Source organism: Pseudorhodoferax sp. Leaf267 (genome assembly GCF_001422405.1).
Classification (GTDB): Bacteria; Pseudomonadota; Gammaproteobacteria; order Burkholderiales; family Burkholderiaceae_C; genus Pseudorhodoferax.
Genome location: NZ_LMMV01000025.1, coordinates 280318 through 388725, shown reverse-complemented (window position 1 = coordinate 388725; position 108408 = coordinate 280318). Strand labels below are relative to the sequence as shown.

General features: G+C 69.6%; 109 protein-coding genes and 2 pseudogenes (2 of these 111 cut by a window edge). 49 read left to right on the top strand and 62 right to left on the bottom strand.

Annotation, left to right across the window (positions count from 1 at the left end):
- The 6 genes from ASF43_RS26980 to ASF43_RS26955 all read left to right on the top strand — a co-directional run.
- Positions 1-503, top strand: the final stretch of a protein-coding gene (locus tag ASF43_RS26980; RefSeq protein ID WP_056188388.1) for a TRAP transporter large permease subunit. 1387 nt of this gene lie to the left of the window's left edge; only the last 503 of its 1890 coding nucleotides appear in the window; its start codon lies beyond the left edge, outside the window; it ends in the stop codon at positions 501-503.
- A gap of 38 nt (positions 504-541) precedes the next feature.
- Positions 542-1369 (top strand): transketolase, encoded by an 828-nt coding sequence (locus tag ASF43_RS26975; protein ID WP_056188385.1) that lies wholly within the window; start codon positions 542-544, stop codon positions 1367-1369.
- A gap of 12 nt (positions 1370-1381) precedes the next feature.
- The gene (locus tag ASF43_RS26970) at positions 1382-2386 is read left to right on the top strand and encodes a transketolase family protein (protein ID WP_056188379.1); all 1005 of its coding nucleotides are present in this window, start codon (positions 1382-1384) and stop codon (positions 2384-2386) included.
- 12 nt (positions 2387-2398) lie between these two features.
- On the top strand, positions 2399-3244 hold the full coding sequence (locus ASF43_RS26965) for an NAD(P)-dependent oxidoreductase (protein WP_056188377.1): 846 nt from the start codon (positions 2399-2401) through the stop codon (positions 3242-3244).
- Positions 3245-3373: 129 nt separating this feature from the next.
- Complete coding sequence (locus ASF43_RS26960) at positions 3374-3661, top strand: transcriptional regulator (protein ID WP_235578381.1); 288 nt, start codon at positions 3374-3376, stop codon at positions 3659-3661.
- Between the two features lies 1 nt (position 3662).
- Complete coding sequence (locus ASF43_RS26955) at positions 3663-3932, top strand: helix-turn-helix domain-containing protein (protein ID WP_369803347.1); 270 nt, start codon at positions 3663-3665, stop codon at positions 3930-3932.
- A gap of 11 nt (positions 3933-3943) precedes the next feature.
- Here ASF43_RS26955 and ASF43_RS26950 read toward each other — a convergent pair whose 3' ends face one another.
- The 4 genes from ASF43_RS26950 to ASF43_RS26935 are packed head-to-tail and all read right to left on the bottom strand — an operon-like array spanning position 3944 to position 5791.
- Positions 3944-4516 carry a GNAT family N-acetyltransferase gene (locus ASF43_RS26950; RefSeq protein ID WP_056188368.1) on the bottom strand — a complete coding sequence of 191 codons (573 nt, stop codon included), beginning with the start codon at positions 4514-4516 and terminating at the stop codon, positions 3944-3946.
- Positions 4517-4521: 5 nt separating this feature from the next.
- Entirely contained in the window at positions 4522-4917 is a 396-nt protein-coding gene (locus tag ASF43_RS26945) for a tautomerase family protein (RefSeq protein WP_056188366.1), read from the bottom strand.
- 50 nt (positions 4918-4967) lie between these two features.
- Entirely contained in the window at positions 4968-5564 is a 597-nt protein-coding gene (locus tag ASF43_RS26940; RefSeq protein ID WP_056188363.1) for a Pr6Pr family membrane protein, read from the bottom strand.
- A gap of 5 nt (positions 5565-5569) precedes the next feature.
- Positions 5570-5791 carry a hypothetical protein gene (locus ASF43_RS26935; protein WP_056188360.1) on the bottom strand — a complete coding sequence of 74 codons (222 nt, stop codon included), beginning with the start codon at positions 5789-5791 and terminating at the stop codon, positions 5570-5572.
- Between the two features lie 173 nt (positions 5792-5964).
- Between ASF43_RS26935 and ASF43_RS26930 the strand changes: the two genes are divergently transcribed.
- Positions 5965-7005, top strand: coding sequence for a tripartite tricarboxylate transporter substrate binding protein (locus ASF43_RS26930; protein WP_235578380.1), 1041 nt, complete (start codon positions 5965-5967; stop codon positions 7003-7005).
- Positions 7006-7031: 26 nt separating this feature from the next.
- Complete coding sequence (locus ASF43_RS26925) at positions 7032-8009, top strand: TauD/TfdA family dioxygenase (RefSeq protein WP_056188358.1); 978 nt, start codon at positions 7032-7034, stop codon at positions 8007-8009.
- Positions 8010-8048: 39 nt separating this feature from the next.
- Here the strand turns inward: ASF43_RS26925 and ASF43_RS26920 are convergent.
- The 11 genes and pseudogenes from ASF43_RS26920 to ASF43_RS26870 form a co-directional block, all read right to left on the bottom strand.
- Positions 8049-8967: pseudogene (locus ASF43_RS26920) on the bottom strand (nucleotidyl transferase AbiEii/AbiGii toxin family protein).
- On the bottom strand, positions 8964-9677 hold the full coding sequence (locus ASF43_RS26915) for a type IV toxin-antitoxin system AbiEi family antitoxin domain-containing protein (protein ID WP_056188355.1): 714 nt from the start codon (positions 9675-9677) through the stop codon (positions 8964-8966). The pseudogene ASF43_RS26920 and the gene ASF43_RS26915 overlap by 4 nt, the downstream one beginning before the upstream one ends.
- Positions 9678-9850: 173 nt before the next feature.
- Entirely contained in the window at positions 9851-10582 is a 732-nt protein-coding gene (gene pyrF / locus ASF43_RS26910) for an orotidine-5'-phosphate decarboxylase (RefSeq protein WP_082498197.1), read from the bottom strand.
- 25 nt (positions 10583-10607) lie between these two features.
- On the bottom strand, positions 10608-11099 hold the full coding sequence (locus ASF43_RS26905) for a DUF4188 domain-containing protein (protein WP_056188353.1): 492 nt from the start codon (positions 11097-11099) through the stop codon (positions 10608-10610).
- Positions 11096-11713 (bottom strand): N-acetyltransferase, encoded by a 618-nt coding sequence (locus ASF43_RS26900; protein ID WP_056188351.1) that lies wholly within the window; start codon positions 11711-11713, stop codon positions 11096-11098. Before ASF43_RS26900 ends, ASF43_RS26905 begins: the two co-directional genes overlap by 4 nt.
- Positions 11714-11716: 3 nt before the next feature.
- Positions 11717-12112 (bottom strand): DUF1801 domain-containing protein, encoded by a 396-nt coding sequence (locus tag ASF43_RS26895; RefSeq protein ID WP_156373538.1) that lies wholly within the window; start codon positions 12110-12112, stop codon positions 11717-11719.
- Entirely contained in the window at positions 12112-12549 is a 438-nt protein-coding gene (locus ASF43_RS26890) for a YciI family protein (RefSeq protein WP_056188340.1), read from the bottom strand. The genes ASF43_RS26895 and ASF43_RS26890 overlap by 1 nt, the downstream gene beginning before the upstream one ends.
- A 271-nt stretch (positions 12550-12820) precedes the next feature.
- Positions 12821-13684: a hypothetical protein gene (locus tag ASF43_RS26885; protein WP_056188337.1), complete on the bottom strand. Its 864-nt coding sequence runs from the start codon at positions 13682-13684 to the stop codon at positions 12821-12823.
- An 83-nt stretch (positions 13685-13767) separates the two neighbouring features.
- The gene (locus ASF43_RS26880; RefSeq protein WP_235578378.1) at positions 13768-14403 is read right to left on the bottom strand and encodes a hypothetical protein; all 636 of its coding nucleotides are present in this window, start codon (positions 14401-14403) and stop codon (positions 13768-13770) included.
- Between the two features lie 214 nt (positions 14404-14617).
- Positions 14618-15580: an MlaD family protein gene (locus ASF43_RS26875; RefSeq protein ID WP_056188331.1), complete on the bottom strand. Its 963-nt coding sequence runs from the start codon at positions 15578-15580 to the stop codon at positions 14618-14620.
- Between the two features lie 4 nt (positions 15581-15584).
- On the bottom strand, positions 15585-16385 hold the full coding sequence (locus ASF43_RS26870; RefSeq protein WP_056188327.1) for an ABC transporter permease: 801 nt from the start codon (positions 16383-16385) through the stop codon (positions 15585-15587).
- Positions 16386-16477: 92 nt separating this feature from the next.
- On the opposite strand from ASF43_RS26870, the gene ASF43_RS26865 reads away from it, so the two are divergent.
- Together ASF43_RS26865 and ASF43_RS26860 are read left to right on the top strand one after the other, a co-directional pair.
- Positions 16478-17077: a YigZ family protein gene (locus ASF43_RS26865; protein WP_056188650.1), complete on the top strand. Its 600-nt coding sequence runs from the start codon at positions 16478-16480 to the stop codon at positions 17075-17077.
- Positions 17078-17116: 39 nt separating this feature from the next.
- Positions 17117-17740 carry a Crp/Fnr family transcriptional regulator gene (locus tag ASF43_RS26860; RefSeq protein ID WP_056188324.1) on the top strand — a complete coding sequence of 208 codons (624 nt, stop codon included), beginning with the start codon at positions 17117-17119 and terminating at the stop codon, positions 17738-17740.
- Positions 17741-17755: 15 nt separating this feature from the next.
- Here the strand turns inward: ASF43_RS26860 and ASF43_RS26855 are convergent, their stop codons facing one another.
- A complete protein-coding gene (locus ASF43_RS26855; RefSeq protein WP_056188321.1) occupies positions 17756-19318 on the bottom strand; it encodes an amidase family protein in 1563 nt (520 codons plus the stop codon).
- Positions 19319-19509: 191 nt separating this feature from the next.
- Here ASF43_RS26855 and ASF43_RS26850 point away from each other — a divergent pair, with 191 nt between their 5' ends.
- Positions 19510-19956: a GNAT family N-acetyltransferase gene (locus tag ASF43_RS26850; protein WP_056188319.1), complete on the top strand. Its 447-nt coding sequence runs from the start codon at positions 19510-19512 to the stop codon at positions 19954-19956.
- 101 nt (positions 19957-20057) lie between these two features.
- Here ASF43_RS26850 and ASF43_RS32085 read toward each other — a convergent pair whose 3' ends face one another.
- The 9 genes from ASF43_RS32085 to ASF43_RS26815 all read right to left on the bottom strand — a co-directional run bounded on the left by ASF43_RS32085 (position 20058) and on the right by ASF43_RS26815 (position 30889).
- A complete protein-coding gene (locus ASF43_RS32085; protein ID WP_162241860.1) occupies positions 20058-20843 on the bottom strand; it encodes a serine hydrolase in 786 nt (261 codons plus the stop codon).
- Positions 20767-21507 (bottom strand): serine hydrolase, encoded by a 741-nt coding sequence (locus tag ASF43_RS32080; RefSeq protein WP_162241859.1) that lies wholly within the window; start codon positions 21505-21507, stop codon positions 20767-20769. The genes ASF43_RS32085 and ASF43_RS32080 overlap by 77 nt, the downstream gene beginning before the upstream one ends.
- 274 nt (positions 21508-21781) lie before the next feature.
- Positions 21782-23935 (bottom strand): TonB-dependent siderophore receptor, encoded by a 2154-nt coding sequence (locus ASF43_RS26840; protein ID WP_056188647.1) that lies wholly within the window; start codon positions 23933-23935, stop codon positions 21782-21784.
- 41 nt (positions 23936-23976) lie between these two features.
- A complete protein-coding gene (locus tag ASF43_RS26835) occupies positions 23977-26208 on the bottom strand; it encodes a TonB-dependent siderophore receptor (protein WP_056188316.1) in 2232 nt (743 codons plus the stop codon).
- Between the two features lie 36 nt (positions 26209-26244).
- Positions 26245-26820 carry a hypothetical protein gene (locus tag ASF43_RS26830; RefSeq protein ID WP_156373535.1) on the bottom strand — a complete coding sequence of 192 codons (576 nt, stop codon included), beginning with the start codon at positions 26818-26820 and terminating at the stop codon, positions 26245-26247.
- Positions 26821-26895: 75 nt separating this feature from the next.
- A complete protein-coding gene (locus ASF43_RS31470) occupies positions 26896-27072 on the bottom strand; it encodes a hypothetical protein (protein WP_200932619.1) in 177 nt (58 codons plus the stop codon).
- Complete coding sequence (locus ASF43_RS26825) at positions 27072-28211, bottom strand: PepSY domain-containing protein (RefSeq protein WP_056188310.1); 1140 nt, start codon at positions 28209-28211, stop codon at positions 27072-27074. The genes ASF43_RS31470 and ASF43_RS26825 overlap by 1 nt, the downstream gene beginning before the upstream one ends.
- Positions 28212-28227: 16 nt before the next feature.
- The gene (locus ASF43_RS26820) at positions 28228-30276 is read right to left on the bottom strand and encodes a TonB-dependent siderophore receptor (RefSeq protein WP_082498195.1); all 2049 of its coding nucleotides are present in this window, start codon (positions 30274-30276) and stop codon (positions 28228-28230) included.
- Between the two features lie 193 nt (positions 30277-30469).
- Entirely contained in the window at positions 30470-30889 is a 420-nt protein-coding gene (locus ASF43_RS26815; RefSeq protein ID WP_056188641.1) for a universal stress protein, read from the bottom strand.
- Between the two features lie 113 nt (positions 30890-31002).
- On the opposite strand from ASF43_RS26815, the gene ASF43_RS26810 reads away from it, so the two are divergent.
- Positions 31003-31590, top strand: a complete 588-nt coding sequence (locus tag ASF43_RS26810) for a DNA-3-methyladenine glycosylase I (protein ID WP_056188638.1) — start codon at positions 31003-31005, stop codon at positions 31588-31590.
- 62 nt (positions 31591-31652) lie between these two features.
- Complete coding sequence (locus ASF43_RS26805; protein WP_056188308.1) at positions 31653-32120, top strand: TerB family tellurite resistance protein; 468 nt, start codon at positions 31653-31655, stop codon at positions 32118-32120.
- A gap of 21 nt (positions 32121-32141) precedes the next feature.
- On the opposite strand, the gene ASF43_RS26800 is transcribed toward ASF43_RS26805, so the two are convergent.
- Positions 32142-33383: a murein transglycosylase A gene (locus ASF43_RS26800; protein WP_082498208.1), complete on the bottom strand. Its 1242-nt coding sequence runs from the start codon at positions 33381-33383 to the stop codon at positions 32142-32144.
- Between ASF43_RS26800 and ASF43_RS31465 the strand changes: the two genes are divergently transcribed.
- Complete coding sequence (locus ASF43_RS31465) at positions 33316-33474, top strand: hypothetical protein (protein ID WP_200932618.1); 159 nt, start codon at positions 33316-33318, stop codon at positions 33472-33474. The two genes, ASF43_RS26800 and ASF43_RS31465, sit on opposite strands and share 68 nt — an antisense overlap.
- A gap of 16 nt (positions 33475-33490) precedes the next feature.
- Here the strand turns inward: ASF43_RS31465 and ASF43_RS31035 are convergent, their stop codons facing one another.
- The 5 genes from ASF43_RS31035 to ASF43_RS26780 are packed head-to-tail and all read right to left on the bottom strand — an operon-like array spanning position 33491 to position 41259.
- Positions 33491-33643 carry a hypothetical protein gene (locus tag ASF43_RS31035; RefSeq protein ID WP_156373534.1) on the bottom strand — a complete coding sequence of 51 codons (153 nt, stop codon included), beginning with the start codon at positions 33641-33643 and terminating at the stop codon, positions 33491-33493.
- Between the two features lie 27 nt (positions 33644-33670).
- A complete protein-coding gene (locus tag ASF43_RS26795; RefSeq protein ID WP_056188302.1) occupies positions 33671-34297 on the bottom strand; it encodes a response regulator transcription factor in 627 nt (208 codons plus the stop codon).
- A 16-nt stretch (positions 34298-34313) separates the two neighbouring features.
- Positions 34314-36323, bottom strand: coding sequence for a nitrogen regulation protein NR(II) (locus tag ASF43_RS26790; RefSeq protein WP_056188634.1), 2010 nt, complete (start codon positions 36321-36323; stop codon positions 34314-34316).
- A 41-nt stretch (positions 36324-36364) separates the two neighbouring features.
- Positions 36365-37180, bottom strand: coding sequence for a carbon-nitrogen hydrolase family protein (locus ASF43_RS26785; protein ID WP_056188299.1), 816 nt, complete (start codon positions 37178-37180; stop codon positions 36365-36367).
- Positions 37177-41259 (bottom strand): YhdP family protein, encoded by a 4083-nt coding sequence (locus tag ASF43_RS26780; RefSeq protein WP_056188296.1) that lies wholly within the window; start codon positions 41257-41259, stop codon positions 37177-37179. The genes ASF43_RS26785 and ASF43_RS26780 overlap by 4 nt, the downstream gene beginning before the upstream one ends.
- A gap of 95 nt (positions 41260-41354) precedes the next feature.
- On the opposite strand from ASF43_RS26780, the gene glnE reads away from it, so the two are divergent.
- A complete protein-coding gene (gene glnE, locus ASF43_RS26775) occupies positions 41355-44099 on the top strand; it encodes a bifunctional [glutamate--ammonia ligase]-adenylyl-L-tyrosine phosphorylase/[glutamate--ammonia-ligase] adenylyltransferase (protein WP_056188293.1) in 2745 nt (914 codons plus the stop codon).
- A 24-nt stretch (positions 44100-44123) separates the two neighbouring features.
- On the opposite strand, the gene ASF43_RS26770 is transcribed toward glnE, so the two are convergent.
- Positions 44124-44603, bottom strand: coding sequence for a DM13 domain-containing protein (locus ASF43_RS26770; protein WP_056188291.1), 480 nt, complete (start codon positions 44601-44603; stop codon positions 44124-44126).
- Positions 44604-44686: 83 nt separating this feature from the next.
- Positions 44687-45523, bottom strand: a complete 837-nt coding sequence (locus ASF43_RS26765) for a hypothetical protein (RefSeq protein ID WP_056188286.1) — start codon at positions 45521-45523, stop codon at positions 44687-44689.
- 105 nt (positions 45524-45628) lie between these two features.
- Between ASF43_RS26765 and ASF43_RS26760 the strand changes: the two genes are divergently transcribed.
- The 7 genes from ASF43_RS26760 to rrtA all read left to right on the top strand — a co-directional run bounded on the left by ASF43_RS26760 (position 45629) and on the right by rrtA (position 53943).
- Complete coding sequence (locus ASF43_RS26760) at positions 45629-46261, top strand: class I SAM-dependent methyltransferase (RefSeq protein ID WP_056188284.1); 633 nt, start codon at positions 45629-45631, stop codon at positions 46259-46261.
- 16 nt (positions 46262-46277) lie between these two features.
- Entirely contained in the window at positions 46278-46850 is a 573-nt protein-coding gene (locus tag ASF43_RS26755; RefSeq protein WP_056188281.1) for a putative glycolipid-binding domain-containing protein, read from the top strand.
- Between the two features lie 63 nt (positions 46851-46913).
- Positions 46914-47594, top strand: coding sequence for a CerR family C-terminal domain-containing protein (locus ASF43_RS26750; RefSeq protein WP_056188278.1), 681 nt, complete (start codon positions 46914-46916; stop codon positions 47592-47594).
- A gap of 5 nt (positions 47595-47599) precedes the next feature.
- Entirely contained in the window at positions 47600-49084 is a 1485-nt protein-coding gene (locus ASF43_RS26745) for an efflux transporter outer membrane subunit (RefSeq protein ID WP_056188632.1), read from the top strand.
- A gap of 19 nt (positions 49085-49103) precedes the next feature.
- Positions 49104-50249 (top strand): efflux RND transporter periplasmic adaptor subunit, encoded by a 1146-nt coding sequence (locus ASF43_RS26740; protein WP_056188275.1) that lies wholly within the window; start codon positions 49104-49106, stop codon positions 50247-50249.
- A gap of 12 nt (positions 50250-50261) precedes the next feature.
- Entirely contained in the window at positions 50262-53348 is a 3087-nt protein-coding gene (locus ASF43_RS26735; protein WP_056188272.1) for an efflux RND transporter permease subunit, read from the top strand.
- 4 nt (positions 53349-53352) lie between these two features.
- On the top strand, positions 53353-53943 hold the full coding sequence (gene rrtA, locus ASF43_RS26730) for a rhombosortase (protein WP_056188270.1): 591 nt from the start codon (positions 53353-53355) through the stop codon (positions 53941-53943).
- Here rrtA and rfaE2 read toward each other — a convergent pair.
- Positions 53898-54392 (bottom strand): D-glycero-beta-D-manno-heptose 1-phosphate adenylyltransferase, encoded by a 495-nt coding sequence (rfaE2, locus tag ASF43_RS26725; protein WP_056188269.1) that lies wholly within the window; start codon positions 54390-54392, stop codon positions 53898-53900. The two genes, rrtA and rfaE2, sit on opposite strands and share 46 nt — an antisense overlap.
- Before the next feature lie 50 nt (positions 54393-54442).
- Here rfaE2 and alkB point away from each other — a divergent pair, with 50 nt between their 5' ends.
- Together alkB and ASF43_RS26715 are read left to right on the top strand one after the other, a co-directional pair.
- The gene (gene alkB / locus ASF43_RS26720; RefSeq protein WP_056188267.1) at positions 54443-55081 is read left to right on the top strand and encodes a DNA oxidative demethylase AlkB; all 639 of its coding nucleotides are present in this window, start codon (positions 54443-54445) and stop codon (positions 55079-55081) included.
- An 81-nt stretch (positions 55082-55162) separates the two neighbouring features.
- Positions 55163-56368, top strand: coding sequence for an HD-GYP domain-containing protein (locus ASF43_RS26715; protein WP_056188263.1), 1206 nt, complete (start codon positions 55163-55165; stop codon positions 56366-56368).
- A 10-nt stretch (positions 56369-56378) separates the two neighbouring features.
- Here ASF43_RS26715 and ASF43_RS26710 read toward each other — a convergent pair whose 3' ends face one another.
- Positions 56379-57227 (bottom strand): hypothetical protein, encoded by an 849-nt coding sequence (locus ASF43_RS26710; RefSeq protein ID WP_056188260.1) that lies wholly within the window; start codon positions 57225-57227, stop codon positions 56379-56381.
- A gap of 325 nt (positions 57228-57552) precedes the next feature.
- Positions 57553-58170 carry a glutathione S-transferase N-terminal domain-containing protein gene (locus tag ASF43_RS26705; RefSeq protein ID WP_056188258.1) on the bottom strand — a complete coding sequence of 206 codons (618 nt, stop codon included), beginning with the start codon at positions 58168-58170 and terminating at the stop codon, positions 57553-57555.
- 108 nt (positions 58171-58278) lie between these two features.
- Between ASF43_RS26705 and purB the strand changes: the two genes are divergently transcribed.
- Positions 58279-59658 (top strand): adenylosuccinate lyase, encoded by a 1380-nt coding sequence (purB, locus tag ASF43_RS26700; protein WP_056188254.1) that lies wholly within the window; start codon positions 58279-58281, stop codon positions 59656-59658.
- Positions 59659-59668: 10 nt separating this feature from the next.
- Entirely contained in the window at positions 59669-60232 is a 564-nt protein-coding gene (locus tag ASF43_RS26695; RefSeq protein WP_056188250.1) for a YaeQ family protein, read from the top strand.
- Here the strand turns inward: ASF43_RS26695 and ASF43_RS26690 are convergent, their stop codons facing one another.
- Positions 60233-60670, bottom strand: a complete 438-nt coding sequence (locus ASF43_RS26690) for a DUF3717 domain-containing protein (RefSeq protein ID WP_056188248.1) — start codon at positions 60668-60670, stop codon at positions 60233-60235. It abuts the gene before it with no gap.
- A gap of 405 nt (positions 60671-61075) precedes the next feature.
- On the opposite strand from ASF43_RS26690, the gene ASF43_RS26685 reads away from it, so the two are divergent.
- From ASF43_RS26685 to ASF43_RS26675, 3 genes are all read left to right on the top strand, one after another.
- Positions 61076-61765 carry a TerC family protein gene (locus tag ASF43_RS26685; RefSeq protein ID WP_200932617.1) on the top strand — a complete coding sequence of 230 codons (690 nt, stop codon included), beginning with the start codon at positions 61076-61078 and terminating at the stop codon, positions 61763-61765.
- Positions 61766-61848: 83 nt separating this feature from the next.
- Positions 61849-62328 (top strand): hypothetical protein, encoded by a 480-nt coding sequence (locus tag ASF43_RS26680; protein WP_056188246.1) that lies wholly within the window; start codon positions 61849-61851, stop codon positions 62326-62328.
- A gap of 24 nt (positions 62329-62352) precedes the next feature.
- On the top strand, positions 62353-62706 hold the full coding sequence (locus ASF43_RS26675) for a phage holin family protein (protein WP_056188244.1): 354 nt from the start codon (positions 62353-62355) through the stop codon (positions 62704-62706).
- Here the strand turns inward: ASF43_RS26675 and ASF43_RS26670 are convergent.
- Positions 62665-64209 (bottom strand): M48 family metalloprotease, encoded by a 1545-nt coding sequence (locus tag ASF43_RS26670; RefSeq protein ID WP_056188240.1) that lies wholly within the window; start codon positions 64207-64209, stop codon positions 62665-62667. The two genes, ASF43_RS26675 and ASF43_RS26670, sit on opposite strands and share 42 nt — an antisense overlap.
- A gap of 58 nt (positions 64210-64267) precedes the next feature.
- On the opposite strand from ASF43_RS26670, the gene moaC reads away from it, so the two are divergent.
- Positions 64268-64753 (top strand): cyclic pyranopterin monophosphate synthase MoaC, encoded by a 486-nt coding sequence (moaC, locus tag ASF43_RS26665; RefSeq protein WP_056188235.1) that lies wholly within the window; start codon positions 64268-64270, stop codon positions 64751-64753.
- 1 nt (position 64754) lies between these two features.
- Here moaC and ASF43_RS26660 read toward each other — a convergent pair whose 3' ends face one another.
- From ASF43_RS26660 to ASF43_RS32075, 5 genes are all read right to left on the bottom strand, one after another.
- A complete protein-coding gene (locus tag ASF43_RS26660) occupies positions 64755-65981 on the bottom strand; it encodes a PglL family O-oligosaccharyltransferase (RefSeq protein WP_235578377.1) in 1227 nt (408 codons plus the stop codon).
- 479 nt (positions 65982-66460) lie between these two features.
- Positions 66461-68182 carry a PglL family O-oligosaccharyltransferase gene (locus tag ASF43_RS26655; protein ID WP_235578388.1) on the bottom strand — a complete coding sequence of 574 codons (1722 nt, stop codon included), beginning with the start codon at positions 68180-68182 and terminating at the stop codon, positions 66461-66463.
- Between the two features lie 5 nt (positions 68183-68187).
- Positions 68188-70575, bottom strand: a complete 2388-nt coding sequence (locus ASF43_RS30210) for a tetratricopeptide repeat protein (protein ID WP_082498190.1) — start codon at positions 70573-70575, stop codon at positions 68188-68190.
- 20 nt (positions 70576-70595) lie between these two features.
- Entirely contained in the window at positions 70596-70844 is a 249-nt protein-coding gene (locus ASF43_RS26645; RefSeq protein ID WP_056188228.1) for a hypothetical protein, read from the bottom strand.
- A gap of 119 nt (positions 70845-70963) precedes the next feature.
- Positions 70964-71371, bottom strand: a complete 408-nt coding sequence (locus ASF43_RS32075; RefSeq protein WP_056188225.1) for a pilin — start codon at positions 71369-71371, stop codon at positions 70964-70966.
- Between the two features lie 290 nt (positions 71372-71661).
- Here ASF43_RS32075 and ASF43_RS26635 point away from each other — a divergent pair, with 290 nt between their 5' ends.
- Positions 71662-72276 (top strand): methylamine utilization protein, encoded by a 615-nt coding sequence (locus tag ASF43_RS26635; protein WP_056188222.1) that lies wholly within the window; start codon positions 71662-71664, stop codon positions 72274-72276.
- Positions 72273-74663: a bifunctional diguanylate cyclase/phosphodiesterase gene (locus ASF43_RS26630; protein ID WP_082498189.1), complete on the top strand. Its 2391-nt coding sequence runs from the start codon at positions 72273-72275 to the stop codon at positions 74661-74663. Before ASF43_RS26635 ends, ASF43_RS26630 begins: the two co-directional genes overlap by 4 nt.
- A gap of 46 nt (positions 74664-74709) precedes the next feature.
- On the opposite strand, the pseudogene ASF43_RS26625 reads toward ASF43_RS26630, so the two are convergent.
- The 3 genes and pseudogenes from ASF43_RS26625 to ASF43_RS26615 form a co-directional block, all read right to left on the bottom strand.
- Positions 74710-75078 (bottom strand): annotated as a pseudogene (locus ASF43_RS26625) (RNA recognition motif domain-containing protein); the annotation flags it as partial.
- A gap of 90 nt (positions 75079-75168) precedes the next feature.
- Entirely contained in the window at positions 75169-75438 is a 270-nt protein-coding gene (infA, locus tag ASF43_RS26620) for a translation initiation factor IF-1 (RefSeq protein ID WP_056188213.1), read from the bottom strand.
- Positions 75439-75708, bottom strand: coding sequence for a hypothetical protein (locus tag ASF43_RS26615; RefSeq protein WP_056188210.1), 270 nt, complete (start codon positions 75706-75708; stop codon positions 75439-75441).
- Between the two features lie 483 nt (positions 75709-76191).
- Here ASF43_RS26615 and ASF43_RS26610 point away from each other — a divergent pair, with 483 nt between their 5' ends.
- Complete coding sequence (locus ASF43_RS26610; RefSeq protein WP_369803343.1) at positions 76192-77016, top strand: pseudouridine synthase; 825 nt, start codon at positions 76192-76194, stop codon at positions 77014-77016.
- 22 nt (positions 77017-77038) lie between these two features.
- On the opposite strand, the gene aqpZ is transcribed toward ASF43_RS26610, so the two are convergent.
- Positions 77039-77734 (bottom strand): aquaporin Z, encoded by a 696-nt coding sequence (aqpZ, locus tag ASF43_RS26605; protein ID WP_056188206.1) that lies wholly within the window; start codon positions 77732-77734, stop codon positions 77039-77041.
- A gap of 234 nt (positions 77735-77968) precedes the next feature.
- Between aqpZ and htpG the strand changes: the two genes are divergently transcribed.
- Together htpG and ASF43_RS26595 are read left to right on the top strand one after the other, a co-directional pair.
- The gene (htpG, locus tag ASF43_RS26600) at positions 77969-80011 is read left to right on the top strand and encodes a molecular chaperone HtpG (RefSeq protein WP_056188203.1); all 2043 of its coding nucleotides are present in this window, start codon (positions 77969-77971) and stop codon (positions 80009-80011) included.
- A 14-nt stretch (positions 80012-80025) separates the two neighbouring features.
- Positions 80026-80376, top strand: a complete 351-nt coding sequence (locus ASF43_RS26595) for a hypothetical protein (RefSeq protein ID WP_056188201.1) — start codon at positions 80026-80028, stop codon at positions 80374-80376.
- A gap of 9 nt (positions 80377-80385) precedes the next feature.
- On the opposite strand, the gene ASF43_RS26590 is transcribed toward ASF43_RS26595, so the two are convergent.
- The 5 genes from ASF43_RS26590 to ASF43_RS31025 form a co-directional block, all read right to left on the bottom strand.
- Positions 80386-81426, bottom strand: coding sequence for a serine/threonine protein kinase (locus tag ASF43_RS26590; protein WP_056188200.1), 1041 nt, complete (start codon positions 81424-81426; stop codon positions 80386-80388).
- A gap of 46 nt (positions 81427-81472) precedes the next feature.
- Positions 81473-81892, bottom strand: coding sequence for an organic hydroperoxide resistance protein (locus ASF43_RS26585; RefSeq protein WP_056188197.1), 420 nt, complete (start codon positions 81890-81892; stop codon positions 81473-81475).
- Positions 81893-81953: 61 nt separating this feature from the next.
- Positions 81954-82406 (bottom strand): MarR family winged helix-turn-helix transcriptional regulator, encoded by a 453-nt coding sequence (locus ASF43_RS26580; RefSeq protein ID WP_056188194.1) that lies wholly within the window; start codon positions 82404-82406, stop codon positions 81954-81956.
- Positions 82407-82476: 70 nt separating this feature from the next.
- Positions 82477-82962, bottom strand: coding sequence for a CinA family protein (locus ASF43_RS31030; RefSeq protein ID WP_369803341.1), 486 nt, complete (start codon positions 82960-82962; stop codon positions 82477-82479).
- Positions 82959-83507: a phosphatidylglycerophosphatase A gene (locus tag ASF43_RS31025; protein ID WP_056188191.1), complete on the bottom strand. Its 549-nt coding sequence runs from the start codon at positions 83505-83507 to the stop codon at positions 82959-82961. The genes ASF43_RS31030 and ASF43_RS31025 overlap by 4 nt, the downstream gene beginning before the upstream one ends.
- Before the next feature lie 68 nt (positions 83508-83575).
- Between ASF43_RS31025 and ASF43_RS26565 the strand changes: the two genes are divergently transcribed.
- The 4 genes from ASF43_RS26565 to ASF43_RS26550 are packed head-to-tail and all read left to right on the top strand — an operon-like array spanning position 83576 to position 86401.
- Complete coding sequence (locus tag ASF43_RS26565; RefSeq protein WP_056188619.1) at positions 83576-85123, top strand: class I adenylate-forming enzyme family protein; 1548 nt, start codon at positions 83576-83578, stop codon at positions 85121-85123.
- A complete protein-coding gene (locus ASF43_RS26560; RefSeq protein WP_056188188.1) occupies positions 85123-85680 on the top strand; it encodes a hypothetical protein in 558 nt (185 codons plus the stop codon). The genes ASF43_RS26565 and ASF43_RS26560 overlap by 1 nt, the downstream gene beginning before the upstream one ends.
- A 60-nt stretch (positions 85681-85740) precedes the next feature.
- Positions 85741-85977: a hypothetical protein gene (locus tag ASF43_RS26555; protein WP_056188185.1), complete on the top strand. Its 237-nt coding sequence runs from the start codon at positions 85741-85743 to the stop codon at positions 85975-85977.
- Positions 85967-86401, top strand: coding sequence for a TA system VapC family ribonuclease toxin (locus ASF43_RS26550; protein ID WP_056188182.1), 435 nt, complete (start codon positions 85967-85969; stop codon positions 86399-86401). Before ASF43_RS26555 ends, ASF43_RS26550 begins: the two co-directional genes overlap by 11 nt.
- Positions 86402-86418: 17 nt before the next feature.
- On the opposite strand, the gene ASF43_RS26545 is transcribed toward ASF43_RS26550, so the two are convergent.
- A complete protein-coding gene (locus ASF43_RS26545; protein WP_056188179.1) occupies positions 86419-87336 on the bottom strand; it encodes a pyridoxamine 5'-phosphate oxidase family protein in 918 nt (305 codons plus the stop codon).
- A gap of 106 nt (positions 87337-87442) precedes the next feature.
- Here ASF43_RS26545 and ASF43_RS26540 point away from each other — a divergent pair, with 106 nt between their 5' ends.
- On the top strand, positions 87443-88360 hold the full coding sequence (locus ASF43_RS26540; protein ID WP_235578376.1) for a LysR family transcriptional regulator: 918 nt from the start codon (positions 87443-87445) through the stop codon (positions 88358-88360).
- On the opposite strand, the gene ASF43_RS26535 is transcribed toward ASF43_RS26540, so the two are convergent.
- On the bottom strand, positions 88357-89082 hold the full coding sequence (locus tag ASF43_RS26535) for a sulfite exporter TauE/SafE family protein (protein ID WP_200932616.1): 726 nt from the start codon (positions 89080-89082) through the stop codon (positions 88357-88359). The two genes, ASF43_RS26540 and ASF43_RS26535, sit on opposite strands and share 4 nt — an antisense overlap.
- Positions 89083-89178: 96 nt before the next feature.
- Between ASF43_RS26535 and gorA the strand changes: the two genes are divergently transcribed.
- Complete coding sequence (gene gorA, locus ASF43_RS26530; RefSeq protein ID WP_056188176.1) at positions 89179-90546, top strand: glutathione-disulfide reductase; 1368 nt, start codon at positions 89179-89181, stop codon at positions 90544-90546.
- On the opposite strand, the gene ASF43_RS26525 is transcribed toward gorA, so the two are convergent.
- Positions 90543-91292 carry an enoyl-CoA hydratase/isomerase family protein gene (locus ASF43_RS26525; protein ID WP_056188173.1) on the bottom strand — a complete coding sequence of 250 codons (750 nt, stop codon included), beginning with the start codon at positions 91290-91292 and terminating at the stop codon, positions 90543-90545. The two genes, gorA and ASF43_RS26525, sit on opposite strands and share 4 nt — an antisense overlap.
- 93 nt (positions 91293-91385) lie before the next feature.
- Here ASF43_RS26525 and ASF43_RS26520 point away from each other — a divergent pair, with 93 nt between their 5' ends.
- From ASF43_RS26520 to ASF43_RS26510, 3 genes are read left to right on the top strand one after another with little or no spacing between them, the layout of a single operon-like run.
- On the top strand, positions 91386-92882 hold the full coding sequence (locus tag ASF43_RS26520; RefSeq protein WP_056188170.1) for an AMP nucleosidase: 1497 nt from the start codon (positions 91386-91388) through the stop codon (positions 92880-92882).
- Positions 92883-92893: 11 nt separating this feature from the next.
- The gene (locus ASF43_RS26515) at positions 92894-94057 is read left to right on the top strand and encodes a GGDEF domain-containing protein (protein ID WP_056188167.1); all 1164 of its coding nucleotides are present in this window, start codon (positions 92894-92896) and stop codon (positions 94055-94057) included.
- Positions 94058-94093: 36 nt separating this feature from the next.
- Complete coding sequence (locus ASF43_RS26510) at positions 94094-94495, top strand: phage holin family protein (protein WP_056188165.1); 402 nt, start codon at positions 94094-94096, stop codon at positions 94493-94495.
- 6 nt (positions 94496-94501) lie between these two features.
- On the opposite strand, the gene ASF43_RS26505 is transcribed toward ASF43_RS26510, so the two are convergent.
- Complete coding sequence (locus tag ASF43_RS26505) at positions 94502-95569, bottom strand: alpha/beta fold hydrolase (protein WP_056188162.1); 1068 nt, start codon at positions 95567-95569, stop codon at positions 94502-94504.
- 22 nt (positions 95570-95591) lie between these two features.
- Entirely contained in the window at positions 95592-96755 is a 1164-nt protein-coding gene (locus ASF43_RS26500) for a mandelate racemase/muconate lactonizing enzyme family protein (RefSeq protein WP_056188160.1), read from the bottom strand.
- Between the two features lie 97 nt (positions 96756-96852).
- Here ASF43_RS26500 and ASF43_RS26495 point away from each other — a divergent pair, with 97 nt between their 5' ends.
- Entirely contained in the window at positions 96853-97746 is an 894-nt protein-coding gene (locus ASF43_RS26495; RefSeq protein WP_056188156.1) for a LysR family transcriptional regulator, read from the top strand.
- 1 nt (position 97747) lies between these two features.
- On the opposite strand, the gene ASF43_RS26490 is transcribed toward ASF43_RS26495, so the two are convergent.
- The 4 genes from ASF43_RS26490 to ASF43_RS26475 are packed head-to-tail and all read right to left on the bottom strand — an operon-like array spanning position 97748 to position 102903.
- Positions 97748-99508, bottom strand: coding sequence for an FAD-binding protein (locus ASF43_RS26490; RefSeq protein ID WP_235578375.1), 1761 nt, complete (start codon positions 99506-99508; stop codon positions 97748-97750).
- A gap of 49 nt (positions 99509-99557) precedes the next feature.
- Positions 99558-100661, bottom strand: a complete 1104-nt coding sequence (locus ASF43_RS26485) for a mechanosensitive ion channel family protein (protein WP_056188152.1) — start codon at positions 100659-100661, stop codon at positions 99558-99560.
- A 48-nt stretch (positions 100662-100709) separates the two neighbouring features.
- Entirely contained in the window at positions 100710-101921 is a 1212-nt protein-coding gene (purT, locus tag ASF43_RS26480) for a formate-dependent phosphoribosylglycinamide formyltransferase (RefSeq protein ID WP_056188149.1), read from the bottom strand.
- 22 nt (positions 101922-101943) lie between these two features.
- Positions 101944-102903: a tripartite tricarboxylate transporter substrate binding protein gene (locus ASF43_RS26475; protein WP_056188146.1), complete on the bottom strand. Its 960-nt coding sequence runs from the start codon at positions 102901-102903 to the stop codon at positions 101944-101946.
- Positions 102904-102965: 62 nt separating this feature from the next.
- On the opposite strand from ASF43_RS26475, the gene ASF43_RS26470 reads away from it, so the two are divergent.
- The 4 genes from ASF43_RS26470 (at position 102966) to ASF43_RS26455 (ending at position 106955) form a co-directional block, all read left to right on the top strand.
- On the top strand, positions 102966-103922 hold the full coding sequence (locus ASF43_RS26470) for a hypothetical protein (RefSeq protein ID WP_056188607.1): 957 nt from the start codon (positions 102966-102968) through the stop codon (positions 103920-103922).
- 111 nt (positions 103923-104033) lie between these two features.
- Positions 104034-104909, top strand: a complete 876-nt coding sequence (nadC, locus tag ASF43_RS26465; RefSeq protein WP_056188144.1) for a carboxylating nicotinate-nucleotide diphosphorylase — start codon at positions 104034-104036, stop codon at positions 104907-104909.
- Entirely contained in the window at positions 104906-105886 is a 981-nt protein-coding gene (locus tag ASF43_RS26460) for a tripartite tricarboxylate transporter substrate-binding protein (protein WP_056188141.1), read from the top strand. Before nadC ends, ASF43_RS26460 begins: the two co-directional genes overlap by 4 nt.
- 259 nt (positions 105887-106145) lie before the next feature.
- The gene (locus ASF43_RS26455) at positions 106146-106955 is read left to right on the top strand and encodes a DUF72 domain-containing protein (RefSeq protein WP_056188139.1); all 810 of its coding nucleotides are present in this window, start codon (positions 106146-106148) and stop codon (positions 106953-106955) included.
- Between the two features lie 60 nt (positions 106956-107015).
- Here the strand turns inward: ASF43_RS26455 and ASF43_RS26450 are convergent, their stop codons facing one another.
- Positions 107016-108408, bottom strand: partial view of a RecQ family ATP-dependent DNA helicase gene (locus ASF43_RS26450; RefSeq protein ID WP_056188136.1) — the end only. It continues 3740 nt past the right edge of the window; only the last 1393 of its 5133 coding nucleotides appear in the window; its start codon lies beyond the right edge, outside the window — the gene reads right to left on this strand; the stop codon is at positions 107016-107018.

Sequence of the window (108408 nt, the reverse complement as noted above, 5' to 3'; positions counted from 1 at the left end):
TCTACCGGCAATTCGACTGGAAGCGGGTCTACCCGATGCTGGTCAGCACGGCCGCGCTGTCGGGCGCCATCCTGTTCATCATCGGCGCGGCCACCGGCATGGCCTGGGCGCTCACGCAGTCGGGGTTCTCGACGGCGCTCGCTCAGTTCATGCAGTCGCTGCCGGGCGGCGCCATCACCTTCATGGCGGTCTCGGTACTGGCCTTCATCGTGCTGGGCTCGGTGCTCGAAGGCATCCCGGCCATCGTGCTGCTCGGCCCGCTGCTGTTCCCGATCGCGCGCCAGGTCGGCATCCACGAAGTGCACTACGCCATGGTGGTCACGCTGGCCATGGGCATCGGCCTGTTCGCGCCGCCCTTCGGCGTGGGCTACTACGCGGCCTGCGCGATCAGCGGCATCCACCCGAACGAGGGCATGAAGCCCATCGTGGGCTACATGGTGGCGCTGTTCATCGGCACCGTTCTCGTCGCCGCGGTCCCGTGGATCTCGATCGGCTTCCTGTGATGCTGCATTCCTCTCCCATCCACTCCAAGGAAATCCTCATGTCCGAACTCTCGACGCTGCAACAGAGCGCCTACCGCGTGCGCCGCTACGCCCTGCGCATGGGCGAGGTCCAAGGCCAGGGCTACATCGGCCAGGCCCTGGGCTGGGCCGACGTGCTGGCCGTGGCCTACAAGCACGCCATGACCTACAGGCCCGAAGACCCCGCGTGGGAGGGCCGCGACCGCTTCCTGCTCTCGCACGGCCATTACGCCATCGCGTTCTACGCGGCACTGGTGGAGGCCGGCATCATTCCCGAGGAGGAACTGGAGAGCTACGGCAGCGACGACAGCCGGCTGCCGATGTCGGGCATGGCCACCTACACGCCGGGCATGGAGATCTCGGGCGGCTCGCTGGGCCAGGGCCTGCCGATCGCGGTCGGCATGGCGCTGGGCCTGCGGCTCAAGAAGAACCCGGCCTTCGTCTACAACTCCATGAGCGACGGCGAGCTGGACGAGGGATCGACCTGGGAGGCGGCGCTGGGCGCGGCGCACCACCGGCTGGCCAACCTGATCTGCCTGGTGGACATCAACAACCAGCAGGCCGACGGCCCGTCCGGCAAGGTCATGGGCTTCGAGCCGCTGGCCGACAAGTGGCTGGCCTTCGGCTGGCATGTGCAGCGCGTGAACGGCAACGACATGGCGGCCGTGATCGCAGCCTTCGACGCGGCGCGTGCGCTCCAGGACGACAAGCCCCGCGTGATCCTGTTCGACACGCTGATGGGCAAGGGCGTGCCCTTCCTGGAGACGCGCGACAAGAACCACTTCATCCGCGTGGACCCGCCGGAATGGCAGCAGGCCATCGCCCACATCGACAGCACGCAAGACTGAGGAGCCATCGCAATGAACACCGCCACCACGACAGACAAGAAGCCGCGGCTGACCACCTCGGCCATGATCGCATCCATCGCCAGCGAGGGCCAGCGCGTCAAGGCCGCCCCGTTCGGCAAGGCCCTGGTCGAGCTGGGCCGCGAGCGGCCCGAGATCGTCGGCATGACGGCGGACCTGGCCAAGTACACCGACCTGCATCTGTTCGCGCAGGCCTACCCCGAGCGCTTCTTCCAGATGGGCATGGCCGAGCAGCTGCTGATGGCGTCGGCCGGCGGCATGGCGAAGGAGGGCTTCATCCCGTTCGCCACGACCTATGCCGTGTTCGGCACGCGCCGGGCCTACGACTTCGTGCACCAGGTGATCGCCGAGGAGAACCTCAACGTCAAGATGTGCTGCGCGCTGCCCGGCCTGACCACGGGCTATGGCCCCAGCCACCAGGCCACCGAGGACCTGGCGCTGATGCGCGGCATCCCGGGCCTGACCATCATCGACCCCTGCGATGCGCTGGACATCGAGCAGGCCGTGCCGCAGATGGCCGACCACCAGGGCCCGGTCTACATGCGGCTGCCGCGCGGCAACGTGCCGCTGGTGCTCGACGACTACGACTACAGATTCGAGCTGGGCAAGGCCAAGCTGATCCGCGACGGCAACGCCGTGCTCGTGATCGCCAGCGGCTTCATGACCATGCGCGCGCTGGAGGCGGCGCAGCAGCTGCAGGCCGACGGCGTGGACGTGGCGGTGCTGCACGTGCCGACCATCAAGCCGCTGGACGAGGCGACCATCCTGGCCGAGGTGCGCAGGCTCGGCCGGCTGGTCGTGGTGGCCGAGAACCACTCGGTGATCGGCGGGCTGGGCGAGGCCGTGGCCGCTCTGCTCATGCGCTCGGGCGTGGCGACGAAGTTCCGCCAGATCGGCCTGCCGGATGCGTTCCTGGACGCGGGCGCGCTGCCCACGCTGCACGAGCGCTACGGCATCTCGACGCCGGCCGTGTGCGCGCAGATCAAGGGCTGGCTGTAGGCCGGCGGCAGCATGCAGGTCACGTTCGTGGGCGTGGGCGCCATCGGCCTGCCGATGGCCTTGCGGGTCCAGGGCGCGGGGCACCGCGTCACCGGGGTCGATGTGTCGGATGCGGTCATCGCGAACGCCAAGGCCCAGGGCATCGAGACGGTGGCGCAATGGGCCGCTGCACCGGAGGCCGACGCGGTGGTGGTGATGGTGGCCACACCGGCGCAACTGGCGGGGCTGGTGCGCGCGGTCGACACCGTGCCGCCGGGCCAGTTGTGGATCCTGATGTCCACGGTGGGGCCGGACGCCGTGCGCGAACAGGGCCAGGCCCTGCGCCAACGCGGCGCGCGCGTTGTCGATGCGCCCGTGACCGGGGGCGTGGCGCGGGCGAAGACCGGTGGGCTGTTCATCTTCGCGTCGGGCGATGCAGGCGATGTCGAGGCGGCCCGCCCGGTGCTGGCGCCCATGGGCACGGTGCGCGTGACCGGCGCGCGGCTCGGCGACGGCCAGAGCATCAAGGTCGTGAACCAGCACCTGTGCGCCGTGCACATCGCGGCGGCAGCCGAGGCGCTGGACCTCGCGCGCCGGCTGGGGCTGGAGCCGGCCGCGGTGCTGGACCTCGTGAAAGACGGCGCCGCCGGCTCGTGGATGCTGTCGGACCGCGGCCCGCGCATGGTGGCCACCGGCGACGTGGAGGTGACCAGCGCCATCGACATCTTCGTGAAGGACAGCGGGCTCGTCGCGCAGGCCGGCGCGGGCTGCGGCGCGGCGCTGCCACTGCTGAAGGTTGCGCATGCGCGCTTTTGCCAGGCGGCTGAGGCAGGGCTGGGGTTGGCCGATGACAGCCGGGTGATCGAGACCTGGGCTTAGAACGCTGCGAAGGACGGCCAGGCGAAGTGTGCGGCATATGGTGTCACGGCTCGCGCTCTGGTGGGAGTGATGACAAATACGGCAATGCCGTAGGATCGCGACGGGAGAACGGTTGCCGAGACGCCGATATTGCAGCGCTATGCCGCTGACATCTGGTCGCCTGCCGAGCGCGATGCATTCACCAACTGGATCGCAGCCAACCCCGAGGCCGGCGACCTGATCAAAGGCAGCGGTGGCAGCCGCAAGGTGCGCTGGACGGCGTCAGGCCGTGGCAAGAGCGGCGGCGCACGTGTCATCTACTTCAACGTCATGGACGAGACGATCTGGTTGCTCATCGCGTACACGAAAGGCAAGTTCGACAACTTGCCTACCTCGTTCCTCGTGGAACTCAAACAAGGAATCGAAGATGCCCTCTGAGATGAAGAAGTTCCAGCAGGACCTGCTGGAGTCCGTGCGGCAGATGAAGCGCGGCGAGGCGGCGCGGGTGACCCAGGTTGCACTGCCCGCTGCGGCCGAAGCGCGGGCGCAGGTCGGCTTGTCCCAACAGGACTTTGCGCAGCTCCTCGGCGTCTCGGCGCGCACGCTGCAGGATTGGGAGCAGGGCCGGCGGGCGCCGAATGGTGCGGCCAGGACCTTGTTGCGCGTCGCGGTCGCCCATCCGGAGGTCCTGCGCGAACTGCATGGGTGACAGCGGCCCCTTCACGCGGCCTTCTTGCGCGTCGGCAACTGCATCACATGCCGCCGCGTGCCCGCACGCCCCACCTCGCTGAAGCCCGCGTCCTTGAACAGCTGCACGAAGCCCATGTGCCGGTAGCTCGGCGATGTGGGCTGCACCGGGGTGCCCTCCACGATCTTGGCGCCGTGCTTGCGCGCGTGGCGCACGGCGGCGGCCAGCAGTTGCTGTGTCAGCCCCTGGCCACGGTGTTCGCGGCGCACGAAGAAGCAGGTGACGGACCAGAGCTTCTCGGGCGGCTCCGCCACCTTGCGCAGGCCGCGGAAAGTGTCGAACGGCGCGAGCGAGCACCAGGCCACGGGCTCGCCGTCCAGGTAGCCGAGCAGGCCCACCGGCGTGCCGCCCTGCACCAGTTCCTTCATCAACGCCTTGCGGCCCGTGCCGGTCTGGCTCCTCGCGTCCTTCTGGTCGGCGCGCCAGGCCATGCACCAGCAGTACTTGGGGCTGCCGCGCGCGCCGAAGAGCTGGTCGAAGTCGTCCCAGCGCGCGGCCGTCACCGGCTTGACCTGCAGCTTGGGCGCGGTGCGGGCGGTGGCCATGCGCGCTACACGTCGACGGGGTAACCGAGTTCGATGTCGCAGATGGCCTGCCCGCCGCGCACCGCAAAGTTCTCGGGCGGCAGCTCGTGCAGGCGCACGAGCACGCAGGCCGGCGGGATGCCCAGCGTCTCCAGCCGCGAGACGAGCAGGCGGTAGAGCCGGCGCTTGGCCGCCAGCGAGCGGCCAGGCAGCACGAAGATGCTGATGTTGGTGACGTACTCGGGTGCCGGGCAGTCCGTGCGGCCCTGCAAGCGGTGTGGCGCGTGCACGTTGAGCGTGAGGTTGCGGTGCACGGGCGAGACGCGGAAGGCTTCGACGATGCAGCCGTGGACGATGTCCAGCAGGCACAGCTCTTCGTCCTGCGTGTAGCTGCGGCGGATGTCGATGATGGCGCTGGGCATTCGCTTGCGGGGTAGAAACGGGTGGTGCGCCCGCGATTCTCGCCGCTCGTTCAGCGCGTCGCGCGGCGCTGGTTGCCCAGCGCGAACAAGGCCCAGCCGACGAACGCGAACGCGACCGTGATGCCGACGGCGTAGGCCGCCACGCCGGCATAGCCGCCCGCCCGCGCCGGGTTCAGGAAGGGGTACGGGTACCACCCGACCTGGCTGCCGCGCAGCAGCGTGTACACCAGGTACAGCGCGGGGAACGCCAGCGCGGCCAGCAGCTGGCGCGCGCGCAGCCGGTGGGCCGGTGGATCCAGCCACCAGTCGGCCACCACCACGACCGGCATCAGATAGTGCAGCGTGGCATTGACCCAGGGCCGCAGGTCGCCCAGGTCCACGTTGCGCAGCAGGGCGCCGAACACCAGGCCGACCAGCGCCATGTTGACGGCCGAGGCGCACCGTAGCGCGGCGAAGCCGGCCGTGCCCACGAACGCCGCGCCCGATGCCGCCGCCAGCAGCACCGCAGCCGCCAACAGGTTGGACAGGTTCGTGAAGTAGCTGAAGAAATTCAGCAGGCTGTAGCCGGCGCCCACGTGCAGGCGCAGCTGCCAGCCGATGGCCGTCAGCACCTGCAGGCCGAACAGCACCCGCAACAGGCGCGGCATGGGCGTCAGCGCTTCTTGCCGCCCACCACGAGCAGCAAGGCGCCCACCGCGATGGCGCCGATGCCGGCCCACATCGGCACGTTGACGCGCTCCTTCTCCTTGGCGGAAATCTCGATCGGACCGAGCTTCACGACCGTGGTGTCCTTGGTGTAGCTGAAGCCGCCGTAGGCCAGGCCGAGCACGCCCGCCACGATCAGCGCGATGCCCAGCAGTTTGAGGGGGCCCATGTCATTCCTTCGATGGTTGCAGCGATGGCGCATTGCATCACAGGCCACGGCTTACGCGTTTTCCGCATGAGCACATGCGCAAAGCTTCGTTGGCCTGCGCCGGCCGGCTTCCTAGAGTGCACGCTTGTGCGCGTCGGCCTGCATGCGGCGCGCGTCCTGCCTGGAGACGCCCCGTGACGCACCCTTCCCCCACCCGCCGCGCCACGCTCGCGGCCCTGGCCGCCAGCCTGCTGCCCGCCTGGACCTCTGCCGCGCGAGCCGCGCCCGCCAACGACACCGGCTGGAAGCCCGGCAAGCCCGAGTTCATCGTGCCCAGCGGCGCGGGCGCCGCGCTGGACGCCGCCGCGCGCAAGCTCACCGAGCTGCTCACGCGCGAAGGGCTGGCCGAGGGCTTCGTGGTCAGCAACCGCTCGGGCGCGCATTCGATCCAGGCGCTGGACATCCTGCAGCGCCAGCCCGGCAACGCCAATCTGCTCATGACGCTGTCCAGCGGCTACGTGACCAGCGTGGCCCAGGGCGCGCTGCCGCCGCGGCTGCAGGCGTTCACGCCGCTGGCCACGCTGTTCCGCGAGTTCACCACCGTGGTGGTGCGCGCCGACTCGCCGATCCAGAACGCGCAGGACCTGGTTGCCGCGCTGCGGCGAGACCCGGGCGGCCTGTCCATCGGCATTGCGACCACGCTGGGCAACCACATCCATCTGGGCATCGCGCAGCCGCTCAAGCAGGCCGGCGTGCCCATCCAGGGGCTGCGCATCGTGCCCTACAAGTCCTCGGCCGAGTCCATGACGGCGCTGGCGGGCGGGCACCTGGACGTGGTCTCGGCGACGACGCCCAACCTGCTGCCCTACCTGCAGGCCAACCGCGTGCGCGTGATCGCGATCGCCGCCGACGAGCGCCTGGGCGGCGCCTTCGCCAATGCGCCGACCTGGAAGGAGCAAGGCATCGACTACGTGAGCCAGGCGTTCCAGGGCGTGATGACCACGGCCGGCATCACGCCCGCGCAGAAGGCCTACTGGGTGCAGGCCCTGCAGCACGTGACGCAGTTGCCGGACTGGCAGGCCTTCGTCGCGCTGAACCAGTGGAAGCCGCAGTTCCTGGGCCCCGAGGCCACGCAGGCGTCCGTGCAGCGCCAGATCGTGCAGACGCGCGCGCTGCTGGCCGAGCTGGGCCTGCAGGACGCACCCGAGCAGATCCAGGCCCAGGCCCGCCCCTGAACCCCCACGAGAACGGAGACACCACCATGAACATGCCCCTGCCCCCCGACATCCAGCGCCAGCTGCAGACCGCGCTGGACGCGACGCAGCACATCCAGGTGCTGCCGCAGTCCGCCCACATCGGCGCGCTGATCCACGGCGTGGACCTGCGCGCGCCGCTGGCCGCCGCCGAGATCGCCACCATCCGCGCCGCGCTGCTGCAGTGGAAGGTGGTGTTCTTCCGCGACCAGCACCTGAGCCACGCGCAGCAGATCGCGTTCGCGCGCCAGTTCGGCGAGCTGACGGTGGGCCACCCGGTGTTCGGCCATGTCGAGGGCTACCCCGAGCTGTATTCGATCGCCAAGCACCGCAAGGCGAACCGCCACACGGGCCAGGCCGAGCAGCGCCCCTGGACCGGCTGGCATGCCGACGTGACGGCCGCGCACAACCCGCCGGCCGCGTCCATCCTGCGCGGCGTGACGATCCCGCCCTACGGCGGCGACACGCAGTGGACCAACCTGGCGGCCGCCTACGCCGCGCTGTCAGAGCCCATGCAGCGCATCGTCGAAGGCCTGCGCGGCGAGCATCTGTTCGCCGCGCCCGTGGGCGCCCAGGCCTCGGCCGAGTACCAGCAGCTGGTGCAGCAGCGCCGCCTGGTCAGCGAGCATCCGCTGGTCACCGTGCACCCTGAGACGGGCGAGAAGGTGCTGTACGTGAGCCCGGGCTTCCTGAAGCGCATCACCGGCCTGCACGCGCGCGAAAGCCGCGTGCTGCTGGAGTTTTTGTGGGAACACGCGGTGCGCAGCGAGTTCACGGTGCGCTTCAAGTGGGAGCCCGGTTCCATCGCGTTCTGGGACAACCGCTCGACGGCCCACCTGCCGCCGAACGACATCTTCGCGCTCGACTTCGACCGGCAGCTGTACCGCACCACGCTGGTGGGGCAGGTGCCGGTGGGGGTGGATGGGCGGGCATCGACGGCGCTGGAGGGCGATCCGGTGCTGGCAGCGCATGGGGCGGCGTATTGATCGACGCGTGCCGTGCAGGCCGCGCTGGCCCGCAACGCGCTACGCCGTGCGATCCAGCCGTGCCGCGAGCTCGTCCTGTTGCTGCTTGAACTTCGCGGCGTTCTTGCGTAACTGGGCCAGATTGCGCAGCTTCCATTGCAGCGCCGGCAGTTGCGCCAGATGGGATGGGGCAGCAGGCCCCAGTCCGGCTCGGCACGCACCATGGACAGCAGGAACTGCCGGTGCCGCGGCAACAAGGCGCGCGGTAGTTCGTCGATCAACCGATGCCGGGTCGCCAGCAAATCGTCCACGCGCACCGGGGCCGCCGTCATGCCCACGAACTCGTTTTCGAACACCGCGTGGAGTGGTTTCTCGTTCGGGAACAGCACCTCGTGCATGGGCCGGTGGTGGCGGCCAGGTAGACCACGAAGCAGTCGAGCAGCGCGTCGCTCCAGCCATTGCCGGCCAGCATCAGTTGCATGTCGAACAGGTCGCGTGGATGCTGCCGGTCCAGGGCGGCCACGAGCTTGCTGGCGTACAGCTCGGGCGGCGCCAGCACGGGCACCTCGACATGGGCGGAGAACAGCTGTTGTGCCGCCAGGCTCAGCGGCCTGCGCTCGGGGGGCAGCACCGTGCCGCGGAAGACGAAGTTCACCTCGACCTTGACTTCGACATTCGCGCTGCGCACGAACAGCTTGGCCTCGTTGCCCTCCTTGGCCTTGCGCAGCACGGCATCGAACCCCAGCGCTTCGATGCGCGCCTGGGCCGCGGCCAGTTCGTCGGCAATGGCGCGCAGGGCTTCATCCCGCGGCAACGCATGCGGCACGAAGACCACGTCGATGTCCACCGACAGGCGCGGCATGTCCTGCACGAACAGGTTCAAGGCCGTGCCGCCCTTCATGGCGAAGGCGGATGTCTCGAACACCGCATGCGCCACATCCAGCAGCAACCGCACGGTGCGGACGTAGTGCGCGTTCATGCCGGTCGCTTCAGGTTGAGGCGCTCACCGGTCCGGGTCGTGGACACCCAACGGCGCCCGCCGCCCAGGCGCTCGCTGTGCATGCACGCCAGGTCCTTCCACGGCAGATCGAGCTCGTCGGCCAACGCATGCGCCAGCCGCACTACCTTGATGCGGGTGAGGTGGGCCAGCAGTTCCTCCAGCACGTGCATGCGCAAGGCGCGGGCGCCCTCGACAAGGTGCCTGGCCTCCTCCAGCCCCTGCGACTTGCCGATGTCGCTCAACAGCTCCAGCACGGCGCGCTCGGGCGTGGACACCATCACATCGAGCCGGCCGCCTGGCAGCGGCGCGAGCCCCGACGCAGCCGCCAGGCCATCGTCGAACAGCCGGGTTGCCTGGTAGTGGGAAGGGAACGCCGCAGTGAACCACTCGGGCAGCCTGGCGGGCTTGTCGCCCCACAGGCTGAGCCGCTCCGTGAAGGCCAGGTTGTGCCGCACGCCGCGCCAGGCCAGGGCCGTCCTGCCCCCCACGTGCAGCCCGGGGACCGACTCGGTCAGCGTGGCGAGCGCGGCATCGCGGTCCAGTTGATCGCCGGGCAGGAGGTAGGTGCCGCGTCCCAGGCGCTGGAGCCATCCGCTCTCGGCCAGCCTTGCTGCCTGCTTGGCACCTAATCCCCCCGCGCGCAATAAAGGGATGGACAAGGGCGTGCCGCGCGGGATCTCGGCCAGCATGTGACGGAATAAAAAACTTGGAGAAGTTCCCACAAAGCGTACTTTATCGCATTCATTTCATGCCGTGAGGCCGATGCGGTCGCCTGCCCTGCATGGACTGGCTGGTGTCGGCATCGAGAACTGCATACCAAAGATCGACGATATCCCGCCGGATGCGAACTAACCGCATCTTTTTATGCCGTCAACCAGCCCTTGCGCACTTTCCGGTTGTTGCGGGGGGCATCGAAGCCCTGCGCCACCTCACGGAATGCCTGGAGCGGATCGGCGGCCCGGGTCACGGCACGCCCCACGACGATGTGGGTCGCGCCTGCGCGTGCAGCCAATGCGGGCGTTGCGATCCGAGATTGGTCGTTCGCCTGCGTGCTGCCCAGCTGAATCCCTGGCGCGACGATCAGCGTGCGAGGTGGCAGCACGCTCGCCAGCACGGCCGCCTCCTGCACCGAAGCCACAACACCCTGACAGCCAGATGCCACGGCCAACCGGGCCAGGCGCTCCACCTGCACGACCACCGAAGGCGCGAGGCCGATCTCCGGCAGGTCTTCATCACGCAGACTGGTGATGACAGTCAGCGCGAGCACCTGCAGGCTCGGATACGCCCGCGCCGCCTCGACCGCCGCACGCAGCACCGCCGAGCCGGCCGAGGCATGCACCGTCACCATCGTGGCGCCCAGCTGTCCAGCAGCGGCGACCGCGCCAGCAACGGAGTTGGGAATCTCGTGCAGCTTGAGGTCGAGAAAGACCTGTTTGCCCATGGCGACCAGGCGCTGCACCACGTCGGGCCCTTCCGCGGTCAGCAGCTGCAGGCCGACCTTGTACGCAGAGGCCTCGCCGCCCAATGGCTCGACAAGTCGGAACGCGGCGTCCGCGCTGTCGACATCCAGGGACACAAAGACGCGGGTGTTCATGCGCGCACGATGCCGCTGCGCATCTTCAGGATGGCCTTTCGGCCCGCGGCCCATCGCTGCGCAGGCGTTCCTCGGCCGACCGGCGATGCCCCGTCGCCGGCAACAGATCGCCCGCCTTGCCGAGCCCGAACGCCGGCATGTTCACGTAGATGTTCTCGTAAGCGCCTGGTCCCACGGCATAGGTCTCGTGCCAGATGCCGACATCGCCGTTCGTGCCGACGGCCTGGTTGAACGCCTTCCACGCCGGCAGGTGCGCGGCCTGCCGGTCCTTGGCGTAGGCCATCAACTGTTCCATGCTGCGCCAGTACTGCAGCATGAGGGTGGTGCGGCCCAGCCACATCTCGCCGCCAAGCATGCCGGCCTCGGGCCGCGCTGCCAGCTCCTTGAGCATGCGCGGCATGGCCTGCACGACCGGCCACCATTGGTGGACCTTCCAGGGCTTGTTGATGCGCATGCCGATCAGGAAGACGACGAAGTCGCCGTCGATGCGCGCGGTCAATCGTTCGGTGCGGATCATGGGGCGCACGATAGCCGCTGGTCGTCGGCGCTGTCGATCGGCTTTCTCCAGATCAGCTGCACCTCGTCGGGCAGCCCGGGATAGGCACCGCGCACCGCCTGGGCCAGCACGCACCCCATCGCGCGGTAGAAGCGGCAGGCCGCAACATTGACGTTCTGGGTCTCGACCTTCAATCCCGTGCACGCCCGCGCGCGGCCCCACGCCTCGGCGGCGCGGAACAGCGCTGTGCCGACACCGCGCCCCCTGGCCCCGGCCCCCACCCGGATGTCCCACAGGACCAGCAGGTCGCGCCGGCCCTCCAGCATGTCGACGCCGGGCGTGTTCCAGGCGAGCAAGGCCTCGCCCAGCCGGCCCGTCGCACCGGAGACAGACAGCACGGCCCAGGCGGAGAGGTCGAACAGCGCGTGCCATTGCCTCGGTGGTTCCAGCACGTCGTAGTCCTTGGAGAAGGAAGCGCCCAGATGGCGCTCGTGCAACATGAAGGGTGGGCCGTCAGGGCCGACGTCCATCACCACGTCGGTCGTGAATCGGCTCGGGATGCTGGCGTAGCCGCCGAGGTGGCCCGCCGGCACGCATTCCACGCGCCAGGGGCCCGCGCTGGCCGTCGGCGTCATGTCTCAGCGCTTGCGCAGCACCGCCGTCGGATCGCCCAGCGCCGCATTCATCGCCACGGCCTCGCGCGCCAGGGCCAGCACGGTGGCGCGCTCCAGCGGCGTGTCTTCGAACAGCGTCAGCGTCGCCATCTCGAACTGGCCGCCGGGCTTGAGTCTGGATTCCAGCGCCGCCATGCGCTGGCCGCGCCACAGGCCGAACAGCACGCGCCTGGGTTCGGCCCGCAGCAGCAGCGCTGGGCCGTTGGACAGGTAGACCAGGTGGCCCCACTTGATGACCTCCTGCAGCGGCGCGGCCTCCAGCACGGCCGCGCGCAGCGCCGCCACCTGGCGCTGCTGCCAGCCGTCCAGCCCGGCCACGTAGGCCGCGCTGTCTGCCGCGGCCGGGTCGCCCTTGTGCATCACGGCTGGCCTGTCTGCTGGCCCGCGACCTTCGCGCGCAGCCGGTCTTCCAGCGCGCGCAGTTCGGGCGTCAGCGCGTCGCCGAAGTCGTCGGCGTCGAACACCTGGCGGATTTCCAGGTCGGAGTCGCCGGGCATCGGGTTCGGGCAGCGCTTGGCCCAGGCTATCGCCTCCTGCAGCGATGCGCACTTCCACAGCCAGAAGCCGGCCACCAGCTCCTTGGTCTCGGCGAACGGGCCGTCGATGACGGTGCGGCTCGCGCCCGAGAAGTGCACGCGCGCGCCCTTGGCGCTGGGGTGCAGGCCCTCACCGGCCTGCATCACGCCGGCCTGCACCAGCTGTTCGTTGAAGCGGCCCATCTCGGCCAGTTGCTGTTCGCTCGGCATCACACCGGCTTCGCTGTCGGCCGTGGCCTTGACGATGACCATGAATCGCATGGGGATCTCCTTGAGGGGTTGAACAAGCTGTCACCGCCACGACGAAGCAGGCGGCGTGGTTTCGACATGGGCGTGCCGATGCTGTGCGCATGTGGCGCTGCCGCGCGGTGTCAGTCCGCCGCATCGCGCAACTGGAGCATGTTGCCCTGCGGGCCCCAGCCGCCATCGGCCCGAAAGCCCCGCGCTTCCCATTGCGCTGCGCGGGTCGGACCGCCCCGCCCAGGCGGGCCGCCGGGGCGCGTGGATGTCGGCATCGGCCGCCTCGCCAGCGCTACGGCTTGCGCAGCGCGTCGGCGCCGTAACTGATCGCCTTGATCACGATGCCGCTGCCCGGCAGCGCCATGTTGGCGGCCTCGGCACCCAGGTCGATCAGGTGGTCGCGCGAGAAGCGCTGCGTGAACTTCTCGTCGAACCAGCGGCCGGTCTCGACGACTTCGCCGGTCAAGCCGTCGACTTCGATCACGCCGGTCTTGTCGGCCGGGCCCCAACGGTACTCGAACGCGAACACGGGCCGCGCGTACAGGTGGCGGCGCTCGAACTCGAAGTCGTTGCGCAGCACCTCGTGCGCGGTGACGGCCTCGCTGGACAGCTTGGCGATGGCCAGGTCGGTGGCCGCCTGCAGCGGCAGCGCGGGCTTGAGCAGCGCCGGGTTCTCGTATTCCTCGTGCTCGGTGAACTTGTACTTCTTGATGTAGCCCGGCAGCGAGCCTGCCGATACGTCGCGCTTCATGCCGTCCAGGTACTCGTCGAAGCCGATCTTGCGGTGGCATTGCTCCACCGCCGTGAACTCGATGCGGGCCTTGTCCTTCTGCCGCGCCACGTCGAAACGCAGGCCGTCGATCTGCAGTTGCTGCGCGTAGGCGTTGTGCACCGGCACCTGGTACGTGGCCTGGCTGCGGTAGTCGATCGAGCGCGTGGCCGTGATGTGCCAGAACGGCTCGTAGCGCAGCTCCTCCTTGGTCAACTGCACCGTTTCGGCCGTGGGCCGGCGCATGGGGTTGAGCTTGGCCAGCAGGCCGAAGGCGCTGAGCTTCTTCTTTTCGGCCTGCTCCTGCGCGGCGCGGAAGGGGTAGACCTCGTCGAACACGAAGATCCGGGTCGAACCTGCAGCATGGGAGATCTGGGCAACGGACATGGTATGGCGCAAAAGTTGGTGGTCCAGTATGCCTTGCGGCTCGCTGTGGCGAGCGCTCTGCCGCGTACCGCCCGCGTCACCCGTCAGGGCGAGGAAGTGCCCGCTGCCAGGCCGATGCGGCGCTGCAACTGCAGCGCCATCCCGGCGTCGCCCGCTGCCTCGGCCGCCCGCAGCTGCACGCCGAGCCAGGCCAGCAGCGGCCGGCGCCAGCCCTGCGCAGACGCCGTTGCAGCCGCGTCGACGGCATCCGCGGGCACCAGCGTTCCACGCTGCAACAGCACGGCGGCCGCCACGAGCCGGGCCAGCGGGTCGTGCAGCGCGGCGGCCGAAGCACCGCCACGCGCCACGCCCCGGTGCTGTTCCGGCAGCAGCGCCACATCCGCCGGCTGCCCCTTGCCGTACAGATAGGCCGCATACGCCCGCTCGGCCGGCGCGGCATCCACGGCCAGCGCCTCGTAAGCCGGGCAACCCGCCAGGTCCAGGCTGGCCACGCGCGCCGCGCACAGCACCAGCTCGGCCCGCGCCAGCAGCGCCGGCTGGCCGGTGCGCGCGATCTCGTTGCGGGCGCGCGCCATGTCGGCCTCGGCCACGCGGGTGTTGCCGTTCAGCGTGGCGGCCACGGCCGATTGCAGCGCACCGTGGGCGTTGCCCTGCCAGTCGGGCACGGGTGGCTGGGAGCCGCAGGCGCTGAGCAGCCAGGCCGCGATGCATCCAGACATCAGCAGGCGCCTCATGTCGATGGGCCCCTGCGCTGCCGCTGCCGCATGCCCTCACCCCTACCCTCTCCCAGAGGGAGAGGGAGCAGGACATCGGCGATCGAAGGCAAGCCCGTTCGCGAGCACCCGCGGAACTGGCTCTGCCAGGCCGCTGTGTGCGCCCCCCTCGCGCAGCACAGGGGGGAGCGGCGAAGCCGCTTGGGGGGTCTCACTGGCTTCATGGCAGCTTGATGTCCGTCTCCCGCGCGAACGGCCACTTGCGGTGGACCTCGCCCAGCAGCGCATCCACGCGGCGCAGGCTGCTCTCCACCTCGGCGCGCAGCGGCGCCAGGTCCTGCGTGGCCACGCGCGCGTTGGCGCCCACGGCCTGGGCTTCGACCAGCACCGAGTCCAGTTTTTTCAGGCTGCCCTGCGCATCGGTCAGCAACGCGTTGAGCTGCCGCACCAGGGCCTGCGTATCGTCCACCACGCCCTTCTTGCCGAACAAACGCTGGTCGGCCTTGCCCACCAGCGCGTCGGTGCGGCCCAGCAGCGCGTTGGCGCGGTCCAGCGCGGCGATCAGCTTCTTCGCGTTGTCGTCGCCGCCCAGCGTGGCGCCCAGCACGCCGTAGCGGCCCTTGAAGCCTTCGGACAGGCTGCGCACGTTGCCCAGGCTGGTGTCGATGTCCGAGCCCTCCTGCGTCATGCGCTCCACATTGCCGACCAGGGCCTGCATGGTGGCCACCAGGCGCGGGATCTCGGCGCTGACGTCACCGCGCAGCACCGGGCGCTCGGCATCGGGCGGCAGCGGCGGGTCGGTCAGGACGCCGGTGAAGGCGCGCAGCTTGGCGTCGCCGACCAGGCCGCGTTCCAGCGTGTAGATGCTGGTGCTGCGCAGCCAGGCGGCGTCCTTGGTGGCCACGGCCACGACGATGCGCACCCTGGCGTCGTCGGCCAGCTCGATGCGGCGCACGCGGCCGACCGGGAAGCCGGCGAAGGTCAGATCCATGCCGACCGTGACGCCTTCGGAGTCCTCGGCCATCAGGCGCAGCTCCTGCGTCTCCTCGAACACGCCGCGTGCGTACAGCAGGTAGCCGGCGGCGGCGCAGACCAGCATCAGCACCAGGGCCAGCAGCATGCCGGCCTTGAACTCGACGTGGCGCGGCGGGGGTGGTGGCAAGGGTTCGTTCTGCAGATCCATGGGTTCAAAAATATTGCAAGGCCAGCGAGGCGGCCTGCACCAGCACCAGCACCGCCAGCACGCGCAGCGTGCCGCTGCGCACCGAGAAGCCGTCGCCGTGCTGTGCCGTGCGCTGTGGTTCCTGCAGCGCGCTGGCCAGCGGCACCACGGCCACGGCCAGGCTGAACAGCGCGGTCTTGAGCACCAGCGCCAGGCTGGTGGCCGGGTCGAACACGCGGCCCACCATGCGGGTGTAGGCCGCCAGGCCCCAGGGCGTGAAACCGTGTACGCCGATGTAGGCCAGCACCAGCGCCAGCACGGCGCTGACCACGGCCAGCGCCGGCACCGCGAAGGCCAGCGACAGCACGCGCGGCACCAGGTCCAGCCGCCAGCGCTCGGGCGCAATCGCCAGCGGCGCCATGCCGCCGGCCGGGTCGGGCGCGGGCAGCAGGTCGCCGGCCAGGGCTGCGCGCAGCAGCACGCACAGCGCCGCGCTGAGCGGCACCAGCTCCAGCACCAGCGCGCGCACCACGAGCTCCAGCGCGAACTGCGACAGGCCATAGCCCTGCGCGGTGACGACCAGCGTGCGGATCAGCGCCAGGCTCAGGAGCGCGCTGAGCAGGCCGAACCAGGGCAAGGTCTGCCAACTGCTGGCGTGCAGCAGCCGCGCGGCGGCGGCGCGGCTGCGCGCGTCGTGGCTGGAAGGCGACAGCGCATAGACCGCGGCGACGGCGCCGAACTGCAGCACCGCCCACCACTGCGCCAGCACGCGCCACGGCCCGCGCGACGTGGGCGGCAGGGGCGACAACAGGCGGGCAACGGGCATCGAACCATGATAGCGAGAGGGTCGTTTCCGGCGGTAACGGCCAGGGCATGGCGTCGTCCATGGGCGCAGCGCGCCTGGGTAAGCTCGCACCCATGCCGCAGACGATTGCCCACCCGGTCGACCACGAGCTCATCGTCAGGAAGAGCCGCTTCATCGCCCGCGTGCAGCCCGTGGCCGACCGCGCGCAGGCCTTGCAGGTGGTGGCCGCGCGGTGGGCCGAGCACCCCGGCGCCGCCCATGTCTGCTGGGCGCTGCTGGCCGGTGGCGACTCGGCCGCGGTGGACGATGGGGAGCCCGGCGGCACGGCCGGCCGGCCTATGCTGCATGTGCTGCGCCAGCAGGACCTGGATGGCGTGCTGGCCACCGTGGTGCGCTATTTCGGCGGCATCAAGCTCGGCGCGGGTGGCCTCGTGCGGGCCTACACCGATGCCGTGGCCCAGGCGCTGCTGGCGGCAGACAAGGTCACGCTCGTGCGCTGGGCCGCATTGGAATGCGTGCTGCCCTATGCGCTGGAGGGCGCCGCGCGGCGCGCGCTGCAAGCCGCGGGCGCGCGCCTGCTGCAGGTCGAGCATGGCCAGCTCGTGCGCATGCGGCTGGAGGTCCCCACGCCCGATGCGCCAGGGCTGCAACAGCGCCTGTCGGACCTGGGCCAGGGCCGCCTCGCATGGGAATCTGCTCAAAGCTTGCGCTAGCGCAAAGCGCGCCGCGCGTGGCGGGGACACAGTGCAACCATGTCATGGCTCGCCGGACTTCCGCTCGCCCCCGTCGCACGCACCGCTGCTGCAGGTGAGGTGCTGCTCGCGCGCTTCGCCGAGGCCCCGGCCGCGCTGTACCTGCGCAGTGGCCGCGTCGCCGCCGGCATCCTGGTGCGCGGCCAGCTGCGGCACCGGCTGGTGACGTTCGACCAGCCCGGCTGGCTCGATGCGGCCTCGGTGCTGCTGGGCCAGGCCTCGCCCTGCGACTGGGTGGCCGACGCGGCCGTGGAGCTGTGGGCCTTCCCTGCCCAGGCCCTGCGCGCCTGGCAGGCCGGCCAGCCTGAAGCCGTTGGCATGCTGCTGCGCGACATGGCCCTGGCCCAGCGCCGCCAGACCGACGCCATGCTGGGCCTGCTGGTGCAAGACGCCGAAGCGCGCTGCGCGCAATGGCTGCTGCAGCACGCGCGCCGCGCCGACGACGGCCGCGTGGGCATCGAGCTGCAGCAGCGCAAGCGCACCATCGCCGCCCAGCTGGGCATGGCGCCCGAGACGCTCTCGCGCGTGCTGCGCCAACTGCGCGAGCGCGGGCTGATCCTGCAAAACGGCGCGCGGCTGCAGCTGACCGACCCGGACCGGCTGCAGCAACTGGCCGCCCCGTAAGCGCCCCCGCGCTGCTCAGTCGAGCGGCGGCGTGCTGCGCGGCGGCTGGCGCACCTTGGCCGCCTGCTCGTAGGCGTAGGCCAGTGCCAGCAGGCGCGGCTCGCTGTAGTCGAGCGCCAGCAGCTCGGCCCCGATGGGCACGCCGACCGGCGCCGTCGCGGTCGGCGCCGAGAAACCCGCCGGAAAGGTCACGGCCGGGAAGCCCGTGCCGTTGGACAGCGTGCCGTTGCGCTCGGGCTGCTCGCCCTGCCCGGCCGCCGACACCAGCACGCGCTGCAGCGGGTACAGGATCGCGTCGATGCGCAGCTCGGCCATCTTGGCGGCGACCGCGATGCGCAGTGTCTCGCGGCTCAGCGTGCGGTCCTTGTAGACGGGGTCGTTCAGGCCGTTCTCGATGGCGATCTCGGCCTCCAGCGTCTTCTGGATCGCAGGCGACGCGGTCTTCGAATCGACGAGCTGGCGAAAGCTCGTCACCGGCTGGCCCGGGCCGAGGTCGGCGAAGTACTGGTCGAACACGGTGCGCGCCTCGAAGCGGTCGGTGGCCAGCACCGGCGCGAGCTTGTCGTAGGCCGGCAGGTCGAAGCGCACGACCGTCGCACCCAGCGCCTGCATCTTCGCGATGGTGCGCTCCATGGCGGCGTTGACCTCGGCATGGCGCGGCTCGCGGCCCATCAGGTTGGTCATCACGCCGATGCGCGCGCCCTGCAGCGCGTCGGCCTTGAGCGCCGGCAGGTAGCTGGCCGGCGCCTTGCCCACGCCCAGCGCGGTGATCGGGTCGCGCGGGTCAAAGCCCACCATCACGTCGAGCAGCCGGGCCGCGTCGGCCACGGTGCGCGCGATCGGGCCGACCTCGTCCTGCGTGGCGCTGTTGGGCATCACGCCGGCGCGGCTCACCAGGCCGCGCGTGGGGCGCACGCCGACCAGGCTGTTGGCCGAGGCCGGCGAGCGGATGGACTGGCCCGTGTCGCTGCCCGTGCCCAGCACGGCGAAGTTGGCCGCGATGGCTGCGCCCGTGCCGCCGCTGGAGCCACCCGGGTTGCGCGTGAGGTCGTACGGGTTCAAGACCTGGCCACCCAGGCTGCTGATGGAGACGCCACCGCGCGCGAACTCCTGCAGGTTGGACTTGGCCAGGATCAGTGCACCAGCCTGGCGCATGCGCGCCACCGTGAACGCGTCGGCCGCGGGCCGCGAGTTCTTCATCGCGACATTGCCGCCCGAGGTGGGCATGTCGGCGGTGTTGAAGTTGTCCTTGAGGATGACGGGGATGCAGTGCAGCGGCCCGGCCTTGGCCGGGTCGGCGCGGTACTGCCGGTCCATCTCGGCGGCGATCTTCAGCGCGTCGGGGTGGACGGTGATGAGCGCGCGCAGGGCCGGGCCCTTCTGGTCGTAGGCCTCGATGCGGGCCAGGTACTGGCGCACCAGCGCGACGCAGGTCAGGCTGCCGTCCTTGAGCGCAGCATGGACGGAGGCGACCGTCGCCTCCTCCACAATGAACGGCTTAGCCTGCACGGGCGACAAGGCGGCCAGCAGGCTGGCGCCGAGGAGGGTGGAAGCCAGACGGGAGAAGCGAAGACGCATGCGCGATCCTGTGTATTTGGAGATTGAAGAAGACGCGGGCAAGGCCGGCGAACGTCGTCGTCGCCAACATGGCCCGGCCTGGTGCAACTCGCAAGTCCTGTACCGCAATGTTTGAAGGGTGATCGCGCACCTGCTTCTTGTTAATGAATCTGAGACAGTCCATCGAAGTCCTGGGCAACACAAAGGAACACATGCCGCACATCACGCTCGCGCCCGCTTCGGTGTCTGATCTTGATGCCCTCGTCGCCCGGCGCATCGAAGCCATGCGCGAGAGCTTGGAACGGCTCGGACATTTCGACCCCGACCGTGCGCGGGAGCGCTTCCAATCTGGCTTCGTACCAGCGCAAACCCATCACGTCGAACTGTGCGGCGAGCGCGTTGGATTCGTGGTCACCAAGCCGTGCGACGACCATCTGCTGTTGGACCACTTGTACATCAGGCCGGGCCGTCAAGGGGCGGGCATCGGTGCTCAGGTTCTCCAGCTCGTGTTCGATCAGGCGGATGCTCTGGGCCTTGCGGTGAAGGTCGGCGCATTGAAGCACAGTGCTTCCAACCGCTTCTACCAACGTCATGGCTTCCAGCTGGTCGAGCAGGGAGACTTTGACAACTACTACTTGCGCCCGGCCCAGCAGCGGTGATCTGGAGAGTGACAAACCCGCGCGCCCGAGAGTGGCCGCTACCCGCCCGAACTCGCATCGATGCCGATGTCGGCGTTCCCACCAGATTGCAGAACTGGTGGTCAATCGCAAGGCTGAAAGCGCACGCACGCCGGGACGGCTCGGATGGCCATGAGTGTGTTCTCACCGTCGATACGCTCTGCGCTGAACTTCACGCTGGCGCCGTTGCGAAGTCCCGCCACGAGGGCCTTGTCGCGCACCCGCAAGCGCAGGGTCGTGAACGGTAGGTTCGCTCCAGGAGCGACCTTCAAATGCACGTACACGCGCGCGCCACCGTCTTCCTCGGTGATGGACTGCTTGATGGCGCGCATCTCGACCGGGCCCGCCTGCGCTGCCGCTGCGGGGGCAGGCGTGGTCGCAGCCGCCTGCTTGCCAGCGTGCTCGCTTGTCGCGGCCACCACCTGCTGCAAGAGGTGCTGCTGCGCACGGCCGATGCTCCGTCCGCCGTTGTACTCGCCGGCGGTCATCACCACGACCAGGTCCAGGCTCGGTACAACGAACAAGCGCTGCCCTCCGTTCCCCAGGGCCCCATGCCAGCCGACTTGCTGGCCGTGAACCCACACGCTGCCGAGCCACCAATGGTGGCCGTACTCCTCGCCTGGCTTGCACGGCGAGAGCAAGGTCTGCACCCAAGGCTGTGGAACGATTTGCCGGCCTTCCCAGCGCCCTCCCTGCAACACCATCCTTCCAATGCGCGCCACATCACGCGGGCGCAAGCGCAACCCGGTGTAGGCGCGCGTGCGGCCACGCACATCATTGACCCACTCCCAATCACGCAGGCCAAGTGGCTCGAACAGCCGCTGACGGGCATAGGCCTCCAGGCTCTGGCCCGTCCGCTCCTCCAGCACAAGCCCCCAACACCGCAGTGAGTCCGCCGTTGTAATTGAAGTGCGTACCAGGCGAGGCCGAAACACGCCGATCAAACACGTAGCGGGCGCGGTCGCCACGCCACAGCAGGCCGTTCTCATCGTTATTCCATCGGCCGTGACGTCCGCTTTCATCCCAGGCGAGACCGCTGCGCATGCACAGCATGTCGGCCACCGTGATGCGCTCGCGACCGCCGTTGCGCAGATCGGCGAGTGCCGGCAGCAGGTCCAGAATCGGCGTGGCAAGCGGCGGCACGGCGCGCTCGTTCTCGGCAATGCCCCAAAGCAATGCCACGACGGATTTCGTGATGGAGCGAACGTCGTGTGGTGTGTCCTGATCAAAGCCGACCCGGCTTGCCCACAGCGCGTATGTCGACCTGTCGGGCCCCGTGCGATAGGCCTCGGCCATCAGCCGGCCATGGCGCTCGACCACAAAGCCGTGCAGGTTACGGGAGCTTTGTAAAAAGTCCCGCACGGCTTCGCAAAGAAGGCTCGGATCGAATCCGGCGGACTCGGGATTCGTTTCGACCTGCCACCCGTCGCTCGCGTGTCGCGGGGTGCCGCAAGAATCTTCGACGGGCGCAGACGCCGCCGGAACAGCAAAGAGACTCAACGCGACGAGGACCCCAAGGGCGGTCAGCCTCATGCGGAACATGCTCCATCGTTACAACAGCCACTGGAAGGCGTGCGCGGGCTGTCGGTGATGGTAGTGCGTCATCGGGCGTGGCCGGGACGACGGCTTCATCGAGCCAGCGCTCCGCCAGGCCCTGTACGACAAGGCCGTTGAGCACAAACGCTTCGTGACGATCAAGGCCGGCCGGCATCACGCAGGCGGCCCCGCCATCGGCCAGGACCAGTCCGCCAGGCCATGCGCGGGTTGTTCGGCCTGGGAGCCGAACGCGTATCCGGAGCCGGGCGCGCTAGAACCGATACGTCGCGCTGGCCACCACGGTGCGCCGCGCGCCCCACCAGCAGTCGCCGCGCGCCAGGCAGGTGCTCACATACACCTTGTCGGCCGCGTTGTTCACGTTGAGCGCGAAGCGCCAGGCGTCGGTGTCGTAGGCGAGCACCAGGTCCAGCAGCGTGACCGATGGCACCCGCGGGCCGGGCGCGGCCTCGGAGCGGTCGCTGAAGCTGCTCATGAAGCGCACACCCGCGCCGACCGAGAAGCCTGCGAGGTCTGCGATCGCGAAGCCCTGCTTGGCCCACACCGCGGCCTGGCGGCGCGGCATGCCGCCGAGCTTGTCGTCGGCATCGGTGTAGTTGAAGTGCGCAATGAGGTCGGTTCTCCTGCCCACCGACGTCTTCAGCTCCAGCTCCACGCCCTTGTTGCGCGTCGCATCGAGCTGCAGGCCGACGCGTGGATCGGTCGGGTCGGAGATGGTGCGGTTCTTTTCCTTGAGCTTGTAGACCGAGGCCGTGACGCTGGTGGACGCGCCCTCGGGCATGTACTTCACTCCGGCCTCGACCTGCTCGCCACGCAAGGGCTTGAACAGGCCGCCGCTGGCCATGCGGCCACTCAGGGGCGTGAAGGACTCGGTGTAGCTCACATAGGGCGACCAGCCCGCGGGCAAGGTGTACATCAGGCCCAGGCGCTTGGTCGTGGCGCTGGTGGTCTCGTCGTCGCTGCCGTCGGTGCCGGCGGTCGCGCGGTCATGCCGCAGGCCGGCGACGACGATCCAGCGGTCCAGCTGCATCTGGTCCTGCAGGTAGACGCCGACGTTGCGCTGCGTCGTGCCCGGAGTGCCCACCAGGTTGCCGCGGTCCGGCAGGTTCACGCCGTAGACCGGTGCGTAGGCATCGATCACGCTCGTCTGGCTGGCGCCCTCGCGCTTGTGCTCGCGCTGGCGCGAATAGTCCAGGCCCGCCAGCAGCGTGTGCCGCACGGCGCCGGTCTGCAGATGGCCCTCGGCATGCGTGTCCACGCCGGTCATGCGCGTGCGCGTGATGCTTCTGCCGTAGTAGCGCTCGATGAGCCGCTGGTTGATCGGGTCCACGCTCCAGCCGCCCGGGCCCGCGTCGACGCCGTTGCCGAAGAAGTTCGCGTAGAAGTAGTCCGAGTCGTTTTCGTTGCGCGAGATGCGCAGGTTCTGGCGCAACGTCCACTGGTCGTTGAACCTGTGCTCGAACTGCCAGCCGAAGGACTTGCGGTCGCTGTCGTAGCCGTCGCCCGGCTCGCCGATGAATCGGCTGGTGGGCAGCCGGCCGTTCGGGTTGGGCAGCAACGTGCCCTGCCACGGGAAGAACTGCGACGTGCTGCCGGTCTTGTCTTTCTGCCAGAAGCCCTGCAGCACGAGCGAGGTGGCGCCGTCCGGCCGCCAGGCCAGCGAGGGCGCGATCAGCGTGCGGTCGTCGGGCACGTAGTCGACCTGGGTGTCGGCCTTGCGGTGCAGCGCGACGATGCGGTAGGACCACTGGTCCGACAGCGGCCCGGTCAAATCGGCCTGCACCTGCTTGCGGCCATGGCTGCCGAACTGCACGCCCACCTCGCGCTGCGCATCCTGCAGCGGCCGCTTGCTGACCATGTTGACCACGCCGGCCGCCGTGCCCGCGCCGAACAGCATGCCGGCCGGGCCGCGCAGCACCTCGATGCGCTCCATCACGTACGGGTCGGGCCGCGTGGTGCTGGTGTACCAGCCGGCCGAGTTCTGCTGCAGCCCGTCCAGGTAGATGCTGGGCTCGGTGCCGCGGATCATCACCGAATCGGCGCGCGAGTCCAGGCCGTAGCCGTCGGACCGCACGCCGGCCGCATAGGCCAGCGCGTCCTGCAGGTTGGTCGCGCCCTGGTCGACGAGCTGGTCGCGCGTGACTACGGTGACGGACTGCGGCGTCTCGGCCAGCGGCGTGTCGGTCTTGGTGGCCGTGGCGGCGCGCCTGGCGCGGTAGCCGACGACGGGGGAGGTGGCGGTCTCGCGCTCGGCGCTGGCGTTCACGCGGATTTCGCTGAGCGTGCCGGCGGTGGTGGCCGGCGTGGTGGCTGTGGTGGGTGTGGCCTGCGCCCAGGCCGCGCCTTGCAGCGTGGTGAGCAACACAGCCGCAGCCGCGGCCACGGGATGGAGAGTTGTGCGGTGCATGGTCAAGTCCTGTGGATGTGGAGAAACATGGTGCAAAGGCATCAGAACGTCGCGCGCAGCGTGACGGTCGCGGTGCGCGGGTCGGCGTAGTGCACGCCGTTGTAGAAGCCCACGCGGTTCGCGTAGTGCTTGTCGAACAGGTTGTTCACGTTGAGCTGGGCGCTCAGGTTGTCGCTGATGCGGTAGCCCAGCATCAGGCTGGCCAGCCACACGCGGCCTTGCGCGATGCGCGACGGCGAGGTGATCGCATTGCCGTTGGCGGCGTAGGCACCGGTCGGCCGTTGCGCCGTGGCCCACAAGCCACTCTGAAAGTTCACGCCGCCGCCCACGCTGAAGCGCTGGCCATCGCCGAAGCGGTAGCTCGTGAACAGCTTGAACAGGTTGCGCGGCGTGCCGGTGTTGGTCGGCTCGCCGTTGGCCAGGCGCGAGCGCGTGTGGCTGTAGCCGGCCGCCACGTTCCACTGCCGCGTGATCTGGCCGGCGGCCTCGAACTCGACACCGTCGGTCACGTTGCCCTTTCCCGTGGAGCGGTAGGCCTGCACCGCGCCGGGCAGCGAGTTCGGTGGCACGCTGTCGTCGATCTCGGCCACGTTGTCGCGCTTGCTGCGGAAGATGGCGGCCGACACGTTCAGCCGCTTGTCGAACAGCTCGCCCTTGATGCCGGCCTCGATGCTGTTGCCCTGCATCGGGTCGATGGGTTCGTTGGCGCGGTCGCGGTAGTTCTGCGGCTGGAAGATGCTGGTGTAGGCTGTGTAGGCCGTCCACTGCGGCGTCAGGTCGAACAGCAGGCCGGCATACGGTGTCCAGATGCCGTCGTTCTTGTAGCCGCTGGCGCTGGTCTGCGCGCCGCTGGCCGCGTTGTTGCGCGTACGCGTTTCGTACGCGCCGTAGCGCACGCCCAGCACGGCCTTCAGCGGGTCGGCCAGGTGCAGCCTGGTGGCCAGGTAGGCGGCTTTCTGGCGGATCAGGTTGACGCTGGTGGGCACCGGCAGGTCCACGCTCGTGAACTGGCGCACGTCGCCGGTCCAGGTGCGCCAGTCCGGGATCACGCCGTAGTTCCCCGGCAGCGTGTCTGCGCCTTCGTTCTGCACACGCAGGCTGTTCAGCTCCTTTTTGGATTGGCCCCAGCCGAGCAGCACGTCGTGCGTGCGGCCGAAGGCCTGGAACTTGCCGTCCACGTTGAGGTCGACGACGTCCATGTCCTCATCGGACGGGAAGCGGCCCGAGGCCACGGTGATGCCGCTGCCATCGGCCCGCGGGTACTGGCCGAAGCCGAAGTACAGGCTGCCGTCCTGCACGCGGTTGCTGTGCGTGAAGCCGGCGCGCACGCGCCAGTCGGGGTGGAAGCGGTGCTCCACCGTGGCGAAAGTCTTCTTCTCGCGGATGTTCCACGACGACCAGGGCGTGGACAGGTTCAGGTCGAACGGCATGTTGGCCTCGGTGCCGTCGGCGTTCCAGTACGGCACCGTGCCCCAGGTCACGCCGCGCGGGTCGGACTTCTGGCGCTCGTGGCCCAGGGCGATGGTGGTGTCCGGCCCCAGGTCGGCCTCGACGATGCCGTAGACGGCCTCGATGTCCTGCCTGTACATGGGCCGGAACGAGCCGGCCTCCTGCTTGGCCGCGACGAAGCGACCGCGGACCTTGCCGTCGAAGGCCAGCGGGCTCGACAGGTCGATCTCGGCACGCTGCAGGTCATGGGAGCCCAGGCGCAGCGCGGCGCTGCCCTGGAACTCGCGCGTGGGCCGCTTGCGCACCTGGTTCACGGTGGCCGACGGGTCACCCGCGCCGGTCATGAGCCCGGTGGCCCCGCGCACCACCTCGATGCGGTCGTAGACGATGTTGTCGCCGTTGGTCTTCAGCGAGCCGCCGAAGGTGTTCAGCATGCCGTCGACCTGGTAGTTGTTGATGTTGTAGCCGCGCGCGCTGTAGGTGATGCGCTCGGTGTCGTTGTTGCTGACGTAGACGCCGGTCACCTGCTGCAGGGTCTCCGACAGGGTCTGCAGGCCCTGCTCTTCCATGCGCTCGCGCGTGATGATGGTCATGGACTGCGGCGTCTCGCGCGGCGTGAGGCCGAGCTTGGTGGCCGTGGACAGGGGCGCCGTCGTGGTGTACGAGCGCGTGCCCTCGGTGGTCGCATCGCGGCCGTCGGTGACGGTGATCTCCTTGAGCGTGGCCGCGGTCTGCGCAAGCGCAGGCGCTGCCCCGCAGACCGCAACGACGGCGATGCACAGCGCGCGGCGCGCGGGCGGGGGGTGGATGCAATGCATGGACATGGATAGCCTTTGATGTGATGAAGAAATCGTTGCGGCTCAGTAGCGCACCCGCAGCGCGAGCACGGCACTGCGCGGCGCGACCTGGCCGCTGGCTTCGAGCTCCAGGCCCTCACTGCGCACGTCGCGCAGCGCAGGCTTGACGAGGCCGCCGTTGTCCAGCCGGTGCTCCAGCTCGACAAAGACATCCAGCGTGTCCATGTCCTGGCGGGTCGCGCGCGTGCCGACCACGGTGCTGCGCGGCACATCCAGCAGGCGGCCATCGGCATAGGCCGGCAGGCCATGGTCGACCATGGAGCGCACGCGCTGGCGGGTGGTGCCCACGGACACGGTGGTGGACGGCGCGAGGTCCAGCTTGGTGACGTTGCGATCGTCCAGCTGCTGGCGCGTGATCACGCTGACGGACTGCGGCGTCTCGCGCGGCGACAGGCCGGTCTTGCCGATGTCCAGTTCACGCGCGGTGTAGGTGCCCTCGGTGGTCGATGCGCTGTCGATCACGCGCACCTCGGGCAAGGCGGTCTGCGCCGGCGCGCCGGCCGCGCAGGCCAGCACGCATGCGCCCATCAGGGTGGTGGTCCGCGGGCGCGCGCCGCGGCGTGGAATGTGCTGTCGCATGAAAGCTCCTCGTTTTGACAACCGGGGAGCAAGACACGTGGCGGCAGCTGCGGGCTTGCTTGAAAAGGAAGGTGGCTAAGGCTTGTGCGGGCGCCACCAGAACCAGGCGCCGACCATGACTGGCAGGCCCAGGCCCAGCCAGGACCACCAGTCGTACCAGCCGTCGGCCAGCAGCGCGCTGACCAAACCCGTGCCGCTGACCAGGCCCAGCGCGATCGGCCAGCCCCAGACGCGCAGGAACGACGCGCGCATCAGCTGCGCACGGGCGCCGCGGCGCCGGTAGCGGAACCCTTGGCCTGCGGCTGGCGCCGCTTGACCCACAGGTACAGGCCCGTGACGAGCACGACGATGGTCACGATGTCCAGCAGCGCCCACAGGATCTGCATGGGCACGCCGCCGTAGTCGCCGAAGTGCAGCGGCTGCGAGACCAGCAGCACGGCCAGATACCACGGCAGCGCGCGCGCATCGGTGACCTGGCTGGTGGCCGCATCGACCAGCACGGGCTTGAGCAGCTTGGCCGTCACATGCTCGCCACCGCGCAGGTACACGCCGTAGTGGTGCGGGCTGGAGAAACCGGTGCCCGGAAAGGCGACGAACGCCACCTTCATGCCGGGCTCGTGGGCCAGCGCAGCGGCCACGGCGCGCTGCAGCGAGCCGGGCGTTGCGAGCGGCGGCTTGTCCTTGTAGGGCGCCAGCATGGCGGCCACCTCGGTGTGCTGGTAGTACTTGACCAGCAGGTCGGCCCAGGCGTTGATGACGCCCGTGGCGCCCACCACCGTGAACCACACCAGCGTGACGATGCCCAGCAGGTTGTGCAGGTCCAGCCACTTGGCGCGCGGGCTGCGCGCGCGCCGGATCTCGCCGAACCGCAGCTTGCGCATGAAGGGCGCATAGAGCACGGTGCCCGACACCAGCGAGACCAGCAGCAGCACGCCCATGAGGCCCAGGAACAGCATGCCCGGCAGGCCTGCGAACAGGTCGATGTGCAGCGACCGCATGATGTACATGAAGCCGCTGTCCAGCGGCGGATCGCCCAGCGCGCGGCCGGTGCGTGCGTCCACGGCCACCTGCTTGAAGCCGGCGGTCGCGTCGGGTGTGGGCGCCATGGTCACGTACCAGACACGGTCGTCGTCCTCTTCCTGCGAGGCGAACATGCCCTGCAGGCCCGGGTAGCGCTCGCCGGCCAGCCGCATGATGGCGTCCAGGTCGGCGCGCGGGGAGTCTGCGGGCATCTCGGCCGCCTCGATCTCGGTGCCGAGCAGGTGGCCGATCTCGTGGTGGAAGATCAGCGGCAGCCCGGTGATGCACAGCAGCAGCATGAACACGGTGCAGACCAGGCTGGACCACTTGTGGGTCCAGGTCCAGTGGCGGATGGCGCGGCTGCTGAGCATGGGCGTTCAGCCTGCCTTAGCGGCGGTACTGCAGTTGCACGTCCACCGTGCGGCCACCGCCGTAGTAGCAGTAAAAGTCGCAGGCGCTGACATAGGTCTTGTCCGTCAGGTTGCGTGCGTTCAGCTGCAGCGCCCAGTTGCGGTCGATCTCGTAGCGCACCATCAGGTCCAGCAGCGTGAACGCGGCGATCTTGCGGCCCGGGTAGTAGGTCTCGTCGACCGTGGAGCCGTTGTAGCGCGCGCCGGTCGCCACGGTGAGGCCGTTGGTGCCGGCCAGGTTCAGTTTGTGGCTGACCCACAGGCTGGCCTGGTTACGCGGGATCAGCGGCGTGCGCACGGTGTCGGTGACGGTGCGGTCCTGGTCCGAGTCGTTGTGCGTGTAGGACGCCTTGATGGCGGTGGCGCGCTGGATCTTGAAGTCGCCCTGCCATTCGAAGCCGCGGTTGGTGCGCTTGCCGATCTGGCGTTGCACGTTGGAGGCATCGGCCGCCAGCGCGTTCTTCTCCTGCAGGTCGAAGTAGGCGAAGGTCATGTTGCCGCCGTTGAGCCAGGAGGGCTCCAGCTTCACACCCACTTCGGCCTGCCGGCCTTCATAGGGCACATAGGGCCGGTTGTCGCTGTCTACCCCCACCGTCGGCTTGAAGGACTCCGAATAGCTGATGTAGGGCGCGATGCCCACGGAGGTGATGTACATCGCACCGGCGTTGAAACTGTTGTGGCTCACGTCGTAGCCGCCTTCGACGCTGTTCCTGGCACGGTCGTGGCGCAGGCCGGCGTTGAAGTTCCAGTTGCTGCCCACCTGCAGCTGCGCGGACGCATAGGCGCCCAGCTGGCGCAGGCGCTGCTCGTAGGGCGAGGCGCTGACGGCGAACGGCGCGCCGTACACGGGCGCGAACATGTCCAGGTTGGGCACGAGACCGAAGCCGTTGTTCTGGCCCTCGGTGTCGGACTTCAGGTAGTCCAGGCCCACGGTCGGGCGCAGCGTGATGTCGCCCCACTTCACCGAGCCGCTCAGGCGGTTGTCCAGGAAGTGGTTGTCGGTGTCGCCCTTGGTGTAGCTGTAGCCCCGCAGTGCCTGGCGGTCGTTGTCGGACGCATACGCGAACACGTTCTGCTGGTCCAGCACGAAGCGCGAGAATTTGTAGTTCTGTGCGAAGGACCAGTTGTCGGAGATGTCATGGCGCAGCAGCCAGCCGGCGGTCGCCTGCGTACGCTTGAGGTGGTCGAAATCCGGCTCGCCCAGGTTGGTGCGGCGGTCGATGCGGCCGTAGGGCGTGTCGATCAGCGAGCCATAGCCGGGCATGAAGCCGTTGGTGGGCGTGCCGCTTTCGCGCTGCACGCTGCCCAGCAGCGTCAGCGCCGTGCGCTTGCTGAACTCGACGGTGACGCTGGGTGCGAAGTAATAGCTCTCCATCTCCGTGCCGTGCTGCATGCCGTCTTCCGTGCGGGCCTGCGCCACGAGGCGGTAGTACACGGAGCCATCGCTGTTGGCCACGCCGTTGTAGTCCACGCCCAGGCCACGCTTGCCGCGGTTGCCCAGCTCGGTATTGAGCAGCAGCCCCGGGGTCTTCTGCGGCCGCTTGGTCACCAGGTTGACGCCGCCGCCGGTGTTGGCGGCGCCGAACACCAGCGCGTTCGCGCCCTTGACCACTTCGACCGATTCCACGCCGAAGATTTCAGGCTTGCCGACGAAAAATCCATTGGGCGTGGTGGGCGCGCCGTCGATCGACACCGAGGCGTCGAAGCCGCGGATCTTGAACCACTCGACCTTGTTGTCCGCGCCGAAGGGCTCGCTGACGATGCCGGCCTGGTATTGCAGGGCCTGGTCGAGCTTGCGGCTGCCGATCGCCTCGATGGCGTTGCGGTCGATCACGGCGCTGGAGTTGGGCGCGTAGAAATCCAGGCTCTGCAACTGGTCGACCGAGCCGATGACGTTGACGGCGGACAAGGCCTTGCCGCTATCCCCAGCCGGCGCCGCGGCCTGGGCCCAGACCACCTGGGACAGGCACAGGGCAAGGGGAGAGAGCGCAGCGATCCGCAGCGCAGCATGGAGACGAACGGGCATGGCAAGCTCACCAAAGAGTTGGTTGTGCTGGCTTGGCGTTCACGCAGACGCGCCTGGCTTGCGGGGGCGCTAGTTTAGCGGCGCCCTTTCGTGCGGATCGGGGGTCGTTGCATGGATACGACAGGCCGGCGCAGTGCACTGCGGGCCTGGCCATGACCGGCGCGCGGCCGCTGCGGCCGCGCGGGGAAGGCGTTCAGCGCAGCAGCAGCACGGGCACCTTGCACAGGCTCAGCACCTTGGTGGCGACCGAGCCCAGGATCAGGTTGCCCAGCACGCCGTGGCCGTGGCTGCCGAGCGCCAGCAGGTCGTAGTTGCCCTGCGTGGCCTCGTGCGCGATGGCTTCGGCCGGGTGGCCGACCTTGTGCTGGAACTCGGCCGGCACGCCCTGCTGCGCGAAGAATGCGCGCACCGGCTCCAGCACCTTGTCGGCCTCTTCCTGGTAGTAGCCCTTGACCACGTCGGCGTCCACGTAGGAGGCGGCGCGCCTGGGCACCTCCGGCACCACGGTCAGCACGGTGTACTGGTTGCTCTCCGTCAGCCACGCATGCGTGCCCAGGTAGGCCAGCATGTCCTTGGTGTGCTTGCTGCCGTCGGCGGCGATCAGAATCTTCATGGTCATCTCCTTCTTGAGGGGGGTGGACACGGGGGTGCAAGCCAGTATCACCCCGCCCTCCGGGCCATGCCTTGATCTCCCTCATGGCGGTGGGCCAAAGCGACAATGCGGCCATGTCCGAACCCCACGCTCTTGCGCGCTGCAGCTGGTGCAGCAGCGACCCGCTCTACCAGGCCTACCACGACACCGAATGGGGCGTGCCGCAGCACGACGCGCGCATGCTGTGGGAGATGCTGATGCTCGAAGGCTTCCAGGCCGGCCTGTCGTGGATCACGATCCTGAAGAAGCGCGAGGCCTTTCGCAAGGCGTTCGCGAACTTCGAGCCGAACAAGGTGGCGCGCTTCACCGAGCGCGACATCGAGCGACTGATGGGCGATGCGGGCATCGTGCGTTCGCGCGCCAAGATCGAGGCCACGATCGCCGGCGCGAAGATCTACGGCGGCATGCAGGCGCGTGGCGAGGACTTCGCCACCTTCTGCTGGTCGTTCACCGACGGCCAGGTCATCGAGGGCGATGGGCGCAACTTCCCCGTGTCCACGCCGCTGTCGGAGCGGATCTCCAAGGAGCTCAAGGCGCGCGGCTTCAAGTTCGTGGGGCCGGTCATCGTCTACGCGTGGATGCAGGCCATCGGCATGGTGAACGACCATGCGGCGCATTGCTTTCGGCGCGGGCAGGTGCAGGGCCCTGCCTTTCGGGCTTGAACGCGGAACCCGCGGCCCTGCGCGCGGGTCCATGCAGAAGTCTTCTCTCCCACAGGATCCCGATGCTGCGCACGCTCAAGGAATTGTTCGACTCGTTCACCGCGCCTGCTGCCGGCCAGTCGCTGGCCCAGCGCGCGCACCAGCACCAGCTGGCGGCGGCCGTGCTGCTGGTGGAGGTCATGCGGGCCGACACGTCGTCCGGCCCGGCCGAGCGCCAGGCCGTGCTGGCGGCGCTGCGCCGCAAGTTCGCGCTGACCGATGACGAGCTGGACCGGCTGCTGGAACTGGCCACCGCCGAGGCGCACCAGCTCTACGACTACCACCGCTTCACGAGCGTGCTGAACGAGCGCTTCACGCAGCCGCAAAAGATCGCTCTGGTCGAGGCGCTGTGGACGGTGGCCTATGCCGATCTGCAGGTGGAGGCCAACGAGAACCATGCGATCAGCAAGATCGCGGGCCTGCTGCACGTGACGCACGGCGAGTACATCGCGGCCAAGCTGCGGGCCAAGGAAGCGGCGGGCCTGCCCTGACGGCCACCCGCGCCAGCAGCACTACCGCGGCCAGAGCGCCCACATCTTGAGCGGCTGCTTGAGCCGCCCGGCGATGTCGCCCGCCTCCGGGCCCCAGCCCGCGAAGTAGTCCGCGCGCACGGCGCCGACGATGGCGCTGCCGGTGTCCTGCGCCAGCACCAGGCGCGCCAGATTCACCACCGGCCCCTGCGAGGCCAGCCAGACGGGGGTGCCGTAGGGCACGCTTTGCGGGTCCACCGCGATCGAGCGGCCCGGCGTGAGTGCCACGCCCTGCGCGCCGCGCGGGCCGAAGGCGGCGTCGAAGGCCGGCAAGGGCTCCTCGCGGAAGAACACCATGCGCGGGTTGGACCACAGCATGTCGCGCACGCGCGCCGGGTTCTGCACGGTCCAGGCCTTGATGCCGGGCCAGGTGGCGTCGCGGATCGCGCCCTGGTCCAGCAGCCAGCGGCCCACGCTTTTGTAGGGCTGGTCGTTGGTGGCGGCATAGGCCACGCGCAACAGGCGCTGGCTGCCGTCGGGCTCGGTCATGCGCAGGCGGCCCGAGCCCTGGATCTGCAGCACCAGCGCGTCGACCGGGTCGGCCAGCCAGGCGATCTCGCGGCCGGCCAGCTGGGCCTGGGCCTCGGGCAGCGTGTCCATCTGCTGGCGCGTGTACCAGGGCTTGCGCTGGGCCAGCGTGGCCGGCGGCTGGTACAGCGGCACGGTGAACAGCGCATTGGGCGTGCGCGAGGCCTCGAACATGGGCTCGTAGTAGCTCGTGAGCAGGCCCTCGCTGGGCGCACTGCCGGGCAATGGCTCGATGCGGTAGGGCTGCAGCCGCGCGAGCATCCAGCTGCGCTGCTCGGCCACGGTGGCGATGCTCATGCGCCGCACTTCGGGGCACAGCGCAGCCCAGGTGCCGCCTGGGCGCTCGCAACTGCGCATCCAGGCATTCCAGGCTTCGTAGAGGGCGTCTTCGCCCAGGCCCGGCAATTCGGACCAGCGCACCGCCACCCATTGGCTGCGCCCCCGCACGATGGGGGCCGGCAGGGGCGCGGTATCGCCAGGCCAGTCCGCGATGGGCGGCAAGGCGGGCACGCCGACACCCGGTGGCGTGGTGGTGGTGGATGGGGGTTCAGGCCGTGGGGGCTTGCTGGAACAGGCGACGAGGATTCCTACAATCGCCGCGCATCCCAACAGCCTGGAGAGTCGGTTCATGGTCCTGATTTTGCTCGAAGCCCTGGGCGCATTGCTGCTCCTGGTGCTCATCGTGTGGTGGACCATGTTCTCGGGCCGCGACAAGGGCGAATTGCCCCCGGTTGACCCGGCGCCCGAGCCGCCTGCAGAGGGCGGCCCTGGCTCCAGCCCGCGCTAGGCGCGGGCCTGTTCGATCAGCGCAGCCCGAAGAAGGACAGGACGGCAACGATCACGACGACAAGGCCAACGATGTAGATGATGGAGTTCATGGTGCGAACCTCTTGGTGGATGACGCCCTGAGCATCGCCGCCAAGCCGCACCAGCGCTGTAGTCAGCTGCCGGCGCACCTTGTAGGACGGCCGGGGCGGATGGGGTCACACATCGCGCAGCAGGTTGGCCAGTTCCACGGCGGACTTCACCTCCATCTTGTCGAACACGCGTGCGCGGTGCACCTCCACCGTGCGCACGCTGATCTCCAACTGGTCGGCAATCAACTTGTTCGGCAAGCCCTCGACCACCAGGCGCATCACGTCGCGCTCGCGCTCGGTCAACTCGTTCAAGCGCGCGCGCAGCACCGTCGTGCCACGCTGCGCAGACAAGGTGCGTGCCGACTCGGCCAGCGCCTGCTCGATGCGGTCGACCAGCGCGTTGTCGGAAAACGGCTTCTCGCAGAAGTCGAACGCGCCCCGCTTGACCGCATCGACCGCGGTCGGCACGTCGGCGTGGCCCGTCAGGAAGATCACCGGCAGGCCCACGTGCTGGCCCGCGGCGACCATCTTGTCGAACAGGGCCAGCCCGCTCATGCCGGGCATGCGCACGTCCAGCAGCAGGCAGGCGGCCTGCGCGGGCTCCAGGCCGGCCTGCAGCCGCGCGTCGAAGGCCTCGGCGCTGTCGTAGGTCTCGCTGAGCAGGCGGCGCGAGCGCAGCAGCCACGACAGCGCGTCGCGCACGCCGGCGTCGTCGTCGACGATGTGGACCAGTCCTTCCTGGATGGGTTGCATGGTGTCGTCTTTGCAGTCAGGCCACGGCGGCCCGGGGGATGGCGGGAGTGTCCACCACCTGCACCGGCAGCGTGAAGCGGAACACGGTGCCCTGCGGCTGGTTGGCCTCGAAGCCCAGCCAGCCGCCGTGCTGCTCGACCACCGTGCGGCACAGCGACAGGCCCAGGCCCATGCCCTCGGGCTTGGTCGTGAAGAAGGGCGTGAACAGCCGCGCCGCCACGTCCCCGGGAATGCCGGCGCCGCCGTCGGCCACCGAGAATTCCAGCCAGCCGTTGGGCCGGCTCGCGCCCTCGCGCGCACCGGCATGCGTCACGCGCAGCAGCAAGAGTCGCTGCTGCACCGACGGGTGGTCCATGGCCTGCATGCCGTTGCGCGCCAGGTTGAGCAGCACCTGCTCGACCATCGTGCGGTCGCAGCGCACGGGTGGCAGGCCGGGCGCCAGTTCGCTGCGCAGCTGCACGCCGAGCTTGCGCGCCTGCAGGCTGATGAGCGGCCAGATCGCGTCCAGCAGGGCCTGCGGCGCCACCGCCTCGTGCGCCTCCTCGCGCCGGCGCACGAAGTCGTGCACGCTCTTGATGACGCGGCCGGCGCGCTCGGCCTGCTCGGCGATGCGCCGCAGCGCCACTGCCGTGTCGGCGGCATCGGCCGGCGCGTGCTCCAGCATGTTCAGCGAGCCCGTGGCATAGCTGGAGATGGCGGCCAGCGGCTGGTTCAGCTCGTGGCTCAATAGCGAGGCCATCTCGCCGACCGTGGCCAGCCGCGCCGTGGCCTGCAGCCGCTCCTGGCTGGCGCGCGAGATCTCCTCGACGCGGCGCTGCTCGCTGATGTCCAGGAAGGCGCTCATCCAGCCCGTCTGCACGCCCTGCGCGTTGATGAGTGGCGCCTCGATGATGAGCACCGGAAAGCGCGTGCCGTCCTTGCGCTGGAACACGGACTCGAAGCCCTCGCGCGGCGGCACGTTGCCGGCCAGCCGGATCGCCTGGCGCTGCTCGTATTCGCCCACGAGCTCGGGCGGCCAGTAGGGCGCAGGCGCGTCCGTGCCCCACAGCTCCTCGGGCGCGAAGCCCACCATGTTGCAAAAGGCCGGGTTCACGTAGGTGATGCGGCCGTCCAGGTCGCGCGCGCGCAGGCCGGTGAGCAGCGAGTCCTCCATGGCCTTGCGGAAGGCCAGCGCATCGGCCAGGTCGCGCTCGGCGCGCTGGCGGCGCCGCATGTCCTTGGCCAGCAGCACCAGCACCGAGACCAGCGCGATCGACATGCAGGTGACCAGCGCGGTCAGCACGTTGGGCAGCAGATCGGGTGCCGAGCGCCAGCTGTCCAGCCGCAGCAGCATGGCATTGCCCGGCAGGTCCAGCAGCTGCTGGGCCGAGAACACGCGCGCGCCGCGGCGTGAAGTGCCGTACAGCGCCAGACGCGTGCCGTCGGCCTCGATGAACGAGGCCTCTTGGCTGCGCGTGAGCTGGCGGCCGATCAGGTCGGCCAGCATGTCCTGCAGCGAATAGGTGGCCAGCACATGGCCGGCCAGGTGGCCGCTGCGCACGATGGGCAGGCACAGGTCCATGACCTCCAGGCCGCGGCCGTCGGGCTGGGGCAGAAAGTAGCTGGTCGAGTACGCCGGGCCGTTGAAGCGCCGGGCCGTGGCGCAGCTCAGGCTCACGTCGGAGTGCGAGCCGTCGCGGCCCAGCTGCGCGAACACGGCGCCGCGGTAGGGCGTGTCGGCCTCGGCCTGCACCCGCAGCGCGGGGCTGCGCCACTCGATGCGCAGCAGCTCGCGGCGCTCGCGCAGCATGGCGGTGGCGCGCGCGTTCCAGTCCTCCAGGCTTGGGTCGGCCGCGTGCAGGGCCTGGAAGCTCTGGATGTTGCGCGCCAGCGCGGCGCGGATGTCGGTGACGGCATCGGCCGTGTCACGCTCGACCTTGTTCTGCACCTGGCTGGCTTCGTAGCGCCCGGCCAGCCAGACCAGCGTGACCAGCACGCCGACCACCAGCGCGATCAGCAGCGACCACAGCGACCAGCGTCGCCACATGGACTGCAGCCAGCGCCAGGGGTGCAGGGCGATCTCGACGCTCACAGCACGCGGTGCTCCAGCGCGGGCAGTTGCCGGCGCACCTGGGCCAGCCGCGCGGCGTCCAGCGTGGCCAGCACGCAGCCCTCGCCCTCGGCGCGCTCGTCCAGCACCTGGCCCCAGGGATCGACCAGCATGGTATGGCCCCAGGTGCGCCGGCCGTTCTCGTGCAGGCCGCCCTGTGCGGGCGCGCACACGTAGGCCAGGTTCTCGATGGCGCGGGCACGCAGCAGCGTCTCCCAGTGCGCCTGGCCGGTGGTGTGCGTGAAGGCGCTGGGCACCAGCAGCAGCTCGGCACCGGCCGCGGCGTAGTGGCGGTACAGCTCGGCAAAGCGCAGGTCGTAGCACACGCTCAGGCCCACGCGCCAGCGCCGGCCGTCGCGCGCCGTGATGTCGAGCAGCGCGGGCGCGTCGCCGCGCTCCAGCACGCGCGACTCGTCGAAGCGTTCGGTGCCGTTGTCGAAGCGGAACAGGTGGATCTTGTCGTAGCGCGCCACGCAAGCGCCCTGCGGGTCGAACACCAGCGAGGTGTTGCGCACGCGCGTGCCGTCGCCCACCGTGATCGGCAGCGTGCCGCCCACCAGCCACAGGCCCAGCTCGCGCGCGGCGTTGGCCAGGAAGGTCTGGATGCGCCCGTGGCCGAACGCCTCCTGGATCGCGAGCTTGTCGGTGTCGCGCGCGCCGAGCAGGCAGAAGTACTCGGGCAGCACGGCCAGCTCGGCGCCGGCCGCGGCGGCCTGCTCCAGCAGCGCACGGGCCTGGCCCAGGTTGTGGTCCAGGCGCGTGGACGAGACCATCTGCACGGCGGCGATCTTCATGGCGTGGCTCCTGCGGAGGGCGGCGTGCCGCCCTTGCGCTCTTCGGCGACCGCGGTCGGCCCGCTGCGCGCCACGCGCTCGATGCGCGGGTCGCTCCAGGTGCCGTCGATGTGGAACTGCTGCGTGGCCGCCTCCATGAGCGGGCGGCGCAGCAGCCACTGCGCGAGGAAGGTGCCCACGCCGATGGCCGGGTTGATCACGGTGGCCACCAGCGAGGCCGTGCCCGCGTTGATCTCGGGCACGACGACGACGCGGATGTCCTGCGTCTCCTGCGTGATGTCGGCGCTGCCGTCCAGCAGCACGGCGGCCGAGACACCCTTCATCTGCAGGTTGTTGGTGCTGGCCTTGCCGCGCGCGATGCGCACGTCGCCGCGGATGAAGTCGAACGCGAAGCCCTCGCTGAACAGGTCGCGGAAGTCCAGCGTCAGCCGCCTGGGCAGCGCCTGCAGGCTCAACACGCCGAGCAGCCGCGCGGCGCCGGCATCGGCCTTGAGGAACTGGCCGTTCTCCACGTCCAGGTGGAACTGGCCGCCCAGGCTGGCCTCGTCGAGCGACAGGGGCGAGCCGGTCCACGCCACCTGGCCCTCCATGCGGCCCGCGCCGCGGCGGAACACGCCGGGCATGGCCAGCCGCGCCAGCAGCGCGCCGGCGTCCTGGATGTCCAGCTTGAAATCCATGACCGTGCGCCGGGCCTGGCCGTTCGGGCCCGCGGCCCAGCTGCCGGATGCGAGGAAGTCGGCCTCGGGCATGGCCAGGTGCAGCTTGTTGAGCCGCCACTCGGCACCGCCGCGGTTCACGGCGTCCATCTCCAGGCGGCCCAGCTTCTTGCCGCGCAACTCGAAGTCCTCGATCACCACGTCCAGCGCCGGTACGGCCGAAGGCTGCTGGTCCAGCAGGGTCGTGACTTCGTCCTCGCTGCCCTGGGCGATGGCCAGCCGTGCGAGCCGTGCGTGCACGCGGCCCGATGCCGCATCGCCGCCCGCGCCGGCCCGGTACTCGACGTAGCCGTTGAGTTCATGCGCATCGACATTGGCGCGCCAGGTGCTGCCCTGGCGTGAGCCGCCGACGACCAGCTGGTGCAGGCTGCGCCCGCCGAAGCGCAGCTCGCCGGCACGCAGCGCGAAGCGGTCGGGCAGGAAAGCGCTGTCGCCGCCCGCCGCGCCCGCAGGGGCCGGCGCGGCCCCGGCCGCCGCGGGCGAGAGGTCGCCGAGCACGGCCTGCCAGGCGTCGACCGAGACCGTGTCCAGCCGCACGTTGGCCACGACGCCACTGGGCGGCAGCGGCGCCGTCTCGTCGGGCAGCAGGCCCAGGCCGATGGCGCCGCGCAGCACGCGCGGCTCGGTGCCGGACAGATCGCGCACGAACTGGGCCGACAGCAGCGGCCCGAGCTCCACGGCGAGCTGGTCCGTGCGCGGCGTGCCGGCCTGCGGCGCCAGCGCCACGCGCAGCGGCCAGGCCGTGTCGGCGGGCTTGGCCAGCGGCGCGGGCAGGTTCAAGGCCAGGCCCTGCAGGCTGCTGTCCAGATTGAAGGCCAGCGCGCCGTTCTGCATGGTCAGCGCTGCCGCATAGGCCGTGCCGCCCGTGGCCTGCTGCGCCAGCCGCGCCACCACGCCAAGCTCGCCGGCCTGGCGCAGGCCCTCGGCCGTGGCTTCGCCCTGCAGGCGCAGGTTCACGTCGTCGCCGCGCGAGCCGCCCTCCACGCGCGCGTCGCCGCCGAACACGCGGGTCTGCAGGCCGGCCAGCGTGAAGCCGGTCTCGCTGAAGTTCACGCTGCCGCGCGTGCGCGCCAGCAGCGAGGTGTCGGGCTGCATGCGCACGTCATTGCCGGGCAGCAGCACGCTGCCCTGCACCTTGCTGCGGGCCAGGTCCGCGAGCGGCAGCGCAAGCTGCAGCTTCAGGTCCGCCGCGCCCGTGGCCGTGGCCTGCGCCAGCGCGCCGCCCGTCATCTGCGCCAGCGGCGAGCTGCCGACCATGGCCAGCATCTCGGCCAGCGGGCCGCGGCCCTCGGCGCGCACCGCGACCTGGGCGTGGCCGAAGTCGGGGATGTCGGCCTCGGCCCTGGTGACCGCAAACCCCGGCAGGCCGGCAAGCTGGCCCTTGGCCTCGCGCACCTGCATGCCGTTGCGGTCGAACACGAGCCGGCCCGACAGCCGGGCCAGCGCGGGCCAGGGCAGCTCGCCGGCGTTCTGCAGCCGCGCCGGCACATAGGCGTAGACGACGTCCTGCACCTGGGCCGTGATGTTGAACTCGCCGAGCTTGGGGTTCTGGTAGGGGAAGTGCTCCAGGTCGCCCTTGACCTTGAACTGCACGCTGCTGGACTTGCCCTGCTGCACGGCATCGCGCACGTAGTGGCGCGCGTCGTCGCCCACCACCAGCGGCAGGTAGCGGTGCACGCGCGTGCCGTCGGCGCGTGTGAGCTTGCCGGCCAGGTCGAGCACGCCGGGGCCGTGCGGCTGGCCGTCGTCGGCAGGCGCGTCGCGGCTGGCCCAGCGCGCCTGCAGCTCCCCCGCGCCATCGGCATTGGCGAAGTGCGCGCTCGGCACGTGCACGGTGAGGCGAGCGCCCTGTCGCTGCCAGCGCAGCTCGGCGTCCAGGCTGTCCATGGGCACCAGCGGCTCTTCGAACACGCCCGGGAATTCCATGGCGCCCTGCGCGATCGACAGCGTGGCCTGGCCGCCGCCCTGGTTCAGGTCGAACGTGCCCGCGGCGCCGCGCAGGCCGGGCCGGCCGATCGGGTGCTGCATGTCGGGCCGCGCCGCAGGCAGGGCGCCGGCGGCGATCGCCAGATTCTGCACGCGGCCGCGCACGCGGTAGCTGGCCGGGGCCTCGATGCGGCCCGTCCAGCTCGCGTTGAGCTGTTCGACCTGGCCGCGCGGCGCGAATGCAGCCAGTTGTCCATGCGCCTCGGGCGACAGCGGCAGACGCCGCGCGACCTCGGCGAGCGCGCCCAGGTCAATGCGGTCGGCGCGCAGCTGGCCCTGGCCGGGCACGCGACTTTCGCCGCGCATGTAGGTCAGGAACACGTCGCCGCGGGGCCAGTCGACGCGGCCGTCCTCACCGTCGCGCAGTGCGAAGCGCAGCTGCTCTGTGGCCAGCTCCAGGCCACTGGCCAGCTGCTTGCCGGTCAGGCGGCCCTGCACGTGGTCGAAGGCCAGTGGCGCCAGGTCGGCGCCGAGGCGGGCGCTGGCGTCCTGCAGCGCCAGGTCGGCCGTGCCGCCCAGCACGTCGCCGTGCACGACGTCGGCCCACACGCGCAGCGCGCCGCGGCCGGCCAGCAGCTCGACGTCGTGGCCCGCGCCCAGGTCGACATGCGGGCGCAGCCGGGACAGGTCGATGCCGGGGAAGTCGGCATACACGGGCCCGTCCCACTCGCGCCAGTTGCCGCGCCGCGGGTTCAGGAGGGACTGGCGCATCGTGGCGCGCAGGCTGAAGCGCTCGCCCCATTCGGCCGGCGGTGTCGCGTCCAGCCGGATCAGGTGGCGCCGGCTGCCGTTGCGGATGACCAGGTCGGCCTGCTGCAGCTCGACCGGGTCGCTGCGCTGCTGCTCGTCGGTCCAGCGCACGGTGGCCTGGCGCACGGCCACTTCGCGCTGCGAGAACAGCCAGTCGCCGGCCCAGCCGTCGCCGCCCTGCGCGTCGCCCGAGATGTCGATGCCGGCCAGCAGGATGCGGCCTTCGGCCGTGCGACGCACGTCGAGCACGGGGCCGTCGATCACCAGTTGCTCGAAGCCCAGGCGCACCAGCGAACGCGGCGACAGCAGAGCCGATACACGTGCGAGGCGCAGGCCTTCGCGGCCCTGCGCGTCCAGCAGCACGACGTCGTTCAGTTCAAAGCTGGGGACCAGCCAGCCCGATGTGGCGCTGATCGAACCGATGCGCACGGGAGCCCCGAGCACGCGTGTGGCAGTGGCTTCCAGCTGCGGGCGGAACTCGGCGATTCGCGGCACAATCCAGCCGTGCAACGCCCCCCAGGCCATGCCCAAGACCAGCCACATGCCCAGCACAAGCCCCAAGACCCAGGGGGCCGCGATGGCCGCCAGCTTGAGAAGGCGTGAAGGACGTGGCGTCGGTTCTGTCATTGCAAGCTAGATGGCCAGGAATTATGACCCGCGACCTCGGCACCGGTTCCCCCCGCGTACGTGACCCTTTGTTCAGCCCCACTTCCCTGAATTCGATGGCCGACCCGGCCGCCGCACCGCTGGCCACATCGGGCGGCTCGCGCTTCGTGCAGCGCCTGCGCCGGCGCTATGCCAAGGAGCTCGCGCTGCTGGCCGAAGGCCCGCCGCGCCGCGCGCAGATGCGCGTCACGCTGCAGGCGCTGCGCGACCAAGGCCACACGACCAGTGCGGCCTTGCGCATGCTGCGCCAGCTGGTGATGGAACGCCTGGTGCACCTGGATTGCGACCGGCAGGCACCACTGGCCGTGGTCACCAGCGCGGTCACCGAGCTGGCCGAACTGGCGCTGGACGAAGCCGGCCAGGACGCCGAGCGCGAGCTGGACGCGCGCCACGGCAGGCCGCTGGCACCGGGCGGCGCACGCGCCAACCTGTGGGTCATCGGCATGGGCAAGCTGGGTGCGCGCGAGCTCAACGTGTCCAGCGACATCGACCTGATCTACGTCTACGACCACGACGGCGAGACGGCCGGCGACGCCGAGGGCCGCGGCCGCATCAGCAACCACGAGTACTTCGCGCGCGCCGTGAAGATCATCTATGGCCTGGTCGGCGACACGACCGAGCACGGCTTCGTGTTCCGTGTCGACCTGGCGCTGCGCCCGCATGGCAATTCCGGCCCGCCGGCCGTGTCGCTGAGCGCGCTGGAGGACTACCTGCAGTCGCAGGGCCGCGAGTGGGAACGCTTCGCCTGGCTCAAGAGCCGCGTGGTCGCGCCGCGCCGCTGCGTGGAAGACGGCGGCGCGCAGGACCTGCGCGGTGTGGTCCTGCCCTTCGTGTTCCGGCGCTACCTGGACTACAGCGTGTTCGACGCGCTGCGCGTGCTGCACCGGCAGATCCGCGAGCACGCCGCCAAGCGCGCGGCCGGCCACCCCGAGCGCGCCAACGACGTCAAGCTGTCGCGCGGCGGCATCCGCGAGATCGAGTTCACCGTGCAGCTGCTGCAGGTGGTGCGCGGCGGCCAATTCCCCGAGCTGCGCACGCGCTCCACGCTGGACGCTCTGCAGCGCCTGGCGCGCGCCGGCCTGATGCCGCAGACCACGGCCGACGCGCTGGCCGCAGCCTATGTGTTCCTGCGCCGCGTCGAGCACCGCATCCAGTACCTGGACGACCAGCAGACCCATGTGCTGCCCAGCGGCGACGACGACCTGGCCTGGATCGCCCACACCATGGGCTATGCGTCCTGCTGCGCGTTCCTGTCCGAGCTGGACCAGCACCGCGAGCTGGTCGCGCAGGAATTCGACATCCTGCTCGGCGGCAAGCCCGCCTGCACGGGCTGCCTCAACGGCGTGAAGCCGGCGCGCGGCGAGCGCCCCGGCGCGCCCGATCTGGACACCGTGCTGGACCGCCTGCCCGCTGCGTTCCGCACGCGCATCGGCACCTGGCGCGAGCACCCGCGCGTGCAGGCCCTGCGCGACGACAGCCGCGCGCGGCTGCTGCGCCTGGTGCAGCGCACGGCCGACTGGCTCAAGGAAGGCCAGCCCGACGAGGAGGCCGGCGAGCGCCGGCTGCAGGGCGCGATGCGTTGGGCCGACTGGGTCGAGCCGCTGCTGCGCCGTGAGAGCTACCTGGCCCTGCTGCTGGAGCGCCCTGCCATCCACGACCGCTTGCTGCGCCTGCTGAGCGCGGCACGCTGGCCCGCGCGCTATCTGCTGCGCCACCCCGGCGTGATCGACGAGCTGGCCTCCAACCTGATGCTGTCCGAGCGCTTCGCGGCCGAGGCTTTCGAGAACGAGCTCGAAGAGCGCCGCAAGTCGCTGGCCCGCACCGGCGAGGACGACGAGGAAGAGCTCTTGAACCTGCTGCGCCGCGCGCACCACGCCGAGCTGTTCCGCACGCTGGCGCGCGACGTGGAGGGCCGGCTCACGGTCGAACAGGTCGCCGACGACCTGTCGGCCCTGGCCGACGTGATGCTGCGCGTGACGGCGCGCTGGTGCTGGCAGCGCCTGAAGAGCGCGCACCGCGAGGAGCCGCAGTTCGCCATCATCGGCTACGGCAAATTGGGCGGCAAGGAGCTGGGCTACGGCAGCGACCTGGACATCGTGTTCGTCTACGAGGACGACGACGAGCGCGCGCCCGAGGCCTATGCCGCCTTCGTGCGCAAGATGATCAACTGGCTGACCGTGAAGACCAGCGAGGGCGACCTGTTTGAGATCGACACCGCGCTGCGGCCCAACGGCAATTCGGGCCTGCTGATCACCACCTTCGACGCCTACGCCAAGTACCAGCAGCGCCGCGGCAGCAACACCGCCTGGACCTGGGAGCACCAGGCCATGACGCGTGCGCGCTTCGTGGTCGGCATCGAGTCGCTGCGCCCGCGCTTCGACGCCGTGCGCAGCGCCGTGATCGCCGCGCCGCGCGATGCCGATGCGCTGCGCCAGGAGATCGTGGCCATGCGCGACAAGGTGCGCACGGCGCACCCGGTGCGCGGCGGCAAGTTCGACATCAAGCACAGCACGGGCGGCATGGTGGACGCCGAGTTCGCCGTGCAGTACCTGGTGCTGTCGCAGTCCGGCACGCACGAGGAGCTGATCGCCAATGTGGGCAACATCGCGCTGCTGCAGCGCGCCGAGGCTTGCGGCTTGCTGCCCGCAGGCAGCGGCCAGGCCGCGGCCGATGCCTACCGCGAGCTGCGCCATGTGCAGCACCAGGCGCGGCTCGACGAAGCGCCGACGCAGTTCATGCCGCCCGCGCTGCAGGCCGAGCGCGACGCGGTGCTGGCCGTGTGGCGGGCGGTGTTCGGCTAGCAGGCCGCCGACGGCCCCGCGCCGTCAGCGGTACTGCGCCGCCGTGATGAATTGCCCGAAGCTCTCGCACCAGACGATCACGGCCGCATGGCGCGCCACGTCGATGGCCTCGGGCACCGGCACGACGAAGTTGTCGAAGGTGCGCACGTCGCCCACGCGCACCATCTGCGGCTTGAGCCGCAGGAAGTCGGCCTCGGTCTCGACGAACACGGGAGACAGGTACAGCTTGTAGTCGGGCCCCGGTGCCAGGCGGCCGGCCAGCGCGATGCTGCGCGGCCCCACGGAGACCGTGCCCTCGCCCCAGTGCAGCGCATCGCTGTCGCGCAGGTCGCGCCGGAACTGCGCCTGCCAGCGCGCGCCCCGGGCCTGCGCAGCGACCTCCTCCGCGCTCGGGGCGGGCGGCGCCGTCAGCACCGGCAGAACGTACACGCCCAGGCTGAAGCCGAGCGTCAGCACCAGCAGGTGCGAGAGCAGCAGCAGCGCGAAGCGGGGGGCACGGCGCATGGGGCAACGACGGTGGTCAGTCGGCCTCCATTCTGATCACGCGCAGCGCCGCTGCCAAGCCGGCGCAGGGCCGCGGCGCGCGCTCAGAACGGCGCGCCGTCGTCGTCCTGGGCGGCAGGCTCCTGCGCGGCACTGGCGGCGGCGGGGCTCTTCGCCAGCAGGTTCATGACCTGCTTGCGCAGCGCCGCGTTCTCGGCCGTCAGCATCTTCACGCGGGCACGCAGCGACTCGATGGTGTCTTCGCCACTGTCCTGCGGCGCTTGCTCGCCAGCATCGCCGGCCGGCTTTTTCCTGGTCGATTCGCGCACACGCTTGGCGGCCTGCTTGAGCTCGTCCTTGCCGGCGGCGGCGGCGGCGGCCTGCTCCTCGACCGGCAGGCTGGCCACGGCGGCCGCGGCATTGATCGAGATGTCGCCCGCGCGCACGGCGGCCACCACCTCCGGCGCGGCCTGCTTGTGGATCTTCTCGATCATCACGGCCTGGCTGTTGCTGATGCGCGCGGCCTTGGCCAGCGCCTCGCGCGTGTTCAGCCATTCGCCGGGCGGCGCCTCGGCGGCCGGTGGCGCAGCGGCCGGCGCGGCCTCGCGCTGGGCACGCCGCGCGGCCACGATCTCGCGCTTGCGCAACGCCAGCACGCCGCGCTGGAAGTCCGACACGCTGCGCCGGCCCAGGTGCTGGTCGATCATCCACAGGTGCACGTCCTCGATGGACGTGAAGCGCGTGTTCTGCACTGTCTGGAACGGCAGGCCGTGTGCCTTGCAGATGCCGTAGCGGTTGTGCCCGTCCACCAGCACGTCGCCCCACAAGACCAGCGCATCGCGGCAGCCCTCGGCCAGGATGCTGCGCTCCAGCGCTTCGTGTTCGTCCGGGGTCAGAGGATCGATGTAGGCCTTGAGTTCTTCGTTGACGACGATGTCCATGGGGGTGCGGGGATGGGGAGCGGTGGAAAGGGGGCGGATTCTAGAGGCGGGGTCGGGGCGGGCCACCCTATAGTCGGATCCGGCCTTGATGCAGGAGAGACCGCCATGCAGGAGTACTACGCAGCACGCGCCCCCGAATACGACCGGATCTATGCCAAGCCGGAGCGGCAGGCCGACCTGCGGCAGATGGAGGCATGGCTTGCCACCGTGTTCGCCTGGCGCAAGGTATTGGAGATCGCCTGCGGCACCGGCTACTGGACCCAGTTCTACGCGCCTGCAGCGGCGAGCGTCGTGGCACTGGACAGTGCACCGCAGACCCTGCGCATCGCGCAGGGCCGCGTGCCGCGAAACGTTCGCCTCGTGCAGGGCGACGCGTTCCACCTGCCCCGCTTCGAAGAAAAGTTCGACGGCGCCTTCGCCGGCTTCTGGTGGTCGCACATTGCGCTGGACCGGACTGCCGGATTCCTGCACGGTCTGCACGCCGCGCTGCAGCCCGGCGCCAGGGTCGTGTTGATGGACAACCGTTTCGTGGCAGGCAGCAGCACGCCGATTGCCGAGCGCGACGAGGCCGGCAACACCTACCAGCAGCGCCCCCTGGCGGACGGCTCGGTGCATCGGATCCTCAAGAACTTTCCTTCACGCTCCGAGTTGCTGGCCGCGGTGGAACCGGATGCGGCCACCAGCGCTTATCGGGAGTGGGAGCACTTCTGGGCCTTGGACTACACGCTGCGCGCCTGACGCCATGGCACGCGCAATGGACCGCACGCTCTGCTGGGCACCGCTGTGGAACCCCGCGCAGCTCGGCATCGGCCTCGAACACCTGCTGTTGACCGCGTCGTCCGCCGACAGCATCGTCCTGGCCATCGACGAAGAACGCGGCCCGTTCCGCCTGGCCTACCGGCTCCACTGGACCGACACCTGGCAACTGCGCAGCGCCACGTTCGACCTCACCCTGGGCCACACCACCCGCTCACGTCAGTTGCGCACCGACGGCCTGGGCCACTGGCACGACGCGCAAGGCGATGCGCTGCCCGACCTGGACGGCTGCCTGGACATCGACATCTGGCCCACGCCGTTCACGAACAGCTTTCCGATCCGGCGCGCGCCGCTGGCGGTCGGTGAACGCAGCGAGTTTCGCATGGCCTGGGTGTTCGGGCCGGACCTGACGGTGAAGGCGCAGGCCCAGGCTTACACGCGGCTGGCCGAGCGGCTGTACCGCTTCGAAACCCTGGACGGCTCGGGCTTCCAGGCCGATCTGCCCGTCGATGCGGACGGCATCGTGCTGGACTACCCGGGCCTGTTCCAGCGCGTGCATGCCGGCCATTGACCCTGCTCCCTTCCCCGCCAACTTCAATCAAACGTTTGATGTCCGTGGTGTAATGCGCCGGCCATGCGCCCGCCATCTGCCACCCCCACCCCACGCCGCGCCCGCAGCGACGGCCAGCAGGCGCGCCAGCATCTGCTGCTGACCGCGCTCGCACTGTTTGCCGACAAGGGCTTCGCCAAGACCTCCACGCGCGAGATCGCGCTGGCGGCCGGGGCCAACATCGCGGCCATCCGCTACTACTTCGGCGACAAGGCCGGGCTGTACGCGGCCTGCTTCGCCGAGCCCATGGGGGGCAATGCGGGCGATCTCACACACCTGTACGACGCGCCCGACCTGCCCGTGCAGGAGGCGCTGCGCCTGTTTCTCACCACCTACGTGCAACCGCTCAAGCAGGGCGAGGTCGTGCGCCAGTGCATGCGCCTGCACCTGCGCGAGATGCTGGAGCCCACGGGCCAGTGGGCCGAAGAACTGGAGCGCGACATCAAGGGCCCGCACCTGGTGCTGGTGGCCATCCTGAGCCGGCACCTGGGCAACAGGGCCGACGACGACATCCACCGGCTGGCGCTGTCCATCACAGGCCTGGCGATGCAGCTGTTCGTGATGCGCGACTGCGTGGACGCGATCCGGCCCTCGCTGTTCCGCGGCGCCGCCAGCATCGACCGCTGGGCCGAGCGCCTCGTGGGCTATGCGCTGGCCATGGTCGAGGCCGAAGCGCTGCGCCGCGCAGCCCCATCTTCCCGATGAACACCATGACTGCTTCCTCCCTCGTGCGCCGCCTGGGCCTGGCCGCGCTGCCGCTGGTGCTGGCCGCCTGCGGCATCACACGGCCACCAGCTGTGGTCGATGCGCCCGTGCCCGCGCAATGGCAGACGCCGCTGGCCGCAGCCCGCCCGCATGCGGGCGCACTGCCCGTGCTGGCCGACTGGTGGCGCCAGGCCGGCGACCCGGTGCTCGATGCGCTGATCGAGGCGGCGCAGACGGCCAGCCCGACGGTGGCCAGCGCTGCCGCGCGCATTGTGGAGGCGCGCGCGGCGCGCGTGCAGGCCGGCGCGGCGATGGCTCCGACGCTGGACGGCACGCTGGCGCTGAGCCGCGGCAACACGCTGTCGGGCGGTGTGTCCGGCGGCAGCGGCTCGGCGTCCCTGCCCGCCTTCACCAATGCCCAGGCCGGGCTGCAGGCCGGCTGGGAGATCGACCTGTTCGGCGGCCTGGCCGCCAGCCGCGATGCCGCCAGCGCGCGGCTGGACGCGAGCCAGGCGCAGTGGCACGACGCGCGCGTCTCGGTGGCCGCCGAGACCGCGAACACCTATTTCAGCGAACGCGCCTGCGCGCGCCAGCTGGAAGTGGCGGGCGCGGACGCCCGCTCGCGCCGAGAGAGCGCACGCCTCACCGACCTCTCGGCCAAGGCCGGCTTCACCGCACCGGCCGATGCGGCGCTGGCCCGCGCCAGCGCGGCCGATGCCTCGGCCCGGCTCACGCAGCAGCGCACGCAATGCGCGCTGCAGCGCCAGGCCCTGGTCGCGCTGACGGGCTGGGACGCGCCCGCGCTGGCCCACCAGCTGGACACACGCCCGACCGACCTGGCCCTGCCCGCGCTGCAGGCCGTGGACAGCGTGCCGGCCCGTGCGCTGGCGCAGCGGCCCGATGTCTACGCGGCCGAGTTGGCCGTGGCCGCCGCGAGTGCCGACACCGGCGCGGCGCAGGCGCAGCGCTACCCGCGCCTGTCCTTGTCCGGAAACATCGCGGTGCTCAACGTGCGCGGCGGCGGCGCCAACGAGACCTTGAAGAGCTGGAGCATCGGCCCGCTGCAGCTCACCTTGCCCATCTTCGACGGCGGCACGCGCGCCGCGAATGCCGAGGCCGCGCAGGCGCGCTACGACGAGGCCGTGGCGCTGTACCGCGCCAAGGTGCGCGCGGGCGTGCGCGAGGTCGAGGAGGCCTTGCTCCGGCTGCAGGACAGCGACCTGCGCGCGGGCGATGCCGACAGCGCCGTACGCGACTACCAGGCCTCGTTCGACGCCACGCAGTCTCGCTACGACGGCGGCCTGGCCAGCCTGTTCGACCTGGAAGACGCACGCCGCACGCTGTTCGCCGCGCAGACCGCGCGCGTGGCGCTGCAGCGCGAGCGCGCCGAGGCCTGGGTGGCGCTGTACCGCGCGCTCGGCGGCGGCTGGACGCGCCCGCAAGACCCCGCTGTGGCGGCCCGCCCCACTCCTTCAACGCCCCGCCCCTGAGGCGCGCGGCCTGTTCACCATGACCCGATCCCAACGCACCGTTCTCATCGTCCTGGCCGTGCTCGCACTCGTCGCGGCCGGCTACTGGTTCACGCGACCGGCCGCAGCGCCCGCGGCACCAGCCGATTCCAAGGCGGCCGAGGCCCAGCCGCGCCCCGCGCTGACCGTGACCGTGGCCACGCCCGAGCCGGCCGAGCTGGCCGTCACGCTCTCGGCCAACGGCAACATCGCGCCCTGGCAGGAGGCCAGCGTGGGATCGGAGTCCAACGGCCTGCGCCTGGCGGACGTGCGCGTGAACGTGGGCGACCGCGTAAAGAAGGGCCAGGTGCTGGCGACCTTCTCGCCCGAGACCATCAATGCCGACGTGGCCCAGGCCAGGGCCGCGCTGGCCGAGGCCCGCGCCACGGCCGCCGACGCCGCCGGCAACGCCGCGCGGGCGCGCACGCTGGAGAAGACCGGCGCGCTGAGCCAGCAGCAGATCAACCAGTACCAGACCGCCGAGCAGACCGCGCAGGCGCGGGTGGAAGCGGCCCAGGCCGTGCTGGCCGCGCAGCAGGTGCGCGGACGCAATACGCAGGTATTGGCGCCAGACGACGGCGTGATCTCCGCGCGCACGGCCACGGTGGGCAGCGTGGTGTCCGCCGGCACCGAGCTGTTCCGCCTGATCCGCCAGGGCCGGCTGGAATGGCGCGCCGAAGTCAGCTCGTCCGAGCTGGGCCAGCTGGCCGTGGGCATGCCGGCCCTGGTGACGGCGCCGGGCGGCGCGCAGGTGCAGGGCAGGCTGCGCAGCATCGCGCCCACGGTGGACCCACAGACGCGCAATGCGCTGGTGTACGTGGACATTCCGGGCGTGCAGAACAACGCGGGGATCAAGGCCGGCATGTTCGCGCGCGGTGAGTTTGCGATTGGCAAGAGCAACGCGCTCACGGTGCCGCAGGCCGCCGTGGTGCCACGCGACGGCTTCAATACCGTGCTGGTGCTGCAGAGCGACAACCGCGTGCGGCTGACCAAGGTGCAGGCCGGCCGCCGCGTGGGCGACCGCATCGAGGTCACGGGCGAGCTGCCGGCCGATGCGCGCGTGGTGATCGCGGGCGCGGGCTTTTTGAACGACGGCGACCTGGTGCGTGTGTCGGGCACGGCCGATGCCGCGGCCACGGCCAAGTAAGGACCACGCGCCATGAACATTTCCGCCTGGTCGATCAAGAACCCCATTCCGGCGGCCATGCTGTTCGTGCTGCTGACGCTGGCCGGCCTGTTCGCCTTCAAGTCCATGAAGGTGCAGAACTTTCCGGACATGGACCTGCCGGTCGTCATCGTCACGGCCGCGCTGCCCGGTGCCTCACCGGGCCAGCTGGAGAACGACGTGGCGCGCAAGATCGAGAACTCGATCGCCACACTGCAGGGGCTCAAACACATCACCAGCACGCTGACCGATGGCTCGGCCACCATCGCGGCCGAATTCGTGCTGGAAAAGCCGATCCAGGAAGCCGTGGACGACGTGCGCTCGGCCGTGAGCCGCGTGCGCTCGGACATGCCGGCCGACCTGCGCGACCCCATCATCACCAAGCTGGACCTGGCGGCCCAGCCCATCCTGGCGTTCGCCATTGCGTCGGACCGCATGGACGACGAGGCGCTGTCCTGGTTCGTCGACGACACCATCGCGCGCCGCCTGCTGGCCGTGACCGGCGTGGGCGGCGTCACGCGTGTGGGCGGTGTCACGCGCGAGGTGCGCGTGGCGCTGGACCCGGCGCGGCTGCAGGCGCTGAACGCCACGGCGGCCGACGTGTCGCGCCAGCTGCGCATGGTGCAGCAGGAGAGCGCGGGCGGCCGTACCGACCTGGGCAGTGGCGAGCAGCCCGTGCGCACGATTGCCACCGTGGCCTCGGCCGACGAGTTGCGGCGCATCCAGATCCCGCTGGCCGACGGCCGGCGCATCCGGCTCGACGAGGTGGCCACCATCGAGGACACGGTGGCCGAGCGCCGCGCCACCGCCATCCTGAACGGCCAGCAGGTGGTTGGCTTCGAGATCTCGCGTTCGCGCGGCGCCAGCGAGGTGGAGGTGGGCGCGGCCGTGGAGAAGGTGCTGGCCAAACTGCAGGCCGAGCATCCGGACCTGAAACTCACGCGCACGCTGGACTTCGTGAAGATCGCGTCCGAGGAGTACGACGCCTCGATGAAGCTGCTGTACGAGGGCGCGATCCTGGCCGTGCTCGTGGTCTGGCTGTTCCTGCGCGACTGGCGCGCGACCATCGTGTCGGCCGTGGCGTTGCCGCTGTCGGTCATCCCGGCCTTCATCGGCATGTACTGGCTGGGCTTTTCGATCAACATCATCACGCTGCTGGCGCTGTCGCTGGTGGTGGGCATCCTCGTGGACGACGCGATCGTCGAGGTGGAGAACATCGTGCGCCACCTGCGCATGGGCAAGTCGCCCCAGCAGGCGGCGATGGAGGCGGCCGAGGAGATCGGCCTGGCCGTGGTGGCCACCACCTTCTCGCTGATCGCGGTCTTCCTGCCCACGGCCTTCATGAGCGGCGTGGTCGGGCGCTTCTTCAAGCAGTTCGGCTGGACTGCGGCGCTGGCGGTGTTCGCCTCGCTCGTCGTGGCGCGGCTGCTCACGCCCATGATGGCGGCCTACATGCTCAAACCCCTGGTGGCGCAGGAGAAGGAGCCGCGCTGGCAGGAGCGCTACATGGTGGCGGCGCGCTGGTGCCTCAAGCACCGCGTGCTGACCATGGTCGGCGCCACGCTGTTCTTCTTCGGCTCGCTGGCGCTGATCCCGCTCTTGCCCTCGGGCTTCATCCCGGCCGACGACAACACGCAGACCCAGGTGCGCGTGGAGCTGCCGCCCGGCAGCCGGCTCGACCAGACCATGGCGGCGGCCGAGCAGGTGCGCCAGCGGCTGCTCAAGATCGACCACATCGGCGACATCTACACGGCGATCGGCGCGGGCAGCGCGGGGGCCGACCCGTTCTCAGGCAGCTTCGTGGAGGCGCGCAAGGCCACGCTCACGCTGCAGCTCGCGCCGCGCGGCACGCGGCCCAGGAAGCAGGTGATCGAGCAGCAGATCCGCACCGCGCTGGAAGACCTGCCGGGCATGCGCTTCGGCGTGGGCCTGGGCGGCTCGAACGACAAGTACGTGCTGGCCCTGTCCAGCCAGGACCCGCATGCGCTGCGCCAGGCCGCGACCAACGTGGAGCGCGAACTGCGCACCATCCCCGGCATCGGCAACGTGACCTCCACCTCCAGCCTGGTGCGGCCCGAGATCGTTGTGCGGCCCGACTTCGCACGCGCCGCCGACCTGGGCGTGACGAGTGCCGCGATCGCCGACACGCTGCGCGTGGCGACCATGGGCGACTACGACAACAACCTGCCCAAGCTGAACCTGGCCGAGCGCCAGGTGCCCATCATGGTCAAGCTGCGCGACGACGCGCGCAAGGACCTGGCCCTGCTCGAACGCCTGGCCGTGCCGGGCGCGCGCGGGCCGGTGCGCCTGGGCGAGGTGGCCACGCTGGAGCTGGCCGGCGGCCCGGCCGTGATCACGCGCTACGACCGCGCGCGCAACGTGAACTTCGAGATCGAGCTGTCCACGCGCGGCCTGAACGACGTGACCGAGGCCGTGAAGCTGCTGCCCGCCGTGAAGAACCTGCCGCCCAGCGTGCGCACCATCGACGTGGGCGACGCCGAGGCCATGGCCGAGCTGTTCACGGGCTTCGGCCTGGCGATGCTGACCGGCGTGGTCTGCATCTACATCGTGCTGGTGCTGCTGTTCAAGGACTTCCTGCAGCCGGCCACCATCCTGGCTGCGCTGCCCCTGTCGCTGGGCGGCGCGTTCGTGGCGCTGATGGTGGCGGACAAGAGCTTCTCGATGCCGTCCCTGATCGGGCTCATCATGCTGATGGGCGTGGCGACCAAGAACTCCATCCTGCTCGTGGAATACGCCATCGTGGCGCGGCGCGACCATGGCATGACGCGCTGGGAGGCGCTGCTCGACGCCTGCCACAAGCGCGCGCGGCCCATCATCATGACGACGCTGGCCATGGGCGCGGGCATGCTGCCGATCGCCGTGGGCTGGGGCGCGGCGGACGCGAGCTTCCGCTCGCCCATGGCCACGGCCGTGATCGGCGGGCTGATCACCTCCACGGTGCTGAGCCTGCTGGTGGTGCCGGCCGTGTTCACCTACGTGGACGATTTCGAGCAGTGGGTGCGGCGCATGGTGCGCAAGGCGCGTGGCACGCCACAGGCGGCCGAGGCCGTGCCACACTGAACGCGTGAACCGCACCTCCTGGTCCTGGCCCACCCTGTGCCTGCTGCTGGCAGCGGGCAGCATCGCGGCCTGGTGGGCACGCAACCCGGTGGGCTGGGAATGGTGGCGCGAGGATTGGTCCGACGCGGCCAGCTGGTGGACGGCTGCCCTGGTCCACCGCTCGCCGGCCCACGGCCTGGCCAACCTGCTGGCGCTGGGCGCGCTCGCCGTGCTGGGCCATTCGCTGCGCGTGCCGCGCGCCCAGGTACTGGCGCTGGTGGTGGCCTGGCCGCTGTCCACGTTGGGGCTGGTGCTGTTCCCGCAGATCGGGCGCTATGCCGGCCTGTCGGGCGTGCTGCATGCGGCCGTGGCCGTGCTGGTCGTGCACTGCGCCATGGCGCGTGATCTAAAGGCCTGGGCCGCGCTGCTGGGCGCCGGGCTGGGGCTCAAGCTGGTGGCCGAGGCAGCCTGGCGCCAGCCGCTGGTGTTCGAGCCGGAATGGGGCTTTGCCGTGGCCACTGGCGCACACCTGACAGGCGCGCTGGCCGGGGCGCTGTGCGCGCTGCTGGCCTACGGGGCCTGCCGGATCTTCTGCACGAGCGCCGTCGTCGAATAGCCGTCGACGAAGGGGATCGCCAGCGCGCGGCCGCCCCAGCTGCGCACCAGCGCGGTCTCGGCCAGCTTGTCCATGTCGTAGTCGCCGCCCTTGACGAGGATGTCGGGCCGCAGCGCGGCGATGAGCTGCTGCGGCGTGTCCTCGTCGAACCAGGTCACCAGGTCCACATCGCCCAGCGCGGCCATCAGCACGGCGCGGTCGGCCTCGGCATTCATGGGCCGGTCCGGCCCCTTGCCCAGGCGGCGTGCCGAGGCATCGCTGTTCAGCGCCACGACCAGGCTGGCGCCCAGCGCCCGGGCCTGGGCCAGGTAGGTCGCGTGGCCGCGGTGCAGGATGTCGAACACGCCGTTGGTGAACACCCAGGGGCGTGGCAGGGCCGCCAGGCGCGCGGGCAGGTCGGCGCGCGCGCAGATCTTGGCGAGGAAGGTGGGCGGAGCGAAATCGTGCATGGCGGCAGGTGACGTTCTAGACTGGCGGCGATTGTGACCCCCAGCCCCGCATGACCCTGGACCTGTTCGAACCGCCCGCACGCGAAGCCTTGTCGGAAGCGGCCTGGCTGCTGCGCGGCTTTGCGTTGCCGCATGTGGACGCTTTGCTGGCCGCCATCGCCGACGTGGCGCGCGCCGCCCCGTTTCGCCAGATGCAGACGCCGGGCGGCTTCACGATGTCGGTGGCGCTGACCAACTGCGGCGCCTTGGGCTGGACCACGGACCGGCGCGGCTACCGCTACGCCAGCGCCGATCCACAGACCGGCCAGCCCTGGCCGCCCATGCCGGCCGTGTTCACCCGGCTCGCGCGCGACGCGGCCAAGGCGGCGGGCTTCCCGGGCTTTGCGCCCGACGCCTGCCTCGTCAACCGCTACGCGCCGGGCGCGCGGCTGTCGCTGCACCAGGACCGGGACGAGCGCGACTACGGCGCCCCCATCGTCTCGGTGTCGCTGGGCATGGACGCCACCTTCTTGTGGGGCGGCCATGCGCGCGGCGACCGCGCGCTGCGTGTGCCGCTTGTGCATGGCGACGTGGTGGTCTGGGGCGGCGCCGACCGGCTGCGCTACCACGGCGTACTTCCGCTGAAGGACCGTCCCCATGCGCTGCTGGGCGCGCAGCGGCTGAACCTGACGCTGCGCAAGGCTGGCTGAGCCAGCGGCCCGAACAGCGGGGCCTTTTCCCTTTATTTGCTGAAGTCCGGCTGGGTGCCGCCTCGGATAATCGCCGCAACCATGAACCTCGTTCCCGTCGACATCGCCACGATCCGCATGGGCCAGCCCCTGCCCTTCGAGCTGCGGACCGAACGCGGCGTGCTGCTTGCGCAGCGTGGCTATGTCATCCATTCGCGCGACGAGATCACCTACTGGACCTCGCGCGGCATGACGCTGTGCGTGGACATGGACGCCAGCGACGACCGCCAGCGTGCCTACGTCGGCAAGCTGCACAACATGCTGCGCAGCGAGCGCACGCTGGGCGAGATCCAGAACGTGCAGATCGCACCCGAGGACCTGTTCTCCCGCGCCCGCCCCGAAAAGCCGCCGCGGCCCGACTGGCTGGAATTGCAGGCGCGCGCCCATGCGCTGCTGCGCGATGTGGGCAGCGAGAACTTCCTGCTGCGGCTGGACAGGCTGTATGCCGAGCTCCGGGAGCTGGTGCAGCACCACCCGGACGCAACACTGTTCGCGCTGATCCACCTGTCGGCCACCGAACTGCGCATGTACAGCGCCACGCACGCGATGCTGGTCTACGTGGTCTGCAGCCTGGCCGCGCGCGACGTGCTGCAGTGGCCCGAGGAGCTGGACGAGACGCTGGGCAAGGCCGCGCTGACCATGAACATCAGCATGACGGCGTTGCAGGACCAGCTGGCCGTGCAGACCCAGGCGCTGACCAGCGAGCAGATCGATGCCATCGAGCGCCATGCGCAGCGCTCGTTCGCCAGCCTGCTGGAGCTGGGCGTGACCGACGAGCGCTGGCTGCTGGCCGTGCGTCACCACCATGACCGCGCGCCCGGCCCGCTGGCGGACAAGAAGCCGGCACTGCGCATCGCGCGGCTGATCCAGCGCGCCGACATGTTCACGAGCCGGCTGGCACCGCGTGTGTCGCGCACGCCGATGTCGACCTCGGCCGCGATGCAGGGCTGCTACTTCGACGAGGAGCACCAGGTCGACGATGCCGGCGCGGCGCTGATCAAGGCAGTCGGCGTGTACTCACCGGGGCTGTACGTGCGGCTGGCCAGCAACGAGCTGGCCGTGGTGATCCAGCGCGGCAAGAACACCAGCACCCCAAAAGTGGCCGTGGTCGTGAACCGTGCCGGCATGCCGACGGGCGAGATGATCATCCGGGACACCGGCCTGCCGGGCTACAAGATCACGGCCAGCGTGCCGCAGCGCGACGTGAAGGTCCAGGTGTCGCTGGACCGGGTGCTGGCGCTGATCTGAAGGCGCGCGCTCAGGCTGCAGCCGGCGCCTGGCCTTCGCGGCCGATTTCCTTGCGGTAGCGGTTCAGCTCCTGCACGGTCTTGAAACTGCGGTCCATCAGCAGGCTCAGGTTGTGCAGGATGCGGTCGACGACCTTGCCTTCCCAGACAGCGTCGAACTTGATCTGTTCGTCCAGCCAGTGCTCCAGCCACTCGGGGTTGGGCAGGCGCGACTGGATGGTGTCACGCGGGAACAGGCTTTCGTTCACATGCAGGTTGGTCGGGTGCAGCGCCTGCGCCGTGCGGCGCGCGCTGGCCATCAGCACGCCGACCTTGGTGAAGGCCGTGCGGGCCTCGTTGCCCACGTTCTGGATGGCGCGCTTCATGTAGCGCAGGTAGGCGCCGCCGTGGCGCGCCTCGTCCTGGCTCAACTTGCTGTAGATGTTCTTGATGACCGGCTCGGTGTGCCATTCGCTGGCGCGCCGGTACCAGTGGTTGAGCCGGATCTCGCCACAGAAATGCAGCATCAGCGTCTCCAGCGCAGGGGCCGGATCGAACTCGAAGCGCACCTCGTGCAGCTCGTCCTCGGTGGGCACGAGCTCGGGGCGGAAGCGGCGCAGGTATTCCATCAGCACCAGCGAGTGCTTCTGCTCCTCGAAGAACCACACCGAGATGAAGGCCGAGAAGTCGCTGTCGTGGATGTTGTCGCGCAGGAACATCTCGGTGGCCGGCAGCGCCGACCACTCGGTGATTGCGTTCATCTTGATCGTTTGCGCCTGCTCGTCGGACAAGAGGGACGCGTCGAACTGGCTCCACGGCACATCGTGTTCCATGTTCCAGCGCACGGCTTCGAGTTGTCGGAAGAGTTCGGGATACAGCATGGCGGTGTCAGGATGAAGACCTGCATTCTAGGCAGGGCATTGTGCGCGCCCTAGCAAAACCCTTGCCGCGCGCGGGCCGGCGCAGCTTCACATTTATTTACCGGCAGCGGCGCCGGCGGGCTGGAACTTCCGGCCGGAAACGGGCCTCCATGTGGGGGCGGTGCCTGGTGCCGCCAACAGTTTTCGCTGCGAAGCCTTCCGGCCCCCTCTGTGTGGCGCGGTTGCAATCCCGGGGTGGTTCTCCTCCTCCTCCCTCCCCCCTCGTTCCCCCCGGGGCGCTTCGCAGCCTTTCGTCTTGCACCCTTCCACGCCGGAGAAGGCGTGCTCAAGCGGTGGGTTGCGTGTCCTGGAAGCTCTGGCGCTGCATGAGCTTGTCCTGCAGACGCGCCAGGTTCGGGTGCGTGTTGCGCCAGGCAATGTCGGGGAAACGGAATTCCAGCCAGCCCAGTGCGCAGCCGACCGCGATGTCGGACAGGCTCAGGTGGATGCCGCTGCAATAGGCCTTGTCGCCCAGGCCCTGGCTGATGGCCTTGAGCCCGGTCGTGATCTTGCCGAGCTGGCGGTCGATCCAGGCCTGGCTGCGCTCGCTGTCGGCGCGGTGCACCCAGGTGGCTTCCATGCGGGCCAGCAGGCCGGCGTCCATGACGCCATCGGCCAGTGCTTCCCAGGTCTTGACCTCGGCGCGCTCACGGCCCTGGGTGGGGATCAACCGGCCCACGGGCGACAGCGTGTCCAGGTACTCCACGATCACGCGCGAATCGAACACCGCCTCGCCGCCTTCCATGACCAGGCAGGGCACCTTGCCCAGGGGGTTGGAGCTGGAGATCGTGGTCGCATCGGCCCAGACGTCCTCGCGGATGAACTGGTAGTCCAGCTTTTTCTCGGCCATGACGATGCGCACCTTGCGCACATAAGGGCTGGTCAGAGATCCGATCAATTTCATGGGCATGGGTCTTGGAAACCGCCTGGGCGGAAAGCCCCGGTCCAAACGATTCTAGGCGCCGGGCTCCGACCCCGGCTGGGCGTGGTGCGCAACCTACAATCCCGCCCCATGAGCTTCTCGACGATATCCGCGCTGTCCCCGCTGGACGGCCGCTACGCAGCCAAACTCACGGCCCTGCGCCCTTTGATGAGCGAACACGGCTTCATGCACCGCCGCGTGCAGGTCGAGATCGCCTGGTTCATCGCGCTCAGCGATGCCGGCTTCGAGGAATTCAAGCCGCTGAGCCCGGGCGCGCGCACCTACCTGCTGGGCCTGGTGAAGAACTTCAGCGAAGCCGATGCGCAGGCGATCAAGCAGGAAGAGAAGATCACCAACCACGACGTGAAGGCCGTGGAGTACTGGATCAAGTCCAAGTTCGAGGCCCGGCCCGAGCTCATGGCGGCCAAGGAGTTCGTGCACTTCGCCTGCACCAGCGAAGACATCAACAACACCAGCCATGCATTGCAGCTCAAGGCCGCGCGCGGCACGGTGCTGTTGCCGGCGCTGGACGGCATCATCGCCAAGCTGCGCGAGATGGCGCTGGCCTTTGCGGACGTGCCCATGCTGGCGCGCACCCATGGCCAGACGGCCAGCCCGACCACGGTCGGCAAGGAAGTGGCCAACGTGCTCAAGCGCCTGGAAAAGGCCCGTGCCAACATCGCCGGCGTGGCCTTGCTGGCGAAGATGAACGGCGCCGTCGGCAACTACAACGCGCACCTGTCGGCCTGGCCCGACTTCGACTGGGAAGCCTTCAGCCGCAAGGTCATCGAGACGCCCGAGCCGCTGGGCCTGGGCATCACCTTCCAGCCGTTCAGCATCCAGATCGAGCCGCACGACTACATGGCCGAGCTGTTCGATTCCGTGGCCCGTGCCAACACCATCCTCATCGACTGGTCGCGCGACGTCTGGGGCTACATCAGCCTGGGCTACTTCAAGCAGCGGCTCAAGGAAGGCGAGATCGGCTCGTCGACGATGCCGCACAAGGTCAATCCGATCGACTTCGAGAACGCCGAGGGCAACCTGGGCCTGGCCAATGCCATGCTGCGCCACCTGAGCGACAAGCTGCCGATCAGCCGCTGGCAGCGCGACCTGACGGACTCCACCGTGCTGCGCAACATGGGCGTGGCGCTGGGCTACGCGGTGCTGGCCTACCAGTCGCTGATGACCGGCATGGGCAAGCTCGAACTGAACCGCGAGGCACTGGCCGCCGACCTGGACCAGTCCTGGGAAGTGCTGGCCGAGCCGATCCAGACCGTGATGCGCCGCTATGGCGTGCAGGGTGCCTACGAAGCGCTGAAGGCCGCCACGCGCGGCAAGACCGTGACGGCCGACGACCTGCACGGGCTTATCCGCTCGCTGGAGATCCCCGACGCCGAGAAGGAACGCCTGATCGCCATGACGCCGGGCAGCTACATCGGCAAGGCGGTCGAACTCGCGCGCCGGGTCTGAACGCAGCCCGATGGCCATCAAGTCCACGGTCTTCAAGGCCAACCTGTCGATCGCCGACATCGAGCACGGCTACTACGCCGACCACAACTTCACGCTGGCGCGCCACCCGAGCGAGACCGACGAACGCATGATGGTGCGCCTGGCTGCGCTGGCACTGAACGCGCATGCGCTGCAGACCGTCTGCGAAGGTAACGGCCTGCTTGCCTTCGGCGCCGGCCTGTCCGACCCGGAAGACCCGGACGTCAGCTTGCGCGACTACACGGGCCGGCCGCGGCTGTGGATCGAGGTGGGCCTGCCGGAAGACCGGCCGCTGGCGAAGGCCTGCGGCAAGGCCGACCAGGTGGTGGTCTACGCCTACCAGTCCTCGGCCGAGATCTGGTGGCAGGCCATCCAGGGCAAGCTTTCGCGCCTGCGCAATCTCACGGTGTGGCGCATGTCCACCGCCAGCAGCCAGGCACTGGCCGCGATGGCCCAGCGCAGCATGCAGTTGCAGGCCACGGTGCAGGACGGGCAGTTGATGCTGTCGGACGCCAGCACCAGCGTCGAAGTCGCGTGTGAAAAGCTGATGCCCTGATCAGGCCGGGGCGCTGTCGTCTTCGGCCTTGGCAGCCGGCCCGGCCCGCTCGGCGTAGCGGTTGAAGCGCCAGGCGTCGCCCACCAGCGTGATGCGGCGCCAGGTGGCACGCTTCTCGGCCGGTGTCATCTCGGGCCACAGCTGCACCTCCTCGAAGCTGCGGCCGCAGCCCTTGCATTCGTCGTCGCCCTGGCTGGTCGAGCAGATCGCGATGCAGGGCGTGTCCGGCTGCGTGGCATACCACGCCAGCCAGGCCGTCTTGGCGGGTGCAGGCAGGGTCCGCTCGTCGGCCTCGTCCTCGTGGTAGTACACCATCAGCGCATAGACCTCGGCCAGGGCCCGCAGCTCCGGCCCCAGCGTGATGCCATCGGGCGAGGGCGTGCGCTCGCGCCAGTAGTTGATGGCGGCTTCGATGTCAGTGATGTGGATGCCTGCCATGGAGACGCTGGACGAAAGGGTCGCGCATGATAGCGCCGCCGCAATGCCCCTGACCGGCACCGAAACGGGCGCGTCAAGCGCTATTCCCCAGCCCGCTCAAGGGCTTGGCTGTGTGCAAATGTCAATGCTGTAATCCGCCCCACGAAGGGGAGTAGCTCCCGCCCGACGCAACATGCAGGCCGCACGCAAGGGCCACGGCTGCAGCGGGCATCGACCAAGCCGTCAATACGAAGCACAACTTCCGGCGGGTCGGGCACAGATCGCATTCCTACATGCCGAGCAAGACCTTCGATCAGCACCTGAAGCAGGGTTGGTCGAAGTGCGCTTGTGGTTCCCGGCAATCACCAGCTCCGTTGACTTGTCTGTTTTCGGTTGTCCATCGATGTCAACACGGAGAGTTTTTTCATGGAGTTCATGTCAACCGCCTGGTGGTCCGCCCTGCTGGCCATCATTCTCATCGACCTGGTCCTGGCCGGCGACAACGCGATCGTGATCGCACTGGCCTCGCGCAGCCTGCCGCCGCACCTGCAGAAGAAGGCCATCATCTGGGGCACGGTCGGTGCCATTGGCGTGCGTGCGGTCATGACGATCGGCGTGGTCTGGCTGCTGAAAGTCCCCGGCCTGATGCTCGTCGGCGGCATCGGCCTGGTCTGGATCGCCTACAAGCTGCTGGCCGACAACCACGGGGACGACGAGCACCAGGGCCCGGGCGCCAGCACCTTCTGGGGCGCGATGAAGACCATCGTGATCGCCGACGCGCTGATGGGCGTGGACAACGTGCTCGGCGTGGCCGGCGCGGCCCACGGCTCCATGGACCTGGTCGTGATCGGCCTCTTGATCAGCGTGCCCATCGTGGTGTTCGGCAGCACGATGGTGCTCAAGCTGGTGGAACGCTTCCCCGCCATCATCAAGATCGGTGCGGCGGTGCTGGCCTTCACGGCTGCCAAGATGATCATCAACGAGCCGGTGCTAGGCTCGGTGTTCACGGACAACCCGGCCTTGCGCTGGGGCCTCACGGCCGCCGTCATCGCCGGCGTGCTGGGCCTGGGCTGGCTGAACGAGCGTCGCCAGGCCGTCAAGCAGCAACCGGCCTGAGCAAGGCGGGCGCGTGCGCCCGGGCACCGGGGCTGCGGCGGCAGCCCCGGGCCTTCTCCCCCAACCCGCCGACGAGGAGCCCCATGCAGACCATCATCGTGTACATCGACGACGCGGCCTATGCCAGGCAACAGCTGGCGGCGCTGTGCACTGCGCCCGAGCAGGCCGGGGCACCGAGGCCGCAGGCAGCCGCCACGCACTGGGTCCTGGTGGCCTGCGCACCCCGCATGACGCACCGCATCAGCAAGTGGGTCAGCCACAGCGCCCGCGAAAACTGGCGCGCCAAGTGGTCCGAGAAGGTCTTCGGCGAGGTCGCACCCGGGCTGCGCCAGCGCGGCGACCGCGTGACCGAGGTGCTGGCCAAGGGGCCGCTGGTCGACCTGAGTGCCCAGCTCGAAGCCGAGTACCGCGGGGCGCACGTGCTGGACGGGCGCCGCCCCAAGCTGGGCCACGACATGCAGCCCATCGCGCCAGCCGCGCCCCAGGCCGGCAAGCAGCCGCCATGGACGCTGCCCGGCGCCGTCGCGGGCATCGGCATGCTGCTCGTGCTGGGCTTCGAGTAGGGCCACCAGCGCCACAATGCAGCCATGAAACTCCTCGTCAAATGGCTGCTGAGCGCCGTGGCTTTGCTGGCCGTGGCCCAGATCTACAGCGGCGTGCAGGTGCCGGGCTTCGGCTCGGCATTGATCGCCGCGTTTGTCATCGGCCTGCTCAACACCGTCGTGCGGCCTGTGCTGGTGGTGCTGACGCTGCCGGTCACGGTGGTCACGCTGGGCCTGTTCCTGTTCGTCATCAACGCGCTGATGTTCTGGGCGGCGTCCGGCCTGCTGGCCAGCTTCCAGGTCACGGGCTTCGGTGCGGCATTGATCGGCTCGCTGCTGTATTCGCTGCTGAGCCTGTTAATTGATGTCGCGCTCGAGCGCCTGTTCCTTCACAAGTGATTCCAGCTGCCGCGTGCGGGTGTCGATGATGGACGCCTCGATGTGGTCGCCCGGCGCACGGCTCTGCTGCGGCCCTCGCGCAAAGTTCTGCGCCGCCTTGAAGCGGTCCAGCGCGCCCGTGTAGTCCAGCCGCGCGACCTGCTGCTCGGCCTCGGCACGGATCGCACGCAAGGTCTGGCCCTGCTCAGCATAGGCGCTGGAGAGCAGTTGCCAGGCCACGGCGTCGCGCGGCTCCAATGCCACGCGCGCCTGCAGCGCCTGGGCCGCCTGCGCGGCCTGGCCGTTGCGCACCTGGATCTGCGCCATCAACATCGTCTCCGGCCGGCCGGCCTGGTCCTTTGGAATGGCCGCCAGGGCCGCCTGCGCACGGGCAGCGTCCTGCGCGGACCACGCGATTTCGGCCGCCAGCAGATGCGCCAGGCGCACGGCCTTGGGATCGGCCTGCACGCCGCTGCGCAGCCGGTCCGCCAGCACCAGGGCCGCCGGCGCATCGCGCAAGCGGCTGGCCGCCAGGGCGCCCGCATACCAGATGGCCGGCGCCGACTCCGCCGTGCTGCCGGCCGCCAGCCCCTGGGCCTCGGCCACCTGCGATCGCAGGCGGTCCGGCCCCGGGTTGGACAGCACGCGCGCGCGCGCCGCCATCATGGCGTGCACGATGTCGGGCTGGGCCGGCGCGGCCCGGCGCTCCAGCAGGGCCTGGCGCGCCTGCATGTCGGCAATGCGCTCGGTGGTCAGCGGGTGGCTGCGCAGGTAGGGAAACGCGCCGTTGTCGTTGAGCTTGCTGGCCTGTTGCAGCTTGCCGAACATGGTCACGAAGCCGGCAGGGTCGAAGCCGGCCTGCGTCATCACGCCATAGCCGATGCGGTCGGCCTCGCGTTCCATGTCGCGCGAGAAGTTGAGCTGGCTCTGCGCCACGGCAGCCTGCCCGCCCATGATCATGGCATTGGCCGCGTCCGGGCTCTTGCTGGCCGCCAGGGCGCCCAGGATCATCGCGCCGATGGCCCAGGGCGCCAGGCGCGAGGACTGGCCCATGAGCCGCGCGATATGCCGCTGTGTCACATGGGTCAGCTCGTGCGCCAGCACCGAGGCCAGCTCGTCGCGCGTGCTGACCACGCCCATCAGACCCAGGTGCAGGCCCAGGTAGCCGCCTGGCAGCGCGAAGGCGTTGATGCTGCGGTCGCGGCCCATGAGGATTTCCCACGCGAAACGCTCGCCCAGCTCGGGCGACAGCTCGCCGCGCTGCTTGGCCGCCGCGATGAGGGGCTGCCAGATGCTTTGCACGTAGTCCTCGAGCACCGCGTCCTCGATGAAGTCGGGGTCGCGGTACAGCTCGCGCGCGATGCGCTCGCCCAGCCGGCGCTCGGCCGCCGTGCCCATGTCGTTGCCATCGCCCAGGCTGGGCAATTGCGCCTGCGCGGGCGCCAGAAGGCAGCCAGCGGCCAAGACCAGGCACAGCGCGCGCTGCGCGCCGCGCAACAGAAGAGAGTGGGACGACAAAGCCATCCCCCTATGATGCGCGAAGCCGCCACAGGTTCGCTGGCGGGCCCAGATTCCACAACCCATGAGCGCTCTGACACATTTCGATACCCACGGCCAGGCCCACATGGTGGACGTGGCCGACAAGCCCGCTACGCGCCGAACTGCCGTGGCCACTGGCCGCATCGACATGCTGCCGGCCACGCTGGCGCTGGTGCGCAGCGGCAGCGCGAAGAAGGGCGATGTGCTGGGCATCGCGCGCATCGCCGCGATCCAGGCCGCCAAGAAGGCCAGCGAGCTGATCCCGCTGTGCCACCCGCTGGCGCTGACGCGCGTTGCCGTGGCGTTCGCGCTGCCAGAACAAGACAGCGACGGCGCATGGGTGGACTGCACCGTGACCGCGGAAACCATCGGCCCCACGGGCGTGGAGATGGAGGCCCTGACCGCCGTACAGGTCGGCCTGCTCACCATCTACGACATGTGCAAGGCGGTGGACCGCGGCATGACGATGACGGGTGTCAGGCTGCTGGAGAAGCATGGCGGCAAATCGGGCGACTGGGTCGCCAGCTGACTCAGGGAAAGCCGCTGCGCGCAGCCCAGGCCGCGTAGGCCTTCGGGAACGCCGCTTCGAAGCGTGCCGCGTGCTCACGCACCTCCTCGTCCAGCCCCAGCAGGCGCGCGCTGTCCAGCAGCTTCTCGACCACCCTGGCCTCGGGCGAAAAATGCAGCAACTCGGTCGCCAATGCATGGAGATGGGCGGCATTCTCGGGCGTGACGGAGCTGATGCTGAGCTCGGCAAAGCGTACCTGCCGCTGGAAAAGCCAGCTGCGCTGGATCTGGCCCATGGTGTCGCCGCGGTATTGCGGCAGGCGCTGTGCCGGCGGCAGGTAGATCTGGCTGATGCGCCGGTAGTCCCAGGCTGCATAGGCGCAAGCACCGATCATCAGCATGGCCAACAGCACAGGCCACAGCGCCGGGCCGCGTGCACCGGCCGGCGCGGGCCTGCCGCGCCACAACATCCCCAGGCACAGCCCCGTCGCCAACTGGAAGGGGCCGTACCACAGCGGGTATTCCAGCAGGCTGTGCGCGGCGATGACGGCCAGCACCATCCAGGCGAGCTGGCGCATGGGATCGGTCTCGCGCCAGGGCCGCTGCGCGATGACAGCCCACAGGCAGGCCGCGCAGAACAACACGGCCGCCGGCACGCCCAGCTCCACCGCCAGATGCAGCGGCAGGTTGTGCGCGTTGTCCAGGATGTCGCAAAAGCGCGGGCCGTCGTACAGCGTCATGTAGTGCGCGTAGTCGAGCTCGCCCCAACCCCAGCCCAGCCAGGGGCGCTGGGCAATCAGGTCCAGCACGTTGTGCCATAGCGTCAGCCGGCTGGAGCACAGCGCATCGCCCGTGCGCAGGCGCGAGAACATGCCATGCGCCGCCGGGTCGAGGCCGATGAGCCAGGGCAGGGACAGCACGGCGATGGCGTAGCAGGCCAGGGTCCAGGCCAGCCAAAGCCCTACGCGCCAGTCCGACCGCCATACCAGGACCGAGGCACAGATGCACAACAGTTGAAGCAGCCCAGTGCGCGATGACGAGGCCGCATTGCCAATGGCCGGCAACGCCAGAGCAGCAGCCATTGCCAGCTTTGCGCCGCGCGCGCGCTCCACTTTGCGCCGCGGTAGCACGCACCAAGCTAGCAGCGCGGCCAGTGCGATGTTGGAGAGCGAGGCGAACTGGTTGCGCTGGCGCAGGTTGGCGAATGCCTCGCCCTGTGGCGCCCAATTGACCCAGGGTGCCAGCGACAAGGCGTGGTTGGTGTACTGCAATAAGCCCAACACGCAGCTGACGAGCCCCGCAGCCAACCACGGCCACAACACGCACCAGTAGGCCCAGGGGTAATTAGCGGCATTTGTCGCGCCCCCCGACGGCCAAGCCAGCAGGCCCCCGAGCGCGACCAGCCATAGCCCGCCGACGAGGGCCAGCCAATCGTAGGGCGATGCGACGGCGTGGCGCGGCAGGGCAGCCCAGGCGAGTGTGGTGGCGAAGGCGCAGACGACGGCGAGGCCAAAGCGCAGTGACCCCGCCGGCCGCGGCCCATGTGATGCGCTGGCGATGACAGCAAAGCACACCAGCAATGCACTCAGAAGCCAGGGAAAGACGGAGGGGACGGGTCCGGGGGCCATGGGGTTGAGCCATGGGTACATCATCAACAACGACACGATGGCCGCGAGCAGCGGCGACATGTCGTGTTGCACACCAGCGCGGGCTACGCCAACGTCGTGGTTCACGGCGTCGGCCAAGCGACCTCCTGCAGTCGGGCATCGGACAGTGCCCGCTCCTTCCACAGGCTCTCGACCGCTGTGCAGCTCTGCTCGTCGATCAGAGGGCATATCTTGCCCAACCAGTGGCCGGCCTCCTCCGGCCGCCCATTGACCGCCAACATGGTGGCAACCCGGAGAAATGCCGCAGTCGTCGGGAAGGTAGATGCGACGTGCATCGACCTGGCCATTTCCTCATCATCCATGCCAGATCGAACGTCGTCGCGTGCGAAGCGGAACCACTCTCGCATCTGAGTCAGCACGAGCACGTCGGGCGGTTGCGCCGGATGTAGATGAGCAGACCCGATACGCTGTTGCTCAAACCTCAGCACCGTGTAGGCCTGCTCGACACGCAGGTAGTCCCGTATGACCGCGGCGAGCATGGCTGCCACTGCCAGCAGCACCAAGCCGGAGATCCAGCGCGGACCAGTCCACGCGACTCTGACACCGCGCCGGGCGTCCAGGATGCCTGCCAACATTCCTACCGGAAGCAGGAAGTGGGCGTAGTGCAGCGGGAACTCCAGCATCGCATGAATGCCGATCGCTGCTACCACCATCAGCAGCACAGCCCCCTTGGCGCAACGCACTGAGCGCGCCGTGCGCCACGACCAGCACAGGAGCGCGCCTACGATAGCAAGGCCCATCGGAATGCCGCACCATGCCAGCAGGTCAAGCACTAAATTGTGGGTATGGGCGAAGGCCACGCGCAACGGCGGCAACCGGTCGGCGACCGCGAGTTGCGCTTCAACCAATTCTTTCCATCCATAGCCTAGCCAAGGCCGTTCCAGCACCGCCAAGGCAAAGGTACGCCAGGCTGCGACCCGCAGCTCTCGTGTGCCCGCCCACGCGCCCAGGCGTTGGAAGTCCCGTTCCGGGCCAACGTCCAGCACGACTTGTAGCCAGCCCAGCAAGACTGGGCATAGCAGAAAAAAGGCGAACAGACCCAGACATACCCAAGGCATCCGTGGAGAAGGCCAAAGGCTGCGCCACCAGCAGGTTGCAAGCAGCCCGCTGGCCAGGACCAGCGTCGCCATGCGTGACTGCGTTAATGCAATGCCGATGAGCAAGTAGGCGGCCAGCAGAACGGCCGTGCCGCCGCGGAAGTGCCCACCGATGTAGAACCACAGGCATGCGAGCAGGCCCCAAACCAAGAACGTGGCGAGCAGGTTTGGCTGCCCGAAATTCGCGTAGGGCCGGTCACCCGTTAGGGTCATGGACCACCAAATCTCCAGGAAACCTCCACTCCACAGATCCAGCCAAGTCGAGAGTTGCAGCCACACTGACACCACGGCGGATACGAGAATGGCGACGAAGAGTGTGTTGGACAATTGATTGGGCGCAGCACGCTCCCAGTGATAGCCCATCCAAATCGCGCACGCCAGGCCCCACAGGTACAGGGACGCCATCCAGGCCTGGCCCGCAAACGGAACGATGCCCAACGCGACCTGCAGCCAAGGCAGGCACCCGCAGGCGGCCACCATGCACGCCGAAACGGGGAATGAGCTTCGCGCGCGATTCCGCACCCAAAGCGCGCCTGCGCCGAGCACCCCCATGCATCCGGCCCACGCGTCCATATGAAAAGAGGGCCACGGCAGGAAATGATTCGGCACCAGCCAGGCAAGTGCCAAGCCCAGTGCCCAAACCGTCGCCCAGAAGGGGGACGCGATGGCATCCCTGAGAGCGGCCACCGTCTTCAAAAGGCGTCCAGGCGGCCGGGGCGAACATTGCGCTCCCACTCGCAGAACATCTCGACGTAAACCTTCTCGATGTCCCGCGTGAAGCCTGCCTCGTCCATCAATTCGCTTTGCTCCAACTCCTGTCGCAGACTGGCGCGCACCGTCGCCAGCGCTTCCCAGTCGTGTGCCAAGCGCACTGCGATGTCCACATATTCGTCTTCGGACGCCGCGACCCACTCTGGATGGCCGCAACCGTGCAAGATCGCAGCCCCTAGCTTCCCCACGCTGGGCCGGCCAGAGAGCGTGACGAACGGCACGCCCATGTACAGAGACTCGAACAGTGTGGTGCCGGAGTTGTGTGGGAAGCAGTCCAGCGTGATGTCGATCTCCCGCATCAAGTCCCAGGGCGGGGAATGATAGCCAACGCGCAAACGGGATTCATCGATGCCTTCCGCTGCAAATTGCGCCACGAGGTGCTGGCGCGTATCGGCATCACCGTAGCTCTTGCTATCGATGACCAGCCTCGCGCCCTGCACCTGACGGAGGATCCGAGCCCAGGTGCGTACCACTCGGGCATTGATCCGTATGGGCCTGGTGAGCGTGCCAAAAGTAATCACGCCACACCTCTTTGCCGGAAGTTCTCCCGCCTCGCCCATCCCATCGCCTGGGCGGTAGACGTAGCAGGTTCTCGCCATTCTCCAAGGACGTTCTGCAAACAGCCTATCGCTGCCTACAGGCGCACAGATGGCATCTGTCAAGAAATAGCTGATCGCCGAAAGTCCGGTGGTGTAGCCATAGCCCATCCAGGACACCGACACCGGCGCAGGCCGGTGTGCGAAGACGCGCAAGCGATTGCCTGCCGTGTGGCCGGCCACGTCGATCAACACATCAATCCGGTCATCGCGGATCATCGCCACCACTGCCTCGTCAGATTGTCCAGCAGTGTTTCTCCACGCGGTCACGTGCGTTTTCGCGCGCTCCGTGACGACATCTTCCCTCATGACCTCCGAATAGGCATAGACATCGACCTTGAGCTTGTCATGATGCGCCAGCACGGGCTCAAGAAACCGCATCACCGTGTGCTGGCGGAAATCGGGTGACACGTATCCAATGCGCAGGCGCCGCCCTCGCATCGACAGGTTTTCGTAGGGGCTCTGCAAGACCGCCACCGGTAGCCCAACGGATCGGTCGAATTCTTGATATGCCTGGAAAATCTGTTCCGACGATAGATCGGGGTCGTAATTCAGGGCAAATAGCAGGTTGCTGTTCGCACTACTGCTCGTCGGATCCAGTTCGAGCGCCAATCGATAGTCGGCAATCGCTTCGCCCAACCGACCGCTGAGCAAATGGCACGACCCGGCGTTGGTACGCGCAAGCGCGAACCCCGGATCGATTTCTAATGCCCGCCGAAAATCCGCGGCCGCAAGCTCCAGAGCACCCTGCTCTTGCCGGATCACACCGATCAGGTTGTGATGCGCGGCAACCGATGGGGCATTTTCTATGGCACATCGTGAGTGGGTTTCCGCCTCAGACAACCGACCTTGATCCATCAAGACCAATGCAGCGCCAGCATGCGCAGACGCGTGTGCAGGCTCGATGGCAAGTGCGCGCTGAAGATATTCCAGCGCCTGATTCCGCCAGCCCACCGACAAGTAGATCTCTGCAGCCTGCACGAGAAATGAGGCACTTCGTGGATCTGCTTGCAACGCACGGGCGCACAAAAGTTCAACGTCCGTCGTTCGACCCTGCTTCGCGCGTATCGAAGCTAGGTTCAATCCGGCTGCGGCATGATCAGGTTGCAGGCGCAGTGCCTGAACGAAGCTGGCCTCTGCGGCACGTGAATCCTGCTCTTCCAGCCAGACGTTGCCCAGGTAGACATGTAGATCCGCTGCATCCGGGACCCTGGCCAGTCCTTCCAAAACGGCGGACTTCGCCAGTTCGCGCTCGCCTCTCATGTGGTGCAGACGGCTTAGATCCCTGTAGGCTTCCGAAAAGGCCGGCTGCAGAGCGATTGATCGGCGATAAGCGTCGACTGCCCGCGGCCAGTCGTCCTGCCGCTCGAAGATGCCGCCAAGCAGGTACCAGGCATCGGCATCCTGCGGATGCAGCTCCAATGCCTGGTGAAGGCATACCTGCGCTTCGCTTTGACGGCCGAACTCCAACAAAACAAACCCACGGTTTAGCCAGGCCTCATGCCGGTTTGGCGACGCCTGGCAGGCCTCTTCGTAGCAGCGCAGGGCAGCTGCAAAATCCCCAACATCGAGCAAGTCATTGCCTTCTCGTATCCTGTCGATGTCGGCGATACCTCTGGCCACAGGCTTGGGCTGCAGCCCCAATCTCTGCTCGAGCCGCCGCAACAGCGCACCGCGTGCGCTCTCAAAGCTTCTTGCCCACTTACCCAGCATGAAACGATCTCGACGCGCACTCACCGGACACGCTCGACGAGCCACTGAGTGAGGTCGTCCACATACTGATGTTCGTAACCAGCATCGCGCAGCGTCCACTTGAACGTGTTGGCCATCTGCGCGATCTTGTAAGTGTTCAGCGCGTTACTGCGCTGAAAAAGAGCGACACGCTTTTCCAGCTCGCGCATTGCCTGACGACTCTTGGCGTTGAAGTCCTTCGCCGTCCAGTTGGACTCCCGGGGCACACGTTGCATGAAAACGTCTGCCATGGATTTTCCAAACTCCTTGGCTGCACGGGCATCGAATAGGGCAAACATACCAACCCAAGGCATCAAACTGAAAAAGGCCCTCCGCAGAGGGCCTCTCATGGCATCGCAGAATGCGATAGTTACTTGCAGCTGGCCGGGCGATACTTCGCCAGGATCGTCCCGCCGCAAGTCCAATTCACTTGGCCACTTGCGTAGGTCGCGGCCATCTCGATCGTGCTGCCGGAGATCGTCGTGTCACCGCGCGCCATAGCCGTGATTTTCGAGCCGTCCCAGGCCACGCTAGAAACGTACTTCGACTGCTGGCTCTGCACATCGACACTGGCCGTGGAAGGCAACGTGTTCAGTGTAGACGCCGCTTCCGACACCGCGGTCTTCGCGGACGAAGCGGCAAGCATGACTTCGGACACCTTCGCCCGCACCGTGTAGTCCTGATACGCCGGCAGCGCCACAGCCGCCAAGATGCCGATGATCGCCACGACGATCATCAGTTCGATCAAGGTGAAACCCTTTTGGATGGACCGCTTCATTCGACAAACTCCTAGTGGTAAGAAAAGAACAGAAAATTCGTTGCGCCACTTTCATCCGCAGGTTGCGTGCCAACGTCCACGCGCCCCGCATCCCGTCCATTTCCGCGACTTTCTGCACGTTTCAGCCCCAGTGCGACCGCGCCCGACCGCGCAGCGCATCATTTTTGGCTGGCTCGCTGACATTTTTGTCATCACACCTCGGCCTCGCGCCACCCGTGCCTGTAACGCCGCTGGCCCCAGCCCAGGCCGCTGGCCATAATCCACCGGCCGTGCGTCAACACCCCGCTTCCATGCCGCCATCCGCCTCCCGTCGCCTGCCGGTCGCCGCGCTGATGGCGCTGCTGGGCAGCACAGCCGCCCATGCCGCCGGCCTGCAGGTCCAGGTGCAGGACGACGCCGGCAAGCCACTGGCCGATGCCATCGTGTTCCTCGAGTCGGCGCAGGCCAAGGCCGCCGTCAAGCCGCTGCATCTCTTCGAGATCGCACAGGCATCCAGGCAATTCGCACCGCAGGTCAACGTGGTGCCGGTGGGCACGGCGGTCACGTTCCCGAACCGCGACACGGTGCGGCACCATGTGTATTCGTTCGCGCCCGTGAAGTTCGAGCTCAAGCTCTACATCGGCACGCCGGCCAGCCCCGTGGTATTTGACAAGCCGGGCATCGCCGTGCTGGGCTGCAACATCCACGACACCATGGCGGCCTGGGTCGTGATCGTCGAGACGCCGCACTACGGCCGCGCCAGCGCCGACGGCAAGCTGGCGCTGAACGATGTGCCGCCCGGCAACTACCGGCTGCGCGTGTGGCACCAGAACCTGCCGGTGGGCGCGCCGCCGACCGACCAGCCATTGGCCCTGGCCGCCGCGGGCGGCGCCGTCACGGTGAAGGTGGCCGGCCTGGTTCCATGAAGCGGCCCGCCTGGTGGCGCTGGCCGGCGGGTGCCTGGGCGGACTGGCGGCTGTCCACGCGCATCCTCGTGCCATCGCTCGCCCTGCTGCTGATCGTGCAGGCGGCCGTGTTCCTGGTCGTGCGCGGCAGCATCGAGCGCAATGCGCGCGCGCAGATCCAGCACGAGCTGCAGGTGGGTGAGCGCGTGTGGCGCCGGCTGCTGGAGCAAAACGCGCAGAACCTGCGCCAGGGCGCGGCGCTGCTGGCAGCCGACTACGCGTTCCGCGACGCGGTGGGCTCGGGCGACCTGGAGACCATCCGCTCAGCGCTGGACAACCACGGCGCACGCATCGGCGCGGACCTGACGGCGCTGCTGGACACGCGGCTGCAGCTGCGCGCGCTGGGCGACACGCCCGATGCGGCGGCGATCTCGCCCGTGCTGCAGGCGCTGGCCGGCACGCTGTCGCGCAGCGAACAGGGCGCGCAGATTGCGCTGGTGGGCCACACGCCCTACCAGTTCGTGATGGTGCCGATGCGCGCGCCGCTGGTGATCGGCTGGGTGGTGATGGGGTTCCCGCTGACGGCCGGCCTGGCCGACGACATGCGCCAGCTGTCGGGCGTGCATGTGGCTCTCATCACGCAGGGCCAGGGCGATGCTGCCGCGGCGCAGCTGGGCATCAGCACCCTGAAGCCGACCGACCTGCAGGCCCTGCAGGCCGCGGGCCTGGACGTGTCCGAGTTCCCGGTGGACGGCGACACCATGGTCACGCACAGTGTGGACCTGCGCGCCAGCAACGGCGAGGTGCGCACGCTGCTGCTGCGTTCGCTCAGCGAAGTGAAGGCGCCGTTCGCGCAGATCCAGGCGGTGCTGGCCATCATCACCGGGCTGGGCGTGCTGCTGTTCTCGCTGGGCAGCGTGGTCACGGCGCAGCGTGTCACGACGCCGCTGCGCTCGCTGCTGCAGGCCGCCGAGCGCCTGGGCCGCGGCCAGTACGAGCAGCGCATGCAGCACACCGAGCGGCGCGACGAGATCGGCGACCTGGCCAATGCCTTCGACCGCATGCGCCAGAACATCGCGCTGAGCCAGAACGAGATCCGCCAGCTGGCCTACTGGGACCGGCTCACGCGCCTGCCGAACCGCACGCGGTTCCGCGACGCAGTGCGCGAGGCGATCGCCGACCGCCAGGCCGGGGGCAGCCATGCGCCGCTGGCCGTCATCGTGCTGAACCTGGACCGCTTCAAGCATGTGAACGACGTGCTGGGCTATGCCATGGGCGACCGGCTGCTCAAGGCCGTGGCAGAACGCCTGCTGGAACGCCTGGAAGGGATCGGCGGCCTGCTCGCGCGCATGGGGGGCGACCAGTTCGCCGTGCTGCTGCCGGCGGCCGACCCGGCCAGCGCGATGACGACGGCGCAGTTGCTGGGCGAGAGCTTCGTGCAGCCCATGAGCCTGGAGGACCAGCGTGTGGACCTGTCGGCCGCGGCCGGCATCGCCTGCTGGCCCACGCATGCCGACGACGCCGACACGCTGCTGAGCCGGGCCGAGGTCGCCATGTACGCGGCCAAGAGCCGCACGACGGCCGTGCAGCTCTACGACCCGGCGCAGGACTCGACCAGCACGCAGACGCTGTCGCTGCTGTCCGAGCTGCGCCATGCGGTCGAGCATGGCGAGCTGCGGCTGTTCCTGCAGCCCAAGATCGCGCTGGCCGACCGCCGTGTGGTCGGCGCCGAGGCGTTGATCCGCTGGCTGCATCCCGAACGCGGCATGGTGCGGCCGGACCACTTCATCCCGTTCGCCGAGCAGACCGGTTTCGTGCGCCGGCTCACGCTGTGGATGTTCGAGGAAGTGGCGCGCCAGTGGGCCGGCCTGCAGCCCGAGGACGGCCTGCTGCGCGTGTCGGTCAACCTCTCCACGCGCGACCTGATGGACCCGGAGCTGCCGGCCAAGCTCATGGAGCTGCTGACGCGCCATGGCGTGGCGCCCACCGGCCTGTGCCTGGAAATCACCGAGAGCGCGATCATGGACGACCCGCAGCGCGCCGAGCTCACGCTGAACCGGCTGGCCGAGCTGGGCTTCAAGCTGTCGATCGACGACTTCGGCACCGGCTACTCGTCGCTGGCCTACCTCAAGCGGCTGCCGGTGGACGAGATGAAGATCGACAAATCCTTCGTGATGGGCATGGCGCGCGACCCGGACGACGCCAAGATCGTGCGCTCGACGATCGACCTGGCGCACAACCTGGGGCTGTCGGTCGTGGCCGAGGGCGTGGAGACGGCCGACATCTGGGACCAGCTGCGCGCGCTGCGCTGCGACGAGGCCCAGGGCTACCACATGGGCCGGCCAATCCCGGCCCTGGAGTTCGCCGGCTGGCGCGCGCAGTGGCAGCAGACGGCCCCGCTTCCATGAAAAAGGGCCCTTTCGGGCCCTTTGCATTCAGTCAGCGGATGGATCAGCCGCGGCCGTAGCCACCGCCGCCGCCGCCGCCGTAACCGCCGCCACCGCCGGAACGGCCGCCACCGCCGCCGTAGCCGCCGCCGCCACCACCGTAGCCACCGCCGCCACCCGAGCGCTCTTCGCGCGGACGGGCTTCGTTGACCACCATGGCGCGGCCGTCGACCATCTGGTCGTGCAGGCCGGCGATCGCGGCTTGCGCTTCAGCGTCGGTTGCCATTTCCACGAAGCCGAAGCCCTTGGAGCGGCCGCTGTCGCGGTCCATCATGACTTTGGCCGAGTTGACCGTGCCGAATTCGGCGAAGCGGTCGTTCAGGCTGTCGTCGCGGACGGAGTAGGCCAGGTTGCCCACATAGATTCTGTTGCCCATGGCAATTCCTTTAAAAAACAAGTGATGCGCAGACGCGGGTGTAGTGCGGCTGTGCGGTGGAACGAGCGGTCGCTGGAGATCCAGCGGCCACTAGCGTGAGAACGACCGGGCCGGCCGTGGTGTGGGTGGCCCGGAGCGTGTGTCCAGGTGCCGGAAGGTGATGCGGCCCTTGGTCAGATCGTAGGGAGACAGTTCCAGCGATACGTTGTCGCCGGCCAGGATGCGGATGCGGTGCTTGCGCATCTTGCCGCCGGTGTACGCCACCAGCGAGTGGCCGTTTTCCAGCGTGACGCGAAAGCGCGAGTCGGGAAGCACTTCCTCGACCTTGCCGCGCATCTCGATCAGTTCTTCTTTGCTCATTCAGAGGGTTCCTTGCGGTGAGGGTTGGAAGGGCCCGCTGGCCGGCAGACGCGGCAGCACGAAGCGCAGGCCCTGTTCGACGGCGTAGCGCCGGGCGCTTTCGCGCGTGGGGAAGATGTCTGCGAAGCGGAAGACGCGGTCATGGGTGCCGCTGCCACGGCCGCTGCGCACGGAAACGGAAGCCAGGTACGCGCCGGCCTCGGTCATGCGGATCAGGGGAGAAACGAGGTACTTGCCCAGAGAAATGTTGGTGTCGTGAATCTTGGTCATCAATGCCGCACGGGCCTCAACCGGCCCGGCGCGTAAACGCTACAGGTGCCCAGCCTTGTTCGAGGTCGGGCGGGTTCTGGACGACAGGGTCGCCAGATGGCTTGGAGCGGTCGGGGGAAATCAGGTATCCCGACCCGTTTGGCTCGCCGCTAGGGATGTGGTTGACGACCGCGGGGACCGAGTGGGATCGATCGAGGAGGTGTGGCGTGCGGCTCTGGGAAGGCGAGCGCCGCGTCAGACGACAGTTGCCGCGTCAGAGAGCACGTCGCAGCAAGGCGCGCAAGTGTAGCCGCAAACGCGCATGTGAAATCCAAACGTTTTTCGAATCTCCCTTTGAACCATGGGGCCGCGCCGCCAACGCACCGGATGGGCACTGTCGCCGCACCGGCGGGGCGTGCAACCTGCCAGCCACCACCGGGAGCCGCTGAGGCCTGGCGTAGACTGCCCGCGCGCCGCTGCCGGCGCGCCCTCCCCCTCGTCCGCATGAACGCCCCCCGCCCGCCCGCGCCGCCGATCCGCCGCATTCCCAAGGCCGCCGCCCCAGCTGCGCCCGCCGAGCCCATGCGGCTGAACAAGCGCATGGCCGAGCAAGGCCTCAGCTCGCGCCGAGAGGCCGACGACTGGATCGCCAAGGGCTGGGTGCTGGTGAACGGCGCGCCCGCCGTCATGGGGCAGAAGGTTTTGCCGGGCGACCAGATCACGGTGGAGCGCGCGGCCCAGGGCCAGCAGGCGCGCCAGGTCACGGTGCTGCTGCACAAGCCCATGGGCTATGTGAGCGGCCAGGCCGAGGACGGCCATGAGCCGGCGGTGACGCTGTTCACCGCGCGCAACCGCTGGGCCGAGGACCGCGCGCCGCAACGCTTCGACCCCGCCCAGCTGCGCGGCCTGGCGCCAGCCGGCCGGCTGGACATCGATTCCGTGGGCCTGCTGGTGCTGACGCAGGACGGCCGCGTGGCGCGCCAGCTGATCGGCGAGGACGCGCTGATGGAAAAGGAATACCTGGTGCGCGTGCAACTGGGCGAGCGCGCCAGCGACGTGCGCGCGGCCTTCCCTCCCGCGCAGATGGCGCGGCTGCGCCACGGCCTGTCGCTGGACGGCAAGCCGCTCAAGCCGGCCGTGGTGGAGTGGGAGAACGCCGAGCAGCTGCGCTTCGTGCTGACGGAGGGCAAGAAGCGCCAGATCCGGCGCATGTGCGAGCAGGTCGGCCTGAAGGTCGTGGGCCTCAAGCGCATCCGCATGGGCCGCATCGTTCTGGGCCGGCTGCCGCCGGGCCAGTGGCGCTACCTGGCGCCGGGCGAGAGCTTCTGACGGCCTCCCCCGGCCCCGCCCATCAGTCGTCGCTCAGCACGGCCTGGTAGATCAGCGCGCCCAGCACGGCACCGGCGATCGGCGCCACCCAGAACAGCCACAGGTCGCCCATCGCGCCGGTCTGCGCGAACAGCGCCGGGCCGGTGCTGCGCGCCGGGTTCACCGAGGTGTTGGACACGGGGATGGACACCAGGTGGATCAGCGTCAGGCACAAGCCGATGGCGATGCCGGCAAAGCCGCCCTGTGCCCGCTTGGCGGTGCTGCCCAGGATCACCAGCAGGAAGATGGCGGACAGCACGACTTCGGCGATCAGCACCGCCGTCAGGCTGTACTTGCCGGGCGAATTCTCGCCGTAGCCGTTGCTGGCGAACCCGCCGATTTCCACGCCGGCCTTGCCCGTCGCGATCAGGTAGAGCACGCCGGCCGCGGCGATGGCGCCCAGCACCTGCGCGATCACATAGCCTGGCAGCTCGGCCCAGCGGAAGCGCCCGCCGACGGCCAGGCCGACCGACACGGCAGGGTTGAAGTGGCCGCCCGAGATCGGGCCGAAGGCGTAGGCGCCGGTCAGCACCGTGAGGCCGAAGGCGAACGAGACGCCCAACAGGCCGATGCCGACCCCCGGGAAGGCGGCGGCCAGCACGGCACTGCCGCAACCCCCGAAGGTGAGCCAGAAGGTGCCGAGAAATTCAGCCGTCCATTTCTTGATGTTGCTGTCCATGTGAGTTCTTTCTTGTGTGGTTTGCTTGATGTGGCTGGGCGAACGTCCCATGCGTCCGGGCCAAATTGTCAAGAGCGCGATCCGCGCAAAAAGTAAGCGAATCTGCACATCCTGTAACTTGTTGGCACCGGGCGACGACTTAGTTCACAACTTGAAGATTTTTATGGCGGCCCATAATTGCCGGTTTCCCGCGGCACGCCCGGTTGGCGTGCTTTTCCAGCTTCTGCGACATCCATGACCAAGCAAACCCTTTCGTTCCAGGCCGAAGTGGCCCAGCTGCTGCACCTCGTCACGCATGCGCTGTATTCCAACCCGGAGATCTTCCTGCGCGAGCTGATCTCCAACGCGTCCGACGCCTGCGACAAGCTGCGTTTCGAGGCGCTGAACGACGGCAAGCTGTACGAAGACGCGCCCAACCTGGAAGTGCGTGTGTCCTTCGACAAGGCCGCCAAGACACTGACCATCACCGACAACGGCATCGGCCTGTCGGAGGCCGAGGCCATCGCCAACCTGGGCACCATCGCCAAGAGCGGCACCAAGGAGTTCATGGGCAAGCTCAGCGGCGACCAGAAGGTCGATGCGCAGCTGATCGGCCAGTTCGGCGTGGGCTTCTATTCGGGCTTCATCGTGGCCGACAAGATCACGGTCGAGTCGCGCCGCGCCGGCTTGCCGGCCAGCGAAGGCGTGCGCTGGATCTCCGGCGGCACGGGCGACTTCGAGGTCGAAACCATCGATCGCCCGGCGCGCGGCACCAGCGTCACGCTGCACCTGCGGCCCGATGCCGAGGAATACCTGAGCACCTGGAAGCTCAAGTCCGTCATCAGCAAGTACTCCGACCACATCTCCCTGCCCATCCTGATGCGCAAGGAAGAGTGGAAGGAAGGCGAGGACAACAAGGGCGGTGACATGGTGCTCACCGACGAGTGGGAGACCGTGAACAAGGCCACGGCCCTGTGGTCGCGTCCCAAGAAGGACGTGAGCGCCGAGGAATACAACGAGTTCTACAAGCAGATCAGCTACGACCACGAGGCCCCGCTGGCCTACACGCACAACCGCGTGGAAGGCAGCACCGAGTACACGCAGCTGCTCTACATCCCGTCCAAGGCCCCCATGGACCTGTGGAACCGCGACAAGAAGGGCGGGCTGAAGCTCTACGTCAAGCGCGTGTTCATCATGGACGACGCCGAGGCGCTGCTGCCGACCTACCTGCGCTTCGTGAAGGGCGTGGTTGACTCGGCCGACCTGCCGCTGAACGTGAGCCGCGAGCTGCTGCAGGAAAGCCGCGACGTGCGCGCGATCCGCGACGGCTGCACCAAGCGCGTGCTGTCCATGCTGGAGGACCTGGCGAAGAAGCAAAAGACCGTGCCCGAGAGCAACGAGGGCAAGATCGACGTGGGCTCGGGTGAATCCGTGCCGGCGCCCGAGCCGACCGAGGCCCTGGGCAGCAACGACGTCAGCGACGTGGTGGACAAGAACACCACGACGGCCGCCGATGCCTCGGCCCAGCACGCCGACGAGTCCGACAAGTACGCACGCTTTTACGCCGAGTTCGGCTCGGTGCTCAAGGAAGGCCTGGGCGAAGACTTCGCGAACCGCGAGCGGCTGGCCAAGCTGCTGCGCTTTGCGAGCACGCAGTCCGACGCCGTGACCGTGTCCTTTGCCGACTACAAGAGCCGCATGAAGGAAGGCCAGGAGGCCATCTACTACATCACGGCCGACAGCCTGGCCGCGGCCAAGAACAGCCCGCAGCTCGAAGTGTTCAAGAAGAAGGGCATCGAAGTCCTGCTCATGACCGACCGCGTGGACGAGTGGGCGCTGAACTACCTCAACGAGTTCGACGGCACGCCGCTGCAGTCCGTGGCCAAGGGCGCGGTCGACCTGGGCAAGCTGCAGGACGAGGACGAGAAGAAGGCGGCCGAGGAAGCCGCCGAGACCTTCAAGCCGCTGCTGGCCAAGCTCAAGGAAGCGCTCAAGGACAAGGCCGAGGACGTGCGCGTGACCACGCGCCTGGTCGACTCGCCGGCCTGCCTGGTGGTGCAGGACCACGGCATGAGCACGCAGCTGGCCCGCATGCTCAAGCAGGCCGGCCAGCAGGCACCGGAAGTCAAGCCGGTGCTGGAAGTGAACGCCGAGCACCCGCTGGTCAAGAAACTGGAGGGCTCGGTGCACTTCCACGACCTGGCCCATATCCTGTTCGACCAGGCCCTGCTGGCCGAAGGCGGACTGCCCGACGATCCCGCGGCCTACGTGCGCCGAGTGAACGCTTTGCTGGTCTGAAGGTCCAAACCACCATGTCCACATCGACCGCGCCGTCTCGCCACCGATCCACCAGGCTGCTGGCGCTGCTCGCCGTTGCCGGCCTGCTGTCGGCCTGCGCGGCCGGCGTGGGCATCGGCATCCCGATCTTTCCGGGTGTGTCGCTGGGCGTCGGTGTCGGCTCCGGTGGCGTGAACGTGGGCGTCGGCGCAGGCGCCGGCCCCGTCGGCGTGGGGGTGGGCGTGAACCAGAGCGGCCAGGTCTCGGCCGGCGCCGGTGTGGGTGTCAGCACCGGCGTGGGCGGCGGAGCCCGGGTCGGCGCCGGTGTGGGCACCGGCACCGTGATCTACGATCCCAAGGATCCGAAAAACGACAAGCCGCGCTGAGGCCCGGCTTCAGACGTTCAGCGGCTCTTCTTCCATCGCTTCGACCTGATCCTGCAGCATGACGACTTGGCCCTGCCAGTAGTCGCTGCTGCCGAACCACGGGAAATTGGCCGGGAAGATCGGGTCGGCCCAGCGCCGCGCCAGCCAGGCGCTGTAGTGGACGAGGCGCAAGGTGCGCAGCGGCTCGATCAGCGCCAGCTCGCGCCGGTCGAAGCTGCGGAACTGCTCATAGCCGTCCAGCAGGCCAGAGAGCTGCAGCGTGCGCTGCTTGCGGTCGCCGGACAGCAGCATCCACAGGTCTTGCACCGCAGGGCCCATGCGGGCATCGTCCAGGTCCACGAAGTGCGGGCCACCGCCGGGGCGGTCGGTCGGGGTCCACAGGATGTTGCCGGGGTGGCAGTCGCCATGCAGGCGCAGTTGCGCGATGCCTTTGCCGACATCGGCCAGCGGGCTGGCGGCCACCACTTCGAGCGCGCGCGTGCAGGCCTTGTCCCAGTCGGCCTGCACGTCCAGCGGCACCATCTGGTTGCCCAGCAGCCATTCGCGCGAGGCCGCGCCGAAGCTCGCCAGGTCGAGTGCCGGGCGTTCCACGAAAGGTTGGGCCGCGCCCACCGTGTGGATGCGCGCGAGGAAGCGGCCGATCCACTCCAGCACTTCGAAGTCGTCGAGCTCGGGGGAACGGCCGCCGCGACGCGGGCAGACGGAGAAGAAGAATTCCTCGAAACGGTGCAGCGTGGTGCCGCCAATGACCAGCGGGCAGACGGCGGGGACTTCTGCTTCGGCCAACTGCGTGCCGAACGCATGCTCTTCGACGATCTGCGCCTCGCTCCAGCGGCCGGGCCGGTAGAACTTGGCGACCACGATGTCGGGCACGCCGTCGGGGGGGTCCTGCAGGTGCGCCTGGTAGACGCGGTTCTCGTAGGAGCTCAGCGCCATGAGCCGGCCATCGCCGATGAGGCCGATGCTGTCCAGCGCGTCGAGCACGCGGTCCGGGGTCAGCGCGTCGTAGGGATGGCGGCTGCTGGCGCCGAACAGGGAATCAGGATGCATCCGGCGATTGTGGCGCGGGGGCTGCCCCCGCGCCGCCGGTGCGTGATCAGACCAGGGTGATCTCGACCGGGATGTTGCCGCGCGTGGCGTTGGAGTACGGGCACACGCCATGGGCGGCGTCGACCAGCGCCTGGGCGGCTTCGCGCTCCATGCCCGGCAACGCGACCTTCAGTCGCACGGCAATGCCGTAGCCATGCGACGTGGGGCCGAGGTCGACTTCGGCATCGACGGCCACGCCTTCGGGCACGGCGATCTTCTTCATGCCGCCCACAGCCTTGATGGCGCCGATGAAGCAGGCCGAGTAACCCACGGCGAACAGCTGCTCGGGGTTGGTGCCGGTGCCCGAGGTGCCGGGCGAGCTGAGCTTGACGTCCAGGCGGCCGTCGGAGGTCTTGCCGGCGCCGTCACGGCCGCCGGTGGTGTGGGAGCTGGCGGTGTAGAGAACCTTGTCGAGGGTGGTGGTCATGGTGCTGTCTTCCTTCTGGGTGATGCTTCGGCTGAAGCGGGGTTGGGATGGGTGGAAAGGATCAACTGCCCAGGCGTTCGCGCAGTGCGCGCACCTGCTGCGTGAGGGCCTGGATCTCGGCCACCGAGCACTGCGAGGCCGCCAGCACGCAGCCGGGGATGCGCGCGGCGCGGGCCTTGAGCTTGCGGCCCTCGGCGGTGAGCGAGATGTGCACACGCCGCTCGTCTTCCACGGCGCGGATGCGGGCGATGAGGCCGGCCGCCTCCAGCCGCTTGAGCAAGGGCGTGAGCGTGCCGGAATCGAGAAACAGCCGCTCGCCGAGCTCGGAGACCGACAGGCCATCGCGCTCCCACAGCGCCAGCATGGCCAGGTACTGCGGGTAGGTCAGGCCCAGCTCTTCGAGCAGGGGCTTGTAGAGCTTGGTCATCGCGAGCGAAGCCGAGTACAAGGCGAAGCACAGCTGGTGGTCCAGCTGCAGTGCTTGCTCGTTCAGGGTTGTTCGCGGGGACGCCATGGGTCGAATTCTAACGAACAATTCAATTGTGTGCAATTCAATTGCAACCACTTGAAACGGCCGAGACCGCTCAAGCCTCCAGCAAGGCCGACAGCCGCGCCAGCGCGTGGCGCACCGTGGCGGCGCGCACCGCCGCGCGGTCACCCGCGAAATGCTGGACCTCGCTGTGCACGCCACCGGGCCAGGCCCAGCCGAACCAGACCATGCCGACGGGTTTGTCCGCGCTGCCTCCGCCCGGGCCGGCCACACCGGTCACGGCCACGGCCAGCTGGGCATGCGACCGCATCACTGCGCCCTGCGCCATCGCGCGCGCCACGGGCTCGCTGACGGCGCCGTGCTGCGCGATGACGGCCGCATCCACGCCCAGCAGCTCGGTCTTGGCCGCGTTCGAGTAGCTCACGATGCCGCGCTCGAACCAGTCGCTGGAGCCCGCCAGGTCGGTGCAGGCGCCGGCGATCAGGCCGCCCGTGCAGCTCTCGGCCGTGGCCATCATCCAGCCTTTGGCGCGCAGTTGCGCGGCCAGGCGTTCGACGAGATCGGGAAGGGAATCGCTCACCACAGAAACCTCCACAGGGCCAGCACCAGCAGCGTGCAGAACGCCGCCACCAGGTCGTCGAACAGGATGCCGAAGCCGCCGCGCGCGCCGCCGCCCTTGAAAGCCTGGTCGGCCCACGCCACCGGGCCGGGCTTGGCGGCGTCGAAGTAACGGAACAGCGCAAACGCGGCCAGCTGGCCCCAGAAGCCCACGGGCATCACCAGCCACAGCACCAGCCAGAAGGCCACCACCTCGTCCCACACGATGGCGCCGGGGTCGGCGATGCGCAGGTTGCGCGCGCACACCGTGCAGGCCCACCAGCCCACGGGCAGCGAGGCTGCGATGAGCCAGCCGATCTGCACCGCATCCAGCCAGCCCGTGAGCACCACGTAGGCCAGCCAGGCCCACAGCGTGCCTGCCGTGCCGGGCGCCACGGGCGACAGGCCGGAGCCGAATCCGAGCGCGATGCAGTGTGCCGGATGCGACAGCATGAAGCGCGGCGTAGGGCGGCGCGGCGCCAATGCTGGCGCGGCTTGCGGGGCGATTTCGGGCAGGTCGGTGGTCATGGAATGCCTGAATGGTAGCGGCGCATCCGCGGCCTATGATCCTGCGGCACCCCTCCACCCCGACCACCATGCACGACTTCATCGCCCAACAATCCTTCGGCCTTGTGGCCGACCTGATCGCCCGCCACGCGGCCGCGCAACCCGGCCACGTTGCGCTGGTGGACGGCACGCAATCGCTGGACTACGCCGGCCTGGACCGCGCCATGGACCAGGTGGCCCTGGCGCTGCAGCAGGCCGGCATCCAGAGTGGCGAGGCCATCGCCATCTGCGCCGCGAGTTCGGTGCCCTATGCCACCGTGTTCATGGGCGCGCTGCGCGCTGGCGTGGTGGTCGCACCGCTGGCCCCCGGCGTCACGCCGCAGAGCCTGGCGCAGATGATGGCCAACGCGCAGGCCAGGCTGCTGTTCACCGACGCGGCCAGCAGCGACAGCGTGGGCCCGGCGACGGCCGAGGGCCCGCAGCGCATCGCGCTGGACGGCAGCGGCGTGGGCAAGCCGCTCGCCGAATGGTTGGCGCCAGCGGGCCAGAAACCCGCGCCGGCCACCGTCACGCCGACCTCGCCGTTCAACATCATCTATTCCTCGGGCACCACCGGCGAGCCCAAGGGCATCGTGCAGTCGCATGGCATGCGCTGGTCGCATGTGCAGCGCGGGGTGAGCTACGAATACGGGCCGGGCACGGTCACGCTGCTGTCCACGCCGCTGTACTCCAACACCACGCTGGTGCTGTTCTTCCCGACGCTGGCCTTCGGCGGCACGGTGCTGCTGATGGCCAAGTTCAACGCAGCCGAATACCTGAAGCTGGCCCAGGCCCACCGCGTCACGCACACCATGCTGGTGCCGGTGCAGTACCAGCGCATCCTGGCGCTGCCGGGCTTCGGCGATTTCGACCTGTCGAGCTTTCGCTACAAGTTCTGCACCAGCGCGCCGTTCTCGGCCGCGATGAAGGCCGAGGTCCTCCAGCGCTGGCCGGGTGGCCTGATCGAGTTCTACGGCATGACCGAGGGCGGCGGCAGCTGCATCCTCGAAGCCCACGTCAACCCTGACAAGCTGCACACCGTGGGCCGGCCCGCGGCCACCAGCGACATCCGCCTGATCGACGACGCCGGCCATGAAGTGCCCGCGGGCGAGGCCGGTGAAGTGGTGGGCCACTCGCCCGGCATGATGACCGGCTACCACCGCAAGGACGACAAAACGCGCGAGGCCGAGTGGTTCGACCCCAGCGGCAAGCGCTTCATCCGCACGGGCGACATCGGCCGCTTCGATGCCGACGGCTTTTTGATCCTGTTCGACCGCAAGAAGGACATGATCATCTCGGGCGGCTTCAACATCTACCCGAGCGACCTCGAAGGCCTGCTGCGCGAGCACCCGGCCGTGCTGGAGGCCGCCGTGGTGGGCGTGCCATCCGAGGCCTGGGGCGAGACGCCCGTGGCCTTCGTCGTCGCGCGCGAGGGCGAGCCCGTGGAGGCCGGCGCGTTGAAGGACTGGCTCAACGAGCGCGTGGGCAAGACGCAGCGCCTGTCCCAGCTCGTGCTGGTGGACAGCCTGCCGCGCAGCGCCATCGGCAAGATCCTCAAACGCGAACTGCGCGACCGCTGGGTGGCGCCCACCGCCTGATGGCCGGCGGCCCTGTGCGCGACCAGCACAAGGCCCAGCTGGAGCGCGCGATCTTCCGTGAGTTCGCGCAGCGCTACCGTGCCGACATCGACCTGCATTCGCTCGTGAGCGGAGACCCGAATGCGCGCGAGCCCGACATCCTGGCCCGCTCCACCGAGAGCGACGAGCCGCTGGCCTTCGAGCTCGTGCGCCTGACCGAGCAGGACAGCCAGGTGCTGGCGCGCCAGACCCCGCGCCTGCCGCCGGCCGATGCGCCGCCCGCGCGGCTGCCGCCGAACGAGGCCTCGGTCGATGCGTTCTCGCGCAAGTTCAAGAAGGCCGAGGCCGGCCTGTACAGCGGCGTGGCCGCGCACGACCTGGAGCTGCTCGCCTGGTCCGACCACCTGGCCACGCCCTGGCCGCAGGTGCTGGCAAGCGCCGAGGTCTGGCTCACGCACTACGCCAGCGCTGCGCACTTTGCGATGGTGTGGCTGTGGCGCCGGCCGGAGTTCTTCGGCGACCCGCAGCAGTCGGCCTGGGTGTGGTCGCCGGGGCGGGGGTTGCGCAGGTTTGGTTGAAGTTTCAAGCTCCAGGCCTAAAATACAGAAATCTGTACATTCATGACAGGACTGCAAGCCATGAAGACCACGCTCGACCTCAACGACACCCTGTTCACCGAAGCCAAGGCTTTGGCCGCGCAGCAGCGCATCAGCCTCACCCGCCTGATCGAAGAAAGCCTGCAGTTGCGCTTGAAGGCACAGAGCCGCGCGCGCAAGCCCCAGGCGCTTCCGGTGTACCGGGGCAAGGGCGGGTTGGTGGCCGGCTTGGACGGTCGCAGCAACAAGGCCCTGCTGGACGCGGCGGATGACGCCTGACGTCAATGTGCTAGTGGCCGCGTCGCGCAGCGATCACCCGCACTACGAGAAGGCGCGCGCCTGGCTGGACGAAGCCATCGCCGCCGCCGGTCAGGGGCGGCCTTTGCGCGTGCAGGCCATGGTGGTGGCAAGCTTCCTGCGCCTGGTCACCCACTCCAGGATCTTTGTGCAACCAACGCCAACCGATGAGGCGTTGCGCTTCATCGACGCACTCAAGGCCATGCCGGGCGTGGAGCAACCCGCGCTCGGCGCGGAATGGCCGGTGCTGCGTGAACTCTGCGCAACCAAGCCACTGGCGGCCAACCAGATTCCAGATGCGTGGCTGGCGGCGGCGGTCCTGCAGCAGGGCGAGCACCTGGTCAGCTTCGATGCGGACTTCAGGCGCTTGCTGCCGCGCTCGCAGTTCACCCGGCTAACGCCGTGACGGCCTGAGGCCGCACCTCACACCGACCGCCACTGCAGCGGCAACGCCCCCTCGATCAACCGCTGCGCACGCACCCGCAGATGCAGCGCGCGCTCGATGCCCGTGGCCGCGAACGACGCCGCATCGGCCCACAGCAGCTCCGCCGTCACGGCCAACTGCAGCAGCGCGCCCGTCTCGACATCGACGAACAGCAGGCCGGCGCGCGGATCCAGGTGCAGGTTGCCCAGCGTGTTGAAGAACTGGTTGCCCGGGTAGTCCGGCACCAGCAGGCTGCCGTCCGGCTGCACGCGCACGAAGCCCGGTGCGCCGCCCCGGTGCGATACGTCCACGCCGCCTGCCGCATGCGCGCCGCTGGCGGCCGTGGCGATGAAGAAGGTGTCGGCCTGGGCCACGATGCGCCGGCCTGCCTCGTCCAGCCGGTCGGCCCGCACCAGGCGTGGCGATGGCGGCAGGCTCTCCACGTAGCGCGCCTCGCGCGGCTGCATGTACTTGGGGCAGTTGCCGAAGCTTTGCCCCACCTCCACCGTGAAGCCATCCGGCCGCAGACCGTGCACCGTGCCGTTCATGCGGTTGCGCCGGCGGGTGTGTGGGGCGATCCCGAGCAGGCCGATCGGCGCGCCTTGCGCCAGCGTGTCGTGCAGCACGTCGCCCCACAGCGGCGCAGCCGCCACGTCCAGGTGCCGGGCGTCCGGTGAGCGCAGGAAGCCGGGTGGCCCGGCCAGCAGCGAGGCCCAGGGCTGGCAGGCGGCGTCCACGGTGCCCACCACGAGGAACGGCAGCTCGGCGAAGAAGGCGCGGTGCTGCTCGGGCATCTCGTTGCGCATGATGCGCGCGCCCACCTGCGCCAGCCACTCGCGCGAGCCGGCGCGCGTCTGCAGGGCGCGCTCGCCGGCATGGAACACTGGGTCGTGGTCGGCGGTGGGGATGTCAGGCATGGCGGGGTCCCTGGTGGAAGTACGAGCCACGATTGTGTTGATCAGGCCTGCGAACATAAATGGGCCACAGCGCAGTGGACTGATCCACTTTCCGGAGCAATTGGCTATGCTGCGCGCCATGGACACCGTGCGCGCCATGCAGACCTTCGTGCAGATCGCCGACGCCGGCAGCCTCACGGCAGCGGCCCAGGCGCTGGACAGCTCCCTGCCCGCCGTGGTGCGCATGCTCGCGGCCTACGAGGCGCATCTGCAGGTGCGTCTGTTCAACCGCACCACGCGCCGCATCGCACTGACGGACGAGGGCCGGCGCCACCTGGAGAGCTGCCGCCAGATCCTGGCGGCCATCGCCGATGCCGAGGCTGCGCTGCTCGCCGAGGCCACCGAGCCGGCCGGCCTGCTGACCATCACCGCGCCCGTGCTGTTCGGCCAGCTGCATGTGGCGCCCGCCGTGACGCGCTTCGCGCAGGCCCATCCGCAGATGCAGTGCCGATTGCTGCTGGCCGACCGCGTGGTGAACCTGCTGGAGGAGAACGTGGACGTGGGCGTGCGCATCGGTGCGCTGGCCGACTCCAGCCTCGTGGCCCGGCGCATGGGCCAGATCCACCGCCACGTGGTGGCCCACCCCGGCCTGCTGCGCACGCACGGCACGCCGCAGCACCCGACCGCGCTGCGGCAGCTGCCCTGCGTGCGCGTGAGCGGCCATGCGCCGGGCTGGGGGCCGTTCGCGGACGGCAAGCGCAGCCTGCGCGTGGAGGTCAGCGGCCAGCTGGAATTCAGCGAGATCGGCCCGGCCATCGACGCCTGCGCCGCGGGCGCGGGCTTCGGCAACTTCTACTCTTACCAAGTGGCCGAGTACGTGCGGCGCAGGAAGCTGCAGATCGTGCTGCGGGACTTCGAACCGCCGCCGCAGCCCATCCACCTGGTCTACCCGCACGCCCGGCTGCTGCCGCGCCGCGCCCGCGTGTTCCTCGACTGGATGCGCGAGGCGCTGCAGGCGTTCGATGCGGGATCGACGGCCCGTTAGCGCCAGGCCGCCCAGAGCATCGTGGCGCCGGCCACCAGCAGCAGCGCGTCCATCAACAGCCGGAACTTCGATGCGTCCAGCGCCAGCACCACGCGCTTGGCCAGGAACGCGCCGGCCGTCAGCGAGCTGCCGACGATCAGCCCTTTGGCGATGGCGTCCACCGGCAGGGCGCCCAGGCTGCGGAAGGTCAGCGCCTTGGCCGCGTACACGGCCAGCGAGCCGAGCGCCTCCGTGCCCAGGAACGCGCCCTTGACCAGGCCATAGGCCAGGAAGAACGGCGTGTTGACGGGCCCGGTGCTCACCACGATGCCGGTCAAAAAACCGATGCCTGCCCCCACCAGCGCCAGCTGCCACAGCTGCAGCCGCAGCTGCCGCCGCGCCAGCCAGCGCCGCAGCGGGATCATGGCGATGAAGAACAGCCCCAGCACGGCCTCCACCACGCCGACCGGCAGCGCCAGCAACGTGCGCGCACCGAGCGCGGCGGCCGGCACGCCCGTGGCCGCATAGACGGCGGCGGCGCGCCAGTCGATCGCGCGCCACCAGACCACGACGCGCGCGGCGTTGGCCATCAGCGCGGCCATCGCCATGATGGGCACGGCCTCGCGCGGGCCGAACACCAGCACCAGGGCCGGCATCAGCATGATGGACGAGCCGAAGCCCACGATGCCGCCCACCGTGCCGGCCACCAATCCCAACAGCAGAACGAGCGCGAATTCCAGCATCACCCACCGATCGCGCGGCATTGTGCCCGCGGCTGGCCGGCGGCCCTGAACCGCGCGATCATGCGTGGGGCGATCACATCCCAAGAAAGACACAAGATGGACCGATTCGATTTCGACCTGGTGGTGCTCGGTGGCGGCAGCGGCGGCGTGCGCGCCGCGCGCATGGCGGCCCAGCGCGGCGCCCGGGTGGCCGTGGTGGAGGCGGCCGCGCTGGGCGGCACCTGCGTGAACGTGGGCTGCATCCCCAAGAAGCTCTACAGCTACGCCGCCCACTACGCAGAGGCCTTCGAGGAGGCCGCGGGCTTCGGCTGGCAGGTGGAGGCGCCGCGCTTCGACTGGGCCACGCTCAAGGCCAACCGCGCCAGGGAGATCACGCGGCTGAACGGCATCTACCGCGACCTGCTCAAGGGCGCGGGCGCAGAGATCGTGGCGGGCTGGGGCCAACTGGCGGACCCGCACACCGTGCAGGTCGGCGAGCGGCGCCTGCGCGCCCAGCACATCCTCATCGCCACCGGCGGCACGCCCTTCATGCCCGACATCGCGGGTGCCGAGCTGGCCATCAGCTCGGACCAGATGTTCGACCTGGACCCGTTCCCCAAGCGCCTGGTCGTGGTGGGCGGCGGCTACATCGCCTGCGAGTTCGCGTCCATCTTCCGCGGGCTCGGCGCGCAGGTCACGCAGCTGCAACGCGGCGGCCGCATCCTGTCGGCGTTCGACGAGGACATCAGCCGCTTTCTGGCCTCCGAGATGGGCAAGACCGGCATCGATCTGCAGCTCAACGCGCAGGTCGAGCGCATCGTGCGCCAGGCCAAGGGGCTGCACCTGACGCTGGCCGACGGCGCGCTGCTGGACGCCGACGCCGTGCTGTTCGCCACCGGGCGGCGGCCCAACACCGCCAACATCGGCCTGGAGGCACTCGGCGTGCAACTGGACGAGGACGGCGCGGTCGCGGTCGATGCGCACTACCGCAGCAGCGTGCCGTCGGTCTTTGCGCTGGGTGACGTGTCCACCGACATGCCGCTCACGCCCGTGGCCACGGCCGAGGCCATGGCGCTGGTGGACCACCTGTTCGGCCCGCTGCCGGGCAAGCCGGCGCGCAGCGTTTCGTACGAGAACATCCCCACCGCCGTGTTCACGCACCCGCCGGTGGGCACCGTGGGCTACACCGAGGAGGCGGCGCGCCGCAAGTTCGGCGACGTGACCATCTTCCGCACCGAGTTCAAGCCGCTCAAGCACACGCTGTCGGGTAGCAGCGAGCGCACGCTCATGAAGCTGGTGGTCGATGCCGAGACCGACCGCGTGGTGGGCGTGCACATGGTGGGCATGGACGCCGGCGAGATCCTGCAGGGCTTCGCCGTGGCGCTGCGCGCGGGCGCGACCAAGGCGCTGTTCGACAGCACCATCGGCATCCACCCCACGGCGGCCGAAGAGTTCGTGACGCTGCGCGAGCCGGCGGTCGATTAGCGCCCCGTGAAACGCGGCGCGCGCTTTTCCTTCCAGGCCAGCGCGCCTTCCTGCAGGTCGCTGGAGGCCAGGGTCTGCAGCACGGCTGCGCGCACGCTCTGCGCGTCCATCTGGCCACGCGCCATCTGGTTCAGGTGACGCTTCATGCCCAGCAGCGCCAGCGGCGCCATCGTGCCCAGCCGCTCGCACAGCGCCTGGGTCTGCGGCTCCAGCTCGTCGGCGCTGACCAGGTGCGTGAGGAAGCCGCAGGCCTGCATGGCGCCCGCATCGAGCTTGTCGCCGGCCAGGAACAGGCGCTTGGCCACGTCCACGCCCAGGCGCGTGACGTAGCGCTGCATGCCGCTGGCGTAGAAGTGCAGGCCCAGCCGCGCGGCCGGCATGAACATCTCGACCGCCGGCGAGCCGATGCGGAAGTCGCAGGCCAGGGCCATGTCGGTCGCGCCGCCATAGATGCCGCCGTGCAGCACGGCCACCGTCACGGCGCGGCAGTCTTCCAGCGCATCGACCATGTCGCCGAAGCCCGTGCCCTCTGCCTGGCTGCCGCCCACCTCGGCGATGTCGTAGCCCGCGCAGAAGTGCTTGCCCGTGCTGCGCAGCTGCAGCACCAGCACCTGCTCGGAAGCGTTGACGGCGGCCACGTGCGCGCGCAGCACGGGCAGGTCTTCGGGCGCCAGCTTGTTGGCGGCGGTAGGCCGCTGCAGGGTGATGGTGGCGATCGTGCCGGCGATGCGGAGCTCAGGGGTCATGGGGTGCAACGGGGAGGTGAACGGGGCAATATAAGCGCTCGGGCGGCAGCCCCCGGCCCGCGCTGCCTGGCACGGGCATTGCACAATCCTCGCATGCCCTACCTGCCGCCCTTCATCGCACCGACCTTCTACACCGACCCGGCCGCCGCACTGCAGCAGGTGCGCTTCATCTACAACCAGCAGATCGACCACCTGCGCGATGCCATGCAGCATTTCGTGGCCGGCGACACGCCACCGGGCCATGTACGCGCCTGCTATCCGTTCGTGCGGGTGCATACCGAGACCCTGTCGCGTGCCACGGCCGAGGAGGAACTGGACCGCCTGGCCTACGGCTTCGTGGCCGGCGCCGGCCGCTTCGAGACCACGCTGACGCGGCCCGACCTGTATGGCAACTACTACCTGGAGCAGTTCCGCCTGCTGCTGCAGAACCACAAGGTGCCGCTGGAGGTGGGCACCAGCACGCAGCCCATCCCCGTGCATTTCTCGTTCAGCGAGCACGACCATGTGGAGGGCAACCTGAGCGCCGAGCGCCGCCGGCTGATGCGCGACGTGTTCGATCTGCCGGACCTGGCCGCCATGGACGACGGCATCGCCAACGGCACCTACAACCCCAGCCCGGGCGAGCCGCAGCCCCTGTCGCTCTTCACCGCACCGCGTGTGGACTACTCGCTGCACCGGCTGCGCCACTACACGGGCACGGCGCCCGAGTGGTTCCAGAACTTCGTGCTGTTCACCAACTACCAGTTCTACATCGACGAGTTCGTGCGCATGGGCCACGAGGCCATGGCCGACGAGAACAGCGAGTACATCGCGTTCGTGGAACCGGGCAACGTGGTCACGCGCCGCAAGGACCTGCCGCCGCAGGACATCGACGCGCTGGGCGCCCTGCCCCCGCGCCTGCCGCAGATGCCGGCCTACCATCTGCTGCGCGCCGACCACACGGGCATCACCATGGTGAACATCGGCGTGGGCCCGGCCAACGCCAAGAACATCACCGACCACATCGCCGTGCTGCGCCCACACGCCTGGATCATGCTGGGCCACTGCGCCGGCCTGCGCAACACGCAGCAGCTGGGCGACTACGTGCTGGCCCACGGCTATGTGCGCGAGGACCATGTGCTGGACGAAGAGCTGCCGCTGTGGGTGCCGATCCCCGCGCTGGCCGAGATCCAGGTCGCGCTCGAAAAAGCCGTGCGCGACGTCACCCAGCTCGAAGGCCCCGAGCTCAAGGGCGTGCTGCGCACCGGCACCGTGGCCAGCACCGACAACCGCAACTGGGAGCTGCTGCCGGACAACAAGCCCCAGCTGCGCTTCAGCCAGAGCCGGGCCGTGGCGCTGGACATGGAGAGCGCCACCATCGCGGCCAATGGCTTTCGCTTCCGCGTGCCCTACGGCACCTTGCTGTGTGTCTCCGACAAGCCGCTGCACGGCGAGATCAAGCTGCCGGGCATGGCCAACCACTTCTACCGCGAGCGCGTGGACCAGCACCTGCGCATCGGCATCCGCGCGGTGGAGCTGCTGCGCGCCCAGGGCATCGACCAGCTGCACAGCCGCAAGCTGCGCAGCTTTGCTGAAGTCGCGTTCCAGTAGCCCGCGAGCCTGTGGAGATCGACACCCTCTCGATGATGACCGTGGCGATGGCCAACCTGCTGGGCATCTCCGTCGTGTTGCCGCTGATCATGGGGCGCAGCCTCACGCCGGCCGCCCGTGCCATGCAGGCCGGCCTGCTGCTGCTGACCCTGGGCTGGGCGATGCTGACGGCCTCCGAGTACGCGAACTCGTTCGTGCTGTCGGTGCTGTCCATGGGCAGCCTGTCGGCCAGCCTGGTGATGCTGCACCGGGCACTGGGCGGCTGGCTGGGCCCGCGGCCCGGCGAGCGGGCGATCGTCGTGCTGGCCGTGCTCGTGCCCGTGGGCTATGCGCTGACGTTCTCGAGCTACGCGGTGCGCGTGGGCTGGTCCAACTTCCTGCTGGCCGCGATGCTGGTGCTGCTGGCGCGCGCCACGCTGCTCGCGCGCCGCAACGCCGGGCGCCACTGGCGGCTGGTGCTGCTGGCCTGCTTCGCCAGCATGGCCGTGCTGACGGCCGCGCGCGGCCTGCTGGGCGCCTTCTTCACGAGCTTCTACCCGACCTTTCTGGCGCCCAACCCGGTCAACATCGCGGCCGCGCTGGCGACCAACATCGCCGTGGTGCTGGGCACGGTGGCGCTGCTGGTGGCCTGGCGCGACGAGGCCGACCACCGGCTGCGCACCATCGCCAACACGGACAGCCTGACCGGCCTGCCGAACCGCCGCGGTTTCACCGAGCGCGCCGAGGCGTTGTTCGCCAACGCCAAGCGCTACCACCACCCGCTGACCGTGCTGATGCTGGACCTGGACCACTTCAAGCAGGTCAACGACCGCCACGGCCACGACGGCGGCGACAAGGCGCTCGTGCTGTTCGCCGAGATGCTGGGCGAGACGCGGCGCACCGGCGACCTGGTCGGCCGCCTGGGTGGCGAGGAGTTCTGCGTGCTGCTGCCCAATGCCAAGCTCCACACCGCGAGCGGCTTCGACCAGCGGCTGCGCGCGCGGCTGCAGCAGCAGGTGAAGGCCAAGCTCGGCTTCGCGCTGGACTACAGCGCCGGCGTGGCCGCCCTGAGCACGCAGGACACCACGCTTGCCGGCCTCATGGCGCGCGCCGATGCCGCGCTGTACCAGGCCAAGCGCGAGGGCCGCGCCAAGCTGCTGATGGGCCAGAGCGGCGCGGGCGATACGGTGGTGTGACCGCAGGCTGCGGGCCCGGCTGATAGCATGCCGCGCATGCTCGAGCCCTTCACTCCGTTCCTCGTCCACTGGGCCATCACCGCGCTGGCGCTCTGGGTCGCCAGCCACATCTTCAAAGGGCTCACCTTCGACAGCAAGGGCGCGCTGGCCGTGTCGGCGCTGCTGCTGGGCTTCGCGAACGCCATCGTCAAGCCGCTGCTCATCGTGCTGACCCTGCCGCTCACGCTGCTGACTTTCGGCCTGTTCCTGCTGGTCATCAACGCGCTCGTGATCCTGCTGGTCGCGGCGCTGGTGCGCGGCTTTCGGATCTCGGGCTTCTGGACGGCCGTCTTCGCCAGCCTGTTCGTCTCGCTGCTGAGCATCGTGATCGGCTCGTTCGTGGGCGGCAGCGACCCGGCCACGCAGATCCAGATGCCGCAGGGCGGCACCTGGCTGTAGCGCGACTCAGCGCGCAGCGCCGGCCGGCGTGCTGCGCAGCACCTCGGCCAGCCCATCCTTCCACCACCGGGCCTGCCCGGTCGTGCCATGCCCGCTGGTCTGCGCGCTGGCCGGGATCAGCAGGATGCGGCCGTTCTTCACGCACTGCATGCCCTGCTCCAGCAGGCCCAGCTCGGGCAGGTTGCGCTCGTCGTCGGCCGAGTTGATGGCCAGCACCGTGGCCTGGATGCGATCGAGCTGGCCACTGGCGTCGTAGTCGCGCGAGGCGTCCCACTGGTACAGGTGGTCGTTGGCGTCGCCGATGGTGGGTGCGGCCAGTTGCCGGTCGACCAGCGCGTCGGCCTGCGCGCGCGTGGGCGCCTCGTACTGCAGCTTTTGCGTGCCGCCGCTGGTGGCCATGCCGAAGTGCGCCAGCGCAAACTTGAAGCCGGCCGGCTGCTCGGTGTACAGGCCATTGGCCCACGCCGGGTCGCGCTTGATCGCCTCGATCAGCAGGCGCCGCATCATCCAGTTGCGCCCCGACATGGCAGCGGGCACCGAGGCCATGGGCACGGCGATGTCCATGTAGCCTGGGTACTTCTGCGCCCACATCCAGACCTGCATGCCGCCCATGGAATTGCCGAGCACCATGCGCACATGGGCCAGGCCCAGGTGCTCGCGCACCAGGCGGTACTGGGCCTGCACCATGTCGTCGTAGTTGTATCTCGGGAATGCCATGCGCATGCCGTCGGACGGCTTGCTGGACGCGCCGGCGCCGATCGCGTCGGGCAGGATGATGAAGTACTTGCGGGCATCGAGCGGCTGGCCGGGGCCGAACAGCTCGCCCGCGAAGGCCGGCGTCAGCATGCGCTCGCCCGATCCGGCCGTGCCGTGCAGCACCACCACGGGTTCGCCCCGGGGGTCGCCCACCGTGGTGTAGCCCAGCTTGAGCTGCGGCAGCACTTCGCCGGTGTGGAAGCGAAAGTCGCGCACCACCCATTCCTTCGTCTGCGGCGCCGGGTAGTCGGCAGCCGACGCCGCGCCTGCCAGGGCGATCTGCAGCCCGAAGGCTGCTGCGAGAAGAGGAATGCGCATGGGTGTCTCCTGGTGTTGTGGTTCAGGCTGCCAGGGATTGCATCTCCGCGTACAGATCGGATTTGCCCTCGAAGCCGATGCCCGGCAGCTCCGGCATTGTGATGTGGCCCGCCTCCACGCGCACGCCGTCGGGGAAGCCGCCGTAGGGCTGGAACAGGTCGGGGTAGGACTCGTTGCCCCCCAGGCCCAGGCCGGCCGCGATGTTCAGCGACATCTGGTGGCCGCCGTGCGGGATGCAGCGGCGCCACGACCAGCCGTACTGCTGGAGCATGTCCAGCGTGCGCAGGTACTCCACGAGGCCGTAGCTCAGCGCGCAATCGAACTGCAGCCAGTCGCGGTCCGGCCGCATGCCGCCGTGGCGGATCAGGTTGCGCGCGTCCTGCATGGAGAACAGGTTCTCGCCCGTAGCCATGGGCTTGTCGTAGTGCTCGGCCAGGCGCGCCTGCAGCTCGTAGTCCAGTGGGTCGCCGGCCTCCTCGTACCAGAACAGCGGGTACGCGCGCAGCGCCTTGGCGTAGGCGATGGCAGTAGGTAGATCGAAGCGGCCGTTGGCGTCCACCGCGAGCTGGCAGCCGGGTGGCAGCATGCTCAACACGGCCTCGATGCGCTGGCAGTCCTCGGCCAGCGGCGCGCCGCCGATCTTCATCTTGACGACCGTGTAGCCCCGGTCCAGGTAGCTCTGCATCTCCGCCTTCAGGCCGTCCAGGCCCTTGCCGGGGTAGTAGTAGCCGCCGGCCGCATAGACGAACACGCGCGGGTCGGCCTGCGTGCCCTGGCGCTCGGCCAGCAGGCGGAACAGCGGCTTGCGCTCGATCTTGGCCACGGCGTCCCAGACCGCCATGTCGATGGTGCCCATGGCCACCGAGCGCTCGCCGTGGCCGCCCGGCTTTTCGTTCTTGAACATGGTGGCCCAGACCTTGTGCGGGTCCAGGTTGTCGCGGTCGGCGTCGCGCAGGCTGTCGGGTGCGGCCTCCAGCAGGCGCGGTGCGAAGCGTTCGCGGATCAGCCCGCCCTGGCCGTAGCGGCCGTTGGAGTTGAAGCCGTAGCCGACCACGGGCCTGCCATCGCGCACCACGTCGGTCACCACGGCGACCAGGCTCAGGGTCATCTTGGAGAAGTCGATGAAGGCGTTGGCGATCGGCGAGGCGATGGGGGCGGTACGTTCGAGGATGTTGACGATGCGCATGGTGAGCTCCTTGGGTGGGTGTGCCGCGATCTTAGGAAGCATCCACACATCTCTGAAGTGGTATTGTTTCTTCGTTGAGATTCCATTCGGAGATGGCATGCACGCCTTCGACCCCACTTCCCTGCGCCTGTTCGTCGCCGTCTGCGAGGAGCGCAACATCGCGCTGGCCGCGCAGCGCGAGGCCATCGTGCCCTCGGCCGTCAGCAAGCGCATCGCGCAGATGGAGGCCCAGGCCGGCACGCCGCTGCTGGCGCGCGGCCGGCGCGGCGTGGCCGCAACGCCGGCCGGCGAGACGCTGTGGCGCTACGCGCGCGAAGCCCTGCAGCTGCTGGACCGCATGCAGGCCGAGCTGACGGCCTATGCCGAGGGCGTGCAAGGCCATGTGCGCGTGTTCGCCAGCATGTCGGCGCTGGCCCAGTTCCTGCCCGAGGACGTGGGCCGCTTCGCGCGCCAGTACGAGCAGGTGCGCGTGAGCATGGAGGAGCGCGAGATCTGGGAGGTGGTGCGCGGCGTGGAGGAAGGCCGGGCCGACATCGGCGTGTGCTGGAACGCGGTGGACCTGGGCCGGCTGCAGCGCTTCGCCTACCAGCAGGACCGACTGGCCGTGGTGCTGCACCCCACGCACCCGCTGGCCGCGCGCAAGAGCCTGCGCTTTGCCGACACGCTGGCGCACGAGCACGTGGACATCCTGGGGCGCAGCATCATGAAAACCACGCAGCAGCGCCAGGCTGCCATCGCCAGCCAGCCGCTGCGCACGCGCATCCAGGTCGCCACGGTGGACGCGGCCTGCCGCATCGTGGCGGCGCAGCTGGCGCTGGCCATCGTGCCGCGCGAGGAGGCCCGGCTGTTCGAGCAACCGCTGGAACTGGTGGTGCGGCCCCTGACCGACACCTGGGCGCGGCGCCGCTTCGTGCTGGCCGTGCGCGACCTGAAGGCGTTGGCGCCGGCCGCGCGGCTGCTGCTGGACAGCCTGCGCGCGGCGGCGAAGTGATTCAGCCCTGGCTGCCCACGCCGTGGTGGTGCGTGAACAGGCCGCCCGGGTCCACGCGCCGCTTGACCGCCAGCAGCCGCGCGTAGTGCGGGCCCCAGTAGCGCTGCGGCCAGTCGTCCTCGAAATAATCGCTCTCGGCCACATAGGCGGCCGGCACCGGCACCTGTGCGCGCAGCGCCTGCAGTGCGCCGGCCAGCGCCGCGCGGCGGCTGCGCGCGAGCGCCACGTCGGGCGCGTGGCCCGGCACGCCGGGGTAGGCCGGGCCCTGCTCGGCGCCACAGATCAGCAGCGCGAAAGCCGTCAGCGCGGCCGGGTGCACGGCCGTCTCGCGCGCGGCCGCCAGCACCGCATCAGTGGCGCCGGCCAGGCCCTTGTTCAGGTGCAGCGAGACGCCGGCATGGCGCGTGGCTGCGTACAGGCCTTCCGCCAGCGCTGCGCGCGCGCCGGGCTGCAGCAGCGCGGCGTCCAGCCAGCCCGACTGGTAGGCATGCAGCACCTGGCCGGCCTGGGCCTGGTCGCCGGGCCAGAACAGGTTGGTCTCCGGCGCGCCGGGCCGCTCGTCGCGCGCCACCAGGCCCAGCGCGCGCTTGGCCAGGCTGGGCGCCCAGAACTCTTGCGCCGGCACGCTCACGAAGCGCAGCAGCGAGAAGTCCAGCGCGCAGTCGGCGCCGGTTGCGTCCACGGCCGCGAAGAACGGCGCCCACACGGCCTGGGCCTGCGCCCGGTCCAGGCCCTGGAACACCATGGCCACCTGCAGCACATTGCCGCGGCGCAGCCGGATCTGCTCGCCCCAGTGCGGGTTGACGAGGTGCTGCGCGCAGAACGCCAGCACGAGGTCGATGAGCCGGCGGAAGGCCGCGTCGGAGGCCGCGCGCAGCGTGAAGTTGACGGCGCCGAAGCGCTCGGGCAGCGCATGCACGGCCAGCGTCATGCGCGTGACGATGCCGAAGCCGGCGCCGCCGCCCTTGAGCGCCCAGAACAGCTCGGGCTCGCTGCAGGCGTTCACGGTGCGCAACTGGCCGTCGGCCGTGACCAGCTCGGCCTCCAGCAGGCTGGACGCGGCCAGGCCATAGGCCTTGCTGAAGCTGCCGAAGCCGCCCATCTGCACCAGGCCCGGCACCCCCACCGTCATGCAGCCGCCGCCCTGCACATAGCCGCCGCCGCGCGTGGTCACGAGGTCGTAGGCCTGGTTCCAGAGCACGCCGGCGCCCAGCGACACGGCGCGCCGCGGGGCCTGGTCGCAGCCGGCCGGCACGAAGGCCTCGTGCAGCTGCGCGCTGCGCAGCCGGCGCGTCCAGACCAGCAGCGCATCGGCCGCATTCGACTGGCCCTTGTAGCTGTGGCCGCCGCCGCGCACGACCAGCCGCAGCCGGTGCGTGCGCGCGAAGCCCACGGCCGCGGCCACGTCGGCCGCGCCACGTGCCGACAGCGCGTAGGCCGGCGGCTCGGAGGTCCAGGCGTCAACCCAGCCGTAGGTCTGCGTGCGCGCCACGTCGTCTCCGATGGCATAGGGGTTCTGCGGCCGCGCGAACAACGCGGCGCACGCCGGCGAGGCGGGGTCTGCGCGGCAGGCCGGCCAGGGCGAGGCGACGGCCTGCAGCGCGTCGCCGGTGCGGGCGCGCAATGCCTCCCAGGCGGCGGCATCGGGCCAGCTGGACTGGCCGGGGCGCACGTGCGGCGCGGCGGCCGTGGAGAACGGCAGCGCCGCCAGCGCCAGCACGCGCCTGCGGGCGATACGGTGGCGGTGGTCAGGGTCCATCATGCGGCGGGCGGTGGTGGGGACCGGGCAGCATAGCGCTGCCTGCCGCTGGTCAACCGGGCGCCATGGCCGGCAGCATGTCGGCCGGCGTGGCCAGCTCGCCGCGCAGCTCGGCCCGCGTGACCGGCAGGTACTGCGGGTACTCCCTGGCGATGAACGCGATCAGGCCCTCGCGCACGAAGCAGCGCAGGTCCCAGGCCTTGCCCGAATCGCTGGCGGTGGCCAGCAGGCGCAGCTGCATGCTGTGCTCGCCCGCCTCGGTGACCTGCAGCTTGCACAGGCGGCCATCCCACTCGGGCGAAGCCTCGCACAGCCGCTGGCACTCGGCGCGTAGCGGCGCCATGGGGATGCGGTAGTCGGTCCACAGGAACACGGTGCCGATGATCTCCGAGCTGGTGCGCGTCCAGTTCTGGAACGGGTTCTCGATGAACCAGCGCAGCGGAATGATGAGCCGGCGCTGGTCCCAGATGGCCAGCACCACGTAGGTGCCCGTGATCGATTCCACGCGGCCCCACTCGCCGTCCACGATCAGCACGTCGTCGAGCCGGATGGGTTGGGCCAATGCCAGCTGCAGCCCCGCGATCATGTTGCCGAACACCGGCTGCGCGGCCATGCCGACCACCAGGCCCACCACGCCGGCCGAGGCCAGCAGGCTGGTGCCGAACTGGCGCGCACCGGGAAAGGTCATCAGCATCAGCGCCATGCCGGCCAGGCCGATGACGACCATGACCGTGCGCGACAGCACGCGGGCCTGCGTGTGGATGCGGCGCGCGTTCAGGTTGTCCACCACGTTGAGCGGGTACTGGTCGATCACCCCCTGGGCCACGCCGGCCACCGCACGGATGCCCATCCAGCTCAGGCAGGCCAGCAGCAGCACGCTGTTGAGGTGACGGATGCTGTCGATCGCCAAGATGGTGTCGGGCGCGCCCTGCCACACCAGCTGCAGCGCCACGAACATCAGCCACCAGCGCGCCGCGGGCCGCAGGAAGCGCACCACCGTGCCCGCCACTGGCATGCCGCGCGTGACGCGCGTCAGCACCAGCACGGCGGCGCGGTGGGCGATCCAGGCCAGGACGATGGCCACGGTGGCCGCCACGGCCAGGCGCAGCACGGCCACATCGGCCCACGCGATGAGGGCATTCCACTGTGTTTCCATCGGGGCCATCCTAGCGATGGCCGCAAAGCACCCGCGCCGGGCGAGAAATCAGGCGGTGCGCGGCTGCACCAGCGCCGCAGCCCGCTTGGCATTCACGCGCGCCTGCTCCACGTCGGCATGGCGCGCGAGCAGCACGCCCATGCGGCGCTTCACGAAACTCTCGGGCTTGCCGAACAGTCGGATCTCGGTGCCGGGCACGCGGAGTGCCGCGTCCACCCCGTCGAACACGATGCCCTGCGCATCGACGCCGCCATAGACCACGGCGCTGGCGCCGGGCGTGTTCAGTGTGGTGTCCACCGGCAGGCCCAGGATGGCGCGCGCATGCAGCTCGAACTCGTTCTGCCACTGCGTGGCCATGGTCACCATGCCGGTGTCGTGCGGGCGCGGGCTGACCTCGCTGAACCAGACCTGCTCGCCCTTGACGAACAGTTCCACGCCGAACAGGCCCTGGCCGCCCAGGTCTTCGGTCACGGCCTTGGCGATCTGGCGCGCGCGTTCCAGCGCGGCCGGGTGCATGGGGTGCGGCTGCCAGCTTTCCACATAGTCACCGCTGACCTGTACGTGGCCGATCGGGTCGCAGAAATGGGTCTGCACGCTGCCGTCGGCGGCGCGGGCGCGCACGGTGAGCAGCGTGATCTCGTAGTCGAAGTCGATGAAGCCCTCGACGATCACGCGGCCATGGCTGACACGGCCGCCGGCCATGGCGTAGTCCCAGGCCCGCTGCACGTCGGCCGGGCCGTCGATCTTGCTCTGGCCCTTGCCCGAGCTGCTCATGACGGGCTTGACGATGCAGGGGTAGCCGATTCCACCGTTCACGGCGTCGATGGCGGCCTGCAGCTCTTCGAAGGAGTCGCAGAACTTGTAGGGGCTGGTCGGCAGGCCCAGCGTCTCGGCGGCCAGGCGGCGGATGCCTTCGCGGTCCATGGTCAGGCGCGCGGCCCGGGCCGTGGGCACCACGCGCACGGTGCCGGCGGCCTCCAGCTCTTCCAGCACGGGCGTGGCGATGGCCTCGATCTCGGGCACGACCCAGTCGGGCTGTTCCTGCGCGATCAGCGCCTTGAGCTGCTCGGGGTCGCTCATCACGATGGTGTGGGCACGGTGCGCGACCTGGTGGCCGGGCGCGTTCTCGTAGCGGTCCACCGCGATGGTCTCCACGCCCAGGCGCTGCAGCGCGATCAGCACCTCCTTGCCGAGCTCGCCGGAGCCCAGCAGCATGACGCGCGTGGCGTGGGGGGACAACGGGGTGCCGAGAGTGGTCATGGCGATGGCCTGCGCAAAAGGATCAATCGAGTTTCGCACCGGAGGCCTTCACGGCCGCGGCCCAGCGCGGCGTCTCGGCCGCCAGGAACCTGCCGAACTCCTCGCTGCCCAGGAAGGCCGGGTCCGCGCCCTGCGCGACCATGCGGGTCTTGATGTCCGGGTCGTTCAGCACCTGGCCGAAGGCGTCGCTGAGCTTGGCCGTCACGTCCTTGGGCAGGCCGGCCGGCGCCAGGAAGCCGTAGAAGCCCACGACCTCGAAGCCCTTGAAGCCGGACTCGATGACGGTGGGCACGTCGGGCAGCGCCGGGTTGCGCGCGCGGCTGGTCACGGCCAGCGCGCGCACCTTGCCCTGCTTGTGGTAGTTGGCCGCCTGGGGAATGGACTCGGCCATGAACTGCACCTGGCCGGCCATCAGGTCGGTGAACGCGGGCGCGCTGCCGCGGTAGGGGATGTGGACCATGAACAGGCCGGTGCTGTTCTTGAACATCTCGGGCACCAGGTGGCTGATGCCGCCGTTGCCGGCCGAGCCGTAGTTGATCTGGCCCGGCCGCGCCTTGGCGTAGTCGGTGAACTCCTTGAGCGAGTTCACGGGCAGCTTGGGCGTGACCAGCAGCGCCAGCGGCTGCATGGCCGTGCGCGCGATCGGCGTGAAGTCCTTGAGCGTGCCGTAGGGCAGGCGGCTGTACAGCGCGGGGTTGATGACCATCACACCGGTGTTGGCCAGCATCAGCGTGTAGCCGTCGGGCGCGGCCTTCATGACGTCCTGCGCACCGACAGTGCCGCCCGCGCCGGACTTGTAGTCGACCACGATGGGCTGGCCCAGCACGGCCTGCAGCTTCTCGGCCAGCAGGCGCGCGTGCTGGTCGAGCGGGCCACCGGCCGGGAAGCCGATGACGACGCGGATGGGTTTTTCAGGGAAGGCGGCTTGGGCCGATGCGGCCAGCAGGGCAAGGGCCATGGCGGCCAGGTGGCGGGGTTTCATGCGCGTGTCTCCAACAAAAACCCTGTCAGCATAATCGCTGGCTCTTGCTGACCTCCACCCACTTGGCCGCCCCCTCCGACACCATCACCGCCGAACTGGTCGCCGTGCTGGTCGCCGTCACCGGCGGCCAGGCGCGCTTCCTGAGCACGCACGACGGCCACGCCCTGCCCAGCGGCCCCCTGGAGGTGGACCACCGCTCGCTGCAGACCGGCATGCGCGCCTGGATCGAGGCGCAGACGCACCACCCCATCGGCTACATCGAGCAGCTCTACACCTTCGCCGACCGCGACCGTGCGCGCGAGGACGCGCGCCGCGTCATCTCGGTCAGCTACCTGGGCCTCACGCGCGAGGCCCAGGTGCCGGCGCCGCAGCAGGCCGTGGGCTGGCGCGACTGGTACCACCACTTCCCCTGGGAAGACCAGCGCTCGCCTGCGGCCGCGGCCGTGCTGGCCGAGCACATTGCACCGGCGCTGATCGCCTGGTGCGCGGCAGGCGCCGGCGCCGACGCCAGCCAGCGCCGCCTGCGCGTGGACACGGCCTTCGGCCTGCACGGAGCGCCCTGGAACGAAGACTTCGTGCTGCAGCGCTACGAGCTGCTGCACGAGGCCGGCCTGGTGCCCGAGGCGCAGCGCGGCCCGGCCGCGTCGCGCGGCTTGCCCGCGGCGCAGCGCAAGGCCGTGGCCGCGCGCACGGGTGCCCCGATGCGGCTGGACTACCGCCGCATCCTGGCCACCGGCATGGCGCGGCTACGCGCCAAGATCAAGTACCGGCCGGTGGTGTTCGAGCTGATGCCCGAGGCCTTCACGCTGCTGCAGTTGCAGCAGACCATCGAGGCGCTGGCCGGGCGCGCGCTGCACAAGCAGAACTTCCGCCGCCTGGTCGAGCAGCAGGCGCTGGTCGAGGAAACCGGGCAGCTCACGCAGGGCGCGTCGGGCCGGCCGGCCCAGCTGTTCCGCTTCCGCGAGGACCTGCTGCTGGAGCGCGCGATCTCGGGCAGCAAGCTGCCGCTGTCACGCTGAACGGCTGTCACACAAGATACAAATAGCGCGCCCTACTTATGCTCAAAAAAAGTATAAATACGGCCTCTGCGTTTTTTTGACGCCCATATGCTCAGCTTGAGCACATCGCCCATGCCCAACGCCAACGACACCCGAGAGCCGCCCGCCCCCTTGCCCCGCGTGATGCTGGAGCCGCTGGTGCGCGCCACCCTGCTCGAAGACCTGGGCCGTGCCGGCGACATCACGAGCCAGGCGGTGGTGCCGGCCGAGGCGCAGAGCCGCCTGCAACTGGCCGCGCGCCAGGGCGGCGTGCTGGCCGGGCTGGAGCTGGCCCGGCTGGCGTTCGAGCTCATCGACCCGTCCATCGTCTGGAACGCCAGGCTGCGCGACGGCGCACGGCTGAAGCCCGGGGACGTGATCGCCACGCTGGCCGGCCCGGCCCGCGCCATGCTGACGGCCGAGCGCACGGCGCTGAACTTCCTGGGCCATCTGTCGGGCGTGGCCAGCGCCACGGCGCGCATCGCGGACGCCATCGCCCACACCAAGGCCCGCGTGACCTGCACGCGCAAGACCATGCCGGGGCTGCGCGCGGTGCAGAAATACGCGGCACGCGTAGGCGGCGGCAGCAACCACCGCTTCGGGCTGGACGACGCCGTGCTGATCAAGGACAACCACGTCGCCATCGCCGGTGGCCTGCGCAACGCCGTCGAGCGCGCGCGCGCGGCCATCGGCCACATGGTGCAGATCGAGGTCGAGGTCGACACGCTGGCGCAGCTGCGCGAGGCACTGGACCTGCAGGTGCCCATCGTGCTGCTGGACAACATGGACCTGCCGACCTTGCGCGAGGCCGTGTCCATGACCGCCGGCCGCGCCGTGCTGGAGGCCTCGGGCCGCGTGACGGCCGAGACGGCGCCCGGCATCGCCGAGACCGGCGTGGACCAGATCGCGATCGGCTGGATCACGCACAGCGCCGCCGTGCTGGACATCGGACTGGACACCCTGGCATGAAACGCCTGCATGCGCTCTTCGCGTTGCTCCTGGCCGCCCTGCTGGCGCTTCCCGCGCAGGCCGAAGACCCGCACTACCCGACCAAGCCCATCACCATCGTCGTGACCTTCCCGCCCGGCGGCGGCACCGACCTGCTGGCGCGCAAGCTGGGCCAGGTGCTGCAGCAGCAGCTGGGCCAGGCCGTGGTGGTGGAAAACCGCGCCGGCGCCAGCGGCAACATCGGCGCGAGCCAGGTGGCCAAGGCCGCGCCAGACGGCCACACGCTGCTGATGGTCAACAGCTCGTTCGCGATCAACCCGGGCGTGTTCGGGGCGCTGGACTTCTCGCCCTCGCGCGACTTCGCAGCCGTCATCAACGTGGGCTTCGTGCCTTCGGTGCTGGTGGTGCCGACCACCTCGCCCTGGCACCAGCTGGCCGACCTGCTGGCCGCCACGCGCGGCGCGGCGCAGCCGGTCTTCTTCGCGTCCTGCGGCGCCGGCACGCCGCAGCACCTGGCCGGCGAGATGCTCTTCCTGGCGGCGCGGGCGCCGCTGGCCCAGGTGCCCTACAAGGGCTGCGGCCCGGCGCTGGTGGACGTGGTGTCCGGCCAGGTGGGCCTGGGCATCGTGACGGCCAGCAGCGCCGCGCCCCTGCTGGCGGCCGGCAAGCTGCGCGCACTGGGCATCACCTCGCCGGCACGCACGGCGCAGTTGCCGGACGTGCCCACGGTTGCCGAGCAAGGCGTGGCCGGCTACGAGCTGGACCAGTGGCACGGGCTGCTGGCACCGGCCGGCACGCCGGCGGCCGTCATCGCGCTGCTGAACCGCACACTGGCCACGGCCCTGGCCGGTGGCGAGTTGCAGACCAACCTGCGGCAGCTGGGCTACACGCTCACGCGCGGCGAGCAGGCCAGCCCCGCCGCGTTCCAGGCGCTGGTGGCGCGCGACCTGCGGCGCTTTGGCACGATCACCGCACAGCGCGGGCTGCGGCTGGAGTGAACAGCCGCGCGCGGTCGCGGCCCTTGTGGTGGACGGTGAGGGGTCGATGCGCTGGATGTGGAAGGGGCCGTCGTGGCGTGCGCCCGGCAGGGCGGCGACACGGCGCAGAGGGAGCACGGCGCAGGGCCGGGTACGAAAGCCATGTCGCGCCCGGCGACGGGCATGGGGTGCGGCAGGGTCTGGCGCCAGCCTGCGGCGCGCCCGCTCCAGGCGCCGATGCCCGCTATGCTGCGGGCCATCGCAGCACGGGGGATCAGGCATGGTGGATTCGACTCAGCGCATCCGCGTCGGCATCGGCGGCTGGACCTTCGAGCCCTGGCGCGACAACTTCTTCCCGGCCGGCCTGCCGCACACGCAGGAGCTGCATTTCGCCAGCCGCGCCGTGACGGCCATCGAGGTCAACGGCACCTACTACAGCACGCAGTCACCCAAGAGCTTCGCGCGCTGGCGCGACGAGACGCCGGACGACTTCGTGTTCTCGCTCAAGGCCAACCGCTTCGCGACGAACCGGCGCGTGCTGGCCGAAGCCGGCGACTCGATCCAGCGCTTCGTGGAGAGCGGGCTGTCGGAGTTGGGCCAGAAGCTCGGCCCCCTCGTCTGGCAGTTCGCGCCGACCAAGCAATTCGACCCGGTGGACTTCGGTGCTTTCCTGGAACTGCTGCCCAAGGCCGTAGACGGCCTGGCGCTGCGCCATGTGCTGGACGTGCGGCACGCCAGCTTCATGGTGCCGGCCTACCTGGCCCTGGCGCGGCGCTACGGCTGCGCGACCGTGTTCGCGGACTCGGACAAGTTTCCGAGCTTCGCCGACGTGACGGGCGACTTCGTCTACGCGCGGCTGATGCAGAGCCAGCCGGATTGCGCGACGGGCTACGAGGCCGAGACGCTGGCGCGCTGGGCCGACGTCGCGCGCGACTGGGCGCGTGGCGCCACGCCGGCCGGCGCGCCGTTGGTGGAGCCGGCCCACGACAGCGGCGCGGCGCGTGATGTGTTCGTGTACTTCATCAACGGGGCGAAGGAGCGGGCACCGGCGGCGGCGCAGGCCTTGATCGCGCGCCTGCGCACTGGCTGACTGGCTGGCGCCCCTCTTCGTGGAGGGCAGGTAACGCCCTGGCCTGGGTGCCAGAAGCTCCTAGGCAGGCGCCAACACCAACTCCGGCAGCACCACCTCCCAGCGCGCGCAACGCATTGCCTCCTGGTAGGCGGCGTCTCCATCCTCGCGCCGCCGCACCAACACCGCGCGTACGCGCACGGCCACGCACTGCTGGGCGGGATCCAGCCGGCAGCCGCGCGACAACCGGCCGACCGCCTGGCCGGTGGCGTCCAGCAGCTCGCGCCGCTCGTCCTGCGTGCGCAGCTGCAAGATGTCGCCCGGGGCCAGGCGCGCGATGGCCGCATGCACAGCGTGCCCCTCGCCAAAGCGGCCGGCAAAGCCGATGTCCACGTCGGCCGGCGTCAACGCCTGCGTGCGGCGCGACAGCGCAGCCGGTGGCTCGACGGGTGCGGTGCCCGGCTGGTCCAGCAAGGCCGCACCGGCCCCCTCCAGCACATCGAACACCGAGCGCCGCGTGCTGCCGAGCCGCGCCAGCGTGAGCGTCTCGCGCGCACGCGTCACGGCCACGTAGGCCAGGCGGCGCAGCACGTCTTCGGCATCGCCAGCGCCCGGCTCCCAGCCGCCGTCCAGCACCACCACATGGTCGAATTCCAGGCCCTTGGCGCCGTGCGCGGTGGTGAGCAGCAGCGCGCTCTGGCGGCGGCGCTGCTCGCGGCCCCAGTCGACGAGCCATTCGAAGAGGTGGCTGCGCGGCATCTCGGCACCCAGGGTGTCCAGCGCATAGGCGTCCAGCGCTTCGCGCAGCAGGTCCCACCAGGGGCCGATGTGTGTGCCGAGCCACGCCTGCACGGTGGGCGCGGCCACCAGGCCCGGCCCATCGGCACGCAGCCAGTCCAGCAAGGCCTGGGTCTCGCGCAGGCGCCAAAAGGGCGGCAGCTCCTCGCGGCCCAGTTGCACAGGCAGGCCCAGATGCTCGGCGTAGGCGCGCAACGGCTCCAGCTGGCTCCACTGCCGCGCGATCACGGCGCAGCGGGCCCATTCCCACTGCGGGTCCAGCGCGGACAGCCGGCACAAGGCATCCAGCGCCTGCATGGCCTGCAAGAGCATGTCACGCGCGGGCGTCAGCCTGACCACCCTGCCGCGCGCCACCGGGTCCAGCGCCTGCCAGCGGCCACCGGGCGGCGCGTTGCGGCGCTGTCGGTCGATGCGGATCGGGTGCGCGGCCTTCAGGCGGTCGATGGCCGGCGCGATGAGCCGGTTGGCCACCGCGATGATGTGCGCGCTGGAGCGGTAGTTCTCGACGAGGTATTCGGTGCCGGCCTTGTAATCGGACTCGAACTGGCGGATGAACTGCACCGAGGCACCGGCAAAGGCATAGATGTTCTGGTCGTCGTCGCCCACGGCGAACAGCGACAGGCGCGTGTCTTCGGCCTGGCGAGAGCGACCGGCCAGTGCGCCGATCAAGGCGTAC

Excerpts from the sequence above, each read along its gene's own strand:
- ASF43_RS26520 (WP_056188170.1), top strand. The coding sequence starts at position 91,386 with ATGCCCTACCTGCCGCCCTTCATCGCACCGACCTTCTACACCGACCCG.
- ASF43_RS26840 (WP_056188647.1), bottom strand. The coding sequence starts at position 23,935 with ATGCACCGCACAACTCTCCATCCCGTGGCCGCGGCTGCGGCTGTGTTG.
- ASF43_RS26635 (WP_056188222.1), top strand. The coding sequence starts at position 71,662 with ATGCCGCCATCCGCCTCCCGTCGCCTGCCGGTCGCCGCGCTGATGGCG.
- ASF43_RS26865 (WP_056188650.1), top strand. The coding sequence starts at position 16,478 with ATGCCGCAGACGATTGCCCACCCGGTCGACCACGAGCTCATCGTCAGG.
- ASF43_RS26795 (WP_056188302.1), bottom strand. The coding sequence starts at position 34,297 with ATGCAACCCATCCAGGAAGGACTGGTCCACATCGTCGACGACGACGCC.
- ASF43_RS26555 (WP_056188185.1), top strand. The coding sequence starts at position 85,741 with ATGAAGACCACGCTCGACCTCAACGACACCCTGTTCACCGAAGCCAAG.
- ASF43_RS26580 (WP_056188194.1), bottom strand. The coding sequence starts at position 82,406 with ATGGCGTCCCCGCGAACAACCCTGAACGAGCAAGCACTGCAGCTGGAC.
- ASF43_RS31470 (WP_200932619.1), bottom strand. The coding sequence starts at position 27,072 with ATGCGCGCGTCGTTCCTGCGCGTCTGGGGCTGGCCGATCGCGCTGGGC.
- ASF43_RS26735 (WP_056188272.1), top strand. The coding sequence starts at position 50,262 with ATGAACATTTCCGCCTGGTCGATCAAGAACCCCATTCCGGCGGCCATG.
- ASF43_RS26540 (WP_235578376.1), top strand. The coding sequence starts at position 87,443 with ATGCTGCGCGCCATGGACACCGTGCGCGCCATGCAGACCTTCGTGCAG.
- ASF43_RS26475 (WP_056188146.1), bottom strand. The coding sequence starts at position 102,903 with ATGAAACCCCGCCACCTGGCCGCCATGGCCCTTGCCCTGCTGGCCGCA.
- ASF43_RS26695 (WP_056188250.1), top strand. The coding sequence starts at position 59,669 with ATGGCCATCAAGTCCACGGTCTTCAAGGCCAACCTGTCGATCGCCGAC.
- ASF43_RS26740 (WP_056188275.1), top strand. The coding sequence starts at position 49,104 with ATGACCCGATCCCAACGCACCGTTCTCATCGTCCTGGCCGTGCTCGCA.
- ASF43_RS26895 (WP_156373538.1), bottom strand. The coding sequence starts at position 12,112 with ATGCACAAGGGCGACCCGGCCGCGGCAGACAGCGCGGCCTACGTGGCC.
- ASF43_RS26940 (WP_056188363.1), bottom strand. The coding sequence starts at position 5,564 with ATGCCGCGCCTGTTGCGGGTGCTGTTCGGCCTGCAGGTGCTGACGGCC.
- ASF43_RS26630 (WP_082498189.1), top strand. The coding sequence starts at position 72,273 with ATGAAGCGGCCCGCCTGGTGGCGCTGGCCGGCGGGTGCCTGGGCGGAC.
- ASF43_RS26765 (WP_056188286.1), bottom strand. The coding sequence starts at position 45,523 with ATGGACATCGTCGTCAACGAAGAACTCAAGGCCTACATCGATCCTCTG.
- ASF43_RS26585 (WP_056188197.1), bottom strand. The coding sequence starts at position 81,892 with ATGACCACCACCCTCGACAAGGTTCTCTACACCGCCAGCTCCCACACC.
- ASF43_RS26875 (WP_056188331.1), bottom strand. The coding sequence starts at position 15,580 with ATGGATCTGCAGAACGAACCCTTGCCACCACCCCCGCCGCGCCACGTC.
- ASF43_RS26750 (WP_056188278.1), top strand. The coding sequence starts at position 46,914 with ATGCGCCCGCCATCTGCCACCCCCACCCCACGCCGCGCCCGCAGCGAC.
- ASF43_RS26935 (WP_056188360.1), bottom strand. The coding sequence starts at position 5,791 with ATGGGCCCCCTCAAACTGCTGGGCATCGCGCTGATCGTGGCGGGCGTG.
- ASF43_RS26760 (WP_056188284.1), top strand. The coding sequence starts at position 45,629 with ATGCAGGAGTACTACGCAGCACGCGCCCCCGAATACGACCGGATCTAT.
- infA (WP_056188213.1), bottom strand. The coding sequence starts at position 75,438 with ATGAGCAAAGAAGAACTGATCGAGATGCGCGGCAAGGTCGAGGAAGTG.
- ASF43_RS31025 (WP_056188191.1), bottom strand. The coding sequence starts at position 83,507 with ATGACCACCGACCTGCCCGAAATCGCCCCGCAAGCCGCGCCAGCATTG.
- ASF43_RS26610 (WP_369803343.1), top strand. The coding sequence starts at position 76,192 with ATGAACGCCCCCCGCCCGCCCGCGCCGCCGATCCGCCGCATTCCCAAG.
- ASF43_RS26485 (WP_056188152.1), bottom strand. The coding sequence starts at position 100,661 with ATGGAAACACAGTGGAATGCCCTCATCGCGTGGGCCGATGTGGCCGTG.
- ASF43_RS26830 (WP_156373535.1), bottom strand. The coding sequence starts at position 26,820 with ATGCGACAGCACATTCCACGCCGCGGCGCGCGCCCGCGGACCACCACC.
- ASF43_RS26835 (WP_056188316.1), bottom strand. The coding sequence starts at position 26,208 with ATGTCCATGCATTGCATCCACCCCCCGCCCGCGCGCCGCGCGCTGTGC.
- ASF43_RS26595 (WP_056188201.1), top strand. The coding sequence starts at position 80,026 with ATGTCCACATCGACCGCGCCGTCTCGCCACCGATCCACCAGGCTGCTG.
- ASF43_RS26545 (WP_056188179.1), bottom strand. The coding sequence starts at position 87,336 with ATGCCTGACATCCCCACCGCCGACCACGACCCAGTGTTCCATGCCGGC.
- ASF43_RS26820 (WP_082498195.1), bottom strand. The coding sequence starts at position 30,276 with ATGCCCGTTCGTCTCCATGCTGCGCTGCGGATCGCTGCGCTCTCTCCC.
- ASF43_RS26890 (WP_056188340.1), bottom strand. The coding sequence starts at position 12,549 with ATGCGATTCATGGTCATCGTCAAGGCCACGGCCGACAGCGAAGCCGGT.
- ASF43_RS30210 (WP_082498190.1), bottom strand. The coding sequence starts at position 70,575 with ATGCTGGGTAAGTGGGCAAGAAGCTTTGAGAGCGCACGCGGTGCGCTG.
- ASF43_RS26615 (WP_056188210.1), bottom strand. The coding sequence starts at position 75,708 with ATGACCAAGATTCACGACACCAACATTTCTCTGGGCAAGTACCTCGTT.
- ASF43_RS26955 (WP_369803347.1), top strand. The coding sequence starts at position 3,663 with ATGAAGAAGTTCCAGCAGGACCTGCTGGAGTCCGTGCGGCAGATGAAG.
- ASF43_RS26495 (WP_056188156.1), top strand. The coding sequence starts at position 96,853 with ATGCACGCCTTCGACCCCACTTCCCTGCGCCTGTTCGTCGCCGTCTGC.
- ASF43_RS32080 (WP_162241859.1), bottom strand. The coding sequence starts at position 21,507 with ATGAGGCTGACCGCCCTTGGGGTCCTCGTCGCGTTGAGTCTCTTTGCT.
- glnE (WP_056188293.1), top strand. The coding sequence starts at position 41,355 with ATGGCCGACCCGGCCGCCGCACCGCTGGCCACATCGGGCGGCTCGCGC.
- ASF43_RS26550 (WP_056188182.1), top strand. The coding sequence starts at position 85,967 with ATGACGCCTGACGTCAATGTGCTAGTGGCCGCGTCGCGCAGCGATCAC.
- ASF43_RS26510 (WP_056188165.1), top strand. The coding sequence starts at position 94,094 with ATGCTCGAGCCCTTCACTCCGTTCCTCGTCCACTGGGCCATCACCGCG.
- ASF43_RS26825 (WP_056188310.1), bottom strand. The coding sequence starts at position 28,211 with ATGCTCAGCAGCCGCGCCATCCGCCACTGGACCTGGACCCACAAGTGG.
- ASF43_RS26970 (WP_056188379.1), top strand. The coding sequence starts at position 1,382 with ATGAACACCGCCACCACGACAGACAAGAAGCCGCGGCTGACCACCTCG.
- ASF43_RS26810 (WP_056188638.1), top strand. The coding sequence starts at position 31,003 with ATGTCCGAACCCCACGCTCTTGCGCGCTGCAGCTGGTGCAGCAGCGAC.
- ASF43_RS26460 (WP_056188141.1), top strand. The coding sequence starts at position 104,906 with ATGAAACGCCTGCATGCGCTCTTCGCGTTGCTCCTGGCCGCCCTGCTG.
- ASF43_RS26900 (WP_056188351.1), bottom strand. The coding sequence starts at position 11,713 with ATGACGCCGACGGCCAGCGCGGGCCCCTGGCGCGTGGAATGCGTGCCG.
- ASF43_RS26715 (WP_056188263.1), top strand. The coding sequence starts at position 55,163 with ATGAACCTCGTTCCCGTCGACATCGCCACGATCCGCATGGGCCAGCCC.
- ASF43_RS26565 (WP_056188619.1), top strand. The coding sequence starts at position 83,576 with ATGCACGACTTCATCGCCCAACAATCCTTCGGCCTTGTGGCCGACCTG.
- ASF43_RS26455 (WP_056188139.1), top strand. The coding sequence starts at position 106,146 with ATGGTGGATTCGACTCAGCGCATCCGCGTCGGCATCGGCGGCTGGACC.
- ASF43_RS32075 (WP_056188225.1), bottom strand. The coding sequence starts at position 71,371 with ATGAAGCGGTCCATCCAAAAGGGTTTCACCTTGATCGAACTGATGATC.
- ASF43_RS26770 (WP_056188291.1), bottom strand. The coding sequence starts at position 44,603 with ATGCGCCGTGCCCCCCGCTTCGCGCTGCTGCTGCTCTCGCACCTGCTG.
- ASF43_RS26645 (WP_056188228.1), bottom strand. The coding sequence starts at position 70,844 with ATGGCAGACGTTTTCATGCAACGTGTGCCCCGGGAGTCCAACTGGACG.
- ASF43_RS26885 (WP_056188337.1), bottom strand. The coding sequence starts at position 13,684 with ATGTCCGTTGCCCAGATCTCCCATGCTGCAGGTTCGACCCGGATCTTC.
- ASF43_RS26590 (WP_056188200.1), bottom strand. The coding sequence starts at position 81,426 with ATGCATCCTGATTCCCTGTTCGGCGCCAGCAGCCGCCATCCCTACGAC.
- ASF43_RS26880 (WP_235578378.1), bottom strand. The coding sequence starts at position 14,403 with ATGTCTGGATGCATCGCGGCCTGGCTGCTCAGCGCCTGCGGCTCCCAG.
- ASF43_RS26915 (WP_056188355.1), bottom strand. The coding sequence starts at position 9,677 with ATGCTGGCCGAGATCCCGCGCGGCACGCCCTTGTCCATCCCTTTATTG.
- alkB (WP_056188267.1), top strand. The coding sequence starts at position 54,443 with ATGACCCTGGACCTGTTCGAACCGCCCGCACGCGAAGCCTTGTCGGAA.
- ASF43_RS26870 (WP_056188327.1), bottom strand. The coding sequence starts at position 16,385 with ATGCCCGTTGCCCGCCTGTTGTCGCCCCTGCCGCCCACGTCGCGCGGG.
- purB (WP_056188254.1), top strand. The coding sequence starts at position 58,279 with ATGAGCTTCTCGACGATATCCGCGCTGTCCCCGCTGGACGGCCGCTAC.
- gorA (WP_056188176.1), top strand. The coding sequence starts at position 89,179 with ATGGACCGATTCGATTTCGACCTGGTGGTGCTCGGTGGCGGCAGCGGC.
- ASF43_RS26560 (WP_056188188.1), top strand. The coding sequence starts at position 85,123 with ATGGCCGGCGGCCCTGTGCGCGACCAGCACAAGGCCCAGCTGGAGCGC.
- ASF43_RS26670 (WP_056188240.1), bottom strand. The coding sequence starts at position 64,209 with ATGGCTTTGTCGTCCCACTCTCTTCTGTTGCGCGGCGCGCAGCGCGCG.
- ASF43_RS26815 (WP_056188641.1), bottom strand. The coding sequence starts at position 30,889 with ATGAAGATTCTGATCGCCGCCGACGGCAGCAAGCACACCAAGGACATG.
- ASF43_RS26690 (WP_056188248.1), bottom strand. The coding sequence starts at position 60,670 with ATGGCAGGCATCCACATCACTGACATCGAAGCCGCCATCAACTACTGG.
- ASF43_RS26905 (WP_056188353.1), bottom strand. The coding sequence starts at position 11,099 with ATGATCCGCACCGAACGATTGACCGCGCGCATCGACGGCGACTTCGTC.
- ASF43_RS26950 (WP_056188368.1), bottom strand. The coding sequence starts at position 4,516 with ATGGCCACCGCCCGCACCGCGCCCAAGCTGCAGGTCAAGCCGGTGACG.
- ASF43_RS26755 (WP_056188281.1), top strand. The coding sequence starts at position 46,278 with ATGGACCGCACGCTCTGCTGGGCACCGCTGTGGAACCCCGCGCAGCTC.
- ASF43_RS26805 (WP_056188308.1), top strand. The coding sequence starts at position 31,653 with ATGCTGCGCACGCTCAAGGAATTGTTCGACTCGTTCACCGCGCCTGCT.
- aqpZ (WP_056188206.1), bottom strand. The coding sequence starts at position 77,734 with ATGGACAGCAACATCAAGAAATGGACGGCTGAATTTCTCGGCACCTTC.
- moaC (WP_056188235.1), top strand. The coding sequence starts at position 64,268 with ATGAGCGCTCTGACACATTTCGATACCCACGGCCAGGCCCACATGGTG.
- nadC (WP_056188144.1), top strand. The coding sequence starts at position 104,034 with ATGCCCAACGCCAACGACACCCGAGAGCCGCCCGCCCCCTTGCCCCGC.
- ASF43_RS26800 (WP_082498208.1), bottom strand. The coding sequence starts at position 33,383 with ATGGTCCACCACACGATGAGCACCAGGAGCAGCAATGCGCCCAGGGCT.
- ASF43_RS26785 (WP_056188299.1), bottom strand. The coding sequence starts at position 37,180 with ATGAAGATCGCCGCCGTGCAGATGGTCTCGTCCACGCGCCTGGACCAC.
- ASF43_RS26535 (WP_200932616.1), bottom strand. The coding sequence starts at position 89,082 with ATGCTGGAATTCGCGCTCGTTCTGCTGTTGGGATTGGTGGCCGGCACG.
- ASF43_RS26965 (WP_056188377.1), top strand. The coding sequence starts at position 2,399 with ATGCAGGTCACGTTCGTGGGCGTGGGCGCCATCGGCCTGCCGATGGCC.
- ASF43_RS31465 (WP_200932618.1), top strand. The coding sequence starts at position 33,316 with ATGGTCCTGATTTTGCTCGAAGCCCTGGGCGCATTGCTGCTCCTGGTG.
- ASF43_RS26500 (WP_056188160.1), bottom strand. The coding sequence starts at position 96,755 with ATGCGCATCGTCAACATCCTCGAACGTACCGCCCCCATCGCCTCGCCG.
- ASF43_RS26780 (WP_056188296.1), bottom strand. The coding sequence starts at position 41,259 with ATGACAGAACCGACGCCACGTCCTTCACGCCTTCTCAAGCTGGCGGCC.
- pyrF (WP_082498197.1), bottom strand. The coding sequence starts at position 10,582 with ATGAACACCCGCGTCTTTGTGTCCCTGGATGTCGACAGCGCGGACGCC.
- ASF43_RS26710 (WP_056188260.1), bottom strand. The coding sequence starts at position 57,227 with ATGCTGTATCCCGAACTCTTCCGACAACTCGAAGCCGTGCGCTGGAAC.
- ASF43_RS26525 (WP_056188173.1), bottom strand. The coding sequence starts at position 91,292 with ATGACCCCTGAGCTCCGCATCGCCGGCACGATCGCCACCATCACCCTG.
- ASF43_RS26680 (WP_056188246.1), top strand. The coding sequence starts at position 61,849 with ATGCAGACCATCATCGTGTACATCGACGACGCGGCCTATGCCAGGCAA.
- rfaE2 (WP_056188269.1), bottom strand. The coding sequence starts at position 54,392 with ATGCACGATTTCGCTCCGCCCACCTTCCTCGCCAAGATCTGCGCGCGC.
- ASF43_RS26790 (WP_056188634.1), bottom strand. The coding sequence starts at position 36,323 with ATGTGGCGACGCTGGTCGCTGTGGTCGCTGCTGATCGCGCTGGTGGTC.
- ASF43_RS26860 (WP_056188324.1), top strand. The coding sequence starts at position 17,117 with ATGTCATGGCTCGCCGGACTTCCGCTCGCCCCCGTCGCACGCACCGCT.
- ASF43_RS26685 (WP_200932617.1), top strand. The coding sequence starts at position 61,076 with ATGGAGTTCATGTCAACCGCCTGGTGGTCCGCCCTGCTGGCCATCATT.
- ASF43_RS26945 (WP_056188366.1), bottom strand. The coding sequence starts at position 4,917 with ATGCCCAGCGCCATCATCGACATCCGCCGCAGCTACACGCAGGACGAA.
- ASF43_RS26975 (WP_056188385.1), top strand. The coding sequence starts at position 542 with ATGTCCGAACTCTCGACGCTGCAACAGAGCGCCTACCGCGTGCGCCGC.
- ASF43_RS26925 (WP_056188358.1), top strand. The coding sequence starts at position 7,032 with ATGAACATGCCCCTGCCCCCCGACATCCAGCGCCAGCTGCAGACCGCG.
- ASF43_RS26705 (WP_056188258.1), bottom strand. The coding sequence starts at position 58,170 with ATGAAATTGATCGGATCTCTGACCAGCCCTTATGTGCGCAAGGTGCGC.
- ASF43_RS26745 (WP_056188632.1), top strand. The coding sequence starts at position 47,600 with ATGACTGCTTCCTCCCTCGTGCGCCGCCTGGGCCTGGCCGCGCTGCCG.
- ASF43_RS26505 (WP_056188162.1), bottom strand. The coding sequence starts at position 95,569 with ATGCGCATTCCTCTTCTCGCAGCAGCCTTCGGGCTGCAGATCGCCCTG.
- htpG (WP_056188203.1), top strand. The coding sequence starts at position 77,969 with ATGACCAAGCAAACCCTTTCGTTCCAGGCCGAAGTGGCCCAGCTGCTG.
- purT (WP_056188149.1), bottom strand. The coding sequence starts at position 101,921 with ATGACCACTCTCGGCACCCCGTTGTCCCCCCACGCCACGCGCGTCATG.
- ASF43_RS26675 (WP_056188244.1), top strand. The coding sequence starts at position 62,353 with ATGAAACTCCTCGTCAAATGGCTGCTGAGCGCCGTGGCTTTGCTGGCC.
- ASF43_RS26850 (WP_056188319.1), top strand. The coding sequence starts at position 19,510 with ATGCCGCACATCACGCTCGCGCCCGCTTCGGTGTCTGATCTTGATGCC.
- ASF43_RS26855 (WP_056188321.1), bottom strand. The coding sequence starts at position 19,318 with ATGCGTCTTCGCTTCTCCCGTCTGGCTTCCACCCTCCTCGGCGCCAGC.
- ASF43_RS26490 (WP_235578375.1), bottom strand. The coding sequence starts at position 99,508 with ATGATGGACCCTGACCACCGCCACCGTATCGCCCGCAGGCGCGTGCTG.